The 114,769-nt window shown below is 69.4% G+C and carries 93 protein-coding genes and 2 pseudogenes (2 of these 95 cut by a window edge); 58 read left to right on the forward strand and 37 right to left on the reverse strand.

Annotated features, from left to right (window positions below):
- On the forward strand, positions 1-349 hold the end of the coding sequence (locus KY661_RS01985) for a hypothetical protein (protein ID WP_225408563.1). It extends 692 nt beyond the left edge of the window; the window shows 349 of its 1,041 coding nt (coding positions 693-1,041); the start codon falls outside the window, past its left edge; the stop codon is at positions 347-349.
- 6 nt (positions 350-355) lie between these two features.
- Here the strand turns inward: KY661_RS01985 and KY661_RS01990 are convergent, their stop codons facing one another.
- Positions 356-4,939, reverse strand: coding sequence for a translocation/assembly module TamB domain-containing protein (locus tag KY661_RS01990; RefSeq protein WP_317987202.1), 4,584 nt, complete (start codon positions 4,937-4,939; stop codon positions 356-358).
- 65 nt (positions 4,940-5,004) lie between these two features.
- A complete protein-coding gene (locus KY661_RS01995; RefSeq protein WP_225408565.1) occupies positions 5,005-7,110 on the reverse strand; it encodes a BamA/OMP85 family outer membrane protein in 2,106 nt (701 codons plus the stop codon).
- A 155-nt stretch (positions 7,111-7,265) separates the two neighbouring features.
- Here KY661_RS01995 and KY661_RS02000 point away from each other — a divergent pair, with 155 nt between their 5' ends.
- Positions 7,266-7,589, forward strand: coding sequence for a hypothetical protein (locus KY661_RS02000; RefSeq protein ID WP_225408566.1), 324 nt, complete (start codon positions 7,266-7,268; stop codon positions 7,587-7,589).
- Between the two features lie 46 nt (positions 7,590-7,635).
- On the opposite strand, the gene KY661_RS02005 is transcribed toward KY661_RS02000, so the two are convergent.
- Complete coding sequence (locus tag KY661_RS02005) at positions 7,636-9,186, reverse strand: 4-alpha-glucanotransferase (RefSeq protein ID WP_225408567.1); 1,551 nt, start codon at positions 9,184-9,186, stop codon at positions 7,636-7,638.
- A 168-nt stretch (positions 9,187-9,354) separates the two neighbouring features.
- Complete coding sequence (locus KY661_RS02010; RefSeq protein ID WP_225408568.1) at positions 9,355-9,987, reverse strand: TetR/AcrR family transcriptional regulator C-terminal domain-containing protein; 633 nt, start codon at positions 9,985-9,987, stop codon at positions 9,355-9,357.
- Between the two features lie 76 nt (positions 9,988-10,063).
- Between KY661_RS02010 and KY661_RS02015 the strand changes: the two genes are divergently transcribed.
- From KY661_RS02015 to KY661_RS02035, 5 genes are all read left to right on the forward strand, one after another.
- On the forward strand, positions 10,064-11,530 hold the full coding sequence (locus KY661_RS02015) for an FAD-dependent monooxygenase (RefSeq protein WP_225408569.1): 1,467 nt from the start codon (positions 10,064-10,066) through the stop codon (positions 11,528-11,530).
- 41 nt (positions 11,531-11,571) lie between these two features.
- Positions 11,572-12,153 carry a DNA-3-methyladenine glycosylase gene (locus KY661_RS02020; protein ID WP_225408570.1) on the forward strand — a complete coding sequence of 194 codons (582 nt, stop codon included), beginning with the start codon at positions 11,572-11,574 and terminating at the stop codon, positions 12,151-12,153.
- A 35-nt stretch (positions 12,154-12,188) separates the two neighbouring features.
- Positions 12,189-12,806 (forward strand): RNA polymerase sigma factor, encoded by a 618-nt coding sequence (locus KY661_RS02025; RefSeq protein ID WP_225408571.1) that lies wholly within the window; start codon positions 12,189-12,191, stop codon positions 12,804-12,806.
- Between the two features lie 69 nt (positions 12,807-12,875).
- The gene (locus KY661_RS02030; RefSeq protein WP_225408572.1) at positions 12,876-13,115 is read left to right on the forward strand and encodes an anti-sigma factor family protein; all 240 of its coding nucleotides are present in this window, start codon (positions 12,876-12,878) and stop codon (positions 13,113-13,115) included.
- Entirely contained in the window at positions 13,112-14,191 is a 1,080-nt protein-coding gene (locus KY661_RS02035) for a radical SAM protein (RefSeq protein WP_225408573.1), read from the forward strand. The genes KY661_RS02030 and KY661_RS02035 overlap by 4 nt, the downstream gene beginning before the upstream one ends.
- Before the next feature lie 10 nt (positions 14,192-14,201).
- Here the strand turns inward: KY661_RS02035 and KY661_RS02040 are convergent, their stop codons facing one another.
- The 5 genes from KY661_RS02040 to KY661_RS02060 are packed head-to-tail and all read right to left on the reverse strand — an operon-like array spanning position 14,202 to position 19,674.
- Entirely contained in the window at positions 14,202-15,917 is a 1,716-nt protein-coding gene (locus KY661_RS02040) for a response regulator (protein WP_225408574.1), read from the reverse strand.
- Positions 15,914-16,309, reverse strand: a complete 396-nt coding sequence (locus tag KY661_RS02045; RefSeq protein ID WP_225408575.1) for a response regulator — start codon at positions 16,307-16,309, stop codon at positions 15,914-15,916. Before KY661_RS02045 ends, KY661_RS02040 begins: the two co-directional genes overlap by 4 nt.
- Complete coding sequence (locus KY661_RS02050) at positions 16,306-17,817, reverse strand: ATP-binding protein (protein WP_225408576.1); 1,512 nt, start codon at positions 17,815-17,817, stop codon at positions 16,306-16,308. The genes KY661_RS02045 and KY661_RS02050 overlap by 4 nt, the downstream gene beginning before the upstream one ends.
- Complete coding sequence (locus tag KY661_RS02055; protein ID WP_225408577.1) at positions 17,814-18,398, reverse strand: YfiR family protein; 585 nt, start codon at positions 18,396-18,398, stop codon at positions 17,814-17,816. Before KY661_RS02055 ends, KY661_RS02050 begins: the two co-directional genes overlap by 4 nt.
- 16 nt (positions 18,399-18,414) lie before the next feature.
- Positions 18,415-19,674 carry a porin family protein gene (locus tag KY661_RS02060; RefSeq protein WP_225408578.1) on the reverse strand — a complete coding sequence of 420 codons (1,260 nt, stop codon included), beginning with the start codon at positions 19,672-19,674 and terminating at the stop codon, positions 18,415-18,417.
- A 292-nt stretch (positions 19,675-19,966) separates the two neighbouring features.
- Between KY661_RS02060 and KY661_RS02065 the strand changes: the two genes are divergently transcribed.
- On the forward strand, positions 19,967-20,581 hold the full coding sequence (locus KY661_RS02065) for a DedA family protein (RefSeq protein ID WP_225408579.1): 615 nt from the start codon (positions 19,967-19,969) through the stop codon (positions 20,579-20,581).
- 55 nt (positions 20,582-20,636) lie between these two features.
- The gene (locus KY661_RS02070; protein WP_225408580.1) at positions 20,637-22,691 is read left to right on the forward strand and encodes a hypothetical protein; all 2,055 of its coding nucleotides are present in this window, start codon (positions 20,637-20,639) and stop codon (positions 22,689-22,691) included.
- A 7-nt stretch (positions 22,692-22,698) separates the two neighbouring features.
- Here the strand turns inward: KY661_RS02070 and KY661_RS02075 are convergent, their stop codons facing one another.
- Entirely contained in the window at positions 22,699-25,845 is a 3,147-nt protein-coding gene (locus KY661_RS02075) for an ABC transporter substrate-binding protein (RefSeq protein WP_225408581.1), read from the reverse strand.
- Between the two features lie 163 nt (positions 25,846-26,008).
- Here KY661_RS02075 and KY661_RS02080 point away from each other — a divergent pair, with 163 nt between their 5' ends.
- Positions 26,009-26,938 carry a lasso peptide biosynthesis protein gene (locus KY661_RS02080; protein ID WP_225408582.1) on the forward strand — a complete coding sequence of 310 codons (930 nt, stop codon included), beginning with the start codon at positions 26,009-26,011 and terminating at the stop codon, positions 26,936-26,938.
- Positions 26,939-26,950: 12 nt separating this feature from the next.
- Here the strand turns inward: KY661_RS02080 and KY661_RS02085 are convergent, their stop codons facing one another.
- A complete protein-coding gene (locus KY661_RS02085; protein ID WP_075008923.1) occupies positions 26,951-27,976 on the reverse strand; it encodes an arginine N-succinyltransferase in 1,026 nt (341 codons plus the stop codon).
- A 247-nt stretch (positions 27,977-28,223) separates the two neighbouring features.
- Here KY661_RS02085 and KY661_RS02090 point away from each other — a divergent pair, with 247 nt between their 5' ends.
- Positions 28,224-29,285, forward strand: a complete 1,062-nt coding sequence (locus KY661_RS02090; RefSeq protein WP_225408583.1) for a polysaccharide lyase — start codon at positions 28,224-28,226, stop codon at positions 29,283-29,285.
- Between the two features lie 57 nt (positions 29,286-29,342).
- On the opposite strand, the gene KY661_RS02095 is transcribed toward KY661_RS02090, so the two are convergent.
- The gene (locus KY661_RS02095; protein WP_075008921.1) at positions 29,343-29,687 is read right to left on the reverse strand and encodes a hypothetical protein; all 345 of its coding nucleotides are present in this window, start codon (positions 29,685-29,687) and stop codon (positions 29,343-29,345) included.
- A gap of 185 nt (positions 29,688-29,872) precedes the next feature.
- Between KY661_RS02095 and KY661_RS02100 the strand changes: the two genes are divergently transcribed.
- Both KY661_RS02100 and KY661_RS02105 read left to right on the forward strand, forming a co-directional pair.
- On the forward strand, positions 29,873-30,208 hold the full coding sequence (locus KY661_RS02100) for a hypothetical protein (protein WP_225408584.1): 336 nt from the start codon (positions 29,873-29,875) through the stop codon (positions 30,206-30,208).
- Positions 30,209-30,293: 85 nt separating this feature from the next.
- On the forward strand, positions 30,294-30,539 hold the full coding sequence (locus KY661_RS02105; protein ID WP_075008919.1) for a hypothetical protein: 246 nt from the start codon (positions 30,294-30,296) through the stop codon (positions 30,537-30,539).
- A gap of 81 nt (positions 30,540-30,620) precedes the next feature.
- Here KY661_RS02105 and aceA read toward each other — a convergent pair whose 3' ends face one another.
- Complete coding sequence (aceA, locus tag KY661_RS02110; protein ID WP_225408585.1) at positions 30,621-31,907, reverse strand: isocitrate lyase; 1,287 nt, start codon at positions 31,905-31,907, stop codon at positions 30,621-30,623.
- A gap of 31 nt (positions 31,908-31,938) precedes the next feature.
- Positions 31,939-33,558, reverse strand: coding sequence for a malate synthase A (gene aceB / locus KY661_RS02115; RefSeq protein ID WP_225408586.1), 1,620 nt, complete (start codon positions 33,556-33,558; stop codon positions 31,939-31,941).
- Positions 33,559-33,822: 264 nt separating this feature from the next.
- Here aceB and KY661_RS02120 point away from each other — a divergent pair, with 264 nt between their 5' ends.
- The 7 genes and pseudogenes from KY661_RS02120 (at position 33,823) to KY661_RS02150 (ending at position 40,916) form a co-directional block, all read left to right on the forward strand.
- Positions 33,823-34,188, forward strand: coding sequence for a PspC domain-containing protein (locus tag KY661_RS02120; RefSeq protein ID WP_225408587.1), 366 nt, complete (start codon positions 33,823-33,825; stop codon positions 34,186-34,188).
- 74 nt (positions 34,189-34,262) lie between these two features.
- On the forward strand, positions 34,263-34,799 hold the full coding sequence (locus KY661_RS02125; protein WP_225408588.1) for a Uma2 family endonuclease: 537 nt from the start codon (positions 34,263-34,265) through the stop codon (positions 34,797-34,799).
- A gap of 119 nt (positions 34,800-34,918) precedes the next feature.
- Positions 34,919-35,593 (forward strand): annotated as a pseudogene (locus tag KY661_RS02130) (protein kinase domain-containing protein); the annotation flags it as partial.
- Between the two features lie 501 nt (positions 35,594-36,094).
- Positions 36,095-37,516 carry an ISKra4 family transposase gene (locus tag KY661_RS02135; RefSeq protein ID WP_225409169.1) on the forward strand — a complete coding sequence of 474 codons (1,422 nt, stop codon included), beginning with the start codon at positions 36,095-36,097 and terminating at the stop codon, positions 37,514-37,516.
- Positions 37,517-37,994: 478 nt separating this feature from the next.
- Entirely contained in the window at positions 37,995-39,137 is a 1,143-nt protein-coding gene (locus KY661_RS02140) for an EcsC family protein (protein WP_225408589.1), read from the forward strand.
- A gap of 64 nt (positions 39,138-39,201) precedes the next feature.
- Positions 39,202-39,906 carry a phospholipase D family protein gene (locus KY661_RS02145; RefSeq protein ID WP_225408590.1) on the forward strand — a complete coding sequence of 235 codons (705 nt, stop codon included), beginning with the start codon at positions 39,202-39,204 and terminating at the stop codon, positions 39,904-39,906.
- Between the two features lie 77 nt (positions 39,907-39,983).
- On the forward strand, positions 39,984-40,916 hold the full coding sequence (locus KY661_RS02150) for a type VI immunity family protein (RefSeq protein WP_225408591.1): 933 nt from the start codon (positions 39,984-39,986) through the stop codon (positions 40,914-40,916).
- Positions 40,917-40,955: 39 nt separating this feature from the next.
- Here KY661_RS02150 and KY661_RS02155 read toward each other — a convergent pair whose 3' ends face one another.
- Positions 40,956-42,815: a CotH kinase family protein gene (locus tag KY661_RS02155; protein WP_225408592.1), complete on the reverse strand. Its 1,860-nt coding sequence runs from the start codon at positions 42,813-42,815 to the stop codon at positions 40,956-40,958.
- Positions 42,816-43,122: 307 nt separating this feature from the next.
- Positions 43,123-46,002: an alpha-L-rhamnosidase-related protein gene (locus KY661_RS02160; protein WP_225408593.1), complete on the reverse strand. Its 2,880-nt coding sequence runs from the start codon at positions 46,000-46,002 to the stop codon at positions 43,123-43,125.
- Between the two features lie 1,293 nt (positions 46,003-47,295).
- On the opposite strand from KY661_RS02160, the gene KY661_RS02165 reads away from it, so the two are divergent.
- The gene (locus KY661_RS02165; protein WP_225408594.1) at positions 47,296-47,439 is read left to right on the forward strand and encodes a hypothetical protein; all 144 of its coding nucleotides are present in this window, start codon (positions 47,296-47,298) and stop codon (positions 47,437-47,439) included.
- A 46-nt stretch (positions 47,440-47,485) separates the two neighbouring features.
- Here the strand turns inward: KY661_RS02165 and htpX are convergent, their stop codons facing one another.
- Positions 47,486-48,403 (reverse strand): protease HtpX, encoded by a 918-nt coding sequence (gene htpX / locus KY661_RS02170; RefSeq protein ID WP_225408595.1) that lies wholly within the window; start codon positions 48,401-48,403, stop codon positions 47,486-47,488.
- 198 nt (positions 48,404-48,601) lie between these two features.
- On the opposite strand from htpX, the gene KY661_RS02175 reads away from it, so the two are divergent.
- From KY661_RS02175 to fumC, 3 genes are all read left to right on the forward strand, one after another.
- The gene (locus KY661_RS02175) at positions 48,602-49,084 is read left to right on the forward strand and encodes a hypothetical protein (protein WP_225408596.1); all 483 of its coding nucleotides are present in this window, start codon (positions 48,602-48,604) and stop codon (positions 49,082-49,084) included.
- Positions 49,085-49,142: 58 nt separating this feature from the next.
- Positions 49,143-51,464 carry a hypothetical protein gene (locus KY661_RS02180; RefSeq protein WP_225408597.1) on the forward strand — a complete coding sequence of 774 codons (2,322 nt, stop codon included), beginning with the start codon at positions 49,143-49,145 and terminating at the stop codon, positions 51,462-51,464.
- A gap of 357 nt (positions 51,465-51,821) precedes the next feature.
- Positions 51,822-53,219 (forward strand): class II fumarate hydratase, encoded by a 1,398-nt coding sequence (gene fumC, locus KY661_RS02185; protein WP_225408598.1) that lies wholly within the window; start codon positions 51,822-51,824, stop codon positions 53,217-53,219.
- Between the two features lie 29 nt (positions 53,220-53,248).
- On the opposite strand, the gene KY661_RS02190 is transcribed toward fumC, so the two are convergent.
- Complete coding sequence (locus KY661_RS02190) at positions 53,249-53,935, reverse strand: phospholipase D-like domain-containing protein (RefSeq protein ID WP_225408599.1); 687 nt, start codon at positions 53,933-53,935, stop codon at positions 53,249-53,251.
- Between the two features lie 93 nt (positions 53,936-54,028).
- Between KY661_RS02190 and clpP the strand changes: the two genes are divergently transcribed.
- From clpP to KY661_RS02205, 3 genes are all read left to right on the forward strand, one after another.
- A complete protein-coding gene (clpP, locus tag KY661_RS02195) occupies positions 54,029-54,631 on the forward strand; it encodes an ATP-dependent Clp endopeptidase proteolytic subunit ClpP (protein WP_075008901.1) in 603 nt (200 codons plus the stop codon).
- A 265-nt stretch (positions 54,632-54,896) separates the two neighbouring features.
- A complete protein-coding gene (locus KY661_RS02200; protein ID WP_225408600.1) occupies positions 54,897-55,139 on the forward strand; it encodes a hypothetical protein in 243 nt (80 codons plus the stop codon).
- Between the two features lie 32 nt (positions 55,140-55,171).
- A complete protein-coding gene (locus KY661_RS02205) occupies positions 55,172-55,798 on the forward strand; it encodes a hypothetical protein (protein WP_225408601.1) in 627 nt (208 codons plus the stop codon).
- A gap of 3 nt (positions 55,799-55,801) precedes the next feature.
- Here KY661_RS02205 and KY661_RS02210 read toward each other — a convergent pair whose 3' ends face one another.
- Both KY661_RS02210 and KY661_RS02215 read right to left on the reverse strand, forming a co-directional pair.
- Entirely contained in the window at positions 55,802-56,362 is a 561-nt protein-coding gene (locus KY661_RS02210) for an ester cyclase (RefSeq protein WP_225408602.1), read from the reverse strand.
- Between the two features lie 23 nt (positions 56,363-56,385).
- Positions 56,386-58,719, reverse strand: a complete 2,334-nt coding sequence (locus tag KY661_RS02215) for an acyl-CoA dehydrogenase family protein (protein WP_225408603.1) — start codon at positions 58,717-58,719, stop codon at positions 56,386-56,388.
- Positions 58,720-58,882: 163 nt separating this feature from the next.
- Between KY661_RS02215 and KY661_RS02220 the strand changes: the two genes are divergently transcribed.
- A complete protein-coding gene (locus tag KY661_RS02220) occupies positions 58,883-60,148 on the forward strand; it encodes a phospholipase D-like domain-containing protein (RefSeq protein ID WP_225408604.1) in 1,266 nt (421 codons plus the stop codon).
- Between the two features lie 3 nt (positions 60,149-60,151).
- Here the strand turns inward: KY661_RS02220 and KY661_RS02225 are convergent, their stop codons facing one another.
- Both KY661_RS02225 and KY661_RS02230 read right to left on the reverse strand, forming a co-directional pair.
- Positions 60,152-60,844, reverse strand: a complete 693-nt coding sequence (locus tag KY661_RS02225) for an endonuclease III domain-containing protein (protein ID WP_225408605.1) — start codon at positions 60,842-60,844, stop codon at positions 60,152-60,154.
- 106 nt (positions 60,845-60,950) lie between these two features.
- Positions 60,951-61,460 (reverse strand): GNAT family N-acetyltransferase, encoded by a 510-nt coding sequence (locus KY661_RS02230; RefSeq protein WP_225408606.1) that lies wholly within the window; start codon positions 61,458-61,460, stop codon positions 60,951-60,953.
- A 99-nt stretch (positions 61,461-61,559) separates the two neighbouring features.
- On the opposite strand from KY661_RS02230, the gene argC reads away from it, so the two are divergent.
- From argC to KY661_RS02245, 3 genes are all read left to right on the forward strand, one after another.
- Positions 61,560-62,624 (forward strand): N-acetyl-gamma-glutamyl-phosphate reductase, encoded by a 1,065-nt coding sequence (argC, locus tag KY661_RS02235; protein ID WP_225408607.1) that lies wholly within the window; start codon positions 61,560-61,562, stop codon positions 62,622-62,624.
- Entirely contained in the window at positions 62,621-63,472 is an 852-nt protein-coding gene (argB, locus tag KY661_RS02240; protein ID WP_225408608.1) for an acetylglutamate kinase, read from the forward strand. The genes argC and argB overlap by 4 nt, the downstream gene beginning before the upstream one ends.
- Before the next feature lie 222 nt (positions 63,473-63,694).
- Positions 63,695-68,944 carry a hypothetical protein gene (locus tag KY661_RS02245; RefSeq protein WP_225408609.1) on the forward strand — a complete coding sequence of 1,750 codons (5,250 nt, stop codon included), beginning with the start codon at positions 63,695-63,697 and terminating at the stop codon, positions 68,942-68,944.
- A 57-nt stretch (positions 68,945-69,001) separates the two neighbouring features.
- Here KY661_RS02245 and KY661_RS02250 read toward each other — a convergent pair whose 3' ends face one another.
- Positions 69,002-69,823 carry an SDR family oxidoreductase gene (locus KY661_RS02250; protein WP_225408610.1) on the reverse strand — a complete coding sequence of 274 codons (822 nt, stop codon included), beginning with the start codon at positions 69,821-69,823 and terminating at the stop codon, positions 69,002-69,004.
- Positions 69,820-70,857: a LysR family transcriptional regulator gene (locus KY661_RS02255; RefSeq protein WP_225408611.1), complete on the reverse strand. Its 1,038-nt coding sequence runs from the start codon at positions 70,855-70,857 to the stop codon at positions 69,820-69,822. Before KY661_RS02255 ends, KY661_RS02250 begins: the two co-directional genes overlap by 4 nt.
- 108 nt (positions 70,858-70,965) lie before the next feature.
- Between KY661_RS02255 and KY661_RS02260 the strand changes: the two genes are divergently transcribed.
- Positions 70,966-71,661 (forward strand): type 1 glutamine amidotransferase domain-containing protein, encoded by a 696-nt coding sequence (locus KY661_RS02260; RefSeq protein ID WP_225408612.1) that lies wholly within the window; start codon positions 70,966-70,968, stop codon positions 71,659-71,661.
- Positions 71,662-72,648: 987 nt separating this feature from the next.
- On the opposite strand, the gene KY661_RS02265 is transcribed toward KY661_RS02260, so the two are convergent.
- Both KY661_RS02265 and KY661_RS02270 read right to left on the reverse strand, forming a co-directional pair.
- A complete protein-coding gene (locus tag KY661_RS02265) occupies positions 72,649-73,152 on the reverse strand; it encodes a serine/threonine protein kinase (RefSeq protein WP_225408613.1) in 504 nt (167 codons plus the stop codon).
- Between the two features lie 9 nt (positions 73,153-73,161).
- Positions 73,162-74,091, reverse strand: a complete 930-nt coding sequence (locus tag KY661_RS02270; protein WP_225408614.1) for a DUF2381 family protein — start codon at positions 74,089-74,091, stop codon at positions 73,162-73,164.
- Positions 74,092-74,514: 423 nt separating this feature from the next.
- Between KY661_RS02270 and KY661_RS02275 the strand changes: the two genes are divergently transcribed.
- A complete protein-coding gene (locus KY661_RS02275) occupies positions 74,515-74,868 on the forward strand; it encodes a DUF2019 domain-containing protein (RefSeq protein WP_225408615.1) in 354 nt (117 codons plus the stop codon).
- 7 nt (positions 74,869-74,875) lie between these two features.
- Here KY661_RS02275 and KY661_RS02280 read toward each other — a convergent pair whose 3' ends face one another.
- A complete protein-coding gene (locus KY661_RS02280) occupies positions 74,876-76,666 on the reverse strand; it encodes a M4 family metallopeptidase (RefSeq protein WP_225408616.1) in 1,791 nt (596 codons plus the stop codon).
- Positions 76,667-77,000: 334 nt separating this feature from the next.
- On the opposite strand from KY661_RS02280, the gene KY661_RS02285 reads away from it, so the two are divergent.
- From KY661_RS02285 to KY661_RS02295, 3 genes are read left to right on the forward strand one after another with little or no spacing between them, the layout of a single operon-like run.
- Entirely contained in the window at positions 77,001-77,795 is a 795-nt protein-coding gene (locus tag KY661_RS02285; protein WP_225408617.1) for an alpha/beta fold hydrolase, read from the forward strand.
- Between the two features lie 15 nt (positions 77,796-77,810).
- The gene (locus tag KY661_RS02290; RefSeq protein ID WP_225408618.1) at positions 77,811-79,823 is read left to right on the forward strand and encodes a PAS domain-containing hybrid sensor histidine kinase/response regulator; all 2,013 of its coding nucleotides are present in this window, start codon (positions 77,811-77,813) and stop codon (positions 79,821-79,823) included.
- 56 nt (positions 79,824-79,879) lie between these two features.
- Positions 79,880-80,275, forward strand: a complete 396-nt coding sequence (locus KY661_RS02295) for a hypothetical protein (RefSeq protein ID WP_225408619.1) — start codon at positions 79,880-79,882, stop codon at positions 80,273-80,275.
- Positions 80,276-80,281: 6 nt separating this feature from the next.
- Here the strand turns inward: KY661_RS02295 and KY661_RS02300 are convergent, their stop codons facing one another.
- Positions 80,282-82,702, reverse strand: coding sequence for a protein kinase domain-containing protein (locus KY661_RS02300; protein ID WP_225408620.1), 2,421 nt, complete (start codon positions 82,700-82,702; stop codon positions 80,282-80,284).
- A 169-nt stretch (positions 82,703-82,871) separates the two neighbouring features.
- On the opposite strand from KY661_RS02300, the gene KY661_RS02305 reads away from it, so the two are divergent.
- The 4 genes from KY661_RS02305 to ddpX are packed head-to-tail and all read left to right on the forward strand — an operon-like array spanning position 82,872 to position 94,334.
- The gene (locus KY661_RS02305; RefSeq protein ID WP_225408621.1) at positions 82,872-92,420 is read left to right on the forward strand and encodes a flagellar hook-length control protein FliK; all 9,549 of its coding nucleotides are present in this window, start codon (positions 82,872-82,874) and stop codon (positions 92,418-92,420) included.
- An 18-nt stretch (positions 92,421-92,438) separates the two neighbouring features.
- Positions 92,439-93,041, forward strand: coding sequence for a hypothetical protein (locus KY661_RS02310; protein ID WP_225408622.1), 603 nt, complete (start codon positions 92,439-92,441; stop codon positions 93,039-93,041).
- Positions 93,038-93,730, forward strand: a complete 693-nt coding sequence (gene queC / locus KY661_RS02315) for a 7-cyano-7-deazaguanine synthase QueC (RefSeq protein WP_225409170.1) — start codon at positions 93,038-93,040, stop codon at positions 93,728-93,730. The genes KY661_RS02310 and queC overlap by 4 nt, the downstream gene beginning before the upstream one ends.
- 1 nt (position 93,731) lies before the next feature.
- Complete coding sequence (gene ddpX, locus KY661_RS02320) at positions 93,732-94,334, forward strand: D-alanyl-D-alanine dipeptidase (RefSeq protein WP_225408623.1); 603 nt, start codon at positions 93,732-93,734, stop codon at positions 94,332-94,334.
- Between the two features lie 8 nt (positions 94,335-94,342).
- Here the strand turns inward: ddpX and KY661_RS02325 are convergent, their stop codons facing one another.
- The gene (locus tag KY661_RS02325; RefSeq protein WP_225408624.1) at positions 94,343-95,122 is read right to left on the reverse strand and encodes a VOC family protein; all 780 of its coding nucleotides are present in this window, start codon (positions 95,120-95,122) and stop codon (positions 94,343-94,345) included.
- A gap of 10 nt (positions 95,123-95,132) precedes the next feature.
- The gene (locus KY661_RS02330; protein WP_225408625.1) at positions 95,133-95,486 is read right to left on the reverse strand and encodes a DUF1428 domain-containing protein; all 354 of its coding nucleotides are present in this window, start codon (positions 95,484-95,486) and stop codon (positions 95,133-95,135) included.
- Between the two features lie 72 nt (positions 95,487-95,558).
- On the opposite strand from KY661_RS02330, the gene KY661_RS02335 reads away from it, so the two are divergent.
- The gene (locus KY661_RS02335) at positions 95,559-95,999 is read left to right on the forward strand and encodes a MarR family winged helix-turn-helix transcriptional regulator (RefSeq protein WP_225408626.1); all 441 of its coding nucleotides are present in this window, start codon (positions 95,559-95,561) and stop codon (positions 95,997-95,999) included.
- Between the two features lie 243 nt (positions 96,000-96,242).
- Entirely contained in the window at positions 96,243-96,536 is a 294-nt protein-coding gene (locus KY661_RS02340) for a hypothetical protein (RefSeq protein ID WP_225408627.1), read from the forward strand.
- Positions 96,537-96,560: 24 nt separating this feature from the next.
- Here KY661_RS02340 and KY661_RS02345 read toward each other — a convergent pair whose 3' ends face one another.
- Positions 96,561-97,970 (reverse strand): carboxypeptidase regulatory-like domain-containing protein, encoded by a 1,410-nt coding sequence (locus tag KY661_RS02345; protein ID WP_225408628.1) that lies wholly within the window; start codon positions 97,968-97,970, stop codon positions 96,561-96,563.
- Between the two features lie 145 nt (positions 97,971-98,115).
- Between KY661_RS02345 and KY661_RS02350 the strand changes: the two genes are divergently transcribed.
- The 3 genes from KY661_RS02350 to KY661_RS02360 all read left to right on the forward strand — a co-directional run bounded on the left by KY661_RS02350 (position 98,116) and on the right by KY661_RS02360 (position 100,234).
- Positions 98,116-98,868: an endonuclease I family protein gene (locus KY661_RS02350; protein WP_225408629.1), complete on the forward strand. Its 753-nt coding sequence runs from the start codon at positions 98,116-98,118 to the stop codon at positions 98,866-98,868.
- Positions 98,869-99,092: 224 nt separating this feature from the next.
- On the forward strand, positions 99,093-99,764 hold the full coding sequence (locus KY661_RS02355; protein ID WP_225408630.1) for a glutathione S-transferase N-terminal domain-containing protein: 672 nt from the start codon (positions 99,093-99,095) through the stop codon (positions 99,762-99,764).
- Positions 99,761-100,234, forward strand: a complete 474-nt coding sequence (locus KY661_RS02360; RefSeq protein WP_225408631.1) for a cupin domain-containing protein — start codon at positions 99,761-99,763, stop codon at positions 100,232-100,234. Before KY661_RS02355 ends, KY661_RS02360 begins: the two co-directional genes overlap by 4 nt.
- Before the next feature lie 54 nt (positions 100,235-100,288).
- Here the strand turns inward: KY661_RS02360 and KY661_RS02365 are convergent, their stop codons facing one another.
- Positions 100,289-100,987 (reverse strand): aspartate/glutamate racemase family protein, encoded by a 699-nt coding sequence (locus tag KY661_RS02365; RefSeq protein WP_225408632.1) that lies wholly within the window; start codon positions 100,985-100,987, stop codon positions 100,289-100,291.
- Between the two features lie 245 nt (positions 100,988-101,232).
- On the opposite strand from KY661_RS02365, the gene KY661_RS02370 reads away from it, so the two are divergent.
- The 9 genes and pseudogenes from KY661_RS02370 to hxsC all read left to right on the forward strand — a co-directional run bounded on the left by KY661_RS02370 (position 101,233) and on the right by hxsC (position 106,352).
- Positions 101,233-101,364 (forward strand): RCC1 domain-containing protein, encoded by a 132-nt coding sequence (locus tag KY661_RS02370; protein ID WP_225409171.1) that lies wholly within the window; start codon positions 101,233-101,235, stop codon positions 101,362-101,364.
- The gene (locus KY661_RS02375) at positions 101,321-101,434 is read left to right on the forward strand and encodes an RCC1 domain-containing protein (protein ID WP_225408633.1); all 114 of its coding nucleotides are present in this window, start codon (positions 101,321-101,323) and stop codon (positions 101,432-101,434) included. The genes KY661_RS02370 and KY661_RS02375 overlap by 44 nt, the downstream gene beginning before the upstream one ends.
- 21 nt (positions 101,435-101,455) lie before the next feature.
- Positions 101,456-101,500: pseudogene (locus KY661_RS37505) on the forward strand (hypothetical protein); the annotation flags it as partial.
- Between the two features lie 27 nt (positions 101,501-101,527).
- Positions 101,528-101,833, forward strand: a complete 306-nt coding sequence (locus KY661_RS02380; protein ID WP_317987211.1) for an RCC1 domain-containing protein — start codon at positions 101,528-101,530, stop codon at positions 101,831-101,833.
- Between the two features lie 405 nt (positions 101,834-102,238).
- Positions 102,239-102,787: a hypothetical protein gene (locus tag KY661_RS02385; protein ID WP_225408635.1), complete on the forward strand. Its 549-nt coding sequence runs from the start codon at positions 102,239-102,241 to the stop codon at positions 102,785-102,787.
- On the forward strand, positions 102,784-103,389 hold the full coding sequence (locus tag KY661_RS02390) for a hypothetical protein (protein ID WP_225408636.1): 606 nt from the start codon (positions 102,784-102,786) through the stop codon (positions 103,387-103,389). Before KY661_RS02385 ends, KY661_RS02390 begins: the two co-directional genes overlap by 4 nt.
- Complete coding sequence (gene hxsD, locus KY661_RS02395; RefSeq protein WP_225408637.1) at positions 103,379-103,738, forward strand: His-Xaa-Ser system protein HxsD; 360 nt, start codon at positions 103,379-103,381, stop codon at positions 103,736-103,738. The genes KY661_RS02390 and hxsD overlap by 11 nt, the downstream gene beginning before the upstream one ends.
- A gap of 10 nt (positions 103,739-103,748) precedes the next feature.
- Positions 103,749-105,191 carry a His-Xaa-Ser system radical SAM maturase HxsB gene (gene hxsB / locus KY661_RS02400; RefSeq protein ID WP_225408638.1) on the forward strand — a complete coding sequence of 481 codons (1,443 nt, stop codon included), beginning with the start codon at positions 103,749-103,751 and terminating at the stop codon, positions 105,189-105,191.
- A 6-nt stretch (positions 105,192-105,197) separates the two neighbouring features.
- On the forward strand, positions 105,198-106,352 hold the full coding sequence (gene hxsC, locus KY661_RS02405) for a His-Xaa-Ser system radical SAM maturase HxsC (RefSeq protein WP_225409172.1): 1,155 nt from the start codon (positions 105,198-105,200) through the stop codon (positions 106,350-106,352).
- Between the two features lie 6 nt (positions 106,353-106,358).
- Here the strand turns inward: hxsC and KY661_RS02410 are convergent, their stop codons facing one another.
- Positions 106,359-106,820, reverse strand: a complete 462-nt coding sequence (locus tag KY661_RS02410) for a helix-turn-helix domain-containing protein (protein WP_225408639.1) — start codon at positions 106,818-106,820, stop codon at positions 106,359-106,361.
- 192 nt (positions 106,821-107,012) lie between these two features.
- Here KY661_RS02410 and KY661_RS02415 point away from each other — a divergent pair, with 192 nt between their 5' ends.
- Entirely contained in the window at positions 107,013-107,921 is a 909-nt protein-coding gene (locus KY661_RS02415) for a protein kinase domain-containing protein (RefSeq protein WP_225408640.1), read from the forward strand.
- Between the two features lie 131 nt (positions 107,922-108,052).
- Positions 108,053-108,244 carry a hypothetical protein gene (locus KY661_RS02420; protein WP_225408641.1) on the forward strand — a complete coding sequence of 64 codons (192 nt, stop codon included), beginning with the start codon at positions 108,053-108,055 and terminating at the stop codon, positions 108,242-108,244.
- 345 nt (positions 108,245-108,589) lie between these two features.
- Here KY661_RS02420 and KY661_RS02425 read toward each other — a convergent pair whose 3' ends face one another.
- Positions 108,590-109,690: an alpha/beta hydrolase gene (locus tag KY661_RS02425; RefSeq protein ID WP_225408642.1), complete on the reverse strand. Its 1,101-nt coding sequence runs from the start codon at positions 109,688-109,690 to the stop codon at positions 108,590-108,592.
- 35 nt (positions 109,691-109,725) lie between these two features.
- Positions 109,726-110,511, reverse strand: a complete 786-nt coding sequence (locus KY661_RS02430) for a helix-turn-helix domain-containing protein (RefSeq protein WP_225408643.1) — start codon at positions 110,509-110,511, stop codon at positions 109,726-109,728.
- A gap of 161 nt (positions 110,512-110,672) precedes the next feature.
- Here KY661_RS02430 and KY661_RS02435 point away from each other — a divergent pair, with 161 nt between their 5' ends.
- A complete protein-coding gene (locus KY661_RS02435) occupies positions 110,673-111,629 on the forward strand; it encodes an alpha/beta hydrolase family protein (protein WP_225408644.1) in 957 nt (318 codons plus the stop codon).
- A gap of 33 nt (positions 111,630-111,662) precedes the next feature.
- Here the strand turns inward: KY661_RS02435 and KY661_RS02440 are convergent, their stop codons facing one another.
- Complete coding sequence (locus tag KY661_RS02440) at positions 111,663-112,616, reverse strand: glucodextranase DOMON-like domain-containing protein (protein WP_225408645.1); 954 nt, start codon at positions 112,614-112,616, stop codon at positions 111,663-111,665.
- Positions 112,617-112,831: 215 nt separating this feature from the next.
- Between KY661_RS02440 and KY661_RS02445 the strand changes: the two genes are divergently transcribed.
- Positions 112,832-113,395 (forward strand): imm11 family protein, encoded by a 564-nt coding sequence (locus KY661_RS02445; protein ID WP_225408646.1) that lies wholly within the window; start codon positions 112,832-112,834, stop codon positions 113,393-113,395.
- A gap of 48 nt (positions 113,396-113,443) precedes the next feature.
- Here the strand turns inward: KY661_RS02445 and KY661_RS02450 are convergent, their stop codons facing one another.
- Positions 113,444-114,769 carry the 3' portion of a hypothetical protein gene (locus KY661_RS02450; protein WP_225408647.1) on the reverse strand. It continues 867 nt past the right edge of the window, so the window shows 1,326 of its 2,193 coding nt (coding positions 868-2,193); the start codon falls outside the window, past its right edge; it ends in the stop codon at positions 113,444-113,446.

Consider the following 114,769-nt stretch of genomic DNA (forward strand, 5'->3'; position numbering starts at 1 on the left):
GTACGCGTGGGGCACCGGCGCGGGGGCCACGTGCTACTCGGGCACGGTGGACGCGGACGTGGCCCAGGGCGCGTGCGTGCAGAGCTCCTCGGACGCGCTCTGGCGGCAGTGCCTCTCGGGCGTCTTCACGGGCGGCTCCACGGCAAAGCCCTCGAACTGCACCGCCTCGTACCCGTTCTGCGCCTCGTCCACGCTGGGCCGCTCGGTGCCGACGCGCACCTGCGTGCAGTCGTCGGGCAACGGGGCCTGGCAGCAGTGCGCCGCCGGCGGGGCGTGGCTGGCTGCCCCCAGCGCCCCCATCTCCGGCGCGGGCCCGGCGGGCTCCTGCTTCGAGATGTTCGCGCTGTAGCGCGGCTCAGTAGTCCTTGCTCCAGATGAGGTCCAACCCACCCGAGCGGGCGTCGCCGTAGTTGGCTTCGAGGCTCCAGCTCGGGTGGAACTGGTACTCGAAGCGCACGGCGTTGGAGTTCTGGCGCTCGTTGGCCACCTCGCCCACGCGGCCGGTGTAGCCCACGTAGATTTTATCCGAGATGTACTTGCCGACCTCCAGGCGCGTGCCCTGGAGGCCGCCGCTGTCGCCCGCCTCGATGGAGAACACGTCCAGGGGCAGCTCCGCCGACAGCGCCTGCTTGGCCTGGGAGGCCACCAGCGAGCCCACCACGGAGGCCGCCTGGGCGCCCGCGGACATGGACGCGCCCGAGTTGCGCTCCAGCGTGCTGCGGCCCGTGGCGAGCAGCGTGTAGATTTCCGTCTCCGACATGGGCGGCTCGCTGGTGGGCTCGATGGTGAAGTCCTTGCCCTGGCCGCGCACGTGGATGAAGACCTTCACGTTCTCGCGCTCATTGTTGTGCTCGGCGGTGAGGTTCAGGTACGGCGCCAGCGGCGGGCCGCCGAAGCGCACCTCGCTGTTGCTCTGGAGGTCCAGGCGCCGGCCCAGCGCATCCACCCGGCCCTGCACCACGCGGATGGTGCCAAAGATTTCCGCCTCGTTCTTGTAGGAGACGTAGAAGTCGTTGAGCGGGATGCGGATGTCCACGTTCACGTCTGTGCCGCGCACCTTGATGTAATTGGGCGCGAGCACATGGATCTCGTAGGTACGCAGGGCCGCGGGCTTGTCCTCCTCGGTCCCCGCGGTGCCGGTGCCGCCCGTGCCCGGCGTGGAGGAGGCCGGGGTGGCGGGTTTGCGCCGCTTGTTCACGAGCAGGCCGTTGCGCACGATGACGATGTCCCCGGGCTTCTCCAGCGCCTGCAGCTCCTTGCGCTTCACTTCGGGCAGCATCACGGTGGCACTGTCAATGCGGAACTCCTGGATGTTGACGAGCCTCGCATCCATTGTTCCTTTCATCTCCGATGCCATCTCGACGGTGGCCAGCAGCTGATCATCGGAGACGATAGGGAAGTCCTTGAGATGCACCTTGCCGGTCAGCGCGAACGCGCCGCGCGTGGACTTGGCATTGGCGATGAGCTTCAGCTCACCCGAGCCGCTGCGCGCGAACAGCTCCTCGAGCTTGAGTTGCTCCTCGGTCACGTCCAGCGCCAACCGGATATCCCGGTACGAGCCGAACCCCATGAGCCCGATCTTGCCGTCCTTCCAGTTCACCTTTCCCTTCAGCGTGGGCGCGCCCAGCTGGCCGGCGACGCGCGCATCCGCCTCGAGCTCCCCGCCCAGGTCTCGGACCATCTCGTGGATCCCCCCGAGGAAGGCCAGGTCGAAGCGCCTCGCCCGGAGCGTCACGTCCAAGGGCACGGTGTTCATGTCGGGCGCCTGCTTCATGCCGTGCAGCGACAGGTCCAGGGGCACCTGGGTCTCTACGAGCAGGGTTCCCCCGGTGGGGGATGTCAGGAGGACGTCCGCGTTGGAGCGGGCATTCGCATAGGCATAGTGGAAGCGGGCCTGGCCGAGCGCCTTCTCATCAATGCCCAGATTCTGGAGGCCCGCAGTCAGGTCGATCTTGGGCGCCGCGGGAGTGCCCGCCGCGTTCAACTCCAGGGACAGGAGGCCCTTCACCCGCTGCGGCAGGGGGCTGCCCTCGCCGGCCAGCCCTGGCAGTTCGATCAGAGGAGTGGGGTGGATGCGGCCCTTCACCTGGAAGGGAACCCAGCCGATGACGTCCGGATCCTGAAGCGCGCCCATCGGCGCGGAGACGACGGCGCTCAGGTCCATCAGCGGCCGCATCTGGCCATCCTTCGTACGCTGCTGCGCCGTCAGCTCCAGCCGGGTGTCCTTGCCCTCGCCACGCACGATCAGCCGCGCATCCAGCGGGCGCTGGTCATTGAAGGTGGCCCCCTGGGCAATCAGCTCCAACTGCCCCCGGGGCACGAGCACCGAGCCGTTCAGGCCGAGCTTCAACGACAGCGTGCCGTCCGTGCCCCGGCCGCGGAACCCCGCCACACGGGCGAGCAGCCTCACGGGCACCTCGCTCAGCTGAGCTTCCAGGGCCACCACCGTGCGCATCACCTCGTCCGCGGTGGGCGGCTTGGCGATGAGCTGCCCCAGCGTGAAGGGGGTGTCGAGCGTGACGAAGGCTTCCTTGCCCAGGTCGGTCACGTCGAGCCGCACGTCCAACGTGCCGTCCGAGGCCTGGGAGGCCGCCACCAGCTTGAAGCCGAGCGGCTTCAGCGGCCGGCGGCCGGGCAGCATCTCGTTGGCCTCCAGCCCCTGGCCGTTCAGGGTGAACTCCAGCTTTGGATCCCGCGCGGGGCCCGTCACCTTCAGCAGGCCAGTAATCTGGCCCTTCACGGGCTCGGGCCGGTTGGCCAGCTTCATCACCTCGGCCACGTCCAGGCGCGACAGCTCCACCTGGAGGTTGAGTTCGTCCTTGCGGCGCTTGAGCACCGCCTGCACGGGCACCTTGAAGTCCGCGTTGAGCTGGGCGGCGGGCACCTGGGCGCTCAGCGTGCCCTGGGCCGTGTCCTTCACGTAGGTGCCCTTCAGCTCCAGCCCCAGGCCGGTGTACTGCTGGAAGCGCCCGTCGGCGAGCGACACGGCGTACGTGGCATCCGGGCGCGACAGCGGGCCCTTGGCGCTCAGCTGCGCGGAGAGCGTGCCGCCCAGGCCCATGGACTCAGGCACGAAGGCCCGGGGCAGCCGCGACAGGTCGAGCGCGCCCACGTCCACGCGTGCATCCACGCGCTCGCCCTGCAGGAGCAACTGCACGGCCAAGCGCTGTGCGTCGGAGACGAGGCTGAGGGCGGGCTTCACCTCGATGCGGCCGCCGCCGAAGCGCACGTGGGTGGGGCTCTGCAGCCGCCAGGTGGCCTCCGGGTAGGCCAGCGTCAGGGCGTTCACGGCGAGGCCCTGCTGGTCCGCGTCCACGAGGCCCGCCAGGCTGAGGTTCAGCTCCACCTCGCCCTGGGTGCTCACGCTGGCCTTCAGGTCCCGGTCCTGGGTGACGACGGTGGCCGCGAGGTTCTGGAAGGTGCGGCCCCCCGTGCTCAGCTCGCCCACCACCAGCGAGGCATCCACGGACAGGGGCTGGGTCACATCCGGCAGCGAGGCCTTCAGGTTGAAGTCCTTGAGGGCCGTGTCCGCGTAGGCCAGCGAGGAGAAGGTGCCCGAGGCCGTCATCGCCGGGGTGCGCAGCGGCCCCTTCACCTGGAAGTCCAGCGCGCCGCTGCCGGCCAGGGGCAGCGCGGGGCCGGGGCCCAGCTTGCCCACCGTCTGCCCCAGCACGGCGAGATCCGAGGCGCTCAGGCTGCCCTTCAATTGAATGTTGTCGATGGTGCCCTGGCCGCGCGCGTCCAGCGAGGCGCCCGGCACCAGCACCCGCAGGTGCGAGAGCGTGTACTGGCCGTCCTTCGCGCTCGCGCGCAGGTCCACCGGGCCCAGGGGCTGCTCGCGGAACTTCGAGGGTGACACCGTCAGCTCCACGTCGCCGTCGAGCGTCTCCAGGCTCGTGCCCCCGCCGCGCGCGGACAGGTTCGCGACGATGGCGGTGGGCGGGCCGTTCTCCACCAGCTCCGACAGGTCGATGTCGCGCGCCTTCAGGGACACGCCATCCGAGCGCATCGTCAGGAGGTTGAACGAGCCGTCCAGGTGCACCGAGGCCTTGCCCGCCTTCACCCCCAGGTTCGTCCGGGCCACGTCCCCCTGCTTCTGGCCGTTGCCCTGGAGCGTCACGGGAACCAGCAGGGGATAGGTGGGCACGAAGGCGCGCGCGGTCTCCGGCGCCAGCGACACGCGCTGAATCTCCGCCCACAGGTCGCTCATGCCGCGCATGCCGCCGCGGGCCACGGCCTCCAGGCCGGCGATGGAGAGGTTCACGTCCGCGGAGAGGTTCTCCTCCTCGCCCTGGCCCCGGAGCGACAGCTTCACTGGGCCGCTCACCGGGAGGGCCAGGCCGCCGGTGGCCTCCAGCCGCGCGTCGAAGGCCACCTTGGCCGCCGCGTAGCTGGCGGCGCCGGACGCGTCGAAGTCCTCCAGCCGCACGTGCTGACCCTCGGCGCCCGCGGTACCCTCGGCCTGGAAGTCGACGTAGCCGTCCTCCAGCCGGAAGTCCTTCAGGGAAAGCCGCAGCGTGCCCCGGCCCGTGTCGGGCTCCTCGGGCTTCGGCTCGCGGGGCTCCAGCGCCCGCAGGAGGTTCAGGCCCCGCTCATCCTGCACGAGGTACAGGCGCGGACGCTCCACGCGCGCCGTGCGCACCACGATGTGCTGGCCCGCCAGGGGCAGAAGCGCCAGGTTCGCGTCGACCAGCGCCACCTCGGCCGCCAGCTCGCCCTCGGGCGTATAGATTTTCACGTCCCGCAGGGTGACGCCGGTGAGCCGCAGGTCCACGGCGCCCGCCTCCAGCTTGCCCGTGAACTGCTCGTTGGCGATGGACAGGCCTTTTTGGAGGATCCACCCCTCTCCGGCCGGAGAGGTGGCATAGACGAGCACCCCCGCCACGAGCAGCAGGACTACTGCTACCAGTCCCAGCACCCCCCACACCGAGCGTCGCACCCAGCGCCGCCAGCGCGCATGAGGAGGCCGGGAAGGGGGATGCGAAGAGGTGGGGGGAGCTTCCGTCAAAATGCTTCTCCAATGGACAGCTGAATCGTGCAGAGCCCGTCGGGGGCGCCCGCGTACTCACGTTTCTTACCGCCCAGGCCGAAACATGTTCCGGAGCTGGGCAGGGTGTATGTGGAGCCGGAAGGCTCGATGGGCAAGGGGGGGCCGATATTCAACCGCCGCGCAATGTCCACCCGGATGGGGCCCACCAGCGTCAGGTAGCGCAACCCCAGGCCCAGCGCGTGGTACAGCCGGTTGTTGAGGGGCGAATTGCGCCCGAAGGACAGGGAGCCCGTGCTCACCGAGCCCGTGTCCCAGAAGGTGGCCACCACCAGGCTCTCCGTCATCCGGTAGCGGAGTTCCAGGGAAGTCTCGAACAGGCTGTTGCCGCCCACGGGCACCGTGGTTGTCTCCGGATCATCCGGGTTCAGGGGCGTGAGCGGCGAGAGGCGCCGGCTGTTGAAGCCGCGCATGGACGAGCCGCCGCCCGAGAAGAAGCGGTTGACGATGGAGCTCTGCCGCAGGCCGGTCTCCTCGTTCCTGTAGGGAACGAGCGTTCCCAGGCGCAGCTTGCCCGCCACGGTGAGCCGCTGCTGCTCGCCGAAGGAGCGGTAGTAGCGCACGTCGGGCAGCAGGCGGATGTACGTGAAGTCGCCCTGGAGGGGCCCACCGCCCGCCTGGACAGACAGGGCCGCGTAGTAGCCGTTGCGCGGCTCGGTCCGGTCATCCCGCCGGTCCCACTCGATGGTGGTCTCCAGGTAGCTCAGGGAGATGTCGCACGAGGTGCCTCCCGAGCTCCCCGAGTCCCGCTCGCGGCAGCCCAGGGTGATGGGGGGCACCGTCTCGTTGCCCTCCACGCGCCCCTGGAGCCGGAAGCGCTCGATGTTGTAGGCGGGGAAGATGGAGAGGTTCGGGTGTGGCTGCCAGATGACGCCCGTGCGCAGCCGTCCGCCGTAGAACGAGTAGGCCTGCTCCAGGCCCTTCTCGCCGGTGACCGAGGCCTGCAAGCGCAGATCCCGGAAGAGGAAGCGCGGCTGCTCGAACTCGGTGGTGAGCTCGCCCACCACGCCGCTCTTCACGTCGTCGCCCGCATAGAAGGAGGGCAGGAAGGCGTAGCCCACGCGGCCCCGGACGGTGAGCCGCCGCAGCCCGCCGAAGGTGTTGCGGTTGGTCCACTCGGCCAGGGCCCGCGCCTCCTGGCGCGTGGCGTCGATGCCCAGACCGCCGCCCAGCCGCACCGAGCGCATGGGGGCCTCGCGCACGTCCACCACCACGGGCACGGTGACGGCCTCCTGGTCGGGCCCGCCCCGGTTGACCTTCACCGCGCCGAACACGCCCATGGCGAACACGCGGGCCTGGGCCTCGGCGAGCGCCGACTCGCTGAACCACGCGCCCTTGCGGATGGCGCCTTGCGCCTGCTCGATGATGCGCTTGGGGCTCACCTGGGGGTTGGGGTCCGTGGAGATGAACACGTTGCCGAACCGGTAGCGCGGCCCCAGGGCCACCCGCAGGGCCACCGTGGCCAGCTGCGTGGCGAGGTCCACCTGGGCCTCGCCCGTCACCTCCGCCCCGGCGTAGCCCACCTCCCGGAGCCGCCCCTGGATGAGCTCCTTCACCCCGCTCCAGTTCTCCTCCTGGAAGATGTCGCCCTTCTTCAGGGGCAGCGCCTCCGTGGCGAGCTTGCGGTGCTCCTCGCTCAGGGGCTCCAGGCCGGTGATGTTGATGGCCTCGATGCGCGTGGGCTCGCCCTCGCGCACCGTGACCTGGACCTTCACCGCGTCCTTGCCCTCGGGCTTCACCTCGTTCTCGGTCTCCGAGGTGATGCGGGCCTGGTAGTACCCCTGCGATTGGTAGTAGCGCTCGATGCGCCGCCGGTCCGCCTCCCACGCGATGGGATCGAAGTAGGAGGGGCCCTTGTCGAAGGGCCACAGCGGCTCCCACCACGGTGTGTCCGTGGTGAGGATCTTCGACTTGATGCTGCCCTCGCTGACCTGCTTCGTGCCCTTGATTTCAAGGTCATCGACCTTGAGGGCGTCGGGCCGGGGCTTCTTTCCGGCACAGGCGCTGGCCAGCAACAGGGAAACGGCGAGCAGCAGAAAACGGAAATGGGGACGGGCTTCCACGGTTCCCGGTCATATCCATTCGAAGTGCGATTGCCTCGCCCGGGATGCGACAAGCCTCCGCCTTTGTCGCGTTTCCTTCGGAGAAGGGCGGATGGCGGACACTCGGGACGGGGAAGCGTGCAAGCCAACGCGCCCTGAGCCAGAGTGAGGCTGTCATGACATGGCGAATGCGCGGCGTGCTCGGCGTGGCCCTGGCGGGAGTGATGCTCTCCTGCGGGCCGAGTGAAGACGAGGCGATGAAGCTCAAGGAGGGCAGCAACCTGGACGACATCGTCGAATGTCCGTACCTGTACTGCGGGTACGACAACCGGGGGGAGTACCTGCTCTGCGCGGAGCTCCTCTTCGAGTACGGCCGGTCTCCGCCGCTGTGTGTGGACTCGCGCATCTGCGAGCGGCTGGACTGCCTGAAGCCGGGGCGGCGCTGCGTCGCCTTCGACGGCATCCCGTATCAGATCCGCTGCATCAAGGACGACGACTAGCCACGGAGGGCGGGGCCCGGACAGGCCCCGCCCCGGGCGGAGTGCTTCAGCGGCGCGCGGAGGCGGTGAGCCAGGCCAGGCGCTCGGCCGAGGCGCGCGACTGCGGGTCCTCCAGCAGCTCCTCCACGTTCTGGGAGATGCGGTAGGCCCAGTTGCTGTCGCTCATGGTTCCCGGCAGGTTGATGCGGTCGCGCGTGCCCAGGATGTCCTGCCAGGGCAGCACGCACAGGTTGCTGCTGGAGTTGAGCGCGGCGGCCAGCATGGCCCGGTGAATCTCCGCGTTGAACTTGGGGGAGACTTCCACGCCCTGGAACTCCGGCCAGGTGCGCGCCACCGCGGCCCGCTCGTCGTCCCGGGCGGCCTCCCACCAGTCGGCCATGGGCTCCGTGTCGTGGGTGCCCGTGGTGACCAGCGACACGGCCGGGTACTGGTGCGGGTGGCGGTACGTCATGTCATCCCGCTCCCAGCGCATCACCCGGTAGCCGGGCAGGCCCAGCTGGGCGAGGATGTGGCGCACGAAGGGCGGAATGACGCCCAGGTCCTCGGCGACGATGCCGGCATCCTGGGACAGCAGGCGGAAGAGCTTCTCGCCCAGCCGCTTGTGGGTCTCCTCGTCCGGAGGGATGAAGCGCCCGGTGGGCGTCTGCTCGTCGCGGATCCACTGGCGGAAGTAGCCCACCGCGTGGTCCACCCGGCGCAAGTCGTAGTAGCTGGCGGCCTTGATGGCGCGCGACTTGAGCCAGCGGTAGTCGTCCTTCTCCATCGCGGCGAAGTCGAAGTAGGGCAGGCCCCAGTCCTGGCCGGTGGCGGAGAAGTCATCGGGCGGCACGCCCAGGCGCGCATCACGGCGCAGGATGTCCGGGTGGGCCCACACATCCGAGCTGTCCTGGCCGATGATGAAGGGCTCATCGCCGCACAGCAGGATGCCGCGCGCCTTGGCGTCCTCGCGCACCGAGTTCCACTGCTGCTCGGCCACCCACTGCAGCCAGGCGTGGTAGCGCACGCGGCGCTCCAGCCGGGTGCCCTCGGCCCGGATGGCCTCGGGCTGGCGCGTGCGCAAGGGCTCGGGCCACTCCCACCACGCCCGGCGCTGCTGGTCCTCGGAGATGGCGGTGAACAGCGCGTAGCTCTCCACCCACTCGCCCTGCGCCTCGCGCCAGGCCTGGAACTGCTGGGCGCGGGGGCTCTTGGAGGCCCACTCCTTCTGCTCGAAGTGCTCGAAGGCCTTCGCGAACGCGGCGTCCTTGAGCGGGAACACCAGATCGTAGCGCACGCGCGGGGCGGCGCGCGCCTCGGCGAGCTGGCGCTTCTGCTCGTCCGTCAGCGAGTCCTCTCCGCCGGTGGCCTGGAACTCCGGCAGGGACTTCAGGTCGATGAAGAGCGGGTTGAGGCCGAAGGCCGAGCGCGTGGCGTAGGGGCTGGGGTCACCGGGCGCGGTGGGCAGCAGCGGCAGCACCATCAGGATTTTCTGACGGGCCTCGTTCATCCACTTGAACAGGCCGGGCATCGCGCCGAAGTCGCCGATGCCGAAGTCAGTACGCGAGCGGAAGGAAAAAACGGGCAGCAAAAGGCCGGAGAGCCGACCGGTAGGGAGCATGTGCGCAATCTGCCCCAGCAACCCGCCGGTGTGAACTGCTTGGAGTGACAGTCCTCGCGTTTATCCGCTGGGAAACCACAGGCCGGGCGGGGCGAATGGGACCCAAGTCCAATGGCCGTCACTGAGCGCGTGAGGCCGTTCTTCCCCTGGGTCTGCATTGTTGGTGGGTCAACACTCCAGGGCCGTGCCGAGCCCGGTGAGGAGGCAGCGCAACCCGAAGGCGAAGCGGGCCTCGAGGTCCGGGTCCAGCGTGGCCTCCAGCGTGGCCAGGACGTGGGGAAAGCGCGGGCCGAAGGCGGCGAACTCCTCGCGGCGCTGGGGCAGCCCCACCCCGTCCGGGTTCCACCGCGGGTCCAGCGCCTGCTCCTCCATGGCGAAGCCGAGCACGTAATAGAGGATGGAGAAGCACCCCCAGGACGCGCTCTTGGAGGAAGCCCCCGCGCCCCGCAGGGCCCCCATCAGGACTTCGCTCACGCGCAGCACGTTCTCCGTGACGGCGTAGATGCCCGCGAAGACCTGCGCGCCATCCCGGCGTGACGTCAGCGCCCGCCGCAGCTCGGCGGCCACCGTGGTGGCCACCTCCTCCCAGCGCGCCTGCGGCGCCACGGTGCGCGCCACCGGCGCGATGAGCGCATCCGCCATGCCCTCCAGCAGCGCCTGTTTGCTGGCGAAGTGCCAGTAGAGCGACGGGGCCTGGATGTTCAGCCGCTGCGCCAGCTTGCGCATGGTGACCCCTTCGAGGCCCGCCTCGTCCAGCAGCTCGAGTGCGGCCTGCACCACCTGGTCTCTCTGGATGCGCATGTCCGGCTCCTGGCTCCGGATTGACAGCCTAACGCTGTTAGTTGAAACTAACGCTGTTAGATTGACGGAGGAAACGATGCGGAAAGCGCGAGTGGATGTGGCCATCGTGGGGGGCGGTCCGGTGGGGTTGATGCTGGCGTGCGAGCTGGCGATCGCGGGGGTGGCGGTCTCCGTGTTCGAGCGCCGGACGGAGCGCGTGGCCCAGTCCCGGGCCCTGTCGCTGCACCCGCGCAGCCTGGAGGTGCTGGCGCTGCGGGGGCTCGCGGACCGGTTCCTGGCGCGGGGGCAGCCCCTGCCCATGGGGCACTACGCCGCGCTGGAGACCCGGCTGGACTTCTCGGTGCTCGACACGGCGTTTCCCTTCTCCCTGTTCATCCCCCAGGCCGTCACGGAGGCCCTCCTGGAGGAGCGGGCCCTGGAGCTGGGCGTGGCCCTGCACCGGGGGCACCCCGTCACGGGACTTCAGCAGCTTCCGGACGAGGTGCGGCTCGAGGGCACGGGCGGCGGCGGGACGTTCCGCACGGAGGCCCGCTATGTGGTGGGCGCGGATGGGGCCCGCAGTGCCGTGCGGACGTTGGCGGGCATCGGGTTTCCGGGAACGGAGGCGACGATGAGCCTCCTGCTGGGGGACTTCGTGCTCACGGAGCCGCTGCCGCGGCCGGCGCTCACCGTCTCGAATCCCCGGGGCCTGCTGATGGTGGCGCCCCTGGGCGATGGCCTCCACCACCGCCTTGTGGTGATGGACGCGGACCGGATGCAGGTGCCCCTGTCCGAGCCCGTCACGGTGGAGGAACTGGAGCGCTCGGTGCGGCACATCGCGGGCACAAGCTTCGGGCTGAAGTCCCCGCTCTGGCTGTCCCGCTTCGGCAACGAGACCCGGCAGGCGGTGGCCTACCGGACAGGCCGCGTGTTCCTGGCGGGAGACGCCGCCCATATCCACCTGCCCGCCGGCGGGCAGGGCCTCAACGTGGGCCTCCAGGATGCGATGAACCTCGGCTGGAAGCTGGTGGGGGTGCTGCGGGGCCTGGCCCCCGAGCCGCTCCTCGACACCTACCAGCACGAGCGCCACCCGGTGGGGGCGGCCCTCCTCCAGAACACGCTGAGCCAGACGGCCCTGCTGGACGCGGCCCACCCCGAGGGCCAGGCCCTCCGGGCGGCGATGTCGCGGCTCCTGACGCTGCCCGCCGCCAACCGCCTGCTCGCCGAGCAGATCTCCGCCTTCGATGTGGCCTATCCCGACCCCGTGCTGCCCGCCCCGCCCGGGATGGAGGCCCCGGCGGGCTGGGGGGGCACGCGGCTGCCCGATGTGCCCCTGCGCTGCGAGGATGGCGCCACCCGGCCGCTCTACTCGCTCATGCACGAAGGAAAGTGGCTCCTGCTCCAGCGCCCCGCGTCCCAGGGGCGGGCGGCCCCGGAGGTTCCCTGGGCGCGCTGGACGTCCACCGTCACCGCCGAGCCGGCAGGGGGGCCGGAAGTGCTGCGGCAGTGGTCCTCCGTGCTGCTCCGCCCGGATGGACGGGTGGGCTACGCGGCGCGCGCCTGAGCCGGGATGGGGGCGCGGGGGCCCGGGGTTGTCTTGTCCCCATGCGTCTGCCCGTCTCCTTTTATGAGCGTCCCGCCCTCACCGTCGCCCGCGAGCTGCTGGGCACCCACCTGGTGCTGGAGGAGGGGGGCGTGCGGCGCGTGGGCCGCATCGTCGAGACGGAGGCCTACATCGGCGAGTTCGACCTGGCGTGCCACGCCGCCAAGGGGCGCACCGCGCGCACCGAGGTCCTCTTCGGGCCGCCGGGGCGCGCCTACGTCTACTTCATCTATGGCATGCACCACTGCTTCAACGTGGTGACGGAGACCGACGGGCTGGCCGGGGCGGTGCTGGTGCGCGGGGTGGAGCCGGTGGAGGGGCTGCCCCCGGGGCGCCGCACGGATGGGCCGGGCCGGCTCTGCAGCGCCTTTGGCATCACCCTGGCCCACAACCGCGCGGACCTCCAGGCGCCGGGGCTCACCCTCACCCCGGGGGTGCCCGTCCCGGACGAACGGGTTGCCCAGGGGCCCCGGGTGGGGGTGGACTATGCGGGGGTGTGGGCCCAGGCGCCCTTCCGGCTGTGGATCCGTGACAGTGTCCATGTGAGCAAGGGGCCCGCCCAGCGGGGGCGTTGCCGTCCTTGACGGCAGACCCCATGACTGGGAGGTTGAGCCCTGACATGCCCGACGAGGTCGCCCCACCCCCAGAAGACCGCCAGTTGCTGTCGCGCGCGCAGGCCGGAGAGATGGCCGCGTTCGAGGCGCTGGTGGAGTCCCATCGGGACAAGGTCTTCGGGCTGGCGCTCAGAATGACGCGTTCCGAGGCGGATGCCGCGGAAATCTCCCAGGACACCTTCCTGTCCGCCTACCAACACCTCAAGGACTTCCGCGGCGACGCGGCGTTCAGCTCCTGGGTCTACCGCATCGCGGCGAACCACGCCCTCATGCGGCTGCGCCACCGCCGGGTGGTGCAGGCGGCCGAGGAGGAGCTCAAGGGCCCGGAGTTCACCGAGCGGGGCTCCCTGGCCGCCTACCCCGAGCAGGACTGGAGCCGGGACGCCGAGGAGAAGGCCCTGGACGCGGAGACCGGGCTGGCCATCCAGCAGGCGACCGACCGGCTGCCCGAGGGCTACCGCGAAGTCTTTCTCTTGAAAGACGTCGAGGGGCTCAGTTACGAACAGATTGCGGAGGTGACGGGGGATTCGGTCCCCGCCATCAAGAGCCGGTTGCATCGTGCCCGGCTCGCGCTGCGGGAGGCGATTGACCAGTTCTATAACCGGGACAATCGTGCAGTGTGAAACCCTCCGGCGTCCCCAGCATCTTCGAAGGGAGCACGGATTCGAGGAAGGCTGCGGTCGAGGCTCTGGATGTATACCTGTAAAGATTCCATCAACCTCCTGATGAACTTCCTCGACGGCGAGCTGTCGCAGGAGGAGACCCAGCACTTACGTGAGCACCTGCAAGGGTGTTCCCCGTGCGTGGACTTCCTGCGCACCTACCGGGCCACACCGGGGCTGTGCAAGCGGGCGCTGGCCGCGCGCATGCCCCAGGAAGTCTCCGAGAAGCTGACGGAGTACCTCCGCGCCAAGATCAAGTCCGCCTCGTGAACCTGAAGCAACTGTCACTGCCGGAGCTCGGCGAGGCCCTGGCCCCCCTGTCGCCCACCCCCACGGCGGTGCGCAAGGTGTTCGCGGCCGTCTTCGCCCATGGGGCCCAGACGGTGGAGGACGTGTGCTCGGCCCCGCAGGTGCCCCGCCGGGTGGCTGACCACCTGCGGGCCCACGCGCAGATGCCCCGGCTGGAAGTGGTGGAGCGGCGCCAGGCCGAGGACGGCTTCGTGAAGTACCTCTTCGGCTCGCCCCTGGGTGGGCGCGTGGAGGCGGTGCGCATCCCCATCTTCGATGAGAAGTACATCGTCTGCGTGTCCAGCCAGGTGGGCTGCGCGCTGGCGTGCGACTTCTGCATGACGGGCAAGCTCGGCTTCCAGCGCAACCTGAAGACGTGGGAGATCCTCGATCAGGTGCTCCAGGTGCGCGAGGAGGCGGACCGCCCCGTGCGCGGCGTGGTGTTCATGGGCATGGGCGAGCCGCTCCTGAACTACACGGAGACCATTCGCGCGGCGCAGATCCTCTCCAACCCCGCGGGCTTCGCCATCTCCGGCACGTCCATCACCTTCTCCACGGCGGGCATGGTGCCGGCCATCCGCCGGTACACGAGCGAGGGGCACCCGTACCGGCTGGCCTTCTCGGTGACGAGCGCCATCCCGGAGAAGCGGCTGAAGGTGCTGCCCATCGAGAAGGGGCACCCGCTGCCGGAGCTGGTGGAGGCCATCCGCGAGTACACGCAGGTGCGCCGCGAGCGGGCCATGATTGCCTACGTGGCCATCTCCGGCTTCAACCTGGGGATGGAGGATGCCCAGGCGCTGAAGGACACCTTCGAGGGCATCCCCATCAAGGTGGACCTCATCGACGTGACGGACCCCACGGGCAAGTACCTGCCCCCGGGCCCCGAGGAGCTGAAGGCCTTCCGGGACCACCTGCAGATCCTCAAGGCGCCCATCGCACGGCGCTACTCCGGCGGCAAGGACATCGGCGCGGCCTGCGGCACGCTGGAGGCCAGCCAGTACGGCGGCACCGTGCTGCCCCCGCCCCCCGTGGCCCCCGAGCGCGTGCGCGAGGGCTGAAGGGCCCGCGCTACACCCACCGCAGGGGCGGCTTGAGCTGGACGCGGAACAGGATGCCGCGCCCGGGCTCGAACTGCGTGGAGACCTCGGCGTCGTTGCGGCGCAGCATCTGGTACGTCAGCGCCAGCGAGATGTTGAGGCGCATCGTCCGGCCCCCGCTGTCCAGCTCCACGCGCGGATCGAAGATGCGGCGCTGCTCCTCCTCGGTGAGCACCAGGTCTCTGTTGAGGATGGACAGCCAGGGCTTGCCCTCCGAGGTTCCTGTCTGGATGACGAGCGTGCGCGCCTCGGAGGCGGGCCCGCCCGTGGGCGCGCGCAGGAACGTCAGCATGTGCATCAGCGCGAAGCGCAGGTCCTCCCGGGTGATGAGCGCCAGGCACAGCCGCGGGTGGAACTGAATCTCCAGGGCCCCGGTGCTGCCCCCCTCGGACAGCGTGTCGAGGCACTCGCGGATGACGGCGTTGACGTCCACCGGCTCGGGGTCCGCGGCCGTCTGCGGCTCGGCGAGCCGCGCGAAGCCGGAGACGAGCTCGGCGATGCGCTTGACGCCATCGAGCGTGTCGGTGATGACCTCGTCGATCTCCCGCACCAGGCTCTCGGTCTGCTCCTCGCTGCCCGCGGGCGCGCGCAGAATCTGCGCGTGCACCCGGGACTCCGGCAGGTCCAGGCCGTGGAGGTACTGCGCCGCCTCCTTCGCGGTCAGCCACATCTCGCGCACCATCGCGGCGTAGCCGTTCATGGCGCTGAGGTTCGCCAGGACGAAGGACAGGGGGTTGTTGACTTCGTGGGCCACGGCGCCCGCGAGCTGCCCGGCGAGCCCCACCTTCTCCGCGTGGACGAGCTGCTCGCGCGTCCGGACGAGCTCGGACACCTTCTGGGCCAGCGCGTCGTAGAGCCGAGCGTTGTCCAGGGAGATGGCCAGCTGGCTGGCGAACACCGTGCCCTTCTGGAGCTCCGAGGAGGCGAACTCCAGCGAGTTGCCCCGGCGCAGCGCCACCAGGGCGCCCAGCACCTGGTCCCTCGCCACCAGCGGGTAGGCCAGCGCGGAGGAATAGATGTGGGCCTCGGCCGGTGAGGCGTGGGGCTGGATGTCGAGCGCCGACAGCCGCAGGGGGCCCCCCACCCGGGCCACGCGCTCGGCCAGCGCCAGGAGCAGGGGCTCCGAGGGGAGCACGTCGTGGACCAGCCGGTGGATGCTGAAGTCCCGGTCCTCGCTGCGCCAGAGCAAGAGCCCGATGTCGTCCGCGCGGAGCACGCGCTGGGCCAGCGTCACCACGAGCTGGACCAGGTCCGCGTGCTTGAGCGTCGTCATCAGCGCGCGGCTCGCCTCGTAGAGCGCCACCACGCTCTGCAGGTGGCTCTTCTGCCGGGCGCGCTCCAGCAGCAGCTTCAGCTCGGCCACGTCGTAGGGCTTCTGGATGTAGTCGTAGGCGCCGTGCTTCATGCAGGCCACGGCCGTCTCCACGCTCGCGTAGCCCGTGGCGACAATCACCTCGATGTCCGGGTCCAGCGCGCGCAGCGCCTCCACGGTCTCCACCCCGTCCATGCCGGGCATCTTGAGGTCGGTGATGGCCAGGTCGAACTTGCGGCGCCGGAGCGTCTCCACGGCGGCGATGCCGTTCTCGGCCGTCTCGACATCGAAGCCCTCCTGGGACAGCTCGTAGGAGAGCATGTCCCGGATGCCGGGTTCATCGTCGATGACGAGGACCGAAGCGCGCGTTCTCATGCGGCGTGTCCCTCCTCGGACAGGGCCCGGTCGATGGCACCGAGCAGCTCATCGAGTTCCACGGGCTTGTACAAACAGGCGGAGGCGCCGTATTCGGACACCCGCTGCTCGAAGGCGTGGCTGGCATCCGAGCTGCTGCTCACCACCAGCACCCGCTGCGTGGGCCGCAGCGCGCGAATCTTCACGAGCACCTCGGGGCCGCTCATCCGGGGCATGTGCACATCCAGGATGACGAGATCGAAGGGCCGCGCCTGGACCGCTTCAAACGCTTCCCACCCATCGATGGCCGTGACGACCTCCACGCCGAGGGGCTCCAGGGTGAATCGAAAGAGGTCACGGATGCCTTCTTCATCATCGGCGATCAGAATGCACGTGCCGCGCAGGCTCTTCATTCGCTTGCGGTGCCTCCCGTATGGGCGGGAAGCCGGACCCGCATGGTGGTTCCAACACCGGTTTGGCTCTCTACCTCGATTTGCCCCCGGTGCTGCTGAACGATTTCATAGACGAGGCTCAGGCCCAAGCCCGTCCCTTCTCCCACCGGCTTGGTGGTGAAGAAGGGGTCGAAGATGCGGGAGCGCACCTCCTCGGGAATTCCGCTGCCGGTGTCACGGACTTCCAGGCAGACACTGTCGGGAGCCTGGAGGAAGGTGCGCACCGTGAGGGTGCCGCCCTTCTTCATCACGTCGAGCGCGTTGGTGCCCAGGTTCACCAGCACCTGCTGGAGCTGGGTCTTGTTGCCCTGGAGAATGGGCAGCCCCCCGGCGAAGTCCGGGATGATTTTCACCTCCTGGGTGCGCGCCCGCGCCTCGACGAGCACGAGCGTGGAGCGCACCAGGGCGTTGAGGTCCACGGACTCCACGGTCTTCTTGCCGACGCGCGAGAACGTCAGCAGCTCCTGCACCAGGTTCTTGCACCGCAGCGCCTCGCGGACGATGGAGCGCACGGGCAGGCTCAGCGCGTCCTTCTCGGGCACCCGGCGCTCCATGCCCTGGGCGAAGCCGAGGATGACCGCCAGCGGGTTGTTGATTTCGTGCGCCACGCCGCCGGCGAGCTGCCCCACGGCGGCCATCTTCCCGGTCTGCACGAGCTGCTCCTGGGCCTCGGCGAGCTGGCGCAGGCGCAGCGCCAGCTCCGCGTTGGCCTGCTGCAGGGCCTGGGTGCGCTCCTCCACGCGCGCCTCCAGCTGGGACTGGTGCTCGTGCTCCTTCTCCAGCAGCCGCTGGAAGGCGCGGGCCAGCGTCCCGGACTCATCCGGCCGGTTGGAGGGAAGCTGGGACACGGCGATGCGGTCCCCCCGGGCAATCGCGTCCGCGATGGCCGTCATGGCGCGGATGGGCTGGACGATGCCGGTGGCGACGAGCACGCCCAGCAGAATCATGATGGGCAGCAGCACCCCCGAGGTGAGCAGCGCCGCCTGGATGATGGCGTCGCGCTGGTTCTCCTGCTCGGCGCGCGAGAAGGCGACGATGAGCGAGCTGTGGAGCGTGTCCCCCACGGGCACCGCCGCCTGCAGGTGGTGGGCGTCCACCTGGCTGGTGGCGAGCAGCACGGGCAGCAGGAAGGGGGAGGCCTTGGGCACCTGGCCCCACTGGGCCAGCAGGGTGCCGTCCGGGGCGTAGATGGCCGCGTAGATGGCGTCCGGGCTCTTGGACAGGGCGCTCAGGCGCTCGGTGGCGGCTTCCGTGTGCTCGAACTCGATGGCGGGCAGGACGAGCGTCGCCATCACCGTGGCCAGACTCTTGGCGCGCTCGTGGAGCGGCCCCTCCGTGCTGGCCGTGAGGGTGGCGGTCAGCGAGACCGACAGGCTCAGCACGGTGATGACGATGACGGCGGACAAGAGCCCGACGAGCTTGACGGTGAGCGGCCAGGGGCGGACCAGGGCGGCGGCGCGGGCCTTCATCGGATGAGCTCGCTGAGGGCCAGCAGCTCCGGCTCCAGGTCCGCGCCCTCGGCCGTGGCGGTCCGGAGGTTCACCACGAGCGCCGGCCGCGTGCCCCGCCGCAGCAGCCCGATGCTGGCGCTCTCCCGGAGGTCCGCTTCCCGGCCGGAGAAGGAGAGGACCTTGTAGCGCCGGGCGGTCTCGGAGATGGACTCGACGACGTCGCTCAGCCCGGGGCACAGGTAGATCGCCGCGGCGCGGTTCTGGCCGATGACGGCCTCGAACTCCTCGGGGCTGGAGTAGCCGATGCTGAGCACGCGCACCGGCACGTTGCGCGGGCGCACCGTGCGCGTCAGGTCCTTCAAGGCCATGGCCACATCGAGGGCATAGGTCTCGGACTTCAGGTTCCGCTCGCGGTACACCACGGCGATGGTGAGGGTGTCGTCCGTCACGCGCTGCGGGAAGTTGCGGTCGTAGGGCAGCACGCGCAGCAGGAGCGCGGCCTGCTTGCTGGGCGACAGGTCGTCGGCCGCGAAGGCGCTGAGGCTGTGGCCCAGCAGGACGAGCAGGAACGTGAGCGCGCGGAAGGGGGGCGGGGTCATCGGCGTCTCGGGGGCGCTAGAAGCCGACGGCCAACTGGAGGATGAAGACATGCTGCGCGGGCTGCGCTCCGTCCGGGACGGTGACGCGGTAGATGGCCTTGGTGAGCGCCGTGGGGATTTGATTCGGGAAGGGGAAGTAGAGCAGGCCGCCCCAGTAGGAGCGTCCGCTCACGGAGAAGCTCTGGCCATCGAAGGGCGGGGGCAGCTCGTCCACCTCGGCCTCGTCCACGGCGAGCACCGCCTCGGCCTGGGCGTGGAAGCGGTAGGCCCCAATGGCCGAGTAGCCCCACTTCTCGAGCGCCCCGCCGGTGATTTCCTGGTGGGCGAAGGCCGCCTCCAGCTCGAGCGAGAGCGGGCCGCGGATGAAGTTCGCATCGAGCCCGAAGATGTTCAGCCGCCGCCCCCCGTCCCGGGTGTAGGTGCCCGTGTAGCCCGAGGCCCCGAGCGTCAGCCCCTCGGCGAGCTGCGCGCTGAGCCGGGCCCCGAAGGACTTGCTGGTGTTGCGGATGTCCACGTACGAGGGCGTGAAGAAGGCGATGGAGCCGCCTTCATCGGCCGCGTCGTCGTTTGGGTTGAGCGGGTTGTTGACGTCGAACTGCTCCATGCCGTTGGTAGCGAAGAGCGCGTAGTTGAACGCCCGGCCGGGGGCCCACTCCCAGGTGCCCGTGAGCTGAACGCCCAGCTCCTGCCAGGGGCTGGGGATGACCTCCCGGAAGAGCGTGGGCCGCTCGGGCAGCTTCGAGATGAAGGCCGGCAAGGTGGTCGTGTTGTAGGTGCCGAAGGGAATCAGGAACAGGCCGGCCCGGAGGACGAGCAGCTCCTTGTGGAGGCGCAGGTCCAGCTGCGCGTACCGCAGGCGCAGGCCCGTGTTGAACTCGAAGGAGTTGAAGGTGGGCTCGAACTCCAGGAACACCTCGGGGACGATGAGGTCCAGGATGTCGGCGCCGAAGTAGAGGTTGGCATCCCGGAGCTCGAAGGTGTTGTGGTGGGGCACGTTGCCGTGGCGCCGCTCCCACTGCCAGAGGTCCGCGGTGATGACGCCGTGCACGTACGGGGTGATGCCGTAGCGGCGCAGGCGGTAGCCGAACGAGCCCACGGAGGCGGAAGTCACCTCCTCCTGGAGCAGCTCCTCCAGGCTGACCTTCTCCGGGGGCGCCTCGGGAGGCTCCGGCGGTTCAGGTGCCTCGGGCGGCTCCACGGCGGCGGGCGCCTCGGGGGGCTCGGGCGGCTCCTGGGCGGCGGCGGGCAGCGCCAGGAGCATCCAGAGGGTGAGCAACCCTTGCCCAAGGCGGGCCCAGCCGGCGGCGGGCAACACAGGGTGAGGCGTACCTCGAAACATGAGCACCGTATTGGGTTGATGTATTGTTACAGTATCGTTTACCGCCCTCAAGTGCGGGTCCGCTCCGGGGCGGTCCGGCTCGGGGGGCCGGGGAGGGTGCCAGCGGAAGGCTTGCTGCGCTTGGGTGTCCTCCACCTTACGGCCCGGCGGGGCCGCCGCCAATCGAGCTTGCAGGGGCAGGGGGTACGGCCCAGATGAAGCGGGCAGGTTCCGGAAGGCGGGTGCGTGGATGGTGGAATTCCTCGACAACCTCATCAGGGCGCTGGGGATGGCGGGGGTGCTGCTCCTGGGCCTGGCGGCGATGCTGGAGTACCTGGTGCCGCCCTTTCCCGGAGACACCATCACCCTGCTCGGGGGCGTGTACGCGGTGCGGGGCGACCACCCGTGGCCGCTGGTCTTCGTGGTGGTGACGGCCGGCAGCGTGGCGGGCGCGGCCATCAACTACTGGTTCGGCACCTGGCTGGCCCGGCGCTTTGATGCCAAACCGGATGCGAGCTTCTTCGGGCTCACGCATGCCCGGCTGGCCGTGGTCCAGGCGAAGATGAGGCGCGGGGGGCCCTGGCTGCTGCTGGCCAACCGGTTCCTGCCGGGCATCCGGGGCGTCATCTTCGTCGCGGCGGGGGCCGCGCGCATGCCCCGGAGCAATGCCCTGATTCTGGGCGCGCTGTCCGCGATGGCCCACAACGCGCTGGTGCTCTCGGTGGGCCGGGCGGTGGGCGGGAACCTCGAGCGCCTGGAGGGGCTGATGGCGCGCTACCAGCTGGCCGTGGTGGTACTGGTGGTCATCGGCGTGCTGGCGGTGCTCATCCGGACGTTGGCGCGGCGGCGGAGTCCCGCTACCTGACACCTGGGCGCGGCTTCCCCTTCAGGGGGGGGCCCGAAGCTGGTTAAGTCCGCCCATGCTTCGCACACGGCCCTGGTTCCTGCTCCTCGTGGCGCTCGTGTTCTCCGGTGCCTGCCGGTGTGAGGGCCCCGGGCTCGGCACCTCGCGCGGAGACTTCCGGCCCCAGGAGACGGAGGTGAACTTCGGCCGGGTGCTGGAGGGCACCCAGGTCCGCAGGACGGTGACGCTGCTGGGCACCGGACGCTCGGAGGCGCGCGTGACGGCGTCGGCCGGGGCCCCGTTCGCCGTGGTGCCGGAGCCTGTGTCCGTGCCGGGCGGCGGCTCCGTGGCGCTGGAGGTGGTGTTCACCGGGGGCAGCGGGGTGGCGCAAGGCACGCTGACGCTCGTGGCCGGCAGCCGCGTGGAGTCCGTGGCGCTGCGGGGCGAGGGGGTGCGGCCCCTCACCTGTGTGCCCTCGGCGCAGTGCCGGGAGTCCCGCTTCGAGCTGGAGCCGGGCGCGTGCGTGGAGACGCTGGCGCCGAACGGGACGGACTGCATCCCCAGCAGCCGGTGCCAGGAGCGGGGCCGCTGCCGGGCGGGCGAGTGCGTGGGCACGCCCCGCACGTGTGATGACGACAACCCGTGCACGGTGGATGCGTGCTCGCCCACCGAGGGGTGCGTGAGGTCGAACGTGGTGTGCCCGCAGCCGGCGAACCCCTGCAAGGTGGGCGTGTGCCGCCGCGACGAGGGCTGCGGCGAGACGGATGCCGCCGACTACACGGTGTGCGGCCCCACGGACTGCAAGACGGCGAACCTGTGCCTCCTGGGAAGCTGCCGCACCCTGCCCACACCGGAGGGATTCCTGTGCGCGCCGGCGACGCCCTGCCAGGACGAGGGCCGGTGCCGCGGCGGCGAGTGTGCCCGGCCGCCGCCGGGAGCGCTCGTGGCCCAGTTCTCCGCGCCGCTGGGCGGAGCGCCCGTGGCGGAGGACGGCGGGCCCGTGCTGCTGTCCCAGGATGGGGCGCTCTTCGCCTCGGTGTGTGACGGGGATGCGGGGTGCCGGCTCGTCTCCTTCACGGGCAATGGCCTGCAGCGCTTCGAGGCGCCCTACCCGGATGGCGGGGCGCGCACGTTGCTGGCCGTGTCCGGCGCGGGGGTGCTGGTGCAGGAGCCCGGGAGCCTGGAGCGCTACGCCCTGGCCAGCCCCGGTGAGCGGCTGTGGCAGGCCCCGCTGGGCGAGGCGCTGGATGGGGGCGTGCCGTCCACGGGCGTGGGCCGCACGGCGGTGAGTGCCGGGGAGGAGGTGGTGGCGCTCGTGGACGGCGTGCCGCCGGCGCTCGTGCGGCTCGGCAGGGATGGCGGGGTGCTCCAGGCCGGCCCGGTGGAGGGGTTTGGAGGGCCCGGGGCCCGGGTGGCCCTCGACGCTCAGGGCCGGGTGGTGCTGAGCGCCGAGGGCGGAGGGCGCGTGGTGTTCGCGGAGCCGGAGGATGGCGGCCCGGGCTTCGTCACCGTGCCCGTGCTGGAGCAGGCCGGGGATGCGGGCGCGTCGCTGGCGGTGGCCGGGGGCTGGCTGTTCTCGGGGGCGCGGACCTTCGCCAGCACGGATGGCGGGGCCCCGGTGCCCGTGCCGTGGGAGGAGCGGGTGCCCCTCGATGAGCCCACGCTCCTGCTGGAGGGCACCGGCTATGCGCTCGCGACGGCCTGCGACGGAGGGGCCCCGCCGTGCGCGCCGGGCACGGCGCAGCTCGTGCTGCGCGCGCTGAGCGCCGAGGATGGGGGCACGCGCTGGGAGGTGCCCGTGTCCGCGCCGGGGGCGGAGGTCCTCCTGCACGAGGCCTCGCTGGTGAGCGGGAACGGCGTGGGCACGCTCAGTGACATCACCCCGGATGGCGGCCCCACCCGCACCTATCTTCAGCTGTTCGCGGCAGGGCGTGAGCGGGCGGTGTGTCCGCTGGAGGGCGAGCCGCGCGTCGCGGGGGCCACGCACGTGGGGAACTTCCTCTACGTCCTGCTGGAGCGGGAGGGCACCTGGCGGCTGGAGGCGTTCGGCCTGGGGCTCCAGGGCGTGGCCGAGACGCGCGGCTGGCCCCAGCGGCATGGCCTCGCGGGCACCCGGCGGGCCCAGCCCTGAGGGCGGGCTACCGGAGCCCGCCGGAGTCCAGCCACAGGTCCTCGAAGCGCACCTGGGGCGGCGTCATGTGCAGCCGCAGCCCCTGCACCGGGGCGCTCGCCACCGCGTAGATGCGGTCGTGGTACAGGGGGATGAGCGGACAGTCCTGGTCGAAGAGCGCCTCGGCGCGCAGGTAGAGCTGGTGGCGCAGGTCCGGATCAATGGACACCCGGGCCTCGGACGTCAGCCGGTCCAGCGCGGGGTTGTGGTAGCCCAGCGGGTAGATGTTCTGGGCGTTCGAGTTGAGCAGGAAGTAGAGGAAGTTGTCCGGGTCCGGGTAGTCGGCGATCCACAGCGTGCGGAAGGCGGGGATGCGCCCCGCGCGAAGCCTCGCGGTGTAGTCCTGCGAGGGCAGCTCCACGTGGCGCAGCTCCAGCAGCCCCGCCTCGACGAGCGGCCGGAACAGCACCGCGTCCTCCTCGGAGGTGTCCCGGCCCGCCGGGTAGTAGAGCGTCAGCGGCACCGAGCGCACGCCGGCCTCGCGCAGCAGCACCCCGGCCCGCTCCACGTCCGGGGCGGGCAGGGGGCCCGGCTCCAGCCCCTGGAGCAGCTCCGGGGGCGTGAGCGTCCGGGCGATGCGCGCGCCCGGGTGGAACTGCTCCACCAGCGAGGGGATGTCCAGCCCCGCGCGGATGGCGCGGCGCACGCGCGTGTCGTCATAGAGCGACTCGCGCAGGTTGAGGCCCACGAACGCGGTGGAGGGCGTGGAGCTGGCCACCGTCTGGAGGTCCTCGATGCCCGGGGACTGGGCCTGCTGCGCGTAGAGAAAGGAGACGAACTGCACCTGGCCATCCTGGAGCCGTTCGAGCGCCTCCTGCCGCGACTCCACCAGCAGGAACTCGAGCCGGTCCACCCACGGCATGCCGTGGCGGAAGTAGGTGGGGTTGCGCGCCATGTGGATGTGGTCCGCCTCGAACTGCTCCAGGCGGTAGGGGCCGGTGCCGTGGAGCTTGCCGTCCGAGTCCAGCCGGGCCACCGCCGTGGGCGTCAGCGCCAGCAGGTGGAGGAAGAAGGCCTTGGGCTCCGTGAGGCGGATCTCCAGCGTCCCCTCGTTGAGCACGCGCAGGCCGCTCACGTCGCGCGTGGTGCCGGCGGTGAAGGCGTGCGCCCCCTCGATGTCCTCCAGAAGCGAGCGGTCCGGCGAGCGCACCATGGGGTCCAGCAGCCGCTCGAAGTGGCGCTTCACGTCGTACGCCGTCAGCGCCGTCCCGTCATGGAAGGAGACGCCCCGGCGCAGGGAGAAGCGGAAGATGCGCGCCGCGGCATCCATCTCCCACCGCTCGGCCAGGTCCGGCACGAGCACGCCGTCCTCCAGCCGCAGCAGGTTGGAGAAGACGCACGCGCACAGCTCCGCGAGCTGGTTCTCCACGGCGAAGAGCGGATCCAACGTCAGGCGGGCGCGCAGGGCGGCGGCCTGGTGGATGCCCACGCGCAGCGTGCCCCCGGCGCGCGGCTGGGGCAGGCGGAAGCGGAACACCTCGGACTCCAGGCTCACCGTCTCGTGGCCGAGCTGGTCCACCGTGCGGCTCAGCTCGTCGCCGCTGCGGATGACCCGCCGCGCATCCTCCCGCACGCGGCTCACCTCGTCCCGGATGGACACCTCTCCCCGGGTGAGCACTGCGTGCGCCTTGCGGATGCCGTCGATGGCGGCGGTCAGCCGCACCACCGCCTCGGACAGCATGTTGCCGGCGCGCGCCTGGCCCTCCACCTTCTCCGAGGCATCGCGCGCCAGGCGCGCCATCTCCCCCGTCTTGCGCACCAGCTCCCGCGCCTGGCCCGCGTGCTCGATGGCGGCCCGGGTGACATCGTCCACCCGCGAGGCCACGCGCTGGCTGGCCTCGATGACCGTGGAGCCCTGCTGCTCCAGGCGCCGCGTCTCCTCCACCGTGGACTCCACCGCCGTGAAGGTGCGCTGGGTGATGGTGCGAATCTCCACCAGCGCGGTGGCCGCCCGGTCGCCGAGCTGGGCGCCCTCGGTGGCCAGGTCCCGGCCCTCCTTCACGAGCGCCACCGCGGTGTCCACCTCGCCGCGCACGCCCGTCACCAGGGAGGAGATTTCCCGCGTGGAGCGCGCCGAGCGCTCGGCGAGCCCCCGGATTTCGTTGGCCACCACGCCGAAGGGCCGGCCGTACTCGCCCGACTGGGCGGCGATGATGGCGGCGTTGAGCGCCAGGAGGTTCGTCTGGTCGGCGATCTCCTGGATGACATCCACGATGCGGCCAATTTCGCGCGAGCGCGTGCCCAGCGATTCGACGATTTCAGCGGCCCGGCGCACCGTCTCCTTCACCCGGTACATGCCCTTGACGCTGTCGTTGACCAGCTCCTCGCCGCGCTGGGCGGTGGCGGTGACGGCCTGGGCCAGCGCGTTCGTCTCGTTGGCGCGGCGGCGCACCGCCTCGATGCCCGAGCCCACCACGGACACGAAGCGCTCGGCCTCGTTGGCGAACAGCGCCAGCTCGTCCCCCGCGGCGGCGATGTTGTCCAGCCGCTCGCTCATCACCTGCACCAGCCCGCTGGTGTGGTGGGCGAACTCATCCAGGCTGGAGAGCGCGAAGCCCACCTGCTGCAGCCGCTCGGTCATCTCCACCAGCGCGTTGGTGGTGTCGTGGGCGAAGGTGTCCATCTGCGCCACGCGCTGGCCGGCGGCCTGGAGGCTCTCGCCCATATGGGACACCGCCTCCAGCGAGTGGTCCACCGCCTGGCCCTGGCGCCGCGCGGCCTCCAGCAGCATCCGCACCTGCTCGGAGACGCTGGTGCTGGTGCGGTGCATGTTCGCCGTCACCCGCTGCACCTGGGAGATGGCGCGGCGCAGGGACGACAGCAGGCGGCGCACATCCTCCCGGCCCTCGAACTCGGACGAGGTGGCGATGGCCAGGTCCCCCTCGGCCAGCTGGGTGATGACGCGCCGGCGGATGCGGCCCCGGTAGCCTGCCCAGGTGAACCAGCTCAGCCACCCGCCCAGGAGGTAGAGCAGCGGCGTGGCCACCAGCAGCCACAGCCAGCCCCTCGTCCCCAGCTCCACGTTCGCCAGGGTGCGCAGCACCGTGCCAAGCAGGAGCGCGGAGACAAGCCCCCCGACAAGTCCGAAGCCGAAGAGGTACCGTTTGGCTCCCATGCGCGGACCTGACGCTAGCCTGCCTTGCCGCCCCGTTCCTCAAATCCTTGCGCGCCTGGGCGCCGGGCTGAGCCTCTGCTGCGCCTTGCTCCTGCCCCTACCTGCCACGTCTGCCCCTCCGAGGGGGGGAGGGTCCTCCGCGCCCCAGGAGGGGGAGGACGCCATGAGTTACCTCTTCGCCTGGCGCGGGGTGCCCGTGGGGAGGGTGACGCTGAGGCGGTCCGCGGGGCGCTTCACCTATGTCTCGCGCCACCTGCACACGCGCGCGGGCCAGGTGGGCGAGCGCCAGCGGGAGGTGACGCTGCGGCTGGACGCGCAAGGCCAGGTGGAGGGCGCGCGGAGCGTGCCCCAGGCGCTGTGGCTGTGGCGGGGGCCGCCGCGTCATGGCTGTGTCACGGGCCGCGAGGAGCTGACGGGCCGCGAGGGGCCGCACTGCCTCACCGCCGCGAACGGCTCCGAGGCGGAGGGCACGCTGCTGGGCGTCCCCTTCCGGGCGCGCTACGACGCGCGGGGGTGGCTCCAGGAACTGGAGGTGGGCGAGTCCCGCTTCACGCGGGCGGCGCCCGGGGAGAAGCTGCGTCCTCCGCCGGAGCTCTTCGCGCAGGGGGTGCCCGTGGAGGGGCGCTCGGGGGCGCTCGCCTTCGTGCCCGCGTGGCCGGTGCCGGAGCGGCTGCCCGCCATGACGGCGTGGGAGGCCGGCGCGGCGCGGGCCCTGTCGGAGCAGGTGCATGCGGCCTTTCCGGAGAAGGGGCCGGGGGCGGCGGACTGGCGCGAGGGGGGCGAGGGCGAGGCGGGCGGGTGCCTGGCCCACGCGCTGCGCTTCGCGGCGGAGGCCCGGGCGCGCGGGCACCACGTGGCGCTGGTGCACGGCCTGCTGGCGGTGGATGGGGGCCCCGCGCGGCCGCACGCGTGGGTGCGCGTGGCCCTGGCCGGCGGGGCGCTCCTGGAGTTGGATCCCACCTCGCTGGACGCGGTGCGCCCGGAGACGCACCTGCCGCTGGCGCTGGTGGACCCCCGGGGCTCGCCGCGCGAGGCGGGCGAGCGGTGGCTGGCGCTGCTGCGGGGCACGCACCGGGTGGTGCGGCGGCCCTGAGCGCGCGGACGGCTACTCGAAGGGGATGACGGACAGCTTGGCGCCGGCGGGCGCGCCGAGCACTTCCTTGGCCTTGGCGGGCAGGAAGATGAGCTGGTTGTCCAGGCGCGCCTGCGTGCGCACCGAGCGGAAGCGGTTGCGGCCGGACTCCCACTCGAAGCCGACGAGCACGTCATCGCCCTCCCGCTCGAAGTCCTCCGGGGCCAGCTTCACCGTGCGGAAGCGGCGCACGAGCGTGACTTCCGAGACGTCGGCCTCGAAGTGGGGCCCGCCGTCGAACGGATCGATGCGCTCCATGTACCGGAAGCCGATGCGCTCCAGCATCCGCTGCACGCCGCGTGTCTGGGGGCCCACCTCGCCGAGCACCTTCTGCACGCGCGCGGGAAAGAGCGCCGCGTGGATGTCGGAGGCGGGGAACAGCTCCTTGATGAACTCCTTGTTCTGGCGGCTGAGCCGGTCGGCCTCCTGATAGGACAGGCCGGTGAACTTCCGGCCGCATGCCTCCCACAGCAGGCTGCGCCCGTCGGGAAGCAGCGGCGGCAGCAGCTCGGCGAGCACGCGCGGGCGGAACAGGCGCCGGTGCATGGCGATGAAGAGGAAGCGCACGTAGGACAGCTGCTTGCCGGGCTTGTCCGGCGTGGCGCGGTAGGGCGGATCCACCACCAGGCCGCCAATCTCCGTGGGGCCCTCGTAGTTGTACGCGATGGAGAGCACCTTGTGCCGGATGTGCCGGTCGATGGAGGCCGAGTAGTGCTCGCGCTCGCTCACCTCGTAATAGATGTGCGGCGCGTCATACGTGCCGTGCTGGGCGATGACCATCGAGGTGCCGATGAGGGTGCTGTTGCGCGCATCCTCAAGCACGAAGAGGTACTCGCGCTCCCACGGGTTCTTCACCTTGCCGGCGAAGCTCTTCACCGACTTGTCGATGATGGCCGACAGCGTCTCCTCGTTGTTGGGGAGGTTGACGGTGTTGAGCACCGCGGCGAGGCGCTTGAGGCCAGGAAGATCGCTTTTCTGGACGTCGCGCAGGACAAGCATGGGTTCACCCGGGATGCCCCAGGAGGGGGCACCGCGAAGGGGGGGACGGACCATACACCAGGCCAGGGGTTCGTCAGCCCCTTGCCTGCCCGCCCGTGTTGAAGGCGGACGGTGGCAGGGGGCGCTCCGCTGTCCGCACGGAAGGCGTGGTGCGTCATGAGCCATCTGAAACATGTTTCATACCGGCCGGGCCCTTGACCGGTTCCACGCTCTGGGACCGAGGGGGCGGCGCAGATGTGTGACAGGAATGAAACGTGATTTTCGGTTAGGGTGCCCGGATTCGTTGGCGGACATACAAATCTTGAGGAATCGATTCTTGAGACTTCACATGGGGTGGCTCGCGGTGATCCTGGTGTCTGGACCGGCGCTGGCGGGCGTCGTCTGGCGAGGGGACTTCGAGACGGGTGACCACTCGCAGTACTCGGGCTCGCAGATGGTCCGGGCGGACCGGCTGGCGGTGGTGACGTCACCGGTGAGCGAGGGGCGGTATGCCCTCAAGGCCACGGTGAAGCAGGGCGATGACCCCATCGACTCCAGCGGCAACCGCAACGAGCTGGTGTATCTGAGCAACGAGCAGGTGGGCTCGGAGTATTACTACCGGTGGAAGGTGATGTTCGCGCCGGACTTCCCCAGCGCGAAGACGTGGCAGGTCTTCACGCAGTGGCACCACGACGGGTGCTGCGGCTCGCCGCCGGTGGAGTTCTTCGTCTACGGCGAGGAGATGCGGCTGACGCTGACCGACAGCATCACCCCGTGGAAGGCACCCCTCACGCGCGGCGTCTGGCACGAGTTCATCTTCCACGTGAAGTGGTCACCGGACCCGAAGGTGGGCTTCGTGGAGCTGTGGCACAACGGAAAGCTGGCGCTGAAGAAGCAAGTCCTCGCGACGATGTACGAGGGGATGAAGAGCTACATGAAGCTGGGGCTGTACCGCAGCGACACCATCAAGGAGACCGGCGTCGTCTACCACGATGGCTTCATCCAGGCGACGGCGCTCGAGGACGTGATGCCGCCGCCGCCTCCTCCTCCCGCCCCCGCGCCGGAAGAGGAGCCGAAGCCGGAGCAGCCCAAGCCCGAGGTGCCGCCGGTGGTCCAGGTGCCGGAGACGGAGCCCGGCGAGGGCCTGCCTTCCGAGGACACTTCCTCCGGCGTGACGCCGGGCCTGCCCGGGACGGTGAGCCCCTCGGTGCCGGGCATCTCCGAGGAGATGGTCTCCTCCCACGGCTGCTCCACCACCGGGGGCCCGCTGACGGCGCTCGTGGCACTGCTGGGGTTGCTGGGCCGCGGCCGTTCCCGCCGCCGGGGCTGAGCCGCGAGGTGCCCCGCGGGGGGGTGGGTCGCGCAGGTGCGGGGGAACCGCGCCCGGCTACTCCTCCGAGGAGAACTCCATCTTCGGGCGGTTCATATTCATGTTGAAGGAGGTGCTCACGAAGGACATGAGGGACATCTTCATGAGGTCGCGCAGGGCCTCCTGCTCGGCGGCAGACTGAGGGCCACCGGCGGCCGCGTAGGGCGCGCCGAAGCCCGCGCCGGGCGTGCCCTGGGCGGAGATGGTCTGGGAGAGGATGTTCGTCCCGGTGGGGGCCGAGGGGGCCGCCGCGGAGGTGCTGCCCGACACGAGCGCGCCGAAGCTGGAGCGGGCAGGGGCGGCGGGGCGGTTCAGAGAGGCCGTCGCGGCGCCTTTGGGTCCACCCAGGTTGTTGATGTGCATGGCTCCTCCAGGGACAGACCCGGCGCTGGATCACGAATCGGGTTCCCAGACCATTATCGCCCAGGTGGGCGCGAAGTTGCTTCCTTCCTTTTTCCAGGGGGTTGCCCGGCTGCCGCCCCCTCCGCGTACGGCGGTATGGGAAGAGAGCCACGCGTGCGGCGCGGGGCTTGATTAGGATGAGGGCGATGGATGACGCCCCCCCGTATTGGACCCTGCTGTCGGTCCTCTTCAGCACCCAGCCCCTCACGCCCACGCTGGCGATGACGCTGCATCAGGCGGCGTACGACTTGTACCGGAAGGGGGACTCGGTGGGGCAGGTGGCCGGAGACCTCATCTCCGGCAAGGTGCACAACCTGCGCAAGGACGTGCACCTGGGCGGCATCACCGGCCCCGCGTTCGAGGCCGAGATCGACACCGAGCGGGGCTCCGGCGTGGTGCGCTTCCTCCTGACGCGGCAAGGGCTGGAGATGATGGAGGCCCGTCCGCCGCCCCCGAGGACCCGGCCCCCGCTGCTGAACTGAGCAAGCGGGCAAGCGGGCACTGGCTGCTCCCCGGCGATCCATCCCCATCTTTGGGGAAGAAGTTGCACGCGAGAGGAGCGAGCCAATGGATCCCAAGGAGTGGATGAACCGCAACGTGGGCATCCCCGTTGATCCTGCGAAGCAGAAGGATCCGGACGAGGATGGGGACCGGGTGCCCGCCGAGGGGCGCAAGGAACACCTGAACGACATCACCGAGCAGCACGGCGGGCAGCGCACCGAGGTGGGTCCGCCCTACGATGGCTCGGGAGACCGCCAGACGGGTCAGTGGGACAAGTACAGCGACCGGGACGACCTGGAAGAGAACAAGTAGCCGTCTCGCGGTTTGCCAAAAACAACGCGGCGCCCGTCCACCGGGGGGAACCCGGCGGGCGAGGCGCCGCGAGCCTTTTGCCTAGAACTGGTGCGTCTCGGTGGACTCGGTGAGCGCCAGCGTGCTGGAGCAGCCGCCGGAGATGACCTCGGCCACCTGGTCGAAGTAGCCGGTGCCCACCTCGCGCTGGTGCCGCGTGGCGGTGTAGCCGTCCTTCTCCGCGCCGAACTCGCGCTGCTGCAGCGCCGAGTACGCCGCCATGCCGCCGTCCTTGTACTGCCGGGCCAGCTCGTACATGGAGTGGTTGAGGGCGTGGAAGCCCGCCAGCGTGACGAACTGGAACTTGTAGCCCATGGCGCCCAGCTCCCGCTGGAACTTCGCGATGGTGGCGTCGTCCAGGTGCTTCTTCCAGTTGAACGACGGCGAGCAGTTGTACGCCAGGAGCTTGCCGGGGAACTTCGCGTGGATGCCCTCGGCGAACTGCTTCGCCTGCTTCAGGTCCGGGGTGCTCGTCTCGCACCACACGAGGTCCGCGTACGGCGCGTACGCGAGGCCGCGCGCGATGGCGCACTCCACGCCGCCCTTGAGCCGGTAGAAGCCCTCCGCGGTGCGCCCGCCCTTCGGGTCGATGAAGGCGTGATCATACGGATCCGCGTCGCTCATCAGCAGCTTGGCGCTGTCGGCGTCCGTGCGGGCCACCAGCAGCGTGGACACGCCCATGACGTCCGCGGCCAGGCGCGCCGCGGTCAGCGTGCGGAGGAACTGCTGGGTGGGCACCAGCACCTTGCCGCCCATGTGGCCGCACTTCTTCTCGCTGGCGAGCTGGTCCTCGAAGTGCACGCCCGCGGCGCCCGCTTCGATCATCGCCTTCATCAGCTCGAAGGCGTTGAGCGGCCCGCCGAAGCCCGCTTCCGCGTCGGCGATGATGGGCGCGAACCAGTACCGGTCCGTGCGGCCCTCGGCGCACTCGATCTGGTCCGCCCGGCGCAGCGCGGCGTTGATGCGGCGCACCACCGTGGGCACGCTGTCCACCGGGTAGAGGCTCTGGTCCGGGTACATCTGGCCCGCGCTGTTGGCGTCCGCCGCCACCTGCCAGCCGGACAGGTAGATGGCCTTCAGCCCCGCGCGCACCATCTGCACGGCCTGGTTGCCGGTGAGCGCGCCCAGGGCGTTGATGAACTCCTCGGTGTGCAGCAGCTCCCACAGCCGCCGCGCGCCCACCTCGGCGAGCGTGTGGCGGATCTGCAGCGAGCCGCGCAGCTTCTCCACGTCCTTCTGCGTGTAGTTGCGCTGGATTCCCTCGAAGCGCCGCGCGTGGAGCTTCGCGTGAGGGGACGAATCAGGGGTCATCGGCGTCGCGTCGTACATGCTCAACTCCTCGCGTGTGAGAGTGGGAACGTCAGGACTGCGGACTCAGTGCCTCGTAGGCCGGCAGGGTGAGGAAGTCCTCGAAGGTGGGCGCGGTGGACAGCCGCTCGAAGAGCTCGCGCGCCTGGGCGGTGGGGCCGCTCTTCGCGAGGGCCCCCTGCTGCTCCAGGCGGTCCATCTCCTCGGCGTACACCTGCCGGAACAGCTCCGGGGTGAGCTTGCGCCCATCCTCCAGGGTGGCCCCGTGGTGGATCCACTGCCACACCTGGGCGCGGGAGATCTCCGCCGTGGCCGCGTCCTCCATGAGGTTGTAGAGCGGCACGCAGCCCGAGCCGCCCATCCAGGCGGCCATGTACTGCACGCCCACGCGGAGGTTGTGGCGCAGGCCCTCCTCGGTGCGGCTGCCCGGGGGCACGGCGAGCAGCTCCTTCTCGCCCACCTGCGCGTCCGGGCGCGCGGCGCCGAGCTGGTTCGGCCCCTTCATGTGCGTGTCGAACACCTCGCGCGCCACGGCCACCAAGCCGGGGTGGGCCACCCACGTGCCGTCATGGCCGTTCGTCACCTCGCGCAGCTTGTCGGCGCGCACCTTGGCGAGCACCGCGTCGTTGGCGGCCGCGTCCCCCTTGATGGGGATGAACGCCGCCATGCCGCCCATGGCGTGCACGCCCCGGCGGTGGCACGTCTGGATGAGCAGCCGCGAGTAGGCATCCAGGAACGCCTTGTCCATGGTCACCTGCCCCCGGTCGGGCAGCAGGAAGGCCGGGTCCGCCTGGAGCTTCTTGATGAAGCTGAAGATGTAGTCCCAGCGCCCGCAGTTGAGCCCCGCCGAGTGCTCGCGCAGCTCGTAGAGGATCTCATCCATCTCGAAGGCCGCCGGCAGCGTCTCGATGAGCACGGTGGCTTTGATGGTGCCCGGGGGCAGGCCCAGCTCCCGCTGCGCCAGGAGGAACACGTCGTTCCACAGCCGGGCCTCGCGGTGGCTCTCCAGCTTGGGCAGGTAGAAGTAGGGGCCGGTGCCGCGCTCGAGCTGCGCCTTGGCGTTGTGGAAGAAGAAGAGGCCGAAGTCGAACAGGGAGCCCGGCACGGGCTTGCCGTCCACCTCCAGGTGGCGCTCCGGCAGGTGCCAGCCGCGCGGGCGGACGAAGAGCACGGCGGGCTTGTCGTTCAGGGCGTAGTGCTTCCCGTTCTCCGCCGTGTAGGTGATGGTGCCGCGCACGGCGTCCATCAGGTTGAGCTGGCCGCGCACCACGTTGTCCCAGGTGGGGCTGTTGGAGTCCTCGAAGTCCGCCATGAAGACGTTGGCGCCCGAGTTGAGGGCGTTGATGATCATCTTCCGGTCCACCGGGCCGGTGATCTCCACGCGCCGGTCCAGGAGATCCTTGGGCAGGGGCGCGGCCTTCCAGTCCCCCTCGCGAATGGCCTTCGTCTCCGGGAGGAAGTGGGGCCGCTCGCCGCGCTGGAAGGCCTTCTGGCGCTCCTGGCGCTGGGCGAGGAGGGTGTCCCGCGTCTTCCCGAAGGCGCGCACGAGCGTGGCCACGAACGCCACCGCTTCGGGCGTCAGCACCGGGGTGTAGTCAGGCAACCAGGCGCCGCGCAGAACCACACCGGCACCAAAGGTGGGCGGCTTGGGGGAGGACACCGGGTCGCGCATTGTGAAACTCCTGACAGGATGCGTTGTAAATTCGGCCGACGGATTAAAGAGTGGGCCCGCCCAGAGTGTTCAGGAAGGGGGACGGTGAGAGGTGCCTGCCTGCCAGGTAAGCCTGTTAACAGCGTGCGCATTAAATTTGTAAACGGCAAGGCGTCCCCGGGGACAGCCGCGAGGTGCGCGGCCGGCAATGGGTTGGCCTGGAAAGACGTAGGGAAAAAGAGGAGGCCCTGGGGTGGGACCGAGGGGCCTGTGAAAGGAGCAGTCGTGGACACGGTGAACCGCTGCGGAAGCTGCCAGATGGAGCTGCGAGGCGACGGGGCCCGGTGCTGGAACTGCAGCACCTGGCGGCCGGGCGCGGAGCCCCTTCACCGGGGCGGCGAGGGCTGGAAACTGTTCGGGGTCAGCCGGGCGGTGGCGCGGCGGTTGGGGCTGGACGTGGCGCTGGTGCGCGTGGCGTTCCTGATCGCCCTGGCCTTCACGGGCGGCTCGGCGCTGCTCGTGTACTTCGTGCTGTGGGCCCTCACGCCACCGTCGGCGATGGGCAAGAGCCCCGCGCAGCGGGTGATGGACGCCTTCAGCCCGCCGCAGAATGTCCGCTCGCCCGCCTCGCGCATCGAGCGCCGCATCTGACGCCGGGCGCGCACCTGCCCTGAGGGGTTGTCGAGATTCTTGAAGACGTGATGGGTAGGGGGCATGCTAGCGGCATGTCCGATGACTCGCCGTTCACGCCGTCCCCCCGCCCTCTTCCGGTGGAGGAGATCCTCGGAGGCATTCCGGTCCTCCTTCCTCCACCGGGGCCGCTGCAAGTTCAGACGCAGGGGCGGCTTCTCGACGTGCTCTCCGAAGGAGGGCTCGCGGGGGAAGCCGGGGCCTGGGTCCTGCGGAAGGACGTGACCTTGCACCTCGAGGAGGACCGTGTGGTGCCCGACCTTGTGGGTTGGCGCCGGGAGCGATGGACGGAGCCTGGGCCGGGCGCGGGGGTAACGCTGACGCCGGACTGGACCTGCGAGGTGCTGTCCGACGAGACGGAGCCCTGGGACCGGGGGCACAAGATGCTGGTGTACGGCCTGGGGCGCGTGGGCCATGTGTGGCTGGTGCACCCCGGGATGCGGACGCTGGAGGTGTACCTCTTCGAGGGGTTCTCCTGGTTGCTGCTCGACGTGTGGGAGGGGCAAGGCCCGGTGAAGGCGGCGCCGTTCGAGGCGCTGACGTGGGACCTGAGCGCCTTGTGGGCCGGATAGGGCCGTACCCTCCGGAGCTGAACCCCGCGGCGCTCCCCGCCGGGACGCAGGTGGAGCGCTGGCGGGTGGTGGGCTTCCGAGGGCGGGGCGCCTACGGCGCCGTCTACCGGGCCGAGCGGGTGGGGCACGAAGAGGCCGGGCCCGTGGCGCTCAAGCTCGCCCTGCACCCGAGGGATCCGCGCTTCGAGCGGGAGGTGGCGCTGCTCTCGCGCCTGAAGCACCCCAACGTGCCCGCGCTGTACGCTCACGGCGTGTGGGCCTTGGGAGACCGCCTCCATCCGTTTCTCGTCATGCAGTGGGTGGAGGGGACGCCGCTGTACGACTGGTCCTCGGCACGCAATCCCACCTCGCGGCAGGTGATGCGGTTGCTGGCACAGGTGGCCCGGGCGCTGGCGGCCACCCATGCGGCGGGAGGGGTCCACCGGGACGTGAAGGGGGACAACATCCTGGTGCGCCCGGAAGATGGCCGGGCATTCCTGGTGGACTTCGGCTCCAGCCTCACGGCGAGAGCGGCCCCCTTGACCTGGCACAGCTTCCCGCCCGGCACGGCGGCCTACCGCAGCCCGGAAGCTTGGCGGTTCGCCCTGAGCCATCATTCGCCAGACCGCTACGTCTCACGGCCCCCAGATGACGTCTTCGCGCTGGGGATGACCGCCTACCGGCTGGTCACGGACGCGTATCCGCCGCCGGTGGACCCACGGTTGGACAGGGCGGGCCTCTGGCAGGGAAAGGGGGCAGGGCCGGAACCTCCGCAAGCGCGCAACCCGCGCTTGGAGGGGCAACTCAGCGCTATCATCGCGCGCATGCTCTCTGTTCGTCCGCAGGCTCGTGGCACCGCTGAAAAACTGGCCAAGGAACTGGAACACCTGACGGAGCAGGCGGGGGCAGATGCCGATCAGCGGCTTTTCTTGTGGGAGACGGAACCGTTCACAAGGTGGCCGCCCGCAAACGTTGTGAAGGCTGATGTGCTCGGCCATCGTCCGTGCAGAAGACCCCAAAAGCGGGCACAAATCGTTGAAGTTCAGGACGCTGCTGTCAATGCAAAGGCAGAGCGAAGGGACGCTCAGGAACAGTTTCGCGCCAACGCACCTACGGAGCGAGTTCTGCAACCGCAGACCCCGTTGGAGAGGTTGTTGGTCGGGTGTACTGCGGTTGCTGCGTGTCTTACGCTGGCTTTGGCGGTGGATCAGGTCAGCCGTGAGCAGTCGCAGGGTTCATGGGGTCTGGATCCGATCCTGAGCGTTGGACAAAGTCCAGAGAATCTGGTGGGTAGTGTGGCCAGAGGAGGAGAAGGAATGCCGAAGGTCACCATCGAAGTGCCAGAGGGGTTCGAGGAAGTGGTGAAACAGTTGGAGCAGACGCTCCAGAGAGCCCAGAGGGGAGTGGAGGGAGCCCAGGCCGGGGACATGACGGCGTTCGATGAGGCGTGGCAGGGAGTGAATGCGGGAGTGGAAGAGAGCGAGCGGGAGCTGAAGCGGAGGTTGCTTCGAGTGCTCGACCTCGACGCGCCCCAAGTCCTCATCGACGGCCAGCGCTACGCGCGAGTCGGCCGGTACGAGGCGACGTACAAGACGAGGCAAGGGCCGGTCGAAGTAGAGCGCAGCCTGTACCGAGAGGTAGGGGTGAGAAACGGGCCGACAGTAGACCCTGTCAGCCTGAGAGCCGGAGTGGTGGAGGAGGGATGGTTGCCGGAGACGGCCGCAGCGATGGCGCACCTGATGGCGTGCGGCACGTCGCGAGAAGCACAAAGCACGGCCCAGGCGCTGGGCAGGCTGCCCTACAGCCGTAGCAGCTTCGAGCGAGTGGGCCACGCAGTGGGCGAGGTGTACGGGCGCCAGAGGCCGCGGGTGGAGGCGGCCCTGGCCCAGGTGCTGGAGGTGCCCCCGGAGGCGCACAGCGTGAGTGTGAGCCTGGACCGGGTGAGCGTGCCCATGGAGGAGCCGCGGAAGAAGGCTCGCGGCCGTCCCCGCGAGGGAACTCCCAAGCGTCCGGTGACGAGGGCCTTCCGCATGGCGTACGTGGGCACGGTGACGCTGCATGACAAGGAAGGGCAGGTCCTCAAGACGCTGCGCTACGGGCGCATGCCGCAAGGAGATGCTCAGCAGTTGGCGCAGCGCATGGCGCAAGACGTCCAGGCAGTGCTGGCACAGCGGTTGATGCCCGTGGTGGTGCTCACCGATGGTGCCCCGGAGATGATGAACCTGCTGGACCAGGCGCTGGCAGCGCACGCACCCAAGGCCACGCAGGTGGTGCCTCTGGTGGACTTCTGGCACCTGATGGAAAAGCTGGGCTTGGCCGCCGTGCTCATTCACGGAGGACTGGCTCCCGCGGTGATTGAGCGCTGGAAGCTCTCGCTGCTCAACCGGCCTGGGGCGGTGTGGCAAGTGCTGACCGAACTGCACGCAAGTGGCAAGCGGCAGCAGACGGCAGGTGAAGCCAAGCCTGTCCACGACGCCATTACCTACCTGGAGAACCACGGGGGGCGCATGGGCTACGCACCCGCCCGCCAACGCGGGCTCCCCATTGGCAGCGGCACCGTGGAGGCCGCCTGCAAGTCGCTGGTGGCCCTGCGCATGAAACGTCCTGGCTCCCGCTGGAAGGAGCCGTCAGGCCAGCACATCCTCGACTTGCGCTCTCTGGTGCTCAGTGACCGCTGGCAGCCCGCTATGCAACTCGCGCTCGCCCCTCTGCGCTCCCTCGTCCAAGCTGTCGCTTGATCAGGATGGGAGCCAGACCCGGTTCATGGGCCCGGCCGGAATTTGTCCGGAGCAACGCTGGCGATGGAGGGATGGCAGGATTAGCGGATTTGGTGTTCGAGGAACCGATACAGAGAGCAGGTGTTCCTCAGTCATTGTCTGGCTTGAAACTGGACATGCCGAAACGTCCCTTGCCAGGACAACTCAGACCGGACGGTGCCGGAAAGTGCGGCGGCAAGGCACAGGTATCGCTCAACGGAGGCTGTTGGATTCAGGTCGCCAACCTTGAGCCTCCCTGCGAAAAGACGGGGTATGAATGGAAGGGAAGTTGCTATTACCCCATCTATGCTGCGCCAAGAGAGCCTACATCCAGTTCACCATGAAAGACAAAGGGGTGATTGGATAGATGTGATTTAACGGAGAGTTTTGTGTTGCGCAGTCTAGCGGTGCACTTGTTCATTCTGGCGTTCATTTGAGACCGCATTCAAGGGGGCATTCAATGTCGATGAAGGATGATGTGCGGCAAGAGTATGAAGATCTTAAATTTCATTTTCGTGGCACAAGCTTCGAGGACTTCAAGTCGGGAGGATGGTTCTTATCTTTCGTGCAATGGATATTAAAGGAGCACGCTCAAAAGGTGGATGCGGCTTACATTCGCCAAAAGTACCCAGGAGCAGGTCCGCATAATCAGGCGGCAAAGGCGATTTCTCTTGCGAGTAAGTATGCAAGCCTCGCCGGAGGCGTGAGTGCAGCTGCAGTCACGGGGATGGAGTTGGCCTTGCCCACTCCAGGTGCCCCTCTTGCAGTGGGAGGCATCGCTGCGTTGGTCATGGCGGATATTGGACTCACAACCCGGCTTCAACTTCGCACTGCCTATGACCTATCGGTCATCCACCGGGCGCCCTTGAGTTTGGGTGACGCAGAGGATTGTTACCTCATATTTTTGAACGCGCTTGGTATCAAATTGTCTGAACTGGGTGGCAACTTGCTCAAGGCTGTGGGCCCCAAAGTAATTCAGTATAATGTTCGGAGGTTATTGAGAAGTGGCGTCCGGGCTGTACTGGTCGAACTCATCAGCAAGGTGGCTGGTACGGCCATTGCCAGAAAGCTGACTGAGAAGGCTTTGATGCGAGTCCTGGTTCCTGGTATTGGTATTCCTATCTCCGCCGCTGCTAACTATGCATTCACCAAGTCCATGCTTACGGTCGCGGAACGTCAAATGCGCCGCCGTGGCTTTTTGATGGAGCCACTTCTTCGCCTCTATGCAGCCGATAAAGAATTCCCGAGACTGGTTGTTTTGCAATCGCTCATAGTAGTGATGGAGACCCCTAAAAGAGCAGGTTGGGATGAAGATCAGATGAACGCCCTTCGTTATACGCAAAATTTTCTTTCGCTAGCCGATGAACAGGTTTTTGAGCTCGATGGATGGTTTGATCGAAAGGTAGAAGACTTCGCGCCAACTCTTCCCAAAGTTGATGCCAAGGTGGCGGCTGCGCTGGTGGATTTTCTTGTCCGCGCTGCTGCTCTAGGAGAAGCCGCTTGTGATGAATTCTATCTAGAGGCCATTCGCGCCATCGCGGCGGCAATGAATCTGAGCGGTGGTGTTTTTGATATTCCTGCGGCTCGGAGAACCGCCGCTTGAAGATGTCTCTGTCTCGCGCGGTGTTTTTCGTGGTGTTTTCTTTTGCTGAACGCGGAATGGACTGATGGGATTATTTGGAAGCGAGCCTCGGTTGTTGGCTGATGGTGCTATTTATGCGGAAGCTCGCAGTAACTTGGTTATTGTCTCTCCCTATATCGCTCCGACTGATGATTTCGTGAGGCAGCTTGAGTCTGCCGCGATAGACCGTAAGGTGGAGGTAAAGTTAGTCTTTCGTCGAGATAAATTCAGTGAGTACCGCAATGCAGATTGGCTTCGCCGTCTTGGTGAGGCCGGTGTCTTGCTTCGTATGATAGACCGTCTACATTCTAAGATTTATCGCAGTGAGAATGCCGCCATTGTAACATCGATGAACTTCGTGTCGGGCTCTGGAGAAAACAGTTTTGAGGCTGGGATCTTTTTTGAGAACGATCACAAGCTCATGCGTCAGCTTGAGAGTTATTTGGATTCTCTTGAGCGACATTTTGAAGCAGTCCGAATGGTTGAGGGAGCCCGTCGGCAACGTGATCCGAGTTCCAGGTCTATAAAGGCGGCTACTTCTGCGAGAGTGCATAGACAGGGGCATTGCCTTCGATGCGGAGATTCCATCCCTCTTGATGTGAGTCGGCCCTACTGTATTGAGGATTTCGAAAAATGGGCTCGTTATGAAAATGAAGATTATGAGGATAAATACTGCCATGCATGTGGCAAAACCTGCTCTGCCACTATGCGCAAGCCGCTGTGCCGTGATTGCTACTCACTGTTAAGCTAATCCAGTACTACCTGGTCATATCGGCCCCTGCTCTGAGGAAGCCAACCCCTCTGAAACTCGCCGGTAGGAGGCATCCGGTGACCATCCACTTGCCTTCATTCCGCATCCGTGATGAACGCGGCCGGGTGGTACTGCGTGATGGGTTGGTCTTCTGTTTCTTCATGAGGCGCTCGCATGGAGAAATAGCGGCAGGGGTGTGGCGTGCCTTGCAGGCGTACCGGCGCGCCACTCCCCCTGATGCGCTGGCGTGGTATGTCAAGCCGGATGGGAAGTGGGACCCTCTTGGGGACGAGGGCTGGGCGTCTGTCCGCGAGGAGATCCTCGAAACGCCTTGGCCCACGGGGAGCGAGGTCCGCCTGCAGGAAAGTCATGAGGAGGTGGGCGCTTACAGTGTGGAGTACTCCGGTAAATGGCTCGATGCCCCTGCCTGGAAGGACAACGGGGAGGCTGTCAGCGCGGTGGTTTTCACCTTGGCCACCGACTTTCTGCAGAAGCATGGTCCTGGTGCAGTGAGGGCGCTGGCGCTCGAAATGGTGGCAGAATTGCCCTTGAGCTTTGGCTATGCGGGCCTGGGTTGTATTTCCCCCGGTGGTCTGCGCAGTCCTGCCAAGAAGGCCCTCCACGAACTCTGCCTTCTCTGCCCGGGGCTGGATGTCTACAACCTTCGTCCTACTGCCCGGTCCATCGGCACCCGTGCGCGAGGAGCTTATTGGCTTACCTTTCTGGGCCAACCTCTGTTGGGCCAGCTGGGAGGCACGGAATCCCTTCGGGAGTGTCTTCCTTCCGGTATCTCCCTTGAGCCGCTGGAGGGGGAGCGGCTCTGTATCCGTCTGGGAGAATGGCCTTTGCTTGGAGATGCGCAATCAGGTGACGACATGACGCCTTACCGTGCTCTCGCCCATGTGCTTGAGCCTTACTTCTATGAGGAGCGCACCTCATGGCTCATTGATGAGGCGCTCGAACGCCGCTGGATGCACCGTTTCAAAATAAAGAGAGGATGGGGCACCTGAGGCCATTTCAGGTGCCCATCCTCTCGCCTGACGGGCCTTCTACGGGCCCTGCTGGGGACCGAAGGTCTCCGCTCCTCGCGGCAGCCGCCCGTAGGCCTCACCCGGCTTCAGCGGCGCCAACCACAGCAGATCCAGGGCCGTCAGCCCGTCCGCCGAGTAGAGCGAGAGTTCGGGAGCCTTGGGGTCCAATGTCGCGCCCAGGGGCATTTCTCCCACGCCCACGGCGCCTTGGCGGAAGGTGATGACCTGTCCGGGCGGCAGGGAGAACTCCGGCAGCCTCCACTGCTCGGGCACCCGGGAGAGGCCCGAGAGCTGGAGGCCTCCGAGGGACACGGGCACCGAGGCCCGGTTGTAGAGCTGAACCCAGAAGGCCCCCGAGGCGTCGCGGCCCACCCGGTCGATGACGAGTGCGTTGGCCCCATGGAACTCGATGTCCTTCAGGTGCTCGAGGAGCCAGGCGCGGCGCTCGCGCACGAACCGGTGCAGGTACTCGGCGCTGCGCGCGGCGTGCGCGGTGCTGACATAGGGATCCTTCGCCTGGCCGTCCGGACCCGGCAGGATGTAGGGCGCGAGCAGCGCGTGCATGGCGTCGATGCGCGGCCCGAGGTTCTCCTCGGTGAACCACGTGTCGAGCAGCTTCCTCAGCCGGGCGGCGTAGCGGGCGCGCAGGCCCGGGTCATCGTAGATGCGCGTGGAGAGCGTGCTCCACCCCAGCTTCAAGCCCTCCATGCCCTCGAAGGTGCGGCGCTCCGCGTACAACTCGTAGACCTTCGGATCATAGGGGGTGAAGCTGAAGAGCGGGCGCGTCTTCTTCACGCCCTGGACGACGGCGTTGGTGCGGTTGTAGAGCGACAGCGCGTTGTTGAGATCCCACGGAACGTGAGACCACTTCGCCGTCTCCCGGTCGTAGATGAAGTAGCTGCGCGCGTCGCCCTGCATGGTGTGGGCGATGAGCGCCTCCATGGCCAGCCACGTGAGGTAGTCCTCCACCTCCAGGTTCTTCTCCACGAAGGCCGGGAAGGCGTGCGGCGGGGTGCGGTTGAGGCCCTCCAGGAAGCTCCACAGCTCCGTCCAGGGCGCCTCCTCGTTCGTCTTCTTGTCCCAGGGCTCCTGGTAGTGCTCCTTGGGCGGCGGGAGCAGCTCGCCATCATGCATGCCGGAGCGGTAGAGGTCGCTGTCGCTGTCGAAGCCGTGAGCCTTGAGGAAGTCCTTGTTGATGGACTCCAGCTCGGTGAAGACCCCCTCGTAGCGCGTGATGACGGAGCCGTCCGGCTGCTTCAAGTGCAGCTTCACGTGTGCATAGCGGGCGTCCGGTACGCGCAGCCCGAGGCTCGCCGCCATGTCGTACCAGAGCTTCTCGGTGAGGTAGCCGCTGTCCTTCCACGCCGCCAGCAGCTCCATGCTCTTCTTCTTGCCCTCGAAGCGATCTTGCTTGTCGAAGCGCACGTCCCAGGACTTCTTCACGACGCGCGGGTCCGTCTTGGTGGAGCGCCCGCGGAAGCTCAGCTCCACCGCGTACGCGCGGCCCTGGAGCGTGAACTGCCCCGGGACGCTGAAGTCCTTCGAGGGAGGATCATGGATGTGCGCATGGAGCGCCTGGTAATCCGCCTGGCTCAAGGTCAGCTCGTAGACGGGAATGGACGTCTGCAGCGCTGGCCAGCGGGGCTGATCGGGCGAGGGACGCGGCGTCTGGGATCCCGGGCCCTGGGGCGGCGGCTCCCCCGGCGGGCCCGGCTCGGGCGGTTGGAGCTCCGGCGGTTTGGGGGCCGGTGGCGTGGGGGCATCACCCTCCCCGGGGCCCACGTGAATGGGAGGAGGGTCTTGCGTGAGGCCGTGCTCGGCCGGCCCCCCGCAGGCCATCACCAACAAAGGAAGTCCAAGGAGAAGTGCGATTCTCATGATCCCCCACCCTGAGCAAGCCCTACGCCAGGGCGGAAACACTGGTTGCTGGAGTGAGCGGGGCAGCCCTCGGGAATGGGGTGGGAAATGAATTACCCAAACAGGGCGCACACTGCCTACATCCACTCCTCACGATACCGTCGTTGAAGCGCCTTGCTTCCACGCCGGGGCACACCTGTGCCCGGGCTCGCCTCCCAGGAGGGAGGCGTCAATGGAAGGAAGGCCCCGGCCGTCACAGAGGCTCGGCTTCAATACCGAAAGCGCGCATCCGGGCCTTGGAGGAAGGAGCCCCGGTGGCAGCGGGATGTCAGGGCACGTAGCAGGACTTGGCGACGTTGTAGAGCGGGTCGGCCCCGCCGAAAGCGGCCGCGGTGCACGCGGTGCCACCCGTGAAGGTCTTGTAAACGAAGGCGCCGTTGGCCCCGTAGGCCACGGTCTTCTGGCCGCTGAAAGCGCAGGTCCCCTTTTCCGCCGCGCACAGCGTCCCGAATCCAGCAGGCGCCCCGGTCGGGTAATAACAAGCCTTCGCGGTGCCGAAGAGCGGGTCCACCCCGAACGAGCCACTGTTGCAGACGGTGGTTCCGGGGGAGATGCCGCTCCAGAAAGAGCCGTTGGCTCCGAATGCCAGCGGCTGTCCATTGGGCACCGTGCACGAGTTGTCCTCGATGGCGCACCGGCTCCAGCTCCCGGGCGGGGGCGCGCCGGCGGGAGCGACGTAGCAGCCCTTGGGAGCGTTCGGCAGCGGGTCCGTGCCGAAGGCCTCGTTGGTGCACGCGACGCTGCCGTTGGCGATCTGGAAGCGGAACGCTCCGTTGCGCCCGTAGGCGACCTGGCGCATGCCCGAGAAGGTACAGGTGCCCTTCTCCTCGGCGCACGCGGTGAAGCCCACGGGGCCCCCAGCGGGCGCCAGGTAGCAGGACTTCAGCAGGTTGTAGGCCGGGTCTTTCCCTCCGAAGGAGGCGGTGGTGCATGGCGTGGGGCCGCTGACGAGCCGGTAGGCATACGTGCCCGCGCCGTAGGCCATCACCTGGGTGCCGCTGGGCGTGCAGGTTCCTCCCTCGGTGGCGCACAGGGTGTAGCCGGGCGGCATTGGGTTCGGCAGCACCGAGACGGTGAAGGGCACGGGGGCCACCACGCCGCTGGCCACCACGGTGTACGTGCCGGGGGCCACGCCGGTCAGGTAGATGGAGCGCCCATCGCTGGAGCCACCGCCGATGCCGGGAACGCTCCGGAAAGTCCCTCCGGTCCACGCGGTGGCGCCATTCACGGTGACGCTCACGTTGGAGGCGCCGTAGGTGGGAACGCCGATCGTGCCGCTGGAGCCCGCGGGGCTGGTCAGCCGCGCGGTGAAGGTGCTCGCCGAGGCGGAGTAATCCCAGGAGCCGGAGACGAGGCCCTGGGGCAGGGTGAGGGTGCCCTCGACGTGGGTGAGGTCTCCCCGGTGGGGGATGAACTGGTAGCGCCCGTCTGGCCCCAGGGGCATGAGGCCCAGGACATGGAAGGTGAGGGCGAGCGTGGGGCCCGCGGCCCACCCGTGCGCGGCGCTCACGAAGGAGCCGTTGTACGCGGGGTCGAGCGAGCCGTGGTAGTCCATGCCCTCCCAGAAGGTGCTGGCCGTGCCCATGGGGCTGCTGAGCATGTGGCCCCACTCGCGCCGCATGAGGATGAGCGCGTTGACGTCCTCGCCCGCGGTCAGGTGGGCCTGGAGCTCCATCGAGCCCGGGAAGGTGCCGATCTTCCCGCCGTCATTCTTCTCCGGGGTGAGGGCGCCGATGTGGTTCCAGCGCGCGGTGAGGGCGCGCACGATGCTCGCGTCCTTCTGGGGGCTGTCGGTGAGCTTGAACCAGACGGCCATCGAGTTGCCGTCCTGTGGGTACACGGTGCTGGTGGGGTTGTCCCGGTACAGGCCCACGGCGGGGTTCCAGAGCCGGGCGTTGGCCGCCGACTTGAGCGTGGCCGCGCGGGCGCGCCAGGCGGAGGCGCTCGCGGCGTCGTTCTCCACCTCCGCGAGCTGGGCGCCCCCGAGCAACGTGGCGTAGAGAATGGCATTCGCCGCGATGTTCTCGCCCACGGGCTTCACCCGGGCCCAGTCCTCGCTGTAGGCGCTGGGAATGCTGAGCAAGCCATTGCCGCCCACCTGGGAGAGGACGAAGTTCATCGTGGACTTGTACTTGCTCCAGATGGAATCCAGCCACGCCTTGTCCCCCGAGTACGTGTAGTAGGACGCGGTGCCGATCAGGGCCCACATGTTGTACGTGGTGGAGCCCCAGAGGTTGAAGGGCGAGCCGCCCCACTGCAGCTCTCCGGAGGGCCGCTGGGCCTGGAAGAGCATCGCGATGGCATTGCGTGTGGAAATCGTGTCGTTGGTGGACACGTACTGGGCGGGCAGCGCGATGCCGAGATCTCCCGCCCACACGGTCCGGTCCCGCTTCGCGCCATCGACGAGCACGGTGGCGCCCACGCCCACGGTGGCGTTGTTCTGCCAGCCGCTGGACGGCGGCCCCCAGACGCGGCCCTGGTTCGAGCCGATGGTGTTCATCTGCACCGTGTACGCGCCTGCGTACCAGAGCTTGTCGAGCAGCGGATCGTTGGAGGCGAAGTAATTGGCGTAGTCCTGGGGGTTCGCCTTGCCGGGCGCGGGGGTGAAGTTCAGGGAGATGCCCGTGAGGTCCACCCACCCGGAGGTCGTCAGGAACAAGGTGAGGTAGCGGAAGCCGCCCCGGAGCTTGTCGACGGGCATCGTGTACGTGCCCGCGCCCGAGACGGTGGCGTAGAGCGCGCCATCGGGGCTTCCTCCGCCGCTGCTCTGGTCGCTGTTCCTCCCGATGTAGAGGGAGGACTCGGAGAAGGCGAGGCCGATCTGCTGGCCCGCGCCGCTCGCGCCCGAGAAGCGCAGCGTCACCAGCCCGCCGACTTCCTTTCCAAAGTCATACACCACCAGGGCGCTTGAGCCGGACAGCCGGGTGGCCGCGCCGGAGAGCACATTCTGAGGCGCGCTGACCGAGCCTTCCGTGCTGTGCACCCGGACCGGGGCCAGGGTGCGCGAGGCGGGCGAGTAACTGGAGGGAGAGCTTCGCGCGAGCGCTCCGGAGGGGGCGGCGACGGTGGCCAAGACCACCAGGCTCCACAGCGCCGTGGCCCGGGCGTGGCCCCGCAAGTGGGCTCCTCTCACAGACTGTGTTGCCATGGACCGTCCTCCAGGAAAGCGGTGACCCAACCCGCAGAGTTCCTGGTGTTTTTCTGGGTTGTCAATTTATTTTTAGATTCCACGTTTTTATGGATGCGCAGGTTCCTGGCTCACTCCAATGATAGGTTTCCTCTGAATAGTGGACGGAGGAGCATGTGGTTCTTTGGAGGCTTGTTGCCTTGAGCGCCGTGATGATCCTCGCGGCATGTGCGAGCCCTCGGCGCTACTACCTGCATAGCGAACTGCCCACGCTGGAAAATGATCTCAACCTGGCGGTGGGGCCTGGCCCTTGGCCAGATGTGCCAGTGGTACTTTCAGATGCGGCGGAAGTTCCCGATGAGCTGGTGCTGCCAACGCTCAAGGCCTTGATGGCGCTGCCAGGAGCCGCGGACGCATGTGATGCCAACGGCCGGCCTCGCCCGGATGCCACGGAGTACTGCGTTGCCGTCTACAGGACTTCACAGGATTGGCGTGTGAGCTGGCCGATCCGGAGGTTGGTGAGGGCTCATAGTGCGTGCAAGCCGCCCTTTGGTGGGGTGGAGGACGCGGATTTCGGAAGGGACCTGCCTATCTTTGGCTATGCCCACAACCACCCCTGTGGCCTCTTCGCCAGCAGCACGGATCTGAGGTGGTTTCCAGCGGCGAAGTCGCCAGAAGGCGGTTGGGTGGTGGTTGGCTATGGCATCACGCCCAGCGGGAAGCCAGCGCGTGATGCCCGAGGGAACTTGATTCCTGCCTGGGCATGGCTTGCCACGGGCCACCTGCATGAGCCCCGCTTCTACAAGTGGAATCCCGCGGGGGAGGTTTTCCGATGGCGTGAGCACAAGAAACACTGGGAGTTTCAGGCAAGATGCGAGCCTCAATCCTCCACGGCGCTCTATCCTGATCAGGTATTTCCTCCGAAGTGCTCTCCCGCGTTGACAGACTGGTATTGAGCGTCCTGGACGGCCCATGCTGAGACCGCATCACATTCTCGTGCTCGTTTCGCTTCTGGCGGATGGAGGGGCTGTCACACCTTCACCCGCCCCCGCTCAACCGGATGCGGGACCCCGAGTCATTCAAGCCAACCCCCTGGCACCCGATGCAGGGGGCCCCGGGCGCCAGTCTGCCGTGGCAGGCGGTATCCAGTGGCCTGCCGACGTGCGGCCCCTGGCAACGTTGGACGGGCCTGCCGTCATTGCGGCCCAGGCCGCCCTGCAGCAGCTTCTGGACCGCTTCGCCAAAGAAGGAACGGCTGGCAGCTGCGGTCACTCTGCCAAGGGATTGGAAGTGGTCGTTGGAGAAGGCGGAGGGATGTACATCGTCCGGATCAACCAACGCATGGACAAGTGTGGTTGGACCGTTCCTCCAGGTTTCAGCACGGACGCCGATTGGGCCGAGCTGTATGCGGTCTCCCAGGACGGACGGGTGCTGGCGCGCTACCCGTTCGCGCCATGAGAAAAGGGCCGCCTCCCCTGTGCTTTGGGGAGGCGGCCGGTGCGGCTTAGTTCTTCCAGCTGCCGTCGGTCAGGCGCTGGATGCGCTCCTCGAGCGGCGGGTGGCTGGAGAAGAGCGCCATCAGGCCTCCGCCGCGGATGCCGAAGGCTTGCATGTTCGAGGGCAGCATGCTCGCCTCTCCCTGCTGCATGCGCAGCCGGTTGAGCGCGCGCGCCATGGCGTTCGGGTTCACCAGCTGGGCACCACCCACGTCCGCCCGGTACTCCCGCCGGCGGCTGAACCAGGCCACGATGATGCTGGCGCCAATGCCGAAGACGATCTGCAGCACCAGGCTGGTGATGAAGTAGCCGGGCCCCGTGCCCGTGCTCTCCTCGCCGTCCTCGGAGCGGTTGAGGAACCGGTCCACGAAGAAGCCCACCACCCGGCTCAGGAAGATGACGAAGGTGTTGAGCACGCCCTGCAGCAGGGTGAGCGTCACCATGTCCCCGTTGGCCACGTGGGCCACCTCGTGGCCGAGCACCGCCTCCACCTCGTCCCGCTCCATGCCGTGCAGCAGCCCCGTGGACACCGCCACCAGCGCGCTGTTGCGCCGGGCCCCCGTGGCGAAGGCGTTCATGTCCGGGCTGTCATAGACGGCCACCTCGGGCATCCCGATGCCCGCGTTCTGCGCCAGCCGCTGCACCGTGCTCATCAGCCACCGCTCGGCCTCCGTGCGCGGCGCGGTGATGACCTGGGCGCCCGTGCTCCACTTCGCCATGGGCTTGGAGATGAGCAGCGAGATGATGCTGCCCGCGAAGCCCATCACCGCCGACATGATGAGCAGCGCCGGCAGGTTCAGGCCGGAGCCCTGCCGGGCGAGGAAGCTCTCCACGCCCAGCAGCCTGGCGACGATTCCCAGCGCCGCCACCACCGCCAGGTTGGTCAGCAGGAACAGCGTGATGCGTTTGAAGAAACTCCCTTTCATGTGCCCTCTCTCTGAGAAAAAACCGTACTCCCAACATGCAACGGCGAAAGACGAACGCAAGCGGATATCTCCCCCGCGTTCACCGTCGGTCTTGAACAGCCCACCCCCGGCGCACTTCCCAAGGATTGTCGGAAGCGTTCGTTCGGTTTTCTCGAAGGATTCCGCCGGGCAGGCAGCCGGTCATTATATGGTGGCCCCATGGTTCTCTCCGTCCTGGTCTCCCTGCTCGTCGTCACCGCGCCGTCCGGTGACGGCTGGAACACCTACGCCAACTCGCGCTACGGCTACTCCGTTGCCGTGCCCGCCGGCCTTCAGGGCCAGGGCGAGTCCGGCAATGGCGATGGCCAGGAGTTCCAGGATTCCACGGGCAAGGCCGTCCTCAAGGTGTGGGCCTCGCCGGTGGTGGAGCTCGACGGGACGCCCGAGAGCAAGACGGACCTGGCGTGGAACCGGAAGGCCGCCGTGGAGCGGTGGCGCAAGCAGAAGGTGCGCATCACCTACCAGCCCAAGGGCAAGGGCTGGTGGGTGCTCTCCGGCGAGGATGCCCAGGGGCGCGTCCTCTACCTGAAGCAGCTGGAGAAGGAGGGCGTCGTCTACGGCTTCGAGTGGAGCCACCCGAAGGGCGCCAAGGCGTGGCAGGACGCCACGGCGCGCATCGCCCGCGGCTTCACGCTGCCCTGATCCGCCCGCGCCCGCCTGGGGCCGGACTTCCGCACCGGCTGCGCCTATAAGGCGCCTCATGGATGTGAAGTGGCGACAGGTGGTGGAGTGGTTGCTGGACGCGGGGCGGGTGGAGTGGACCATCGAGCGGCCCTCCCCCGGCAGTGAGCCTGCCCCCCGGGAGCTGTTCATCAGCGTGGGCTCCCGCAGCGAGGCCCTGCCCGCGCACCCCCGCATGCTCGCCTGGAAGCTGCCCCAGTGGACGCGCCGCTCCGTGCGCTCCACCACCGGCACCGTGCTTCTGTCCGCCGAGGCGCTCGATGCGTTCGCCCAGTCGCTCGCCGCCCCCGGCGGGGAGCCCGGCCCCGTGCGGCTGCGCGTCCACGTGCACACCATCGACGTCGTCTGCGCCAGCCTCCTGGCAGCCTTCCGCATCCTCCATGGTACCTGGCCCGAGGCGGCCGGGGCGCTCGCCGAGTACCTGGGCGAGTGGGAGCAGGGCCACACCGAGACGGTGGGGGACTACGAGCGCGCCCTGGGCACGGTGTTCTACGCGGCGCTGAACCTCTGGCCCTCGGAGACGGCCTGCCCCACGCGCGAGGTGCTGGAGCTGATGGCCCGCGTGCTGGAGACCGTGCACCAGCCCTCGGCGCTGGCGAAGCTGCCCGAGGCGCTCATTCCCGGGCCGCTCTCCCGGCGGCTCAAGGCGGACGAGTTCCTCTACCGCGCGGAGCTGTCGCGCGCCCAGCTCGTGCAGCTCGACATTCCCCTGGGCGACGTGAAGGACGGGCCCGTGCGGCGCGTGGACGCGCTCTTCCTGTCCTCGCTCCAGGACGTCACCGTGCTGCGGCTCCTGGCGCGCAACGACACGGAGCACACCCAGTACGGCCAGGGCTTCGACTTCATGGCCGTCCACATCGCCCGGCCCGGCCAGTCCAAGCCCTGGCATGCCTTCTCCCTCAACCCCGAGCGCGCCGGCACGCTGGCGAACCTCGCGGGCGCGCTGGATGCGCTGGAAGGAGACCGGCTGCCGGATGGCGCCCCCCGTGCCCGCGGGGCCCGGCGCTTCGAGCGCCAGCCCAACGACTACCAGGACCCCTGGTACTCGGATGGCTACGCCAGCCCCCTGGGCCGCGCGACGATGGTGGCCGTGCCGTACTCGGGCACCCGGCTGTCCCGCCGCGAGCTGTGGGAGTTTCTCTGGAGCGAGTTCAACGTCGGCCGCAACGTGCACGTGCTCCAGGCGCACACCCTGTTGGGCCGGCCCTTCCTGTGGCGGGGGCCCGCGCCCGAGGCGGAGCTGAAGTCCCGGGGCTTCCGCCGCTGTGACTTGTCCGGCCGGGGCGCCGCCTTCCACCCCGCGGTGGTGAACTCCTTCCTGGGCGCCACGGAAGAGGCGGACGTGCTGCACTACGAGAAGACCGCCGGGCCCCACACCGCGCGCGTCTCCGTCTACCCGAACCGCCTCGTCGTCGTGTGGGTGGAGTGGGCCCGGCAGGAGGCCGTCTCGCTGTACGCGCTCGCCCAGGAGCAGGCCGCGCTCGTGGAGGGCCCCGCCGCCTGGGAGTTCGAGTCCCTGCGGGGCCTCTCCCCGTGGCTCGCCCCGCTGGGGCCGGAGCGCTGGATGGTGTACGGCGCCTACCGCATCTCCCGGGGGCGCTCGTCCATGCTCGATGACTCCCGCGCCATGCAGGGGCTCTTCCATGCCCTGGCCTCGGGCACGGCCCCCACGCTGGAGAAGCTGCCCTCGGAGGCCGCCGCGGAGGGCCGGCGCGTGCTCCGGGACTCGGCGGGGGAGACGGAGCACTGGCTGACGTCCACCGGGGGCGCGCGCCTGGAGTTCCTCATCGAAGAGGAGGCGCGGGGGCCGCTCGCCTGTGACCGGGACTTCCTCCTGTTCCTGCTCACCCTGGGGCAGCGCTACTCGGCCTTCGAGACGAGCCGGCGCATGGCCGAGGTGGAGCAGCGCTACCGCACCTCGCGCTGGCAGAGCCTGCGGCCCGCGCGCAGCGTGCGCTCGGACGTCATGCTGTTCACCAACTCCCTGTGGCACACCCGGGTGAGCGAGGATCCGGACCTCAACGCCCGCTACCTCGCCTGGCACTCCCTGCACGGCATGCAGGAGACGGTGGAGGCCATGAGGGACCAGGCCTCCGAGCTGGATCAGTACAAGCGCGACCAGTTCGACCGGATGGTGAGCATCCTCCTGTTCGTCTTCCTGCCCGTGAGCCTGGCGTGCGGCTTCTTCTCGGGGGCCCAGTTCCAGGACATGAGCCCCTCGGTGGGCATCCCCGGCACCACCACCGGCTGGCTCATCTTCCTGGGCTACACCGCGGCCTTCACGGTGCTCGTCTTCGGCACCGTGCTGCTGGCCCGGATGATGAACTGGCGGCGGCGCTGAGCGGGGAAAATAGGCACTCGCCGGCGCCTTGGAGTTTCACCGGCGAGTGCCCGCGCACCGCGCATGACACGGTGCATGAAGGTTTTCCGCGGAGCCCCTCTACCAGAGGCACTCCTTCCTACGCACGCGGGGAGAATTCATTTCACACGGGTCTGACACCGGGGCGGTGTCGAGCAGGTCGTAGATTTCCTTCCATTGGGTGACCGTGAGGGGGGCCATCCCACTCTTGAGCAGCCTGCCAGGCCAGGCGCTGGATGCCCCTGCACCCGGCGAGATTGTGCTGCCAGGAGCCGGGAAACCGGGGGCCTTCCGTGCTACGGCAGCGGTTGAGTCCATCGCTATCGAGGAGAAGACTCCGTGAGTACGAAGAACGTTCGCATCGAGAAGGACACCTTTGGCCCCATCGAAGTCCCAGCCGACAAGCTGTGGGGTGCCCAGACGCAGCGCAGCCGCCAGAACTTCGCCATCTCCTCCGAGCGCATGCCGCTGGCGCTCATCTACGCCCTGGTGCGCGTGAAGAAGGCCGCCGCCCTGGTGAACAAGGCCAACGGCTCGCTGGCCGCCGAGAAGGCCGACGCCATCGTGAAGGCCGCCGACGAGGTGCTGGAGGGCAAGCACGACGAGGAGTTCCCGCTGCTGGTGTGGCAGACGGGCAGCGGCACGCAGACGAACATGAACTGCAACGAGGTGCTGGCCAACCGCGCCTCGGAAATCCTGGGCGGCGAGCGCGGCGAGTCGCGCAAGGTGCACCCCAACGACGACGTGAACAAGGGGCAGAGCTCCAACGACGTGTTCCCCACCGCCATGAGCGTGGCGGCGGCGGAGGCCGTGGTGCAGCACGTGCTGCCCGAGCTGAAGGCGCTCAAGGACGTGCTCGCGCAGAAGTCCGAGGCCTTCAAGGACGTGGTGAAGATTGGCCGCACGCACCTGCAGGACGCCACCCCGCTCACGCTGGGCCAGGAGTTCAGCGGGTACGTGGCGCAGCTGCACCACGCCGCGGCCCACATCGAGCGCACGCTGCCGCACCTGTACGAGCTGGCGCTGGGCGGCACCGCGGTGGGCACGGGCCTCAATGCCCCCAAGGGCTATGCCGAGCAGGTGGCCAAGGAGATTGCCCGCCTGACGGGGCAGCCGTTCGTCACGGCGCCCAACAAGTTCGAGGCGCTGGCGGCCAATGACGCGCTGGTGCAGGCGCACGGGGCGCTCAAGGGCCTGGCCGCGGTGCTGTTCAAGGTCGCCAACGACGTGCGGTGGCTGGCCTCCGGGCCCCGCTCGGGCATCGGCGAGCTGACGATTCCCGAGAACGAGCCCGGCAGCTCCATCATGCCCGGCAAGGTGAACCCCACCCAGTCCGAGGCGCTCACCATGCTCAGCGCCCAGGTCATGGGCAACGACGTGGCCATTGGCCTGGGCGGGGCCTCGGGCAACTTCGAGCTGAACGTGTTCAAGCCGCTCATCATCCAGAACTTCCTGCAGAGCTGCCGGCTGCTGGCGGACGGCATGCGCAGCTTCCGGCTGCACTGTGCCGTGGGCATCGAGCCCAACCTGCCGCGGCTCAAGGAGAACCTGGAGCGCTCGCTCATGCTGGTGACGGCGCTCAACCCCCACATCGGCTACGACAACGCGGCGAAGATCGCGAAGACGGCGCACAAGCAGGGCAAGACCCTGAAGGAAGTCGCCGTGGAGCTGGGGCTGGTGACGCCCGAGCAGTTCGACCAGTGGGTGCGCCCGGAGAAGATGACGGGCAACCTGTAGTCCTGTCTGCGCCTTCCTGGGGTGGGCACCTACTCCAGGGAGTCCCAGAGCGCGTCGAAGGCGCGGCCAAAGGGCTGAACGAGCCGCGCGTCGTCCGAGATGAGGACGTTCTCGTGGTTCACCGCCGCGGCCGAGCGCGTCCAGTTGTAGCTGCCGGTGAGCAGGCGCTTGCGGTCGAAGAGGGCGAACTTGTGGTGCATGTGGGCCTCGGTCCGGTCCAGCCGGACCGGGATGCCCGCCTCGCTCAGCCGGCGCATGTCCGAGCCCGGGTCCAGCGACTTGTCGTTGTCGCTCACCACCCGGACGCGCAGGCCCCGGCGGTGCGCCTCCAGCAGTGCCCGGGTGATGCGGTCATCCGTCACGGTGAAGACGCAGACTTCGATGGAGCCCCGGGCCTCCTCGATGAGCTCGACGATGGCGCGCAGGGGGCCCTCGCCGGGGGAGAAGTGCGCCTCCATGCGCGCGGTGTCGGACACCCCCTGGGTGGGCGAGAGGGCCAGCAGCGTCTCCTCCAGCCAGGAGATGACCTGGCGGGCGCGCGGGTCCGTCACCGAGTCCCGGGCGAGGCTGAAGGCGCGGGAGCGGAAGACGGCCAGGACGGCCTCGCTTGCCCGCCTGTCCTCCAGCACGGCCTGCAGGGCGCGCCGCTCGGAGCGGGTGAGCTGCTTGTCGGCCAGGGTGGCCGTGAGGATGGCGTCGATTTCGGAAGCGTTCATGGGCACCCGGGGAGGCGTCCGAAGCGTAACGCACCACACGCTCGGGAAAGAACAGGCGGGCATGCGGGGCGCAGGGGGGTTAGGGTAGGAGGCATGAACATCCCCTTCGTCATCGAAACCTCCCACCGCGGCGAGCGGGCGTATGACCTCTACAGCCGGCTCCTGAAGGACCGCATCATCATGCTGGGCGTGCCCATCAACGACGATGTGGCCAACGTCGTCGTGGCCCAGATGCTGTTCCTGGAGTCCGAGGACCCGGAGAAGGGGATCAACATCTACATCAACTCGCCGGGCGGCTCCGTCACGGCGGGCCTGGCCATCTATGACACGATGCAGTACGTGAAGTGCCCCGTGTCCACCATCTGCGTGGGCCAGGCGGCCTCCATGGGCGCGCTGCTGCTGCTCGCGGGCAGCAAGGGCAAGCGCTACGCGCTGCCGAACGCGCGCATCATGATTCACCAGCCGCTGGGCGGCGCGCAGGGCCAGGCGACCGACATCGACATCCAGGCGAAGGAGATCCTCCGCCTGCGCGCGTACCTCAACGGCATCATCGTGAAGCACACGGGCCACACCATCGAGCGCATCGAGAAGGACACCGAGCGCGACTACTTCATGAGCGCCGAGGATGCGCGGCAGTACGGCATTATCGACGAGGTGGTGGTGAAGCCCGGCGTGCCGGTGGTGAACAAGGGTTGAGCGGAGGGCCGGGGAATGCCCAAGTAGGGGCATGACCCGTCCACGCCCCTGGCTGTGGATGACGGCCGCGCTCCTGTGTGGAGCGTGTGCCACCCCGCCGGCGGGCCGCGAGGCCACCGAGGTGCGCCCCAACGACTCCCCGTCACCCCGGGCGAGGCGCCGTCCGCGCCGGGGCCCTGAGGCGCCCGCAAGACGCGCCCTCTTTCGGGACGGGAGCGGGTAGACTGCCGGGGCGGCGTGGCGTGAACCGAGGAGGGGTGTGGCAGTGCGTCCGGTGTTGATCTTCCTGGGTCTCGTGGCGCTGGGCTTCTTCGTGGCGCTCATCATCCGGGGCACGGAGGCCCAGCGGTTGCGGAGGGCCTGGTTCCGCAACACCCCGCTGCCGAGGGTGCAGGCCGAGGAGTCCCTCGCACGGCATTTGATGGCGCTCAAGGAGCGGTTCCCCCACCGCACCGAGGCCTGGTACCTGAAGAAGGTGCTGTCGGACCTTCAGCGGGACCGGCGCTGAGCCGCTCCTGGGGGAGTGGGAGTGCGCGGCAGATGGACGACGGGCTCGAGTCGCGGTTGAAGCACCTGGAGCGGGGCTACCGGCGCATGCAGGGCGTGGCGTTCGCCGCGCTGGCGCTGGCCGGGGTGGGCCTGGGGGCCGCGGCCTTCCGGACGGAGGCGCCCACGGGGGCGCTCGTGGCCTCGCGGCTGACGCTCGTGGATGCGCAGGGGCACCCGCGCGCCACGCTCGCCGCGGAGCTGGAGGGCCACACGGGGCTGGTGCTCCGCGATGCGGCCGGCAACCCCCGGGCCCTGCTCGGCGTGACGGCGGAGGGCTCGCCCCGGCTGCGCTTCTCCACGGCCGGGGGGGACACGCTCGCCGAGCTCACCGTGTACTCGGAGGAGGCGCCGCGCCTGGCGCTCGCGAACGCGGGCGGCACGGAGTTCTTCGCCGTGGGGCTCTTCCCGGACGGCTCATCGCGGCTGGAGCTGGCGGATGAGTCCGGCCGGCCGCGCGCCATCCTCGGGGCCGACGAGCACGGCTCGCCCGGGCTGCTGCTGGTGGACCGCAAGGGGCAGACCCGGGCCACGCTGCGCGTGTCGCCTTCCGACAGCGCGAGCCTCGTGCTGGAGGGGCGCGACGGCGAGGTGTTCCAGGCGCCCTCGTCCGTGCAGTAGCCCTCAGGGCTTGGTGGCGGGCTTCGGCGCGGGGGCCGGTGCGGGCTCCGGCACCGGCGGCAGCACCTTGAAGCCCTGCTGGAGCATCAGGCCCAGCGTGTCCACCACGCTCCAGGAGGCCACGATGCGCCCCTGCTTCAACTGGAAGAGGGTGTGGCCCGTCAGCTGGAGCGGCGGGGGCTGCGCCTTCGCCTCGGCCGTCTCGTCCAGGAGGCGGGAGGCCGGGCCTTCTGCCTTCCAGTGCAGATGGACCAGGTCTCCATCCGCGAGCAGGTGCTGGATGCGGAACTGGAGGCCGGGCAGCTCGTGCAGGCTCGCCTCCTCCTGGGCCCGGATGTAGGCGGGGCCCCGGGCGTTCTCGGGCGCTCCCTCGGACAGGTCCACGAAGTCCTCGGCCACGTACACGGGGATGCGCTCGAGCCGGTGCTGGCCATACACCTCCTCGGCGAAGGCCTGGACGATGCGCTTGTTCTCCGCCTCCTGGGCGAGGTTGCGGCGCTTGGACGAGGTAGCGCAGTGGGTGGCCAGCAGCAGGGGCAACGTGAGCAGCAGGGTGCGAGTCATCGGATGTCTCATCGGGTGTCTTGTCATGGCGAGAGGTGTCCCAGGCCGATGGGGGCCGCCAGGCACGCGTCCGGAATGCCGAAGGCCTGGATGAGCGCCACCGCGTCCGGCCGCAGCTCCGCGCACAGGCGCGCCACCTCCTTGCGGATGGCCTTGGCCTTGGCGCCCTCCAGCAGGTCGTTCTCCAGGAACCAGCCGCTGGCATCCATCAGGCAGCCCAGGCCGTACACGTCACACAGCTTGCCGAGCACCGTGCGCGCGCCCAGGTCCTCCACCCAGGAGATGCCCTCGCGGAACTGCTCCAGCACCACCCGCTCCACGTGCGCGTGGGCCAGCGCCATCAGGTGGTCCTGGCACTCGTTGAAGGCCTGGAACGAGTCCATGCCCGCGCCCAGGCGCTTGCGCAGCCGCCGCGCCACCGAGGCCACCAGGTCCGACTCCCGGAAGCGCAGCGCGCGCAGCTGGAAGTCCCCGTCACGCAGGTGCTCGCTGTCCGTGCGCCGCGCCTGGAAGGGGTTGAGGTCCGTCAGGGCCACGGAGGCCCGCTCCATGATGAGCTTCATCACGGCGAAGACGCGGTCGTCCTCGAACTGCTGCCGGTAGCCCGTCAGCACGCTCTTGGCCACGAGCTGCATGAGCACCGTGTTGTCCCCCTCGAAGGTGGTGAACACGTCCGTGTCCGCCTTGAGCGAGGGCAGCCGGTTGGCGGCGAGATACCCCTGCCCGCCGCACGCCTCGCGCGCCTCCTGGAGCGTGCGCGTGGTGTGCCAGGTGGTGTAGGCCTTGAGCCCCGCGGCCAGGGCCTCGACTTCCCGGGCGTCCGCCTCGGTGCGCCCGGTGTAGCGCTTCACCAGGTACTTCAGGGCGAAGTCGAGCGCGTACGTGGTGGCCAGCGGCCGCAGCAGCCGGAGCTGGTGCGAGGGGTAGTCCAGCAGCCGCACCTCGGAGGCCCCCACCGGGCCAAACTGCCGCCGCTGCTCGGCATAGCCGATGGCGGTGGCCAGCCCGCTCTTGGCGGCGCTCAGCCCCGCGGTGGCCACGCTCACCCGGCCCGCCACCAGCGTGCCCAGCATGGTGAAGAAGCGCTTGGAGGCGCTCGCGATGCTGCTGGCGTATTCGCCCTCGGGGCTCACCTGCGCGAAGCGGTCCAGCAGGTTCTCCCGGGGCACGCGCACGGCGTCGAACCACAGCCGGCCGTTGTCCACCCCGTTGAGCCCCATCTTCAGGCCGCAGTCCTCCACGCGCACCCCCGGCAGCAGCCGGCCCTGCTCATCGCGCAGGGGCACCAGCAGGGCGTGCACGCCGTGGCGCTCGCCCTTCACCTCGAGCTGGGCGAACACCGTGGCCACGCGCCCGTGCAGCGCGGCGTTGCCGATCCACTCCTTGCGCGCATGCTCGGAGGGGGTGCTCACCACGAAGTCCCCCTGCTCCTCGTCGTAGCGCGCCAGCGTCTCCAGGTCCCGGACGTTGGAGCCGTGGCCCAGCTCGCTCATGGCGAAGCAGCCGGGCAGCTCCAGCGAGGCGATCTTGGGCAGGTACTGGCGGTGGTGCCGCTCCGTGCCCAGGAAGAACACGCTGCCGCCGAACAGCCCGAACTGCACCCCGGCCTTGATGACGAGGCTCAGGTCGAAGAAGGCCAGCGTCTCGAACGCGGCGATGAACGCGCCCAGGTCCGTCCGGGTGGTGTCCGCTGGGTAGGCCAGCGTCCCCAGGCCCCGGTCCGCCAGGGCCTTCAGCCAGGTGAAGACCCGGGCCCGGTACGCGGCCGTGTCCCGCTCATCCCCGTAGCGGAACTCCGGGGAGGCCAGCCAGGTGCGCACCCGGGCGCGCTCGGCGGAGTAGGTGCGGTCCAGCACGGCCCGCATCGCCTCCACCGGGAACGAGGGGGCGGGGGTGGTTTCCTCGCGGCGCACCGGCGGGGTGAGCGTGCGCACGGCCTCGGCGCTGGAGATGCCCAGGGAAGTCTCCAGCGGGGCCAGCGTGCGGGCCAGCTCCTGAAGCGAGGCAGGCAGGCCCTCCTGGCCCCCGAGGAGCTCGGCGAGCTGGGAGCCCAGCTCCACCAGGCTCTGCTGGGGGCTGCCCTGGAGCCGCTCGGCGGTGCGGCGGATGTGCTCGCGCACGTGCGCCAGGGCCGTGGCCGTGGGGGGATTCAGGGGGTCCAACCACTGGGCCAGCACGGCGCTGGAGCGCAGGTCCAACCAGGGCTGCGCCCGGGCCGCGGTGCCCAGCGCGCGGATCTCCTCGTGCGTCAGGTCGCCGTCGGTCCAGGCCACGTAGAGCATGGGCACCAGCGGCGCCAGGCGCGGCAGGGACAGGAGCTCCTGGGCGGATGGACTCTTCAGGTCATCGATGGCCAAGAATGGTCTCCTGGGGCAAGCGGAAGCGCCCAGTTCGCCACGGCCCGGGCCTCAGGGCAACGGCCGGATGCGACCGTCCGCCAGACGACACCCGGAAGTGTCCTCCCGCATGCCAGCGCGCCCCACCGTTCCTAGCTTGGCGGGCCAGGAAGGGGAGGGTGTGATGGTGGATCCATTGGATGAGGTGGTGCCCCAGCCGGGCGCGCATGGGTGGAGCCCCGAGGAGGGGCGCCGCCACGAGATGAAGGGGCCTTTCCACATCCCCAAGGGCCCGGATGGCTTCTCCTTCGTGCTGTTCCAGTCCACCGGCGTGTCCCTGCAGCCCGGACACCGGGTGGACCTCATCGAGAACGGCGCGGTGTTCGAGCGCATGCTGGAGGACATCCGCAAGGCCCAGCAGAGCATCCACATCCTCGTCTACATCTGGCGCCCCTGTGACGTGTCGGACCGCTTCGTGGAGGCGCTCCGGGAGCGCGTGAGCGCCGGGGTGAAGTGCCGCGTGGTGGTGGACCCCGTGGGCAGCGAGGAGGTCCGCGGGGACAAGGACTTCGACCAGAAGGTGGAGAAGCGGCTCACCGAGTGCGGCGTGGAGGTGCACTACTACCGGCCCCTGGCGGGCAAGGTGCTGGGCCGGCTCCTGGGGCGCACCCACCAGAAGCTCGTCATCGTCGATGGGCACGTGGGCTACACGGGCGGCTTCGGCATCTGGAAGGTCTGGGAGGGCGATGGGCTCGAGCCCGAGCAGTGGCGCGACACGCACATCCGCGTGGAGGGCCCCTCCGTGTGCCAGATGCAGCTGGCGTTCTCGCGCGCATGGCAGGAGTCGGGCGGCAGCCTCCTGCACCCCGAGGACCTGCCGGGCCCCCGCGAGCCGGGCCCCGTGCGCGCGGGCTTCATCGCCAGCGCGGGCAAGCTGGGGATGACGGACGCGGAGCGCATGGTGCGCATCGTCATCGCCGCGGCGCGCAAGCGGCTGTGGATCGCCAACGCGTACTTCACCCCGCCCAACGCCATCATGGAGCAGCTCATGCACAAGGCCCACGAGGGGGTGGACGTGCGCATCCTGGGGCCGGGGCCGGTGCATGACGTGCCCATCATCCGGGCCTCCCAGCGCGCCACCTACGCGGAGCTGCTGCGGGCCGGGGCGCGCATCTGGGAATACCAGCGCTCCATGATGCACGCGAAGACCCTCCTCGTGGATGACTGGCTGTCCGTGGTGGGCTCCACCAACTTCGACGCGCTGTCGCTCAACAAGCTGGGCGAGGGCTCCATGGTGGTGGCCGACGAGGCCTTCGCCCAGAAGCTGGAGCAGGGCTGGCAGCGGGACTTCGAGCACTCGCGCGAAATCACGCTCACCACGGGCGGAACGACGAACCCGTGGCGGCGGCTGGCGCGCCGGATGACGCAGCTGGTGGGCCAGGACCGGTAGGCCTCAGCGCGGGTGGCTCACCCCCACCTGCCGGCACATGGAGAGCACGGGGCAGCGAGAGCACAGCGGCCGGCTGCCCGTGCATACGTGCTTGCCGAACGGCACGAGCAGCCGGTTGATCTCAATCCAATAGGTTCTCGGCAGCAGCCCCTCCAGCGCCTTCAGCGTCTGCTCCGGAGCGCGGGTGCGCACGTAGCCCCAGCGGTTGGTGACGCGGTGGACGTGGATGTCCACGCTGATGGCCTCGTGCCCGCACGCCACGCCCAGCGCCAGGTGCGCGCACTTGGGCCCCACGCCCCGGAAGGATTGGAGCACCGCCGCGTCCGCCGGGAGCTGGCCACCGAACTCCTCCACCGTGCGCTGGGCGAGCGCGTGGAGCTGCCGCGCCTTGGGCTCGGGGAACGTGACGGGCCGGATGAGGGCCTCAATCTGTTCCGGGGTGAGCTGGCTCATGGCCTTGGGGGTGCTCGCGCGCCGGAGCAGGGTGAGCGCGGTGGGCAGGCTCACCTCGTCCCGCGTGCGGATGGACAGGATGCAGGCCACGAGCTGCTCGAACAGGCTCGTGTGCCCCCGCGTGGCCAGCGCGAACATGGCCGCGTCCGCGAAGCCCCGCACCTCCTGCCGGATGCGCCCCAGCACCGTGTCGATGTCGAAGGGGATTTTATCCCCCGCTCCGTCCCCATCTCCGGGTTCCATGCCCCCAAGATGGCGCCGGACACCACCGGCTGGAAGCCCTGATGGGTTGTGCCCTTCCAGCGTGACCGGATGGGTTGGGTGGCAGGGGAGCAGGAGAGCGCCCTGCTCAGCCCTCCCCGGGGGCGGGCTGGAGCCGCAGCATGTAGAAGCGGTCGCAGCTGAAGTGCCCGGTGTTGCCCATGGACTGGGGGATGCGCTCGAAGCCCACGCGCTGGTAGAGCTTCTGCGCCCCGTCCATGCCCGTGAGCGTCTCCAGGTAGCAGAGCTGGTAGCCCGCCTCCTTCGCGAAGGCGAGGCACTGGCGCAGCAGCCGCTCTCCCTGGCCGTGTCCCCGGGCCTCGGGCAGGAAGTACATCTTCTGGAGCTCGCACACCCCGGCGGTGTTGCCCGCCAGGGGCGCGATGCCGCCGCCCCCCACGACGCGTTCCCCGTGCTCCAGCACGAAGTAGGCGTGGCCGGGCCGGCTGTAGGCAGCGCACATCCGGTCCACTTCCGGGTCATGAATGGCGAAGCCGGGGCCATCCGCGCCGAACTCCGGCATCACCGTGCGGATGATGCGGGCCACCGCGGCATCGTCCCGGGGCTCGATGGGGCGCACATTCCATTCCGTGCTCATGGCCCGAACCGTTCCACACTTGCCCGGGGCGGGCCAAGGGGCAGTATACACCGCTGCTTCCAACACCCCCCCCTGCCTCATCCTCGGGAGTCCTGGCAGATGGCCAACAAGCTCAAGGCAGTCATTCTCGGTGGTTCGGGCTACGGCGGCGCGGAGCTGCTGCGCCGGCTGCTCTTCCACCCCCACGTGGAGATCCTCCGCACCACGGCCGGCGAGAGCGCCGGCAAGCGGGTGAGCGACGTTCACCTCAACCTCGCCGGGCTCACGGACCTGTCCTTCGAAGGCCTTGCCCCCAAGGAAGCCGTGGCCGGGGCGGATGTGGCCTTCCTGGCGATGCCGCACAAGACCACCGCCCAGGTGGTGCTCGACATCCTCGCCTCGGGCGTGCGCATCGTGGACCTGTCCGGGGACTTCCGGCTGAGGGACGCCGCCACCTACGCGAAGTTCTACGGCGTTCAGCACCCCGGGCCCCAGCACCTCACCGATGGCACCTTCACCTACGGCCTGCCCGAGCTGAACCGCGAGGCCATCCGCAAGGCGAAGTACATCGCCAGCCCGGGCTGCTTCGCCACCACCATCGCCCTGGGCCTGATGCCCCTGGCGCGCGGCGGCAAGCTCCGGGGCCCCGTGCAGACCGTGGCCGCCACGGGCTCCTCGGGCAGCGGCAACACCCCGCAGCTCACCACCCACCACCCGCTGCGCGCCAGCAACCTGCGCACCTACAAGCCGCTGGAGCACCAGCACATCCCGGAGATCCTCCAGACGCTGCGGCTCGCCGGCGGGGCGGAGGACCTGTCGCTGGAGTTCGTCCCTGTCTCCGCGCCGCTGCCGCGCGGCATCTTCGCCACCTCCTTCGTGAACGTGCCCGCCGCCACCTCGCAGGAGGAACTGGACGCGCTCTGGAAGGAGACCTTCGCCCGGGAGCCCTTCATCCGCGTCATCCGCGGCGCGCGGCAGCCCGAGGTGGTGGGCGTGGCCGGGGGCAACTACGTGGAGGTGGGCTTCACGCTGGGGCCCGTCACCGGAGACACCCGCCGCGTGGTGTGCTTCTCCGCGCTGGACAACCTGGTCAAGGGCGGCGCGGGGCAGGCCATCCAGAGCTTCAACCTGATGATGGGCTTCGACGAGCGGCTGACCCTCGCCGAGCCGGGGCTGTGGCCATGAGCGGGCTGAGTGCGTTCCAGGGCCGCTGGTTCGTCGTGAAGATTGGCGGCGAGCTGTCCTCGGACCGGCCGAAGCTGGCCGGCAGTGTGGGGGCCGCGGTGCGTGCCTTTCTCGACGCGGGCATCCGGGTGGCCGTCATCCACGGCGGCGGCCCTCAGGCGACAGAGCTGACGAACAAGCTGGGGCTCACGCCGCGCATGGTAGCGGGGCGCCGGGTGACGGACGAGGCCACCCTGGAGGTGATGAAGATGACGCTCGCGGGCCAGGTGTCCGTGGACGTCGCCGCCGCGTTCCGCCTCGCCGGCGTGCCCGCGCTGTGCACCACGGGCGTCTCCGCGGGCCTCATCGATGCGCGCAAGCGGCCCCCCCAGGTGCTCACCGGCGCGGGGCCCGAGCCCATCGACCTGGGGCTCGTGGGGGATGTGGTGGATGTGAACACCGCGCTCTTCGAGCGCCTGGCCGAGGCGGGCGTGGTGCCGGTGCTGGGCTCGCTGTCGGGGGATGCGCAGGGCCAGGTCTTCAACATCAACGCGGACACGGTGGCGACCCGCGTCGCCGCGAAGCTCCGGGCCGCCAAGCTGTTCCTCGTGTCCAACGTGCCGGGCGTGCTCGCCGACAAGAACGACCCGTCCACCCGCATTCCCACGCTGACGCCCGCGGAGGCCCGGGAGAAGATCGCCTCGGGGGTGATTCAGGGAGGGATGATTCCGAAGGTGGAGGAGAGCCTCGCCATGCTGGAGGAGGGCATCGAAGCCATCCACATCGCCGGAATCTCGCCCGCGCACGCGCTGCTCGGTGAGGCGCAAGGGGCGGGGAGCTTCGGGACGGCGTTTCTCCGGGCCCGCTGAGGGGGGGCCCCCGGCGGGCGGGTGTGTGCAGCCCGGTGCACAGATTCCTTGCACACCGCGTCATGCGGGTGGCACGCCCAGGCCCGTGGGAGGCTTCAACCGCCCGGGACTTCAGGGGCCGGGCGGTGGCACGAGTGTTGTTAAGGTCCTCGTTCCATGTACTGCCCCGAATGCCGGCAAGAGCGGTTGACTGGCCTCCAGTGTGTCCGCTGTGGAGGCGAGATGGTGGCCCGGTCCCGGGAGGCGCTGTCGGCGGACCTGGACCACATCCACTACCTGCTCAACGAACTGCCCCGCTGGGACGTGCTGGAAGTCTCCTCGGGGGCGCGCAAGTACCTCGTCGAGCGCTACGAGCGGCAGTCCCGCATCCTGTACTCGCTGCTCGCGGGCGAGGAGCCCTCCGTGGCGCCCGAGCCCGTCCCCGAGCCCGTCCCCGAGCCCGAGCCCGTCCCTGAGCCTATCCCCGAGCTCATGGCCGCGCCCGAGCCGCGCCCGGAGCCCGCTCCCGTGGAAGAGGAGCCCGAGCCGCTCTTCGAGGCGCCCCCCGTGCAGAGCCTCACCGCCCGCCTCGTGGAGGAGACGTCCTCCTGGAGCCGCCTCTGGCGGCCCTTCCTCTACGAGAGCATTGGCTGGTTCCTCGGCGCGTTCCTCATCCTGGCCGGCACGCTCTACTTCGTCTTCGAGAGCTGGGCGGGGATGACCTCGGGCGTCCGCTCGCTCGTCGTCTTCGCGATGACGGCGTTCTACTCCGTGGGCTTCTCCACCTGGGGGGCCTTCCTGATGCGGCGCGAGGCGCTGCGCAGCGCCGGGCGCATCCTCTGCCTGATTGGCTCGGCGGTGGCGCCGCTGGCGGGAATCGCGCTGGGGCCCCTGGGGGGCACCCTCCCGCTGGGCGAGACGCTGGGGCTCGAAGGCGTGAGCCCCGTGCTGCTCGTGCCGGTGCTCCTGGGCTGGGCCGCCGTCTCGGCCTTCCTCGTCCGCCGTCCCGCCGAGGCGATGGATGCGCCCTCCCGCCGCCTGCTCCAGGCGGGCCTGGTGGGCACCACGTTGATGATGGGCCTGGCGCCCCTCGCCGCCCGGCTGGGCGGGCCCGCGCTGTGGCTCCACCTGCTGCCCTGCGTGCTCTTCTTCGCCCTGGCGCGCCAGCAGCAGCGCGAGCCGAAGCAGGGGGAGGCGCTCGCCTTCGCCCTGGCCGCCCCGCTCTACCTGCTCGCGCTCTTCTCGGTCCGGTTGCACCTGGCGCTCGCCGCCGTGGGGGCGCCTCCCGCGCTGGGCTCCTATGCGCCCTTCATCGCCTTCCTGCTGGCCATGTGTCTGCCGTTCCGGCGGAGCGAGCCCTCGCGGGCGGCGGATCCGCTGGCCCTGACGGTGGCCGCGTTGCAGGTGGGGTGCCTCGTGCTGTCGGGGACGGGCGCCGCGCCGGCCTTCTTCGTCACGGCGGCCGTCTTCACGGGGACGGTGTACTGGCTGGCCCAGGGTGAGCTTCCCCGGCTGCGCTGGCTCTATGCCGCCTATGCCGGGGCCTACCTCGCGTATGCCTCCAGCCCCCAGCTCGTCCCCGGGGTGGTGCAGCAGCTCATCGAGACCCTCAAGGCGCACCTGGGCTACCCGCCGTCCCAGACGCTGCCATTCCAGTTCGGCGCGCTGACCGCGCTGCCCTTCGTCCTCGCCGGGGTGCTCCTGGCGATCCGGCTCCATCCGCGGGGGGCGAAAGAGGTGAGCGCGCGAGCGGCGGGAATCGCGAATGTCCTGCTGCGCTCCACGGTGGTGGCCAGCATCCTCTTCGTCCTCATGGCGCACCTGGGGCCGGACGCGCGTCCGGTGCTCTGGAGCGCGCTCGCGCTGGCGGCGGTGGGCGTGGCCGGGGGCTTGTGGCTGGAGCGCCCCGAGCTCTCCGGGGTGGGGGCCCTGCTGATGCTGGCCCTTCCACTGTCCGCGCACGCCCTGTTCGGCAGCGCGGGCGCGGCCGTGCTGTGCGGTGGGGTGGCGCTGGGGTTCGCCGTGCTGGTCTCCCGGACGGCGCCTCCCGTGCGGCACTTCTTCAGCGGGGCGGTGGCCGTGCTGGCGCTGGCGGCCTTCTGCACCGGCTTCGCCTCGGCCCCTGGCGCGCTGGCCACCCTGGGCCTGGGGCTGGCCGGGAGTGCCGCGCTCCTGACGGCGTGGACCCTGGCGGACCCCCGGCTCGTGGCGCTGGCGGGCTGCATCGCCGCCGCGGCGGTGCCCCATGCCGCGTCGGGCGTGAGCCCCTCCGGATCGGAGGCGGTGGCGCCTGTGCTGGCCCCCCTGGCGCTGGGCTTCGCGCTCCTGGGGGAGCGGGGCGGCCGGATGCGGCTGCTGGGCATCCCGGGCATCCTCTATGCGCTCACGGCGTCCTACCTGGCGGTGGTGATGCAGACGCCCGTGCCGGGCGTCATCCTGCTCGCCTCGGCGGCGGCCGTGGCCGTGGCCTCGCGCACGTTCCCGGTGAGCCGGCCTGCCGCGGTGCTCCTGGCGGGGCTGGCGCTCCTGCCCACCTGGAGTGACGGCGTTCATTTCTCTCCCTGGCCGTGGCTGACGCCCGGGCTGTCCATGGCGTGCATGGTCCTCTGGGCCCTGGGGGCCTCGCTGGCCGCCGCGCGCTGGGGCCGCAGTGCGAGCACCGCCACGGCGGGCCTGGCCGTGCTCGCGGGCGTGTTCGTGCCGGTGATGGCGATGCCGGCCTCCTCGCCCTTCTACGTGGGCGTGCTGTTTGGTGCGGCGCTGGCCTGTCTCCTCACGGCGCGGGCGTTGCCTGCGTCCCTGAGCGTCATCGCCGCGGCCGGCTGGGCCGCCATGGGGGCCGTGCATTTCCGGGAGGGTTTGCCCCTCCTGGCGGCCGCCCTGGGCGCACTGGCCCTGCTGGAAGAGCGGCGGTGGGTGCGCGACGTGCTGGCGGGAGGGGGGCGTTTCGCGCTCGCGGCCAGCATCGCGTCCCTGCTCATCCTGCCCCTGGCGCCCGTGGTGTGGTGGACCCGTACCCCGGTAGCGCTCCTGCTCGGGTGCATGACGTTGGTGCCGCTGCTGTGGGTGCGTGCCACCCGGCAGCCCGTGTTCATCTTCTTCGCCCCCGTGCTCCCGGCAGCGCTCCTGTCCTTGCGAGGGCCCGCGCCCGCCATCGCGCCGTTTCTGCCCTTGCTGGGGCTCCTGGTGCTCCGCGCCGTGGAGCATGTCCCCTCCGTGGCGCGGCGGCTGCTGGGGGAGCATGAGCCCGCGGCGCGTCAGGCCCTGTCCAACTGGCTGCAGGCCGCCTTCGTGACGGTGGGGTGTGGCCTGGTGGTGGCCAAGGCTTCCGGGGAGGCTCTCCTCGTTCTCGCGGTAGCGCTGGCGCTCCTGCCGGGCGCGAGGCCCTCCCTTCGTCTGGCCCTGGCGGTGCCGCTGGTCCTCTTCATCCCCGGAGCCTGGTTCCCCGCGGCGGCCGCCCTGCTGGCGCTCGGCGTGTTCGAGCACCACCGCCCCACGTGGACCTGGGCCTTCTTCCGGTGCGAGCCCGACCGGGCCTTCCGTCCGGTGCTGGTGCTGGGGGCGCTCCTGCTGGCCTGTGCCGCCGTGTACGCCCACCCGTCTGCTGCCTCCCTCGCGGGGGTGGCGGGAGTGCTGGTCCTGGCGGCCTTCCTCCTGTCCTCACGCTGGCTGCTGACGGGCGCGGTCCTCACGTTGGCGGTGGCTGCTTGGGTGCCGGGCGGCGGGTTCTGGACGGTGCATCCGTTCGCCCCGCTCGCCTTCACCGGGGTGGCGTTCGCCGCGGCGCTCCTGTCCGCGCTGTGCCAGTCCGGCCGCGTGCAGCGGGCCCTCTCGGCCGCGGCGGCCAAGGTCTTCCCCCGGCTGGAGGACACCTGGAGCGAGCCGCTGTGGGTGGGCAGCGTGCTCACGCTTGGAGGCCTGGTGGCGTGCCAGGTGGTGGTGCGTGGCGCCGGCACGTTGTCCCTGGGCGTGGCGGGGCTCGCGGTGGTGACGGCGCTGCTCCTCATGGTCTCCCGGGAGCAGGGGATGGCCTACATGGCCACGGGCCTGCTGGGCGGGGTGCTCGTCGCGGCGGTGGCTCCGGGATGGATGCCGGTGGCCGTGGGCGCGGCGGGGCTCGTGCTGTGTCTGGCGGGCACGTTCCTGGAGAAGCGGAGCTTCCCGGTGGGAGAGGCGCTGCACATCGGAGGGTGGCTGCTCTCGCTGCTGGCGCTCGGCGGCCTGCACAGCCTGCGGCATGTGAGCACGCCCCTGAGCTTCGTGCTGGCCGCGGCGGCCCTGTGGGCCCTCGTCCACCGGCGCCGGAGCGTGGAGCCGTTGGGTTGGCTCGGCACCCTCGTCACCGTCCACGCGCTGCTCGCGTTCCTGGGCGCCGTGTTCTCCACGGGCCGGGGCGCGGCGCTCCTCGTGCCCCACCTGGGCGCGGCCACCGCCGTGCTGGCCGCCGTGGCGTTCCACCTCGCGGGGCAGAAGGTCCGCCGGGCCATGGGCCACGTCCTGGCGGCCCTGGCGCTCTTCGAGATGTCCGTGGGGCTGGTGCTGGTGCCGCTGAGCGGCGCGGGGGGGACGCTCCGGGAAGCGCTCGTGATGGGGGCGGGCTGCACCGTGCTGCTGGTGGCGCTCGTGCGCCGCGCGGTCTCCCAGGAGGACACGCTGTCCGCCTACTTCGCGCAGGCCACGCTCGTGCTGGGCTACCTGGGCGTGCGGCTGCTGGGCATGGGGGGGCAGGGGCTGGGCATGGCGGACAGCCTCGTGGCCCTGGTGGGCGGCGCGCTCTTCTCGGGCCTCTGCGTCTTCGCGCGGCGCGAGGGCTCTCCGCTCGCCGCGCTCCGCCGGCCCGCCTTCGTGGGCGCCTTCCTCTTTCCGCTGCTGGGGCTGTGCACCGCGCCGTGGGGAGAGACGTCCACCACCGCGGCGCTGCTCGTGGGGCACGCCGCGCACTTCGCCGCGTTCGCCGTGCACCCGGTCCGCCGGGGGATGGCCTCGCTGGCCTCCGCGCTGGCCTTCAACGCCGCGCTGCTCGTCGTCTGGGTGGGCTCCGGCGCGGGCGAGCCGCAGTACTACCTCATCCCCGCGGGGCTCTCCCTGCTGGTGCTGCTGGGCGTCTTCCGGGACTCGCTCGCCCCTGACACCCTGGCGCGGCTGCGCGCCCTGGCCGTCACCGTCATCTATGCCGCCGGGGCCTGGCAGCCGCTGATGTTCAACAACGGCCAGGCGATGCTGCTGTGCGTGGGGCTGTGCCTGCTGGGCGTGGGCGCGGGCATCGCCCTGCGCATCCGCTCCTACGTCTACCTGGGCTCGGCGTTCCTGGTGACATGTGTGGCCGCCAACCTGGTGCGCTTCGGCATGCGCGACCACCGCGTGGGCGCCGCGTTCCTGTCGCTGCTGGGGCTGATGGTGGTGGGCTTCATGGTGCTGCTCAGCGCGCACCGCGAGCGGCTGCTCCAGCGGTATGCGCGGGTCCGCTCCCTGCTGGCCGCCTGGGAGGGCTGAGGCGGACGCGGGGGCCTGGGCGCTTCAGGGCCCCCGTGGGGAAGCGAGGCGCTCGCCTCAGTCGATGAAGAAGTCCGGCAGGGGCTGCGTGCCGGGCTTCACCAGGTACTGGTCGAAGTCGGTGACGCCCGCCTGGCGCAGCACCTCGTCGTCGATGAAGAAGTTGCCGGTGCACGCGCGGCTGTCGCGGGTGAAGATGGCGTAGGCCGCGTCGGCCATGATGTCCGGGGTGCGGCTGGCGTCCATCATCTCCTGGCCGCCCAGCATGTTCACCGCGGCGGTGGCGATGGTGGTGCGCGGCCACAGGGCGTTGAAGGCCACGCCGTTCTCACGGAACTCCTCGGCCATGCCGAGCACGCACATGCTCATGCCGTACTTGGCCATGGTGTAGGCCACGTGGCCCTGGAACCACTTGGTCTTCATGCTGAGCGGCGGCGAGAGCGTGAGGACGTGCGGGTTCTTCGCCTTGAGCAGCTCCGGCAGGCACGCCTGGGTGGTGGCGTAGGTGCCGCGCACGTTGACGCCGAACATCAGGTCGAACTTCTTCATCGGCGTCTGCAGCGTGCCGGTGAGGCTGATGGCGCTGGCGTTGTTCACGCAGATGTCGATGCCCCCGAAGCGCTCCACGGCCTGCTTCACGGCGTCGTGGATCTGCTCCTCCTGGCGGATGTCCACCATGAGGGGCAGCGCCTTGCCACCCTCCTTCTCAATCTCCTCGGCGGCCGAGTAGATGGTGCCGGGCAGCTTGGGGTGGGGCGCGGACGTCTTGGCGGCGATGACGATGTTGGCGCCGTCCCGCGCGGCGCGTTTGGCGATGGCCAGACCAATGCCTCGGCTCGCGCCAGTGATGAACAGGGTCTTTCCCTTCAGCGTGCTCACCGCAGGGCCTTTCTCCCGGGCCCCAGCGGAGCCCTTTGGGTGTCGTGTCGCCTGCCCGAAGGAGCAGGGGCCTCCCTTCCGTACTGCGTCCTGGGGGGAATGGCCACCGTGAATTCACCCGCCTGCCCGGCGCCCTCCAGAAGCCAGTCGCGCACGGCGAGAAAACGCGCCGCCGGGGCCGCGGCCTTGCGCCACGCCAGCCAGAGCGTTCCGCGCGGGCGGCGCAGCGAAGCGCGCCGGGACTCGGGCTCCAGGGCCACGGCGCGCCCGGCCTCCAGCACGGGCCCTACCAGGTAGCCTGGGAGTACGGCGATGCCACATCCGGCCTCCACGAGCGCCAGCATCTCGTCCAGGTTCGCGATGTGGCACACCACCTGGGAGGGCAGCGGCTCCTGGGGCCCGAACGCCGCGCGCCACCACGGGGCGAGCATCGCCAGGTCCGGGTCGAACGCGATGAAGCGGTGCTGGGCGAAGTCGCGGGCCGTGCGCGGCGTTCCGTGTTTTCGCACATACCCGGGCGAGGCCACGGCCAGGAAGTGCTCCTGGCCAATCTCCCGGACCTCCAGCGCTGGTTCCTCGGGCAGGGTGCCCACGATGGCCAGGTCCACCTCGCCCGCGAGCAGTCGGCGGATGAGCAGGCTGGCCACCTCGAAGCGGATGGTCAGCCGCAGCTCCGGGTAGCGCTCCATCAGCCCGGGCAGCCGGGGCCGCAGCCAGGCGCGGCAGAAGGGCCAGGGACCTCCCAGGGACACCTCGCCCTTCACCGTGCGCTGAGTCTCTGCCGCCGCGTCGAGCGCCGCGTCCAGGGCGGGCAGGTGCTCGGCCAGACGGTCGATCAGCGCTTGCCCCGTGGGCGTGAGCCGGGCCCGGCGTCCCACCCGCTCGAACAGCGCCACGCCGAGCCGCTGCTCCAGGGCCTTGAGCTGCTGGCCGACCGCGGAGGCCGTGATGCCCAACCGGGCCGCGGCGGCGGCATGGGTGCCCGCGCGGCTCACTTCCCACAGCGTCCACAGCGCCTCGTGATTGCCAAGCATGGCTTGAGTGTATGTGAAGAAGCGCTCGGTTTTCTTGGGAATGCCGTGGCGGTACTTCTGAAGCCACTGAAGCCCTGACGACCAGGGCCCACGCGAGGCGAGAGAACGATGAAGCTGCTGGCGGCCGTGAAGATCCTGCTGATTGTCACCAGTCACGAGCAATTGGGAGACACCCCGGAGCGCACCGGCTACTGGCTGGAGGAGCTGGCGGCGCCCTACAAGGAGTTCACGGAGGCGGGGGCGCAGGTGGACATCGCCTCGCCGCGCGGGGGTAAGGCGCCCGCGGACCCCAAGAGCGTGAAGGACGCGGACGAAGTCTCCCGCGCCTTCCTGGCGGATCCCCAGGTGGCGAAGAAGCTGGAGAACACGCTGGTGCTGGAGAAGGTGAAGGACACGTACGACGCCTACTTCGTGGTGGGCGGGCACGGGGTGATGTGGGACCTGGCGGTGCACACGCCGCTCCAGCGCTTGCTGGCGGACGGGTACGCCCGGGGCTCCGTGGTGGCGGCGGTCTGCCATGGGCCGGCGGCCTTGGTGGGGGTGAAGGACAAGGAGGGCCGTCCGCTCGTGGCCGGCAAGCGCGTGGCGGCCTTCTCGAACGAGGAGGAGCAGGGCGCGAAGCTCGACAAGGTGGTGCCCTTCGCCCTGGAGACGCGGCTGCGGGAGCTGGGCGCCCGCTACGAGCGGGGCCCGATGTGGAAGAGCTTCGCGGTGCGGGACGGCCGGCTCGTGACGGGACAGAACCCGGCCTCGTCCGTGGCGGCCGCGCGCGAAGTCATCCAGGCCCTGAAAGAGAAGAAGTAGGGTCCGGAGGGCCGAGGCCAGGTCGCAGGTGGTATGAGGATGCCATTCCATGGCATCCCGTCTGTGCGTCGCGGTCCTGCTGCTTGCCTTAGCGCACGGTTCGCCCCCAACAGTGCCCCGTTACTGCCTATGTTACGCGCCCAGAGTCATTCTGCGCTGGCGGATCGTGCCATCTAGCGAAATCTTACTGAGGGTTTTCTGGGGGTAGTCCCATGTAACGGGGTGGGGTACCCGAACAAGGGTGGCATTCAGGTACCCCCTTGCGACCAAAGCCCTTAGCGTTCTCTGGACTCGCTTCTGAAACCTAGACGTGCATGCGTTAATGATGAGGGTGGGTCTGTAGTGAATCGCGAGTCGCACGCGGAAATCTGTCCGTATAGCCTGAATGCAATAGATGGCTCGCCAGACTTCTTTCGTTATCTGATCTATGGGATATGGCTCGCGAACTTTGTAGAGACGGGCCAGTGATGCCTGATAGGGGACAGGATTGCATAGCACAACGTCTCCCTCGGGGATTGTGATTCCCTTCGCGGCAACATGATTTAGGATGTCACCAATCCGGCGAAGAAACTTGCAGCGGGAGTTGATGTTGTTGAGAGGGGCTAATGGCGCGCGCGACACAGAATCGTACTCGTCTTCATGAGGCGATTCTAGAACAACAGCGATGCCTGCCTCGCCCGAAGGCCGTTCTTCCTTCCACGTGATGGGATAAAAGTTGCTGGACCACGGGCCTCGGATGTGAGCCCGAACCTGATCCTGCACGACCTGATCTTCCGCAAACTGATACTCCGGAAGATATCCGGAGTGACTCTCGGGCCAAAGCATGTCGATTTTATTCCACTGGGCAGACCTGGACCTTAAAGAGCATTGATACGTTTCTCCTTTGAAGCATACGTCGAAGTGGATCGTGCGTTTGGATGCTGGCATTTGGCCTGTCTTGTTCACACGGTATGAGTGCGACGAGCCTCTGAATGTGCTGGAGAGCCCTCACCGGAAGTCATCGACGATGTAGACCGCTGCACGGGAGAATTCGAGGATGGCGGTTCCGGGCTTGGAGTCGGGGCGCTTTCTCAGTTGCCCCTTCGCCAACCGGGCCACGGCGCAAATGGGGATCTTCGTTCCGCGAGGTGGACGTGCCTCGTAGTACCTGATGACCACCTGTGGACCGCTCGTCCAAACCCGGCCGTAAAGTCGAGTGGGCGATTCGAGGAGGCCGAGGTCATCATCCAAGTAGCTTTCGATAGGGCCTTCGTAGAGAGTTATCGGGCTTGTATCGTCTTGGTTGGCATCGAGTTGAATCCACGCGGAGTCCCCAACCGACAAGCGCAGGTACTCCATCGCTTTGAGCGCTTCCGCTGGGCACTTCTCAGATCCAGGAGTTCCGTCTGAGCGGAGATTTACTGCACCGGCTCCTGTGCCGGTAGCAGGGCAGCCAGAGGAAGTGACGAGGAGGCTCGCGAAGCACACGAGAGTGCCTTTGCTGATGCTCATCTTCCGCTCCTACTGGCGAGCAAGCGCGGGCTCCAACTTCACGAACGCTTCTACAAGGCCATCATCGCGAATGAGCTGAAGCGCCAAGGTTTCGAACTCCCCTCTCTCTGTGGTGGTGAACGCGCGTCTGTCTGCGACGATGGCCACCACTCCGGTGGCACCGGGAGCAATGGAGTGAGGCTCCATCGTAACTGCACACTCGCGTGTCTTGCTGAAGGGTTGCCAGAAGTCGGTTGCGGACGTGAGGCGGGCCTGACTCAGATTCCAGAACCGGTCCAAGTGATTCTTGATCTTGATCACGACCGCTGCCTTCCCTCTCCCTGAATACACAGTCATTCCGATGTCAGTCTGCCCGTCGTTGTTGTAGATGTAGCTTCGCTTTGCGGTGAACGAAGTTTGTCGCTCTGCCCCAGAAGCCAGAAGCGCAGCTAAAGCATGGTCTGGGGACTTCCGCTCTCGTTCGTAGCGTTCGTTTTCTTCCCGGTAGCGCTGCTCCCGCCAAAGCGCGTTCTCCAAGTTCGCCCGAAGGTACTTCACACTCTCCGGATCCCAGACCATGTTCACCTGATGATCCACGTTGTCCTTGTCCGCCGTGACGGTGATGGGTACCTGCGTTCCGTCCACCAAAGTCACCACTAGTGGTAGGCGGTCTTCTGGCGTCAGATCGTGCAGTGGAATGATCACCACCGATTGACCGGCCACCCCCAGAGGCTCGAAGCGGCCTTCCCAACCCTCCAGCTTCGTGCGCGCCGGATCAACGTTCTGCTCGAAGTGGAGAACGGTAGCGATCTCCCCCGCCACGTAAACCGGGCGGGCAACCTGATCGGGCCGGTGCGGAAAAGTGACGTTCCGGAGCTGGGGCACGCGTTCTTTGGCACTGGCTACAGTTCCTACGAGCACAGCAATCAGGACAAAGCGGCAGGGCAGATAGTCGAGCATCGCCCACCTAACCTAGCAAGATAGGAGGCAGGCAAACAACCTACGAGGCCGTCGTCGCGCGCCCCTCGCCGCCCTCTCGTTGAATTCATGAACTCACCCAATCGAGCCCCTGTCTGCTGGTGGCCGGTCATGGTCGCGGCCTTGAGCCACCGCACGGGTTTTGGATGTGGCGGGGCTCCTCCCGAAGTGGAAGAAGGCGTGCATCAACACGTACAACGAGTGCATGGATAAGGGCTGGGCCGGAACATGGAACCGTGATCAGGTTAGTACTACGCGGTCACCTCCACAGATATCCAGGCGGCTTTCGCCCTCGGGAAGTGCCTTCCGGATACCAGCGGGTTTCAGATGGTCAGCTCCCTCTAACGCTGTTCCGATATGGCCGGGTAGTAAGAATCTCCGCACACGGGGAGACGGAGTCTGGCCATGACGAAACTGGAAAAGCTCGTGGAGGCGTTCGCCCAGAATGTCGCTGCCCAGACGGAGGAGATTGCTCAGGGCAGTGCCGCCAAGGGCAACCGTCATGCGAAGCGCTACCTCGCGGCCTTCGACAAGCTGTGCGCGCATGGGGACGCCGGGCGGGATGCGCTCGCCGTGCTGCTCACCCATGCCCGTATGGACGTCAGGGTCATGGCTGCGGCGTTCCTGTTGCGTCACCGGACTGCGGAAGCCAAGGCGGTGCTGGAGGAGGCCGCGAAGCACAAGGGTCTGCCGGCACTGGAGGCGCAGCAGACCCTGAAGCATTGGGAGCAGGGTACCTGGGCGTTGGACCCAGGCTAGGCGGCACTCAGTTCACGCCCACCGCGCTCCAGCTCTCGGCGACCTTCTGGGCCTCGGCGGAGCCTGCGCCGTACAGGTCCGTGGCCGCCTTCACCGTGGCCTGGCGCGCCTGGGCGAACGTGGTGTTCGGCGTCATGTAGTGCGCCAGGGCGCGGTAGTACACCTGGAGCCCCTTCTCCATGCCGATGCCGTCCTTCACCTCGGCCTTGGACGTGCGGTTGGTGCCGCCGTTGACCAGCAGGTAGAAGGCGTTGTTGGCGATGCCGCTGGAGCCGTGCACCTCGGTCTGCTTCGGGAAGTTCTTGTAGTGGTCGATGGAGTAGCCGTCCTTCGACGGGTCGTCCATGTAGCGCAGCGCGTCCCCGGTGCCGTTGGCCGGCGTCCACGCGTCCTCGCCCATCTTCCAGTCGAACTCGACGGCCTTGTTCTTCTGCGAGGCGTACCACTCCACGCCCGTGCCCATGATGTCGCTGAACGCCTCGTTCAGGCCGCCGGACTCCCCGTCATAGATGAGCCCCGCGGTGCGCTCGGTGAGGCCGTGGGCGATTTCATGGCCCGCGATGTCCAGCGTGGTGAGCGGCCCCGACTGCTTGCCGTCCCCGTCGCCGTAGTTCATCTGCTGGCCGTCCCAGTACGCGTTCACGTAGTTCGTGCCGATGTGCACGTTGGAGACGAGCTTCTCGCCCTTGCCGTCCAGCGAGTCCCGGCCGAGCACGTCCTTCAGGAAGTCGTACGTCATCGCCGCGCCGTAGTGCGCGTCCACCGCGGCCTTGTTGCGCGAAGGGTCCGTGGCCTCGCCCCACGCATCGTTCTTGTCGGTGATGGGCAGCACGCGGCCCGCCTGGCTCTTGTTCTGCGCGTCCACCGTCACCACGCCCTTGCCGCGCGTGCTGTCCTCCAGGCTGTAGGTGCCGTCCGCGTTCTTCTTCGTGGAGAGCTCCACCTTGCCGCTGTAGAGCGTGGTGTCATCCGCCTTGCCGGTGGCGGGAAGCTCCGGAGTGGAGGCCTTCGGCGTGCCCGGGGCCGGGGCCGCCGCGGCGCCCTTGCCGTGGGCGTGGGGCAGCTCGATGCCGCCCATCTGGTTGTACTGGGTGAGCAGCTCGCCCGAGTTCGCATCCACCAGGTAGTTCATCCGCTGCGGACGGTCCTCGGCCTTGAGGTTCGAGGTGTTGGTGAGCTCCACGTGGTAGGCGGCGTGGTACTGGCCGTCCTTGCCCTGGAAGATGACGCGCTCGGAGGTGGGCGCCCGGTCCGTCTGCCCCGCGAACTGCTTCTGGGCAAGGGCCAGCGCGTCTTGGGCCGACAGCTTCGTGGGCGCCGAGCCCAGCCCCTGGGGCAGCGTGGCGACGTTGCCGGTGAGGCTCTCCACCTGGCCCTCGCGGTTCAGGTGGCCAATCACCTGCTCGCCGAACACCTTCACGCCCTCGTGCCGGCGGTCCATGCGCACGTGCGTCATGCCCAGCGCGTCATGCTCCACGGACACGGGGGCCAGCGCCTGGGAGGCGTCCACGCCGGGCACCAGGCCCCGGTGGGCCTTCTCCTGCACGAAGTCCACCGTCTTCTGGATGGCTGCCTGCGCCTGGGCACTGTTCAGCGCCAGCGGGCCCGTGGTCTTCGTGGGCTCCGCGCTCAGCGCCACCCGGGCCTTGGAGGCCTGGGCGAAGCTCGAGGTCTCCTGGCTCGGGCGCGCGGTGGACGCCTTCGCCGGGACCGCGCTCTTCGTCAGCGGGGCGGCCGGGGCCAGGGGGGCCACAGGGGTGGACAGCGTGGGCTTCTGGGTCTTGGAAGGAACGTGCATGGTGAGCGGCTCTGGGGCGAACCCACAGGTAAGTGTGGGTGGGGGATATGCGCAGACTTAGAGCATGATGTGTGCCATGAGCTACATGGTCCCACAGGCGCCTGCTGCCCAGGCAAAGCCTTGAAATCACAAGCAGGCGGAGTCTCCCCTGGTGACAGGTGTCACCACGGAAAAGCCGGGCTCAGGTAGGACCTGAGTCACCAGGGGGATGACATGTGTCATCATTTCCCACCTGTCCCAAAGGCCAATCCGCCGGGGTGCGCTCGCCCTTGAGTTCGAGGGGAATCTGCCTACGTTGGTCGGCAGTGGCGACTTTCCCCCTCCGCCCGTGCCCATGACTGCCCTTCAGCGAAACAACGTCCGTCTCCTCGGCCAGGGGCCCAAGGTGATGGTGCTGGCCCATGGGTATGGGTGTGACCAGAACGTCTGGCGCCACATCACCCCAGCCTTCGAGCGGGACTACCGGCTGGTGCTCTTCGACCACGTGGGGGCGGGGCAGTCGGATACCACGGCGTACGTCCGCAGCAAGTACAGCGCCCTGAAGGGCTATGCGGATGATCTCCTGGAGATCTGCCGGGAGCTGGACCTGAAGGACGCCATCTTCGTGGGCCACTCGGTGAGCACGATGATCGGCCTGCTGGCGGCGATCGCCGAGCCGCACCGGTTCGAGCGCATGATCATGGTGGGCCCCTCGCCCTGCTACATCGACGATGGGAGCTACGCGGGGGGCTTCACCCGGCAGGACATTGAGGAACTGCTGGAGTCTCTCGAGAGCAACTACCTGGGCTGGTCCAGCGCCATCACCCCGGTCATCATGGGCAACCCGGACCGCCCCGAGCTGGCCGCGGAGCTGAACAACAGCTTCTGCCGGGCGGATCCGGAGATCGCCAAGCACTTCGCGCGCGTCACCTTTCTGTCGGACAACCGGGCGGACCTGCCGAAGCTGAAGGCCCGGACGCTCATCCTCCAGTGCGCCCAGGACGCCATCGCGCCGGAATCCGTGGGCCGGTACCTGCACGGGACGCTGGCCCGGAGCGAGCTGCGGCTGATGAAAGCTACTGGACACTGTCCTCATCTGAGCGCTCCCGAAGAGACCATTGATGCCATGAGAAGTTTCCTCGCCGCTTGAGAGCCGGGTCGCACCGTGGAAAGCCCAGAGAAGACACTGTCCAGCACCGGAGTGGAGGAGAGTGCTGAGGAACTCTACGACAGCGCGCCTTGTGGCTACATCTCCACGCTGCCCGATGGCACCCTCGTCCGGGCCAACCAGACCTTCCTGCGGTGGATGGGCTATTCGCGGGAGGAGCTGCTGGGGCACAAGCGGCTTCAGGATCTGCTCACCGGCGGCGGGCGCATCTTCCACGAGACGCACTACGCGCCCCTGCTCCAGCTCCAGGGCGCCGTGAACGAGCTGACGTTCGATCTGGTGCGCAAGAACGGCCAGCGGTTTCCGGTGCTGCTCAACACCGTGCAGAAGAAGGACGCGTCGGGCAAGACGCTGTTCCACCGGACCACCCTGTTCGACATCACCGACCGCAAGAACTACGAGCGGGAGCTGGTGCTGGCCCGGAAGAAAGCCGAGCAGGCCACGCAGGCCAAGGCGGACTTCCTGTCCATGATGAGCCATGAGATTCGCACCCCGATGAACGCCATCATCGGGCTGTCGAACCTGCTGGGGCAGGCCACGCTGCCGCCGCTGTACCAGGAGTACGTGCGCATCCTGAGGACTTCGTCCGAGAACCTGCTGGGGCTGCTCAACAGCATCCTGGACTTCAACAAGCTGGAGGCGGGCAAGATGGCGCTGGAGGAGCGGCGGTTCGACCTGCGCCAGCTGATCCACGGCATCTGCTCCGGCTTGAGCGTCAAGGCGGAGGAGAAGAAGCTGGCCATCCGGGTGGAGTTCGAGCCGCGGGTGCCCAGCGAGCTGATGGGAGACCCCGTCAAGCTGGGCCAGGTGCTCACCAACCTGCTGGGCAATGCCATCAAGTTCACCGAGGAGGGCTCCGTGACGCTGGGGGTCCGGCTGCTCAAGAAGGACGCGGACCGGGTGTCCCTGGGCTTCCGGGTGTCGGACACGGGCATTGGCATCGAGCAGGACCGGCTGGCGCGGATTTTCGAGGAGTTCTCCCAGGCCAGCTACGACATCACCTGGAAGTACGGCGGCTCCGGCCTGGGGCTGACCATCTGCCAGAAGCTCCTGGATCTTCACGGCAGCAAGATGCACGTGGAGAGCGTGCCGGGCGAGGGCTCCTCGTTCTCCTTCGACGTGCGGCTGAAGGCGGCCCCGGATTCCGTGGCCCTGGAAGTACCGGAGGAGGAGCTGCCGGATGCGCGGGCGCTCCAGGGGCTCAAGGTCCTGGTGGCCGAGGACAACGCCGTCAACGTCTTCGTGCTCTCCCAGTTCCTGCGCCGGTGGGGCGTGGACTTCGACGTGGTGGAGAATGGCCGGCGAGCGGTGGAGCGGGCCCTGGAGCACCGGTACGACGCCGTGCTGATGGATCTGCAGATGCCCCAGATGGACGGCTACGAGGCCACCCAGCTCCTGCGGAACCACTCCATCGCCCGGCTGCGGCGGCTGCCCATCATCGCCCTGTCGGCCTCGGCGCTGCTGGGGCCGGAGGCGCGCGAGGATGCGGGCTTCACGGATTTCGTCGGCAAGCCCTTCATGCCCCAGGAGCTCTTCGCGGTGCTCGCCCGGCACGGGACCCGCTCCCGGGCGCTGGCGGAGAAGGACCGCGCCCAGGAGACGGCCGTGCAGGCGCTTGCTGGGGTGAGTGCCCCCCAGCCCGAGCCGCGCTTTGATCTCCAGCGCTTCAAGAACCTGGCGGAGGGGGACCGGTCGGGAGAAGTCGAGCTGAGCACCATCGCCATCGGGACCTTCGAGAAGCAGAAGCATGACCTCCGCAAGGCCCTGGAGACGGGCAACGTGGAGGCGTTCGACTTTCTGACCCACCAGATGAAGATGCCCCTGGAGCTGATGCAGCCCCGGGTGCTGTGCGGGGCGCTGGCGCAGGGGCGGAAGCTGATCCAGAACCCGGGCGGCAACGCGGACGGCCTCCACGCCGTCATCCGCACCATCCACGAGGAGCTGGATGCCATCCTGGATGCGCTGAAGGACGACGTGGCGCGCCCCCCCCCGGGAACGCCCCGGATGTGAGCCCTGTTGGGCATGTGGGATTGAAGGCGCCCCGTTCCCAGTCGTATGGGAGGGGGATGCGCATTGTCCTGCTCTTGGGTGTTCTGCTGCTGGTGCCTGGTTGTCTGGTGCAGTCCTCGAATCCCCGCCGGCGGGGGCCTCCTCCACCGCCGCCCCGGCCCGTGGCCATGAGCTACGACGAGGCGGTGCACCAGGGTTACTCGCTGTGCCGCTCCCGGGGCTACCAGTGCCAGCTCCGCAAGGCCCACCGCACGGGCAATGACGTGTGGAAGCTCCAGTACGACGCCTCCGTGGGCAACGCCCGGGGCCACCTCTTCGCCGACTACCACGCGTTCTCGCGCGAGCTGCTCAAGGTGGACGAGAAGGTGAAGCGCCGGGGCAAGGACTGGGACGACGATGACCATGGCCACGGGCGGGGCCGGGGGCATGGCCATGCGCGGCGCGACGACTGAGCCCGCTCAGTTGGCTTTTTTCTTCAGGAGCTGAAGCGCGTCGGCCGCTTCATCCTGGCCGCAGTTCTTTCCGGAGAACACGGCCCGCTCCTTGGGCGCGTTGGCCAGCTTGGTGAGCGCGGGCACCGCGTCCGCGTCTCCCAGGGCCCCGAGGCGCCTCGCCGCCTTGGCCCGGACGCCGCAGCCCTTCGCCGCCAGCGCCGCCGTGTACACGCGCACCAGGTCCACCCCTTCGGTGTCCTGCATGGCCTCCAGGTAGCGCAGCGCGCCCCACTGCTTGGGTGAGTACTCGCCCTCGGCCAGGGACTCGAAGTGTCCGTGCAGCGCCTTCTTGGGAAACGCGGCCAGCAGCTTGCGCAGTCCCTTGTCCCCCTCGTCCTCGCCGAAGTCCTCCGCGAGCCCCTCCAGCACCTCGGGCGCCACGTCCTCCTTGGCGTCCGCCTCCAGCGCCAGCAGGGTGTTGAGCTCCTCGGTGTGGCGGTTCAGCGCGTGCAGCGCCCGCGCCCGGGTGCCCTGGAGCGCCGCGTCCTGCTTGCGCTCCTCCAGGGGCACCGCGTCGATGCGCTTGAGCGCCTCGGCGGGCTTGTCCGCCTTCAGCAGCCGCCGCGCCTGGATGTCGGGGCTCTGGTTCCAGTGCCACACCGCCACCCCGCTTCCCAGCAGGAACAGTCCCGCGACGGCGCCCCCCACCGCGAGCCGGAGCGTGCGCCCCTGCAGGCCGGTGCCCCGCGGCCAGGCGAGCCGGGGACGTGTGGCCATCATCCCGGTCTTCTTGGACAGCGAGGCGTCCGTGGAGGGCGGGACGCCAAAGGGGAGGCCCTCGGCGGCGCGCTTGGCGCGGTAGAGCTGGAGCGCCCCGCCCACGCCGGGCAGGGCGATGGTGCCGCAGGGCTCGCTCTCCGTCCCGGCCCGGTTGCGCGCCAGGTTCACGGACTCGGTGAAGGTGACTTCGTCCGCCAGGGCCACCTGCTCCACGGACTTGACGATCTGCATGGGCTCGCCAATCACCATGCCGCGCGTGAGCAGCACCTCGCCCGTGTGCAGGCAGAGGCGCACGCGGAGCTGGCCCTCCGGGGGCAGCGTCTGGTTGTGCCGCCAGAGCCGGTCCTGCATCTCCATGCCGCAGAGCACCGCGCCCGTGGGCGAGGCGAACACCGCGAGCAGCGAGTCCTCGCGCTTCTGCACGAGCTTCCCCTCGCGCTCGCGCATCGCGGGCACCAGGAGCTCCTCGTAGGTTTGAAGCATGCGCAGGTGCTCCTCGTGCGTCTGCCGGGAGACGAGCTCGGAGAAGCCCTGGATGCTCGTGAGCATCACCGTGAGGTTCTGCGGCTTGCTCGTCAGCGTGCCGCTGGAGGCCGGCGCCGCGGTTCCGAAGATGGCCGTGCCCGAGCTGACCGGGGGCAGCGGGCCGCCAAAGGCCGCCGTGGCGCTGCTGCCCGCGGGCGGGCTCCAGACCCGGGGGCCCTCGCTGGGGGCCTCTCCGTCCGGCACGGGCGGCGGCGCCCCGAAGGCCGCGGTGCCGGTAGAGACCGGCTGCGCGAGGCTGGACGCGCCCGGGGGCAGGGCCGAGGCCGGCAAGGGCAGGGTGGCGGCGGAGGACAGCGCGTCCGCCAGCTCGTGGGCGGTCTGGAAGCGCCGCGAGGGCTCCTTCTCCAGCAGCCGCATCACCAGGGGCACCAGCGTGGGGTGCGTGGCCAGCCCCGGCGCGGCCCGGTCCAGGGGCAGGGGGGCGGCGCTGGCATGCTGGGCGATGAACTGGCGCGGGCTGGGGCCCGGGAAGGGCAGTTGCCCGGAGAGCACGCGGTAGGCGAGCACGCCCAGGCAGTACAGGTCGCTCCGCACGTCGGCACGGGCGCCCACGGCCTGCTCGGGGGACAGGTACTCCGGGGTGCCCAGCACCATGCCCACCTGGCTCACGGCGCTGTCCGCGTCGGGCTCGACGAGCCGCGCGATGCCGAAGTCCAAGAGCCGCGCCTGCTCGCCCCGGGGGCCTCTGGTGAGGAAGACGTTCTCCGGCTTGATGTCGCGGTGGATGATGCCCTGGGCGTGGATGGCGCTCAGCCCTTCGGCGAGCTGGCGCAGCACGGTGAGGGCGCGCTCCGGGGCCAGCGGGCCCTTCTGGAGCACGTCGTTGAGGCTCTCGCCCTCCACCAGCTCCATCACCAGGCAGGCCGAGTGCTCGGACTCGCCAAAGTCGATGATCCGCACGACGGCCGGGTGCTCCACCGCCGACAGGAGCTGGGCCTCGCGCTTGAAGCGCTCCGCCATGCCCGGCTGCAGGTGCAGATCCTGGTGGAGGACCTTGATGGCGACCTTGCGGCCCAGCGACACCTGCTCGCCCAGGTACACCTGTCCCATGCCTCCGGCGCCCAGGGGCTGGAGAACCCGGAAGCGGCCATCGAGAACGAGGGTGTCGGAGGCAAGCACCGCCCGGCATCTTGGCCGAGAACGCCCTCCGGCGCATGGTTCATCTCTCGCGGGCCGGTGAAGTTCCACCCGCTGTGTAATCCGCTGAACCGCCTGCCCTCCAGCCAGGGGATTGGTAAAAATTCCGAGGGCTTAGGGTGCGTGTTAGCTTCCTGGGCACCCAACCCCGATGGCCACCGACAGCGATTCCTCCAAGCCCGCGCCCGACACGCGCGCCGTGTCCCCCGAGCTCCGGTTGCTGGACCGGCGAGCCTTCGTGGGCTTTCCGCCGCTGGTGCTCGCGCCCGGCCTGTCCATCACCGACTTCGCGCTGCAGATTCCGGACGTCACCTTCCCGTTCAACTTCAGCGCCGGGCCCTCGCGCTACCAGCGCAAGAAGCTGCTCTTTGGCTTCCTGGAGTTGACCGTCGACGCGGACCTGGTGGCCCGCAAGGTGTCGGAGCTGGCCGGACGGCTCTCGGGCATCGAGGAGCTGAAGCTCCACTTCCGCCCGGGGTACCTGGAGGGGCAGGCCCGGCTGCTCGGCCCGGAGCGCACCCCCGTCACCTTCAAGGTCGCCTTCGATGGGGACGGGGAGAAGCTGGCGCTCTACCTGTACGACGTCCGCCTCTATGGCTTCTCGCCCACCGCCTCCGTGCAGGTGCCGGGGGTGCTGGCGGCGGCCGTGGCGGAGCTGGGGCTGCTGCCCGAGGTGGAGGTGCAGGGCGCCACCGGGTTCTCCACCCGGGTGCTGCCCGCGCTGTGCCAGCAGGCCGCGGTGACGCGGGGCTTCAAGATGCCGGAGCTGGACCAGGCGCGCCTGTCCGCCGCCGAGGTGTCCAGCAAGGGGCTGCGCCTGCGCTTCGCGGCCGGAGGGCTGCCCCCGCCGGCGGCTCCGGATGATGAGCTGTTGATGACGCTGGAGGGCGCGCGGGCCTTCGCGGAGCAGGAGGCGCTCATCGCCGAGGGCCGTCTGGCCGAGGCGCGCGAGGCCTACCTCCAGGTGGGGGACGCGCAGGACGCGCACCCCTTTGCCGCCGAGCGGCTCCTGTCGCTGCTCGTCGCGGACCCCCAGGCGCACGACCTGGCGCTGGATGTGGCGTCGGCCCTGCTGCGCCGCCGCGAGAAGAGCCCCGCGGCCCTCTGGGGCGAGGCGGTGGTGCGCGAGCGCCGGGGCGAGGGGCCCCGGGCCGCCGAGCGCTACCTGGCCCTGAGTGCCCTGTCGCGCCGCACCTCCGAGGACGCCGCCGCCTTCCACGCTGCCGAGGCCGCCGCGCGCTGCTCGCGCGACACCGCGCCCCAGGTGGCGGTGAAGGCGCTGCACGAGCTGCTGGGCCTCAAGCCCGACCACCTGCCCTCGCTCAAGTCCCTGGCGCGCGCCTCGGACCTGGCGAAGGACCGGGCCGGGGCGGTGCGTGCCTACCGGCGGCTGGCCGCGCTGGCGAGGGACCCCGTCGAGGCCGCCGACGCCCACGTGCACCTGGCGCGCCTGTGCGCCCAGACGGAGGACGACATCGCCGGCGCGCGCCTGCACTGCGAGGCGGCGCTGCGGCTGGCCCCGGATCAGCCCGATGCCCTGCTGCTGCTGGGCGAGCTGTGCCACCGCGGCGGCGAGCACCTGCGCGCCCTCAAGGCGCTGGACCGGCTGCGCGAGGTGGCCCTGGCCCGGCACGAGCTGGACCGGGTGGGGCAGGCGAACCTGCTGGCGGGCCGCGTCTGGGAGGAGGGGCTCCAGCAGCTCGACAACGCCCTGCTGCGCTACCGCGAGGCGGTGACGCTGATGCCCGGCGAGGCCGAGCCCCGCTTCGCCGCCGCGCGCGTGGCCGAGTCCCTGGGCAAGGTGCAGGAGGCGCTCGATGGGTACCTCCAGGCGCTGGAGCTTGCCGGGCCCGCGCCGCGCTCGGAGTCCGTGCGCCGCGCCGCGCACGCCAGCCACCACGCCCTGGCCCGGCTGAGCCGCACGCGCCTGGGAGACCCCGCCCGGGCCCGGGAGCACCTGGAGGCCGCGCTCGCGCTGGACGCGAGGGACCTGCCGGCCCTGGAAGAGCTGATCCCGTACTTCCGGGCCACCGGCCGCACGCAGGAACTGGCGGATGCGCTGGAGAAGGCCGCCGCGGTGTACGAGGAGCCCGGCAAGCGCGCCGCCCTGTGGGCGGAGGCCGGCGAGCTGTACCGCGCCCGGCTCCAGCAGCCGGAGAAGGCCGAGCGCCTGCTCACCTCCGCGCTGGAAGCAGACCCCGACCACAAGCCCGCGCTGGAGGCCCTGCTCGCCCTGGCCGAGGCCCAGCGGGATGGACGGCAGCTCACGCGGTGCCTCGGGGCACTGGCGCGGCTGACGGCGGAGCCGCAGGAGCGTGCCCAGAAGTACCGGCGCCTCGCCGTGGCGGCGCGCGATTTGACCTTCGACCTGGAGCTGTCCGTCCACGCGCTCCAGGAAGTGCTCCGGGCCGAGCCGGATGACTTGCCCACGCTGGGCGAGCTGTGCGCGCTGCAGCGCAAGCGCTCGGACATGGGCGGCCTGGCCACCGCCCTGGAAGAGCGCGCGCGCGTGGCCGAGGCGCAAGGCGACAAGCGGCTGGCGGCGGCGGCCCTGCGCGAGCTGGCGGGGGTGCTGGAGGCGCGGCTGGGCCGGGTGGGCGAGGCGCTGGTGGCGCTGGAGAAGGCCGCCCGCCTGACGCCGGATGCCGCCGTGTTGCTGGACCTGGCGGACCTGTCGCTGCGCTGCGAGCGGCCGGAGCATGCCCGGCGCGCCCTGGAGTCCCTGCTGTCCTCGCTGCCGCGCACCGCCGCGCCCGAGCGCCTGGCCGACATCCGCGCCCGCCTGGGCCGCGCGTGCGAGATGCTGGGGGACCGCGAGGCCGCCGTGGCCGCCTACGCGCAGGCCTTCCCCCTGCGCCGGTTGGACGATGCGCTCGCCACCCGGCTGGAGTCGCTCTACACGGAGCTGGGCGAGACGCGCGAGCTGGCCGAGCTGTGGGCCACCCGGGCGCAGGCCCTGGCCTCCGCGGACCGCGTGGCCGAGGCCGCGCCGCTGTTCCTCAAGAGCGCGCGCCACCTCCTGTCCCGGGGCGAGAAGCCCGCGGCGCTGCTGCGCCTGTCCTCCGCGCTGGACGCGGACCCTCAGGGGCCCCTGGCCGCCGAGGTGCTGGAGCTGCTCGCCGAGCTGGAGCTGGAGCGGGGCGAGAAGCTGGAGGCGGCCCGGCTCTACGCGCGCAAGGCCGGCCTCATCGCCGACACGCGCCTGGGCGCGCGGCTGCTCTTCCGCGCCTCCCTCCTGGCCACGGGCAGCGCCCGGGAGGAGACGTACCTCGCCGAGGCCCTGGAGCGGGATGCCACCTTCTCCCCCGCGCGCGTGCGCCGGGCCGAGCTGCGGCTGCCCACGGATCCACGCGGGGCGCTGGAGGACCTCGAGGCCGTGCTGGCCTTGCCCCTCTCGGATCCGGATGCGCCGCGCGAGACCGAGCTGCTCTCGCTCAACCGGAAGGCCGCCACCGCCGCGGTGCGCGCGAACCGCCCGGATGCCGCCCGGCGCCTGCTGGCTCAGTACAGCACCCACGCGCCGTCGGACCTGGAGGCCCAGCTCGAACTCGTGGAGCTGCACCGCAAGGCGGGGGCCCGTGATGCGCTGGCCGATCTGCTGACGGAGCTGTGGCCCCGGCTGCGCGGCGAGGCCCAGCGCCAGGCCCGGCGCGAGCTGGCGGAGCTGGCCCTCTCCCTGGGACGGCCCGCCGAGGCCGCCACCGCCCTGCGAGCCCTGCTCGCCGAGGAGCCCACGGACCTCTGGGCCGCGCGGGCGCTGATGGACCTGCTCCCCGCGCCGGGCACGGGAACGCCGGAGGAGGAGGCCGAGCGCCTCGTCCTGCTGGGCACCCAGCTCTCCGCCGCCGAAGGGGAGGAGCGTGCCACGCTGCTCGCCCGCCGCGCCGCGCTCCACCGGGGCGCGGGCCGCGCCGAGGCCGCCCGGGACGACTACACCGAGGCCGCGCGCCTGGCGCTGCGCCCCGCGCCGCTCTGGCTGGCCCTGGCCGAGCTGGCCCACGTGGCCCAGGACGAGGTGGCGGAGCTGTCGGCCTGGCGCCGTGCCGTGGCCGCCGACTCCAGCGTGGGGGAGCGCGCCCGGGATCGCCTGCTCGTGCTGGCCGCCACGCTCGTGGAGAAGGATGTCCGGGAGCCTGCCCGCGAGGCCCTGCGCGCTGTCCTCGGGCTGGAGCTCTTGCCCGCCGACCGGTGCGAGGCCTTCTTCTCCCTGGCCACGCTGGCGCGCCGGGACGGACAGCCGGAGGCCGAGGCGGAAGCGCTCGCGGACGCCGCACGCCAGGGCCCGTTGCCCCGCCGGGTGGAGGCCCTGCTCTCCCGCGCCGCGCTGCTGGAGCAGCGGGACTTGCTGGAGGAGGCCGCGCGCAGCCTGGAAGGGGCGCTCGCGCTCAGCCCGCGTCACCCAGGGGCCACCCTCGCGCTACAGCGTGTGCTGCGCCGCCTGGAGGACTGGTCCGCGCTCGCCGAGCTTCTGGCCGCCGAGGCGCCGCATGCCCCGGCCTCCACCGCCGCATCATTATATGCGGAGCTGGCGGGGCTGTACCTCGACAGGCTGGCGCAGCCCGCGGAGGCCGAGGCGGCGCTGCGCGAGTCGCTGCGCCTGTCCCCCGAGGACATGCGCGTCCGGCGCCAGCTCGTCACCCTCGTGGTGGGCCAGGGCAGCCTTCTGGAGGCCGCCACGCTCCTGGAGGAAGCGGTTCCCCAGCAGTCGCCCTCCGAGGCCGCTGACCTGCTGTGGGAGGCCTCGGCCCATGCCCAGAAGGCCTCCGAGCAGGACCGGGCCCTGGTCCTCGCCCGGCGTGCCCACGCGCTGGTGCCCGCCGAGGGCAAGCACCTGGAGGAGCTCGCCGGGCTGCTGTTCCAGGCGGGGGATGTGAAGGAAGCGCTGCCCCTTCAGGAGAAGCTCGCGGCCCGGGCCGACTTCACGGGCGCCCCCGAGGCGGCGGAGGCCACGCTGCGGCGCCTGGGCGAGCTGGCCGAGCGGGCCGGGGATCCGAAGCGCGCGGTGGACGCCTGGCGGCGCCTGGCGGCGCAGCGTCCCCTGAACGAGGAAGCCGTTCAGCGGCTCGCGGTGTTGCTGGAGCGGGACGACCCGCGCGCGGCCTTCGAGGCCCTCGTCGCGCACGCGAAGGCCCTGCCGCCCTCGGACGAGACGGCCCAGCGGCTGGTGGCGCTGTCGGAGCGGGCCCTCGCCTCGCTGGCGGACGTGAATGTGGCGGCCTCGCTGCTCGCGCGCGCCGCGGAGATGGCCTCCGAGCCCCTGCCGCTGCGCCAGTCCCTCGCGGCGCTCTACCGGGAGCGCGGCCGGACGCTGGAGCTGCTGGTGGAGCTGCGCCGGGTGGCCACGCTCGCGGTCCGGGCAGGGCAGGTGGACACGGCGCTCGCCGCGTATGACGAAGAGGCCCGGCTCGCCGAGGACTCGGGGCGGATGGACGAGGCGCTCGAGACGCTCGGCATCCTCCGCGACCTGCTGGTCTCCCAGGAGAAGCCCGCCGGGGCCGCCGCCTACGAGCGCCGCCGCGCGGAGCTGCTGCAGGACGTGAAGCTGGACCTCCTCGCGGCCGAGGCGTCCCTGGAGCGCTCCTTCACGCTGGCCGCGGACCTTGAGACGGCGCGGATGGGCGAGGGGCTGGCCGTGCGCCGGAGCGATCCGGCCGCGCAGGCCCGCTGGCTGGAGCGCACGCTGCCGTTGCAGGCGGGGGCGCGCGAGCAGGGCGAGGTGCTGCTGCGCCTGACGCGGCTGTACCTCGGGGTGCTGGACGACGCGGCCAAGGCGGAAGCCTCGCTCCGGGAAGCGCTGCGCAGGGACCGGGGGCTGACCGAGGCGGAGCAGCTCCTCTCGGAGTTGCTGGAGCGGGAGGGCCGGCTCGCGGAGCTGGCCGCCTGGTACGAGGAGTGCGCCGAGGCGGAGCCGGACGCTGCCCGCCGCTCGGCCCTGCTGCGCCGCGCGGCATCGATCTACCGGGAGCGCGCGGGGCGTCCCGACGCGGCCGTCATCGCGCTCCTGGCCGCCCGGGCTGCCGCTCCGGATGACCTGGAGCTCACCGCCCAGACCGCGGAGCTGCTGCACGAGGTGGGCCGCGCCGAGGACGCCGCGGAGTTCGACGCCATCCTCCTGGAGACGGACCCCTTCCGCGAGCCGGTCTTCACCCGGCAGCGGGAGTTCCTGACGAAGACGGGCGACACGCAGTCCCTGGCGGCGCTGATGCTGCGCCGGGCCCAGCACCAGCCTCCGCGCGAGGCCGCCGCGAGCTACCTGGCCGCGGCGCGCTCCTTCCGGGAAGACGGCGCGATGGAGCGCGCCCGGCTGTGCGAGGACCAGGCCTTCGAACTGGACGCCACGAACACCGAGGCCTTCGAGCTGCTGCGCGAGCGGATGGCCGGGGACGTGCGCCGGCTGGTGGACCTGCTCGCCCAGCGCGCGGCCGCGTTGCCGGACGAAGAGGCCCGGCCGCTGCTGCGCGAGCGCGCGGAGCGGCTGCTGGAGGCCGGGGAGACGCTGCTGGCCGCGGAGGCCTTCGACGCCTACCTCGCCCAAGCGGGGGAGGACATGGAGGCGCTGGCCGCGCGCGCGGAGCTGGCGGCACAGGGCGGGGGCCCGAGCGCCTCGCAGCCCTATGACCGGCGCCTGGTGGCCGTGGGCCAGGGGCTGCCGGTGCCCGTGCGCGTGCGGACGTGGATGCGGCTGGGCCATGCCTCGCTCGCCATCGGCGCGTACCGGGACGCGGCGGATGCCTTCGAGGCGGTGGTGGCGCTGGACCCCGAGGGGGAGCGCGGCCAGGAAGCGCTGTCCCTGCTCTCGGAGGCCTACGCGCGGACCGGGGACAACCCGGGCCTGTTCCGGGCCTCGATTCAGCTCGCGCGCCGGGCGGAGGGCGCGACAGCGGAGGTGCTCTACCGCCGCGCCGCGGACCTCTTCGAGGACCCCAGCGAAGCCATCGACGCGCTGCTGCCCCTGGCGCGCCTGCACCCCGCGGACCCGGCCCTCATCGACCGGGCGGTGGAGGGACTGCGTACCCTGGGCTGGCACAGCGAGCTGCTGGAGGTGTACGAGTCGGGCGCCAGCGCCGTGGGCGGCCCGCGCGCCGCAGAGCTGTTGCTGGCGGCCGCCTCCGTGGCCGAGGCCGAGCTGGGCGACGACGACTGGGCCTGGAAGCTGCGGCAGCGGGCCGCGCAGACGGACCCCTCTCACGAGGTGGCGCTGCGCCAGTTCGTGGACGGCTTGCGCCAGCGGGGCGATACCGTGCGCCTGCTGGAGGCGCTGGAGCGGTTGGTGGCCCGGACGCAGGACGCCGACGAGGCGCCCCTGCTGCGGCTGGAGCTCGCCTCTCTGGCGCGTGCGGCGGGCCAGTTCCCCCTGGCGCGCCGGGCGCTGGAAGAGGTGGTGGAGCAGGGCCCCTCGGGCGTGGGCTACGCCGACGCGCTGGATGCGCTGGAGCCCCTGCTCGACGATGCGCCGCTGCGCCGCGCGGAGATCCGCCTGGCGCGCTCGGAGCTGGCAAGCGGCGAGGCCACGAAGGTGGCGCTGCTCGTCTCCGCGGCGGAGGACTTCGAGACCGCGGGCCGGTTGCCGGAGGCCCTGAAGGCGGCCAAGGCGGCGGCGTCCGTGTCGCCCCGGGTGCCCACGCTGCGGTTGCAGGCGCGCCTGCACCAGGCCGCGGGGGAGACGGACCGCGCGGCGAGGACGCTGTTGCTGGCGGCTCGCGCGGCGAAGGCGGACGAGCAGTCCGCGCTGCTGCTGGAGGCCGCGGGGCTCTGGGAGGAGGCAGGAGAAGAGGCCGAGGCGCTGGAGGTGCTGGAGCGGCTCGTGACCGACGCGCCCGAGGCCCTGGCGCCCTCGGAGTGGGCGAGGCGCTTCCTCCGGCTGGGCGCGCCGGAGCGGGCGCTGGCGGTGGGCTTCCCACCGGCGATGGCCGAGGGCCGTCTGTCCGACGCCCTGGCCCTCGCCGAAAGCGCGCGGGACGAAGCACGCGTGCGCGAGGCCCTCTGGGCGCTCGTGGCGCAGCCGGAAGAGTCCCCCGGCGCCGTGGACCGGCTGGTGGGGGGCCTGCGCGAGGAAGGGGACTTCGCGGGGCTGCTGACGCTGGCGGACCGGCTCTCCTCCCAGGAGTCGGCGCGGAGCGAGGCCCTGCGGGCCGAGGTGCTGGAGGAGGCGGAGGCGCCGGGAGCCCTGCGCCTGCGGGCCTTCGAGCTGCTGAGCACCCACGAGGCGTTCCCCGCGCGGGCGCGGGGGCTGCTGTCCTCCGTGGGCCAGCTTCCGGAAGAGCTCGCCGGGGCGCTGCTCGTCCACGTGCGCACCTGGCACGCCGCTGAACGCATCGAAGCGCTCGGGGTGGCGGCGGAGCACTGGCCGGAGCGCCGCACGGCGCTGCTGCGCGAGCGCCTGGGCCACGAGCGCGCCGAGGGCCTGAAGGAGGACGCGGAGCGGACGCTGGAGCAGCTCATCGAGGGCGAAGCGGACCTCGCGGAGCGCGTGGCGTTGCGCCTGGAGCGCGGCGAGCTGCTGCTGACGCTCTCCCAGCGGGCCCGGGCGCGGCAGGCCTTCGAGCAGGTGCTCACCGAGGACGCCACGAACCAGGCGGCGGTGAAGCACCTGCTGGCGCTGCTCGACGAGAAGGACGAGAGCGCCCCCTTCGTGGTCATGGCCGAGCGCCTGGAAGCGCTGGTGGGCGCCGAGGCCATGGCGCCCTACCGGGAGCGCTGGGCGGATGCCCACGAGGCCCTGTGGCAGCCCGAGAAAGCGGCGGCGCAGCTCGAGGCCCTTCCAGAGACGCCGGAGCGGCTGGCCCGCCGCGTGCGGCTGGCGGAGGAGCGGGGCCTCACGGGCGAGGCGCTGCTGCTGCGCGAGCGGCTGACCGAGGCGCCCGCGGAGCTGGAGTCCATCCTCCGGCAGTACCTGGACGCCCAGCTCCTGGCCTTCGCGGCGCGGCTGGCCGGACGGCTCCTGGAGCGGGAGGCCCTCTCGCCGGAGGCCACGCGCCTGGTGGCCGAGCGCCTGTCGCCAACCCGCGAGGGCGCGGCGCTGGCCACGCGGCTCTGGCCTGGACTTCTGCGGGCGCGGCCGGTGGACGTGGACGGGTGGACGCTGTTCGCGGAGGCGCTGCGGCTGCTGGGGCGCCCCGAGGCCGCCGAGCGCGTGGATGGCATCGCCGCGGCGCTGTCCTCCAGCGAGGCCCCGGCCCCGGCCGTCCCCGTCACGCCCTTGCCCCTGCCGGGGGAGTTCCGCCACCCCTCACCGCCCGGAGCGCTGGCGGTGACGGGCGAGAGCCTCCCGCGCCTGTACACCGCGCTGCGGCCCACGCTGGAGGCGCTGGGCGCGGGTGGGGTGCGCGTGCTGCTGGACCCGGAGGGGGGCGTGGAGGCGTACCTCCTGGGACCGGACGCGCTGGTGCTGGGGGCCGGAGCGCTCACGTGCTTTGGCCCGGCGGAGCTGGGCTTCCTGTGCGCGCTGGCGCTGAGCCTGGGCGAGGCGGGCGTGGCCCTGTCGCGGCCTGGAGAGGTGCCGGGCCTGCGGGAGGCGGCGGTGGCATCCTTCCGGTCCGTGCCCGCGTCGCTCGCGGCGGGCCGGGTGCTGGCACAACTGGCGCCCGGGGTGCGCGGAGGAGATCCCCGCGCCGTGGAGCTGGGCCCGGTGCTGGCCACCAGCGAGCCGTTCCGCGCGGTGGCATTCACGGTGCTGGAACTCGTGGAGGCGGCCCGGTGACGTTAGGCTGCGGGGGGAATGAACCTCCGACGCCTTGTCCTTCTCGTTGCCGCGCTGATCGCGGCGGCCGCCTGCATCACCGACCCCGTGTTCCCTGGCGACCAGGTCCTGGGCACCTTCCGCTTCGAGGCCACGGTGGACCGCCAGCGCACCACGTGTGACTTGAAGGGGCCGGACTTCACCTCGCTCACGGACGCGGGGACCTTCACCTTCGAGGGAACACTCTCGCGCAACGCGGATCAACCCCAGGGGTGGTTCACCGTGCAGGGCTTCTCGCGGGATGCGGGGTTCGACGGGGGCCGGGTGGTGTCCGTGCACAAGGCGGAGACGCGGCCGCCGAGCTGCGGGGCGAGCTGCGAGGGGGCCGCCGTCGAGGAAGCCCTGGATGTCCTCCTGCTGAGCAACAGCCAGGACACGCTGGTGGGCCGCCGGTGCTCGGGGCTGGTGGACGGGGGCGTGCCGGACGGGGGCGGGACGCCGCCGGGCCCCACGCCCACGGGCTACGACGTGGAGCGCGCGTGCGGGACGCTGACGGATGACTTCATCCCGGGTAAGACGAACTGCACGTGCACGGCGCCGTGCCGGGCCTTTTATACGGTGGAAGGGACGCGGGTGAACTGATGAAGAAGGCCGTGGTGCTGCTCTCGGGGGGATTGGATTCCACCACCTGCCTGGCGATGGCGAAGGCAGCCGGCTTCGAGCCGGTGTGCCTGGCCATCGACTACGGACAACGCCACGCCGTGGAGCTGGAGCGCGCCCGCAAGGTGGCCCTGGCGATGGGCGCCCGGGACTTCCGCGTGGTGCCGATTGACTTGCGCAGCGTGGGCGGCTCGGCGCTGACGGCGGACATCGCGGTGCCGAAGGACCGGCCGGAGACGGAGATGTCCCACGGCATTCCTGTCACCTACGTGCCCGCGCGCAACCTGCTGTTCCTCTCGCTGGCGCTGGGGCTGGCGGAGGTGGTGGGCGCCTACGACATCTACATCGGGGTGAACGCGGTGGACTACAGCGGCTACCCGGACTGCCGCCCGCAGTTCATCGAGGCGTTCGCGGCGCTGGCGGGCTTGGCGACGAAGGCGGGCGTGGAGGGACAGCGCTTCCAGGTGCACGCGCCGCTGTCGGGGATGACCAAGGCGCAGATCATCCAGGAGGGCACGCGGCTGGGGGTGAACTACGGGATGACGCACTCCTGCTACGACCCGGACGCGAAGGGCCGGGCGTGTGGCCGCTGTGACAGCTGCCTGCTGCGCAAGAAGGGCTTCCAGGAAGCGGGGGTGCCGGATCCCACGCCCTACACGGAAGGGGCCTGAGGTGCTGCCCGCGGCGACGTTGGCGGTGGCGCTGTGGCTGGGGGCGGGCAAGGAGCCGCCGCTCGTGGATGCCACGGAGGCAGTCCCGGACCTGGTGGTGGACATGCGCTACGCCACGGAGGACAACTTCCTGAAGCGCAAGGTGTACCCGGAGGACGCGCGGTGCCTGCTCCTGCCGGACGCGGCCCGGCGCCTGAAGAAGGCGGCGGACGTGCTGCGCGAGAAGGGCTACCGGGTGAAGGTCTACGACTGCTACCGGCCCCGGGCGGTGCAGTGGGAGATGTGGAAGCTCGTGCCGAAGCCCGGGTACGTGGCGAACCCCAAGTTCGGCTCGAACCACAACCGCGGGGCGGCGGTGGACCTGACGCTGGTGACGCGCGAGGGCGAGGCGGTGGAGATGCCCACGCCCTTCGATGACTTCACCCCGGCGGCGCACCATGGCTACAAGGGCGGCACCGAGGCCTCGCGCAAGCACCGGAAGATTCTCCTGGAGGCCATGGAGGGCGCGGGCTTCCTGCGCAACAAGATGGAGTGGTGGCACTACGACGTGCCGGGCGCGAAGGGCATGCCCGTGCTGGACGTGCCCTTCACGAAATCCCCGTAGCGTTCGCGCTACTTCTTCCGGGGGCCCACCAGGCCGAACGTCGCGCCCTGAGGGTCCTCGACGATGCTGGTGAAGATATCGCCGGGAACCTCGGACGGGCCGTCGAGCAGCTTGGCGCCCTCGCGGGTGGCGGTGGCCGTGGCGGCGTCGATGTCCTCGACGCCGAAGTAGAACATCCACCGGGGCGGCAGCGCTTCCGTGGGCTGGCGCATCAGGGCTCCGAACGTCTGCCCATGGTGCTGGAGGAACTGGTAGTCGCCCAGCTCGCCCATCGGCATCGCGTCGCCTTTCTCCCAGCCGAAGTGGCTGCCGTAGAAGGAGAGGGCGGCTGCGGGTTCCTTGGCGGCCAGCTCATTCCACTGGCAATGGCCCGCCTTCGAGGGATGGAACGAGGTGCTCGTCCCGCCCTCGACCGCGCCGCGCATCACGTAGAACAGCGCGCCTTGCGGATCCCCCACCATCGAGAAGCGGCCGACGCCGGGAACATCGGCCGGTGGCAGGTGCTTCGCGCCCCCGGCGGCGACGATGCGGGCCACGGCCGCGTCCACGTCGTCCACGGCCACGTAGCCCAGCCACATGGGACGCATCCCGGTGGGGCTTTGGCTCACGGGGATCTCCATCGAGCCGGCCACGTCCGTCTCACCGGTTCCGAAGAGCCGGTAGCCCTTTTCCGAGCCATCCATGGAGCGCGTCCGCCAGCCCAGCACCGCGCCGTAGAACCGGGCCGCGGCGCCGAGGTCGGTCGTCAGCAGCTCGTACCAGATGAAGTCGCCTGAAGCGTTCGCCATGACCGGGGCCTCACTCATCCACGATCGACATGAAGCCGCCGAAGATCATCCGCTTGGCATCGAACGGCATCTGCTCGCCCATCGTCTGCATGCGCGGGTCGGTCATCATGCGCTTGTTGGCGGCATCGCGCACCTCCTTGGAGGGGTACTCGATCCAGCTGAACACCACGACCTCCCCCTCCTGAGCCTGCACCGCGCGCCGGAAGTCAGTGAGCTTTCCGTCCGGCACATCGTCGCCCCAGCACTCCACCACGCGCGTGGCGCCGAACTCCTTGAACAGGTGCACCGCGCCGGCGGCATGCTTGCGATACACCTCTTTGTTGGCTGCGGGCACAGCGGCCACGAATCCATCCACGTACTTCATCGGGAGCCTCCGGGAAGTGCACCGGACCGGTGCGGTTTGACAGGATAGGTTGATATCAACATAATGTTTGGCATGTCAAGGAAAGTCCCCTTCGAGACCACGCTGGAGGTGCGCGACACGTGCCTGTGCCTGCACGTGCAGCGGGCCGCGCGCGCGCTCGCCCGGCGGTTCGACGAGGCCCTGCGGCCCGTGGGGCTGACGCACGGACAGTTCTCGCTGCTCAACGCGCTCAACCGGCCCCAGCCCGCCACCCTGGGCGCGGTGGCGCGGCTGCTGGTGATGGACCGCACGACGGTGACCGCCGCCCTGAAGCCGCTGGAGCGGGATGGGCTGGTCTCCATTCAGGCGGACCCCAGCGACCGCCGGAGCCGGCTGCTGACGCTGACCGGGAAGGGCCTGGAGACCCTGGCCGCCGCCGTGCCCATCTGGCGGGAGACCCACGCGGCCATCGATGCGGGACTGTCCCCGTCTTCCCCGGACGGGCTGCGCGCCGCGCTGCTCGCGCTGTGCTGAAGCACCCGGCGCAGCCCTCGAAGGGTCCGCCGCAACGCGAGGAGGTGCGGCGGGACAACGCCCCCTCCGCCTGCTTGTTGATGCCCCCAACGCGGTCCATCCCCAGATTTTCCCTGCGGAAGCGACACGATCAGGAGGCATCACATGGCTTTTCGATGGCAAGCAGGCGTGCTAGGAATCGCGGCGCTGACGGGAATGGTCTTTCAGGGGTGCGCAGCGTCGCGTGAACAACAGGCAGCCCCGATGGGAACCTCGACGATGGGCTACGGCGGCAGCGGCGAGGAAGCGACGGATGCGGCCGCGGAGCCCGTGGGGAATGCGCAGGCGGCCACGGTGAACCTGGAGGAAGCCCGCCAGCAGTGCCAACGGGTCGCCCGTGACGTCAAACGGTACTCCCGGGTGATTCCGGGCCGGGCCTATGTGAGCGGGGACGGCACCGCGAAGGTTCAGCTCTACGTGGGCAGGCCCTATACGAACATCAGCGTCGACTGCACCTACGACGCCCGGACGGGCTCGGCCGAGGTTCCCCCGAAATAAGGCCCTTGGGGGCGCAGGACGGCTTCAGCGCGGAGCGGGCGGAGCCGGAACAAACGGGAGGTCTCCCAGTTCCTGGGCCTTTCCAGGCTCCAGGGTGACGGGGTGAAAGGCCTTCGCGCCCGGGCGTTGGAGCTCGAGCGTGTGCGCTCCGGGGGGAAGATCGCGAAACACAAAGCGGCCATCCGCTTGCGTGACGGCCAGCCCGTACCGGGCCGTGAGCACGGTGATGTCCTTCAGGGGCTCTCGCGTGATGGGGTCGACAATCCGCCCCGAGAGGGGCACGCCGGGATACACGCGCACGTCGATGGACGTCAGGGCACGGGCCTCCGTGTCGAAGGTCCACTCGGTGCGCTCGCCATCGGCCAGAGACACATAGAGCCGGTATCGCCCCGGCGACAGCGCCAGCTCGAACCGGTCTCCCATGAAGTCCAGGGCACGCGTCTCCTCCGTGTCCAGGGGCGTCACCTCCAGGTGAAAGTCCCGAACGGCATGGCCCCGTGAATCGGTGACGTGGCCCTGGAGGCGGTAGGCGCCCTCACCAGGAGCAGGCCCTTTCGCTTCAGGGATCAGCGTCAAGGCCACACGTGCGCCTGCGGCCAGCTCGACAGGCTGGGGCGGGCTCCGGCCTCCTTCGGGCGAGGAGGCCTGGACGCGATACGTGCCCGGTGCCAGCGGGCGGAGGTGAAACGCCCCCGTCGCATCCGTTCCCACCCGGCGGTCCGGGGCGTGGGTACCCTCGGCGAAGACCTCGACCCGCGCGCCCAGCACGGGTGAACCGTCCGGGCGCGTGACGTGGCCCTCGAGCCGGGCCCCCGCGCCCAGCACGATGCGCAGCCCACCCAAGGGCTGATCCAGGCTCACGGGGATGGGCGCGCCCAGGGCTCCGGCCTCCTGCGCGCGCACGGCGGAGAGGGCATGGCGGCCGGGGGGAAGCGTGAAGGAGAAGCGGCCCTGGGCATCCGTGAGGGCCGTGGCCTGGGTCTGACCCGTGGCCCGCACCGTCGCGCCGGGGACGGGCGTGCCCTGGGGGGTGACGGTGATGCCCTCCACGGTGACGCCCCGGATCAGATCCAAGGTGAGCGGGCTGGGGAAAGGAACCCGCACGAGCGGCAAGACATACGGAACATGGCCCGGCGCGTGGGCCTCCAACCGGTACTTGCCGGGGGGCACGTCCGAGAAGCGGAACTCGCCGCTCCCGGTGCTGGAGGTGACGTGCAACTGCCGGGCGTCCACCTCGTCCGGGTCCTGGAGGCTGGACAGGAGGGCGCGGGGGATGAGGCGGAGCTCCACCCGGGCGAGGGGCTCGCCGGTGCCCCGCACCAGGGTGGTGCCGGCCAACGCCTCCTCCGGCTCAGCCGGCTCGCCGAGGAACCAGAGGCCCACGACGGAGGCGGCCACCGCGACGGCCGCCACCCCGGCCAGGCTCTGTCTCACGGTGCCCTCGCGCTCAAGGCCTTGATTCTACAAAGTCGGTGTATAGGCGCAACTGTAGGCAAAACACGCCGATAATGCGGAGGTGAACCCACTCAGCCTCCCGCGAACCTCTTCCCGTCCCACGCCCCCGGTGTTCCCGGAGGCCGTGTCCCGTTCCACGCCGGCGGCTGCGCCGCGTGCCTCGGGCCGCCCGGCCCCAATGGCCTGGGGAGACTCCTTCACCCCCTCGGCCTCCTCCAAGGGGGCGAAGCGCGCCGAGACGCCACAGACGCCCCCGGCGGATCCATTCGAGGGGCTGCGCGACCAGGCGCTGCTCCGGGCCATCCAGCAGTCGTCGGCGGGCAAGGACGTGCCCAGCTACAACGAGGCGCGGAAGATCCTCTTCACGGACCTGGACGTGCACGGCGGCAAGGTGGAGTGCGTGTACACGGGGCGGGAGATCGCCGGGGGCCGCATCCCGAGCAGCACGGACATGAACGTGGAGCACACCTGGCCGCAGTCGAAGGGGGCCACGGGGGACGCGAAGAGCGACCTGCACCACCTGTTCCCGACGGATGCGAAGGCCAACTCCAGGCGGGGCAACTTCCCATTCGGGGAAGTGAAGACGGTGCAGTGGAGCCAGAACGGCGCGAAGTTCGGCCTGGACGCGCAGGGGCGCAAGGTGTTCGAGCCGCCCGATGAGCACAAGGGCAACGTGGCGCGGGCGATGTTCTACTTCTCGGCGGAGTACAACAAGGCCATCCCCAACGACGAGGAGTCCGTGCTGCGCCAGTGGAACACGCTGGACACGGTGGACGCGGCCGAGGTGGCACGCAACCGCCGCATCTCCGGGCTGCAGGGCAACGTGAACCAGTTCGTGGAGCACGCGGAGCTGGTGGACCGCATCCGGGACTTCTGAGGGGCGCTGCCTCAGAACTCGAGCCCACCGCCCGGGAGCATCACCCGCGTCCCCGTCAGAGGCCTTTCCCGGTCCCTCTGTGCCCTCCCGCCCCGCGTTCATGGCCTGCTTTGTGATGCTAACTTGACCCATCAACAGGAGCTTGCCCATGCCCGTCCTCGTCGAACACATCCTCGGGCACTACACGAGCGTCGAACGTTAGCTGGCGCTCGAGGCCAACCCCCATGCACTCACACTTCCCGCTCCCGCTCCGGCTCACCGGACGCAGTGGTTCTCACTTCACGCGCGTCGCGAGGATGTTCGCGCACGAACTCGCCGTGCCGGTCGAGCTCGACGTCGTGCATGACCTCACGAGCCTCGATCCCGCGGCTTACGGTGGGCACCCCGCCCTGAAGCTCCCGGCGCTCCATGTCGAAGGTGCCTTGCTCTTCGGGACGGACAACATCTGCCGCAGGCTCGCGGAGATCGCAGGCCGTGCGAACGATCCGCGCGTCGTGCTCTCTCATCACGTCACCTCGGACCTCGTGCGCAGCGCGCAAGAGCTGGTGTGGCACGCGATGGCAGCGCAGGTGCAGCTCGTCGTCGGCCTTCAGTTCGCGAAGCTCCCGGCCGAGAACATCTTCTTCACGAAGGCCAAGGCTGGGATGCTCGGCGCGCTCACGTGGCTCGACGCGCACCTCGGCCAGGTGCTCGCGGAATTGCCATTACCGCGTGACGTCAGCGTCTTCGAGGTGGCGCTTTTCTGCCTCGTCGAACACATCGTCTTCCGGCCGTCGGTGTCCCTCGACTCGTTCCCGAAGCTCCGCAGCTTCGCGGCGGAGTTCGCCTCACGCGAGTCCGCGCAGTGCACCGTCTTCCGCTTCGACCCAGTCCCGGCTCCCAAGGAGACCCCATGACATTCAAACGCCCCGCCCTCGATCCGTCCACCCTCACGCCGCGTACCACGTCGGGTTACCCGGAGGTGTTCCGCCCTCGCGTGACGCCACGCGAAAAGCGCGCGCTCGGCGACGCGCTGGGCCTCACGCGCTTCGGCGTGAACCTCACGACGCTCTTTCCCGGCAAGGAGTCGTCGCTGCGCCACTACCATGCGTGCGAAGACGAACTGGTGTTCATCCTCGAAGGCGAAGTCGTGCTGCGCACCGACGAGGGCGAACAGGTGCTGACGGCGGGGATGTGTGCGGGCTTCCCCGCCGGGTCTACGAACGGCCACCAGCTTGTCAACCGGAGCGGCCAGCCGGCGCGTTACCTCGAGATCGGCAACCGCGCCCCGGCGGACACGGTCGGCTACTCCGACGTTGACCTCGTGTGCAGCAAGAACGCCGAGGGCGCGTGGGTCTACACGCGCCGGGACGGCAGCGCGTACTGACGGCGGGAGCGGCGAAGGCCCCTGCAACCTTTGTCCAACGGTTCGCCCCGGTGCTCACGAACGCGAAGCCAGACAGAACTCTGCGGCCTTGATCGCGTGAATGGACGTCGTGTCGAACACGGGGACCGGGACGTCCTTCTGTTTGATCAGCAGGGTGATCTCCGTGCAGCCAAGGATGATCCCCTGCGCGCCTTGGGCAATGAGCCCCTGGATGATGCGCTGGTAATGCTCGCGTGAGGCGCCGTTCACGCGGCCCAGGCACAGCTCGTCATAGATGATGCGGTGAACCACCTGGCGCTCCTCCTCCGGAGGCACCACGACGGTGAGCCCCATCTCCAGCAGCTTGCCCTTGTAGAAATCCTGCTCCATGGTGTAGCGCGTTCCCAGGAGCCCCACGGACTTCACGCCTTGGTGGATGATCTCTTGCCCCGTCGCCTCGGCGATGTGCAGGAAGGGGATGCGGATGCTGGCCTTGAGCTCCTCCGCGAGCTTGTGCATGGTGTTGGTGCAGAGCACCAGGATGTCTGCGCCAGCGCGTTCGATGGACTGGGCGGCTGCTTTCAGGAGAACGGCCGCCTCGTCCCACCGTCCTGCGCTCTGGCACTTCTCGATCTCAGCGAAGTCGACGCTGTAGAGGACGATCTTCGCGGAGTGATGACCGCCGAGCCGGGCCTTCATGTACTCATTGGCGATCCGATAGTACTCGGCCGAAGACTCCCAGCTCATTCCACCCAACAGTCCAATGGTCTTCATCGTGGCTCCCACTTTAGCTCAGCCACCCAGCGCCCGCGCGGCGTCACGGCCTGCCGGGCGGGAAGAAAGCGGCTCTCCCGCGTTGGATGATCGACGCGATTTCAGGGAGCCGAATGATGCAAAGACGTGTGAAGGGGTGGCTGTACCGGGTTCTGGGGACGGGACTCGGAATGTGGCTGGCTGTGGGCTGTGGGCAATCCGTGGAGGAGGCCAAGGCGTTTGTCTCGCAACGCCCTGAGGTGAAGATGGCCCGGGGGCCCGTGCGTGTGGCTGCGGGAGAGAGTCACTCCCTGGCCGTGCATCCCGATGGCACGCTCTGGGCTGCGGGGCGCAATGCCTATAGCCAGCTGGGCCGTGCAGGTCTCCGGCTTGAGTGATGTGGTGTCCGTGGCCGCGAGTGCCTTCCACTCGTTGGCGGTGCGCTCCGATGGCACCGTGTGGGCGTAGGGGTTCAACGCCAACGGGCAATTGGGGGATGGCTCTGGCAATGCTTCTCACTGGACCCCGGGTCAGCTCCCTGGGCTGAGGGACGTGGTGTCCGTGTCCGCGGGCGCTTACCACTCGTTCGCCATGGACGCGGAGGGCTCCGTGTGGGCGTGGGGGACGAACTCCTATGGCCAACTGGGAGACGGCACGATCACCTCGCGCAGGACTCCTGTGCAGCTGACAGGGCTGAGTGGGGTGACGTCCGTGGCGTCCTGCGCCGCCGTCAGCGTTGAAGTGTTCTCGGTGGCCCTGACCTCCGGCGACGGAATTCCGTGGGCTTGGGGCACCAACACGGATGGACAGTTGGGGCATGGGGGCCCGCCCCTGTACGCCGCCACCCCTGTGCGCTCCTTGCTGTAAGGAGTTTCCACCCTGTACCCAAGCTCGTGGGGCTCCAGCCCACCAGTCTTCTCATTGCGCTGGTGGACGACGGGCCCAAGCCAGGAGGTCGGCGGCGTCTGGCTCGCTTCCTGAGCGGTCCTGCCTCCCTCTTTGGAGGGATATGCATTCGAAGCACGTTCCGGCATTATTCGCCCCGGTGTCAGGCAAGGGGTGAAGGCGCGCATGGACAGACAGGGGCTTCGGGGGTGGAAAGCCTTCGTGGGAGGTCTGGCCGTCCTCCTGGGGCCAGCGGCCCTGGGATCTGAACCGGACCCTTGGGCCGTTCCCTCCACGGCGTGCGTTGGAGGCAACTGCCGTTGGAAGGCCGCCCGTGAGCAACAGGAAGCGGTCGAGCAGCAGCGTGTCCGGGCCCGTGAGGCCTTGATGAAGACGCTCACTCCCCCCATCCGCGCCGGAGAGTCCGATCTCGTCTGGATTCAGCGCGTGGATCAGGTTCTCGCGGGAGTTGAAGCCGCTGCGAAGCTTCCTGGAGACCGGGAACTGGCGGCGCGGTCGCTCGATGCCAGCAATTGGGCCCGGCAGGAGCGGGGGAAGCTGGCCCTGGTCGGCGCTGAGCGGGCTGTGGTGCTCCAACTGTTTCGCCTCTCGGAGGCACCCTCGGCACGGATCCTCACCCTCGAATCGGACACGGTGCTGCTCCACTGCTCCATGGAGAGAGATCGCTGCGTGGGCGTCTACTTGGTGGGCCGTGACAAGGCGGGCCGTGTCCTCAACGCACCTGCTCAAGCGGAGGAAACCGTGGCCTTGCTGTCGCAAGCGCTGGGCCAGCCCGTTCCGCTTCCCGCCCCGCCAGCGAGGGAGGGGACGCAGGGCCCCACAATGTCCACCTGGACGGTAGGGACGGTGCCAGTCGTCGCCCGGTGGCGGAACTCGGATTTGATGGAGCTGCGTGTGGGGGACCTGAAGCCATGAGCCACAAACCTCCAGTCCTGCTCTCCGTGAGCTCCGCGCTGCTTGCGTTGATTGGCGGCGCCGCACCCTCGGGCCTTCTGGTTCCCGGCGTGGAGACTTCGGGCGACCCCTTCCGCCGCAAGGAGGAAGAGGACTCGCACCACGAAGTGCTCCTGGTGGAGCCCGCAGGCGGGCCTCCCGTCCTGCTCGCAGGGCACCGCTCGCACCGCTCCCATTCCTCGCATCGCAGCCACTATTCGGGCAGCGGCGGCTCCCGTCGCGTCTACGTCCCCACCTATGTGCCGCCCGGGCCATCCCAGTCCTCGACGCCCAGTCCTCCACCCTCCCGGAGCGCCGGTACGTCTACCGCATCCGAGTCCACTTCCTCCCAGAGGGCCGAAGTGCCGCCGCGCGTGCCGCGGCCCGCCCGCGTCTCGTTCGTCGCGTTCCCCGGTGGCCGCATCTTCGTGGACGACAAGCCCGTAGGGCAGGACGTGACGGCGCCCCTGGAGCTTCCGGCGGGGACGCACGCCGTCCGCGTAGAAAACCGCTTCGTCGGGCAGGTCACGGTGGAGGTGGAGCTTCTCGAAGGACAGACTGGCGAGGTGATGCTTGAGTGGTAGTCCTTCCCTGTCGCCGGACGTGCCCGGAGCCTTCTCCTTCCACGAGGGGGTGGTCCTCCTCACGCTCGACTTGCGCGTCTACCGCCTCGCCGCCGTACAGAAGGCCAGCTACCGCTTCGCGGAGCACTTCACGGTGGTCTTGGGCACTCCGGACGGGCAGCTCCTCCCGGTCACCTGTCTCTTCCGTCCAGACACCCGCGAGGCAGAGGCTCTCAATGTCGTCCGGCGCTACTTCCAGGAACTGCTGGACCAGGAGTTGCGCGAACAGATTGGCGAGGAGACGCGGTCCGTGCGCGCGTTGATTCTCGCCCAGGCCTTCTCCCGGACCGGCCTCATCCGGCGGGACTGAGAACCGCTCCATGTTCCAGGAACGCACGGCCTTCGGACCCGACCCAGATTACCGGCTCTCGCCCTTCCGGTTCAGCCCGCTGGATGACCGCCGGTACGTGGTGACCAACGACGTGGGGGAACACGTGGTGCTCTCGCGCGAGCACTTGGTCGCCTTCGTGCAGCGCACGCTGCCGCCGGACTCTCCAACGTACAAGGCGCTCAAGTCCCGGCACTTCATGTTCGACCGGCGGTCGCGCGTGGCGTTGGACCTGCTGGCGCTCAAATACCGGACGCGGGCCGAACAGCTCGCGTCCTTCACAGGCCTGCACATCTTCGTGGTCACGCTGCGGTGTGACCACTCCTGCCAGTACTGCCAGGTGTCGCGTCAGGTGGAGGACCGGACCCGGTTCGACATGACGCGGGAGCACGCGGACCGGGCCCTGGACCTGGTGTTCCAGAGTCCCTCTTCCGCGCTCAAGATTGAGTTCCAGGGGGGCGAGCCGCTGCTCAACTTCGGTCTCATCCGCCATGTCGTCGAACGCGCCCTGACGCTGAACCAGCCGCTGGGGCGGGACCTCCAGTTCGTCATTGCGACGAACCTGTCCCCGTTGTCTGAGGAGATGCTGTCGTTCTGCAAGCAGCACGGCATCTTCCTCTCCACGTCGCTCGACGGACCGGAAACGCTGCACAACGCCCACCGTCCCGTACGAGGTGGAAACAGCCACCAACGGACGGTGGAGGGCATCCGCCGTGCGAGAGAGGCCTTGGGCGGCGAGGCTGTATCCGCGCTCATGACCACCACGCGCACCAGCCTGGACCGGGTGGAGGAGATCATCGACGAATACGTGCGCCTGGGGTTTCACTCCATCTTCCTGCGCAACCTGAGCCCCTATGGTTTCGCGGTCCGAGGGAAGGGCGGCCAGGACTACGACGTCGACCGGTGGATCGCCTTCTACCAGCGAGGGCTCGCGCACATCCTGGAACTCAATGCCAAGGGGTACGCGCTGCGCGAGGAATTCACTACCCTCCTCCTGCAGAAGCTCTTCTTGCCCCGGGGCTCGAACTACGTGGACCTCCAGTCGCCAGCGGGCCTGGGGATCGGTGCGCTCGTCTACAACTACGACGGTGCTGTCTACGCCTCCGACGAAGGCCGGATGCTGGCGGAGATGGGCGATCTGTCCTTCCGGCTGGGGCATGTCGCCAACGACGGCCACGCCGCCCTCCTGACGTCTGAAACCCTGCTGGCCCACTTGAGCGATACGATGCCGGAAGGCGTGCCCATGTGCAGCGACTGCGCCTTCCTCCCGCTGTGCGGCGCGGATCCTGTCTTCCACCGCGCGACGCAGGGGGACGCCGTGGGGCACAAAGCCTTCAGCGCCTTCTGCAAGAAGCAGATGGCGGTGCTTCGGCACCTCATCACCCTGCTCGAAGATGACCCGTCGGCACGCGAGACACTGCTCGGGTGGCTGTGAGCCATGATGCCTTCCCTGTCCGCGCCGGGCCTCCGTTCTCTTTCTCGCCCATCCACTCATTCATTCCTCGGGCGGATCCGCGTCGGACCCCATGCCGTACCGGACTCCAAGGCTCCGGAAATCCTCCTCGTCCGTGAGCCGCGGGGGCCATTGCCTCCGGGGTTTCGCGCGTACTTGCTGGAGAGTGGGCGTCCTGACGTGGAGGTTCCGGATGCCTATCTGCTGCCTGCCGGTCTGTTTCCTCTCGCGGAAGGAGACGTGGTGAGGGTGGAGCCTTCCCAGGGGAGGGTGAGCGCGCTCTACCGGAAGGCGTCACTCTCGAACAGCCTGCTGGTCACGGAGCGATGCGACAACTACTGCCTGATGTGCTCGCAACCGCCGCGCCCGCATGATGACTCCTGGTTGCTGGAAGAGCTGATGGAGCTCATCCCACTGATCTCCCCGGAGACCCGCGAGCTGGGCATCACGGGAGGCGAGCCCGGGCTGCTGGGAGAGGGGTTGCTGCGGCTCGTGGAGCGGTTGAAGACGCATCTGCCGATGACGGCGGTCCACATGCTCTCCAATGGCCGGCGCTTCTCGGAGGAGGGCTTCGCCCAGGGGCTGGGCCGGCTGCGGCATCCGGACCTGATGGTGGGCATCCCGCTGTACTCCGACCTTCCCGAGGAGCATGACCACGTCGTGCAGGCGCGGGGGGCGTACGACGACACCGTTCGCGGCATCCTGAACCTGAAGCGGGCGGGCATCCGGGTGGAACTCCGGGTCGTCATCCATGCCTTCACCCACGAGCGTCTTCCGGAACTGGCGCGCTTCATCGCCCGGAACCTGCTCTTCGTGGACCACGTCGCGCTGATGGGGCTGGAGTTGATGGGGTTCGCGAAGACAAACCTTCCGAAGCTCTGGGTAGATCCGCTCGACTACCAGGAGCCCCTGCGCGCAGCGGTGCGGATCCTGGACCGGGCAGGCGTCAGCACGTCCCTCTACAACCACCCGCTCTGCGTGCTCCCCACGGACCTCCATCCCTTCGCGCGAAAGAGCATCTCCGACTGGAAGAACGTCTACTTCCGCGAGTGCGAGGGCTGTTCCCTGAGAGAGGCCTGCGGCGGGTTCTTCGCCTCGTCGTCGCTGAAGCGCAGCCGGGGCATCGCACCCGTGCGCCCGTGATACTCCCTATGGGGACTTCGGCTTGAGCTCCGGGGACGGTTCCGGAGAAGGCTCTGGGGAAGGCTTCGCGTCGTCCCCGACGACCGCCGCTACCGCGAACATCACCAGTCCCACGAAGCCCGCCAGTGCGAGCAGCTCTCCCCATCCCGAAGAGGCCTTGGGCTGGTTGGTCACCGCCTCTGCGGCCCGCTGCGCGCGCTTCATCGCGTCCAGTACCTGGGCATTCAGCTGCTGGACGTCGAGCCCGAACACCCGGGCGATCTGGCTGAAGAGGTAAGCGTCCGGCTGCTTTCCGCTCTCGATCTTCGACAGCATCGACTGGGAGATGCCCAGCCCCTGGGCCAACTCGGCCTGGGTCATGTTCCCGTGCTGTCTACGGAGTTGGGCAATCACCTGACCCAGCACCAGTCCATAGGCCTCGCTCTCCTTGGCGTCCGGCCCGCCGGGGACGTTGTGCGCACGCGTCATGACCCCTCGTTCATAAACCGCTGGCCAAGACGCTTCCAGGTCAAAGGAATGGCCTCAAGGATTTGGAATAAAATTCTCATGTCAGCTTGCCATCTTAACTTCGTGGGTTATTTCAAGGAGCCCTTGTATGCCGGTCTGGTGGGCTACTCCGCCAGCAATCCCCGGGTGTGAAGGGGCCAGGACAAAAAAACTATGGAAATTCAAGGACATATCACGGTGCAGCAGGAACTCACGGGCGGTGGCCTGGGTAAGCTCCTGAAGTGCCAGGACGAGGCGGGACAGTTGTTCGTCGCCAAGTTTCCGAAGGACACCTCGCCGGAGAACCAAAGGCTCATCGATGACGAGGCCCGGCGGTTCCAGCGGTACCAGGGGCGCTATGTCGTGCGGTACCTGGGGCCAGTCACGCTCCAGGATGGGCGCCGGGGCTTCGCCATGGAGCTGATGGACGGGGACCTTACGGCCCTGGTCCGGCAGCGGCTGCCCGTGGAGCGGGTGTTGGGCTACCTCATCACGGTGGTCCAGGGGCTGGAGGAGGTCCACGCCTCCGGGCGGGGCGCGTTCCATGGTGACCTCAAGACCGGGAACATCCTGCACAAGGACGGGGTCGCGAAGCTCGCGGACTTCGGCCTCGCCCGGGGCGGCCTGGGGCAGACGGTCATGCTGGGCAATCACAACGGAGGGACCCCAGGTTACATGCCTCCAGAGGGGCTGGCGTCCCCGTCCGGAGACATCTACTCCCTGGGGGCAGTGGCGTTCGCGCTCCTCGTGGGCCGGGAGCCCCAGGCCTACGAGGTGTTGCGGATCCAGATTCCGGGAGCGCCCGGACTGGAACAGCTCATCAACCAGATGCTCGCGACCCAGCCGGGCATGCGGCCCAGCATCAGCCAGATCCGGGCGCGGCTCGGTGCGCTGAGAGCCCAGGCGCTGGCTCAGGCCCAGGTGCAGCACTTCCCTCCGAAGCGCAACGTGCTCCGGATTCCGACCGTTCCGACTCGACCTCCGGTCTCGGCTCCATCTTCGTCCGCTTACGGTATGGGCGTCGCGGCCGCCCTGGTGGCGTTCGTGGGCTTCGGCCTCCTCCTCGCGGCGAACAAGGACTGACCATGGCCGAATCACGTGCTCATCAAAGGGCGAAGCTCCGATCCGCGGGCTTCGGTGGCCAGGTCGAAGTCCCGCTGCCCAGTGGAAGGCGGCTGGACGCCCTGTCTCGAAACGGTGTCTGGGGAACGGAAGTGGAAACGTCCGGCTCCTTCCCGCGGCTTCAGCTCGCGGTGGAGCGGCTCCTGGAGAGTGGGACCCGACAGCGGGTGCTCAGGGTGCCCATGCGCCACATGGCGCTCGCGGCCGTCGTGCTCCGGCGCATGAGCGTTTCTGCCTGGGTGTTGAACATGGACGGCTCGCAGAGGTTCTTCGTCGGAATCTGAGCCGGTGGCGCGGCGCTCCGGGAGCCCTTCTCCTGGAGCCGCGAAGTCATTCCCAATCCGTTCAGGAGTAACGGTTCTGAACTTCCGATGCATCCGTACAAAGTGCGGGAGAGCCGGTTTTGTGGCTCTCTCGCAAGTTATATGGAGCCTGAGCGCCTGAGGATGGCCGCACGAGCAGGGCTCGCCTGCTCGCTGACGCTGAACCACACGAAGTGAAGGAGAGCCCCAAACCGGGGCAAGCCCGGGGGCCCATGGCCTCGTTGCATCGGCCTGCGGGGCTCCTATCGCTGGTCAGACTTCATCGCCGGGTCACAGCGCGAGGAGCAACTCATCGGCCCGGTGCCGCTATCTGCTCCGCTTGCGTGGGCTCGGCCGCCGAGTCCCTTTCTTCGCGGCGCTCTTCTTCTTTGCAGCGCTCTTCTTCGCGGCGCTCTTCTTCTTCGCGGTGCTCTTCTTCACGGTGGGCTTGGCATCCGGGGGCGCGACCGAGGGGTAGAACGCGCGCCGTAGGGCCTGCTCGTAGTCGCGCAGGAAGGACTGAGCGACCTGAGTCTGCTCGACGAGGTTGAAGGCGTGGACAGCCCGTGGGTACACGTGCAGCTCGGTGGGCACGCCCGCCGCCAGGAGCCGGCGTGCATACTCCAGATTCTCTTCCACGAAGAGATCGAGCGCGCCCACGCTCACCAAGGTAGGAGGCAGACCTGCGAGTGAGGCCGCGCGCGCGGGGGCCGCGTAGGGAGACACGTTCGCGCCTCCGGGCTTCTGGCCGAGCAGACATTCCCAGCCGAAGCGGTTGGACGCGCGCGTCCAGAAGAACTCTCCCACGTGGGGGGCAGGGTCGACTCCCGTGGCCGTGCGATCATCGATCATCGGGTAGATGAGCACCTGGAAGATGACGGGCACCTCGCCTCGATCCCGGACCATCAATCCCAAGGCCGCGGCGAGTCCGCCCCCCGCGCTCTCGCCCCCAATGGCGATGCGGCTCGCGTCCACGCCCAACTGCGCGGCGTTCGCATGCAGCCAGCGCAGCACGGCGTAGCAGTCCTCCACGGGACCTGGAAAGGGCGTCTCGGGGGCCAGGCGGTAGTCCACCGAGACGATGACGCACCCGACACGGCTGGCGAGCCACCGGTTGCCCACGTCGTTCATCTCGGGCGAGCCGATGATGTAGCCACCGGGGTGCATGTGCAGCATCGCGGGCCACGCACCCGGAGACTTCCGCTTGGGCCGGTACACGAGCACCCGGACCTCGGGCGCGCCCGGCGGACCCGGCACCCAGCGCTCGGACACCTCGACATCCTTGGGCAGCGCGGCTGGCGCTCCCTTCTCCAACCCTCGCGCCAGCTCGAGCCGCATGCCAGGCAGCGTCTCGCGCGTGGGGGTGAGCTCGGACCACTGTTTGATGAACGGATGTAACTCGGGGTCGACGAGGTGCCGCGACGGCATGGGGCGCTCCGGGGGCAGGGCGGTTTGCCTCCTTCCTACCCTTCGGTCCGGGCCATTTCCATCGCACCCCGAGCGCCCGCGCGCTTCAGGAAGGCGCCCGGTGTGAGCCCGACGAGCTCCCGGAAGTCGCCAATGAGGTGCGCCTGGTCGTAATAGCCCGCGTTTGCGGCGATGCGTCCCCAGTCCTTCGAGGTTGCCGCCATCCCCACGGCACGCTGCAAGCGAACGGCCCGCGCGAAATCCTTCGGTCCGATGCCGACGCTCTCCGTGAAGGCGCGGCGAAGATGCCGCGCCGTGACGCCAAGCCGCTCCGCCACGCTCTCCACCCGGACCTCGCCGCCTTCGAGCAAGCGAACCGCGCGGCGAGCGAGCCGTGCCGATGCCGGTTCGAATGCCGGGTGGGGACGAAGGGCAATCGCGTGGGAGATCCGGTCAAGCATCTCCGGCAGGCTTCGCGCCGCGAGGAGCTCATGGCAGAGGTCGCCGCCCGGTCGGCCCCAGAGCTCTTCCAACGGGATGATCTGGTCCGTCAGCGCGCTCGCTGCCACGCCCAGGAGCGGCGCCGACCAGCCTGGCTTGAACTGAAGGATGACCGCCCGCGCGACGCCGGGTGAATTCTTGAACAGCGCCCGCGTTCGCGGGCCCGCGACGCACACATCCCCTTTGCGGCCCTCCTCGAGCACTCGAAAGACAAGGGTCGTTCTTCCGTCGGGCAGCCGCTCGTGACAGGCGCGGCCAGCGACTGGCACGACACCGCGAACGTCCTCGACGAAGCGGGAAAGCGAGAACGTCAGAGCGGCGGAGTCCATCGTGCGCGGCACCCTCGCATCCTCGCGTGTCCACCGCGGCCGTTCAAGGCGGCGCGGAAGGAGCGATGAAATGTCCGGTCCTTCCAATACGTGGAGCGCGCCGCGCCTCATATTCCGCGCTCTCGTCTCCGGTCCTTTTCACGGGGCCGAGCCCACGGAAGGAAATCAACATCATGAGCAAACCGACTCCCGCAGCCAGAATCCCCAGCGCGCCTACTCCGGTCTTCTCGATCAGCCCCATCGTGCTGCCAGCTCCCGGCCGCGCCGTCGATCTCCAGGTGCGAGTCTCCGCGCCGGTGACCGGAGGCGAACTGCCCATCATCTTGATCTCGCACGGCCACGGCCGCTCCAACCACCTCTCCTCATTGAACGGCTACGCCCCCCTCGCCAACTACCTGGCGGCGCACGGCTTCGCCGTGATCCAGCCCACCCATCTCGATTCAAAGACGCTCACCCTCGGCTCCGGTGACCCCGATGCGCCTCTGTACTGGCGTTCGCGGGCCCAGGACATGAAGCGCATCCTCGACCAGCTCGACGCGATCGAGCGCGCCGTCCCTGGGCTCGCCGGGCGCTTGGACCGGAGCAAGGTGGCCGTTATCGGGCACTCGATGGGCGGGCACACCGCGAGTGTGCTGCTGGGCGCGCGGCACAAGGATCCCCGCGACGGAACGGAAGTGAACTTCACCGAGCCCCGGATCAAGGCGGGCGTGCTGCTCGCCGCGCCCGGCAGAGGCGACGCCCTCAGCAAGTCCGCCGCCGAGAGCTACCCCTTCTTCTCGACCATCGACTTCTCCACGATGACGGCGCCCGCGCTCGTGGTCGCCGGAGACAAGGACGACTCTCCCCATCTGACGGCCGCGGGCCCCGGCTGGCACGCTGATCCATACCTCCTGGGCCCAAGCCCCAAGTCCCTGGTCACCCTGTTCGACGCAGGGCACGGGCTCGGCGGGATCTCGGGATACGACGTCGCCGAGACCACGGACGAGAACCCCGAGCGAGTGGCTGCCGTCCAGCGCCTCACCTGGGCCTACCTCCGCACCGCGCTCTACCCCGGAGACTCCGCTTGGCAGGAAGCGCAAAGCGCGCTGACGGGCGCCGCCAAACCGCTCGGACGGGTCGAGTCCAAGTAAGCGAATCCTGCATCAGGCCAAGCAGAAACAGGCTCAGCGGAGGGGGACCACGGCGGGCCAGGGTGGGGCATTGACCCCGAGCACCTGCTCCTGGGTCACGCCCTCGGGGACCAGCAAGTCCACGACGGGGGACTGGCCGGGGTCGCCCAGCCGTCCTCCGCCGAAGCGCTCCCGGGAGTCTCCGGTCCCAATGGGCAGCACCATCAATCCCTGGGCGCGGGGTGTGCCGCCGAAGAGCGCGGGCACGTCCACCTTGGTCTCCAGGCTGGCCCCGGTCACTGCCGCGGCATAGCCCCACCCGGGCTGGGCCATGCCGCCCAGGAACTTCTCCGGCACGAAGAACTCCACGGTGGGACCGTTGACGCGCACGCGCGTGGGGATGAACACCCGTGCCTCCAATTCGCGCTCCACCTCCGCATCCATCTCCCGCAGGACTGCCTCTCCCACAGGCCCTTGCTGGCGCTGCCGCTCCTGCCGCGCCTCGTGCTGCCACAGGCCGCGCAGGGCGTCCCGGGCCTGGTAAGGCCGGGGCGTGAGCAGGACGGCCTTTTCCCAGGCGCTCCCCGGCGCGAGGGTAAGGAACCGTCCGGGCAGGGTATCGGTGCGTCCCGAGCCTTCCACGCCATCCGTGTTCACGTAGAGGTCCACGTTGAAAGTGTAGAAGCCGAACCGTGCCCGCTGGGCCTGGGTCTCTCCCGTCAGGTCCACGGTGCGCGCCGCCTCGGGCTTGGCGATGGGACGCGCGAACGTGGCCGTGAACACCGTGCCTCCAGAAGCCGGATAGGCCGCCAGCGACAGCAGGTCCAGGCTTCCGGGCGCCATGTCCTCGCGCAGGGGGTAGCGCAGATCGCCGTCCCCATGGTCATCCCCGCGCGGGTCCTCCAGGGTGAAGAGGGGAGTGTTGCCGCGGGTGTGCCGGCCCGGGCAGGCGCTGGTGAGCACGGCCCCTAGGACGAGCCAGGGAAGGGGACGGCGGAAGAAAGTCATCGCGGGACATCTCCTGGAAGGAAAAAGGCCCGGCGAGCGTCGCCGCGCGCAGGGCCCTGCTCAAGAGGGAAAGAAGGTGAAGGTCGAGTGAACGGTGGACGGGGAGCCGGCCTGCTTCCATGCGGAAGCGTTGAGCGCGAGCATCACCCCGCAGGGGCAAGCGTGAAGGGCTGAACCAACTCGTTACTTGGCGTTAACCACACTAAATGGAGTTCATGTCCAAGCGCTTCTTCAAGCTCGCCGACAATGTGTATGTCCCGCATCGATGGCACCTAGACACGCCGACGGACAGTCACGGCCTCAAAGTGGATGATGCGCAGTTCACGATCGGGGAACCCGTCGCCCGTCCGGAACGCTTGAGAATTCCCGTCGAGATCGCGGGGAAGCCGCTGGACTTCACGGAAGCGAACGTTGGTGTCCCGCTGGTCCATGTCCGGGTTGCGTCCATGTTCGCGGAGCTGGCCCCGGACGATGTGCAGCTCATCCCCGTGGACGTGGAGGGCCAACCGGATCAGTACCTCATCCTCGTGGCCAAACGCCTCATCCGCTGTATCGACGAGCAGGCGTCCCGGATTCAGCTCTGGACCCACGAAGACGGGGTTCCGGACATGGTCGGAAAGTACCTCTCCGTGCGTGACTTGCGCATCGACCGGACCCAGGTGGGAAGCGCCCAGGTGTTCCGTCCCGAGGGGTGGACGGTCGCGCTCATCGTCTCCGGAGAGATCAAGGACGCCTTGGAGCGCATGGGCGCCACGGGCGTGAGGTTTCAGGAGGTCTGAGCCTCCAGGCCTGAAGGGAGGAGCCCGGGAGGGCCCCTCCCACTGCGGCTAGAACTGCGCCTTCATGAACGCCTTGAGCCGGTAGTGCTGGAACTCGCGCGTCTCCAGGCTGTTCCACCCGCCGTTGCGGTTGCGGAAGCCTGGCGAGCCCACGGCCACGTTGTGGTCTGCCGCCGTGTCCTTGTCCGCCACCGTCGGCAGGAAGCCGTCGCCGAAGTCCGGATCGAACGTACCGAACGCGTACTGGCCCTCCAGGCCGAACTCCACGCCGGCCAGGATGTACTTGGCCTTCACCAGGATGGAGTTCTTGTTGTGGAAGCCCGAGGCCATCTGGTGCTGGCTGTAGGCCTGGAACGCCGTGTTGCCGTCGAACAGGTCCGCCAGGTACTTCGTGTAGCTCAGCGAGGCGTACAGGTCGTCGGTGAGCTGGTAGCCCGCGCCCAGCGTGAAGGTGCTGTAGCGCAGCAGCCGGTCGTCATCCTTCAGGCTGGTGAAGGGCTTCCACTGGTAGCCCTGCTGCCCGTTCGACTCGACGATGCCCGGGTTGCGGAACGTGTCCGCCGTGGACAGCCCCGGCGCGTACTCGTTGCGCAGGTCCTGGCAGCCCAGCCCGTCCTCGGAGCACGCCCCCTGCTGGTAGGGCAGGAAGCGCGCGTCGTTGATGCGCTTGTCCGTCTCGTGGATGAACTTCACCTTGCCGAACACGTCGATGCCCCGGGCCACGTCCAGCACGTACTTGCCCTTCACCACCGCGATGTGCGTGCGCTTGTCCTGGAACGGCTGGTAGGCCGTGCGGAAGTTGTGGCCCACGCCCGGATCCAGCTCCGCCGTCGGGTACGGCGTGGACAGGTAGGACGTCTGGTCATCCCCGTACGCCTGCCAGTTGGTGTTGTACGTGATGAACGAGTACTCGCCCGTCAGATCCAACGCGCCGTTGCTGTACACGGGGTTGACCGTGACGCCCTTCCAGCCGATGGCCGTCTCCGCGAAGGGCTCGTCGAAGTCGGTGAAGTCGTTGTCCACGTTGATGGTGGCCACTTGCTGCGTGTCGCCCGTCCACCCGCCGTAGCCAATCTTCGTGGGGTTGCCCTTGTACACGCCGAAGGAGCTGTTGGACGGATCCGGGAAGGCGAAGCTGCCGTCGTGGCCCTCGGTGAGCAGCACGTCCGACTCGCGCCGCGCCGCCATGATGGCCACGTAGTCCGCGCCGATGCTGAAGCCCTGGATGTTCAGCGACAGGCCGATGTCCAGCGGGTCATTCAGCGTCACATCCACCCGGTATGTCTGGTCCTCGCGCCGCCCGGCCGGCACCGGCGAGAAGCCGTTGAGGCCGAAGTTCGCCGGTGAGAGCACCGGGTCCGCGTTGGCGTACGA

Source organism: Allostigmatella hybrida (assembly GCF_020103775.1).
Lineage (GTDB): Bacteria > Myxococcota > Myxococcia > Myxococcales > Myxococcaceae > Hyalangium > Hyalangium aurantiaca.

Bases quoted from the DNA above. Each gene is read 5' to 3' on its own strand.
- KY661_RS02000 (WP_225408566.1), top strand. From the start codon at position 7,266: ATGACATGGCGAATGCGCGGCGTGCTCGGCGTGGCCCTGGCGGGAGTG.
- KY661_RS02005 (WP_225408567.1), bottom strand. From the start codon at position 9,186: ATGCTCCCTACCGGTCGGCTCTCCGGCCTTTTGCTGCCCGTTTTTTCC.
- KY661_RS02010 (WP_225408568.1), bottom strand. From the start codon at position 9,987: ATGCGCATCCAGAGAGACCAGGTGGTGCAGGCCGCACTCGAGCTGCTG.
- KY661_RS02015 (WP_225408569.1), top strand. From the start codon at position 10,064: ATGCGGAAAGCGCGAGTGGATGTGGCCATCGTGGGGGGCGGTCCGGTG.
- KY661_RS02020 (WP_225408570.1), top strand. From the start codon at position 11,572: ATGCGTCTGCCCGTCTCCTTTTATGAGCGTCCCGCCCTCACCGTCGCC.
- KY661_RS02025 (WP_225408571.1), top strand. From the start codon at position 12,189: ATGCCCGACGAGGTCGCCCCACCCCCAGAAGACCGCCAGTTGCTGTCG.
- KY661_RS02030 (WP_225408572.1), top strand. From the start codon at position 12,876: ATGTATACCTGTAAAGATTCCATCAACCTCCTGATGAACTTCCTCGAC.
- KY661_RS02040 (WP_225408574.1), bottom strand. From the start codon at position 15,917: ATGAGAACGCGCGCTTCGGTCCTCGTCATCGACGATGAACCCGGCATC.
- KY661_RS02045 (WP_225408575.1), bottom strand. From the start codon at position 16,309: ATGAAGAGCCTGCGCGGCACGTGCATTCTGATCGCCGATGATGAAGAA.
- KY661_RS02050 (WP_225408576.1), bottom strand. From the start codon at position 17,817: ATGAAGGCCCGCGCCGCCGCCCTGGTCCGCCCCTGGCCGCTCACCGTC.
- KY661_RS02055 (WP_225408577.1), bottom strand. From the start codon at position 18,398: ATGACCCCGCCCCCCTTCCGCGCGCTCACGTTCCTGCTCGTCCTGCTG.
- KY661_RS02065 (WP_225408579.1), top strand. From the start codon at position 19,967: ATGGTGGAATTCCTCGACAACCTCATCAGGGCGCTGGGGATGGCGGGG.
- KY661_RS02070 (WP_225408580.1), top strand. From the start codon at position 20,637: ATGCTTCGCACACGGCCCTGGTTCCTGCTCCTCGTGGCGCTCGTGTTC.
- KY661_RS02075 (WP_225408581.1), bottom strand. From the start codon at position 25,845: ATGGGAGCCAAACGGTACCTCTTCGGCTTCGGACTTGTCGGGGGGCTT.
- KY661_RS02080 (WP_225408582.1), top strand. From the start codon at position 26,009: ATGAGTTACCTCTTCGCCTGGCGCGGGGTGCCCGTGGGGAGGGTGACG.
- KY661_RS02085 (WP_075008923.1), bottom strand. From the start codon at position 27,976: ATGCTTGTCCTGCGCGACGTCCAGAAAAGCGATCTTCCTGGCCTCAAG.
- KY661_RS02090 (WP_225408583.1), top strand. From the start codon at position 28,224: ATGAAACGTGATTTTCGGTTAGGGTGCCCGGATTCGTTGGCGGACATA.
- KY661_RS02095 (WP_075008921.1), bottom strand. From the start codon at position 29,687: ATGCACATCAACAACCTGGGTGGACCCAAAGGCGCCGCGACGGCCTCT.
- KY661_RS02100 (WP_225408584.1), top strand. From the start codon at position 29,873: ATGGATGACGCCCCCCCGTATTGGACCCTGCTGTCGGTCCTCTTCAGC.
- KY661_RS02105 (WP_075008919.1), top strand. From the start codon at position 30,294: ATGGATCCCAAGGAGTGGATGAACCGCAACGTGGGCATCCCCGTTGAT.
- aceA (WP_225408585.1), bottom strand. From the start codon at position 31,907: ATGTACGACGCGACGCCGATGACCCCTGATTCGTCCCCTCACGCGAAG.
- aceB (WP_225408586.1), bottom strand. From the start codon at position 33,558: ATGCGCGACCCGGTGTCCTCCCCCAAGCCGCCCACCTTTGGTGCCGGT.
- KY661_RS02125 (WP_225408588.1), top strand. From the start codon at position 34,263: ATGTCCGATGACTCGCCGTTCACGCCGTCCCCCCGCCCTCTTCCGGTG.
- KY661_RS02135 (WP_225409169.1), top strand. From the start codon at position 36,095: ATGCCGAAGGTCACCATCGAAGTGCCAGAGGGGTTCGAGGAAGTGGTG.
- KY661_RS02140 (WP_225408589.1), top strand. From the start codon at position 37,995: ATGTCGATGAAGGATGATGTGCGGCAAGAGTATGAAGATCTTAAATTT.
- KY661_RS02145 (WP_225408590.1), top strand. From the start codon at position 39,202: ATGGGATTATTTGGAAGCGAGCCTCGGTTGTTGGCTGATGGTGCTATT.
- KY661_RS02155 (WP_225408592.1), bottom strand. From the start codon at position 42,815: ATGAGAATCGCACTTCTCCTTGGACTTCCTTTGTTGGTGATGGCCTGC.
- KY661_RS02160 (WP_225408593.1), bottom strand. From the start codon at position 46,002: ATGGCAACACAGTCTGTGAGAGGAGCCCACTTGCGGGGCCACGCCCGG.
- KY661_RS02165 (WP_225408594.1), top strand. From the start codon at position 47,296: ATGTACATCGTCCGGATCAACCAACGCATGGACAAGTGTGGTTGGACC.
- htpX (WP_225408595.1), bottom strand. From the start codon at position 48,403: ATGAAAGGGAGTTTCTTCAAACGCATCACGCTGTTCCTGCTGACCAAC.
- KY661_RS02175 (WP_225408596.1), top strand. From the start codon at position 48,602: ATGGTTCTCTCCGTCCTGGTCTCCCTGCTCGTCGTCACCGCGCCGTCC.
- KY661_RS02180 (WP_225408597.1), top strand. From the start codon at position 49,143: ATGGATGTGAAGTGGCGACAGGTGGTGGAGTGGTTGCTGGACGCGGGG.
- KY661_RS02190 (WP_225408599.1), bottom strand. From the start codon at position 53,935: ATGAACGCTTCCGAAATCGACGCCATCCTCACGGCCACCCTGGCCGAC.
- clpP (WP_075008901.1), top strand. From the start codon at position 54,029: ATGAACATCCCCTTCGTCATCGAAACCTCCCACCGCGGCGAGCGGGCG.
- KY661_RS02205 (WP_225408601.1), top strand. From the start codon at position 55,172: ATGGACGACGGGCTCGAGTCGCGGTTGAAGCACCTGGAGCGGGGCTAC.
- KY661_RS02210 (WP_225408602.1), bottom strand. From the start codon at position 56,362: ATGACTCGCACCCTGCTGCTCACGTTGCCCCTGCTGCTGGCCACCCAC.
- KY661_RS02220 (WP_225408604.1), top strand. From the start codon at position 58,883: ATGGTGGATCCATTGGATGAGGTGGTGCCCCAGCCGGGCGCGCATGGG.
- KY661_RS02225 (WP_225408605.1), bottom strand. From the start codon at position 60,844: ATGGAACCCGGAGATGGGGACGGAGCGGGGGATAAAATCCCCTTCGAC.
- KY661_RS02230 (WP_225408606.1), bottom strand. From the start codon at position 61,460: ATGAGCACGGAATGGAATGTGCGCCCCATCGAGCCCCGGGACGATGCC.
- argC (WP_225408607.1), top strand. From the start codon at position 61,560: ATGGCCAACAAGCTCAAGGCAGTCATTCTCGGTGGTTCGGGCTACGGC.
- argB (WP_225408608.1), top strand. From the start codon at position 62,621: ATGAGCGGGCTGAGTGCGTTCCAGGGCCGCTGGTTCGTCGTGAAGATT.
- KY661_RS02245 (WP_225408609.1), top strand. From the start codon at position 63,695: ATGGTGGCCCGGTCCCGGGAGGCGCTGTCGGCGGACCTGGACCACATC.
- KY661_RS02255 (WP_225408611.1), bottom strand. From the start codon at position 70,857: ATGCTTGGCAATCACGAGGCGCTGTGGACGCTGTGGGAAGTGAGCCGC.
- KY661_RS02260 (WP_225408612.1), top strand. From the start codon at position 70,966: ATGAAGCTGCTGGCGGCCGTGAAGATCCTGCTGATTGTCACCAGTCAC.
- KY661_RS02265 (WP_225408613.1), bottom strand. From the start codon at position 73,152: ATGAGCATCAGCAAAGGCACTCTCGTGTGCTTCGCGAGCCTCCTCGTC.
- KY661_RS02270 (WP_225408614.1), bottom strand. From the start codon at position 74,091: ATGCTCGACTATCTGCCCTGCCGCTTTGTCCTGATTGCTGTGCTCGTA.
- KY661_RS02275 (WP_225408615.1), top strand. From the start codon at position 74,515: ATGACGAAACTGGAAAAGCTCGTGGAGGCGTTCGCCCAGAATGTCGCT.
- KY661_RS02280 (WP_225408616.1), bottom strand. From the start codon at position 76,666: ATGCACGTTCCTTCCAAGACCCAGAAGCCCACGCTGTCCACCCCTGTG.
- KY661_RS02285 (WP_225408617.1), top strand. From the start codon at position 77,001: ATGACTGCCCTTCAGCGAAACAACGTCCGTCTCCTCGGCCAGGGGCCC.
- KY661_RS02295 (WP_225408619.1), top strand. From the start codon at position 79,880: ATGCGCATTGTCCTGCTCTTGGGTGTTCTGCTGCTGGTGCCTGGTTGT.
- KY661_RS02305 (WP_225408621.1), top strand. From the start codon at position 82,872: ATGGCCACCGACAGCGATTCCTCCAAGCCCGCGCCCGACACGCGCGCC.
- KY661_RS02310 (WP_225408622.1), top strand. From the start codon at position 92,439: ATGAACCTCCGACGCCTTGTCCTTCTCGTTGCCGCGCTGATCGCGGCG.
- KY661_RS02325 (WP_225408624.1), bottom strand. From the start codon at position 95,122: ATGGCGAACGCTTCAGGCGACTTCATCTGGTACGAGCTGCTGACGACC.
- KY661_RS02330 (WP_225408625.1), bottom strand. From the start codon at position 95,486: ATGAAGTACGTGGATGGATTCGTGGCCGCTGTGCCCGCAGCCAACAAA.
- KY661_RS02335 (WP_225408626.1), top strand. From the start codon at position 95,559: ATGTCAAGGAAAGTCCCCTTCGAGACCACGCTGGAGGTGCGCGACACG.
- KY661_RS02340 (WP_225408627.1), top strand. From the start codon at position 96,243: ATGGGAACCTCGACGATGGGCTACGGCGGCAGCGGCGAGGAAGCGACG.
- KY661_RS02355 (WP_225408630.1), top strand. From the start codon at position 99,093: ATGCACTCACACTTCCCGCTCCCGCTCCGGCTCACCGGACGCAGTGGT.
- KY661_RS02360 (WP_225408631.1), top strand. From the start codon at position 99,761: ATGACATTCAAACGCCCCGCCCTCGATCCGTCCACCCTCACGCCGCGT.
- KY661_RS02365 (WP_225408632.1), bottom strand. From the start codon at position 100,987: ATGAAGACCATTGGACTGTTGGGTGGAATGAGCTGGGAGTCTTCGGCC.
- KY661_RS02370 (WP_225409171.1), top strand. From the start codon at position 101,233: ATGGCCCGGGGGCCCGTGCGTGTGGCTGCGGGAGAGAGTCACTCCCTG.
- KY661_RS02375 (WP_225408633.1), top strand. From the start codon at position 101,321: ATGCCTATAGCCAGCTGGGCCGTGCAGGTCTCCGGCTTGAGTGATGTG.
- KY661_RS02385 (WP_225408635.1), top strand. From the start codon at position 102,239: ATGAAGACGCTCACTCCCCCCATCCGCGCCGGAGAGTCCGATCTCGTC.
- KY661_RS02390 (WP_225408636.1), top strand. From the start codon at position 102,784: ATGAGCCACAAACCTCCAGTCCTGCTCTCCGTGAGCTCCGCGCTGCTT.
- hxsB (WP_225408638.1), top strand. From the start codon at position 103,749: ATGTTCCAGGAACGCACGGCCTTCGGACCCGACCCAGATTACCGGCTC.
- hxsC (WP_225409172.1), top strand. From the start codon at position 105,198: ATGCCTTCCCTGTCCGCGCCGGGCCTCCGTTCTCTTTCTCGCCCATCC.
- KY661_RS02410 (WP_225408639.1), bottom strand. From the start codon at position 106,820: ATGACGCGTGCGCACAACGTCCCCGGCGGGCCGGACGCCAAGGAGAGC.
- KY661_RS02415 (WP_225408640.1), top strand. From the start codon at position 107,013: ATGGAAATTCAAGGACATATCACGGTGCAGCAGGAACTCACGGGCGGT.
- KY661_RS02425 (WP_225408642.1), bottom strand. From the start codon at position 109,690: ATGCCGTCGCGGCACCTCGTCGACCCCGAGTTACATCCGTTCATCAAA.
- KY661_RS02435 (WP_225408644.1), top strand. From the start codon at position 110,673: ATGAGCAAACCGACTCCCGCAGCCAGAATCCCCAGCGCGCCTACTCCG.
- KY661_RS02440 (WP_225408645.1), bottom strand. From the start codon at position 112,616: ATGACTTTCTTCCGCCGTCCCCTTCCCTGGCTCGTCCTAGGGGCCGTG.
- KY661_RS02445 (WP_225408646.1), top strand. From the start codon at position 112,832: ATGTCCAAGCGCTTCTTCAAGCTCGCCGACAATGTGTATGTCCCGCAT.